At 65.3% G+C, this 114,664-nt stretch carries 97 protein-coding genes (2 of these 97 running past the window's edge); 46 read left to right on the top strand and 51 right to left on the bottom strand.

What is annotated here, in order from left to right; genetic code table 11:
- The 7 genes from OKA04_RS10700 to OKA04_RS10730 form a co-directional block, all read right to left on the bottom strand.
- Positions 1 to 371, bottom strand: the start of a protein-coding gene (locus tag OKA04_RS10700; RefSeq protein WP_264501151.1) for a DegT/DnrJ/EryC1/StrS family aminotransferase. 745 nt of this gene lie to the left of the window's left edge; the window shows 371 of its 1,116 coding nt (coding positions 1–371); its start codon is at positions 369 to 371; its stop codon lies off the left edge, out of view.
- A gap of 44 nt (positions 372 to 415) precedes the next feature.
- Positions 416 to 1,726: a nucleotide sugar dehydrogenase gene (locus OKA04_RS10705; RefSeq protein WP_264501152.1), complete on the bottom strand. Its 1,311-nt coding sequence runs from the start codon at positions 1,724 to 1,726 to the stop codon at positions 416 to 418.
- Positions 1,719 to 2,900 (bottom strand): UDP-galactopyranose mutase, encoded by a 1,182-nt coding sequence (gene glf, locus OKA04_RS10710; protein ID WP_264501153.1) that lies wholly within the window; start codon positions 2,898 to 2,900, stop codon positions 1,719 to 1,721. Before glf ends, OKA04_RS10705 begins: the two co-directional genes overlap by 8 nt.
- Positions 2,901 to 2,903: 3 nt before the next feature.
- Positions 2,904 to 3,869, bottom strand: a complete 966-nt coding sequence (locus OKA04_RS10715) for a UDP-glucuronic acid decarboxylase family protein (protein WP_264501154.1) — start codon at positions 3,867 to 3,869, stop codon at positions 2,904 to 2,906.
- Positions 3,870 to 4,061: 192 nt separating this feature from the next.
- Positions 4,062 to 4,604: a transcription termination/antitermination protein NusG gene (gene nusG / locus OKA04_RS10720; RefSeq protein ID WP_264501155.1), complete on the bottom strand. Its 543-nt coding sequence runs from the start codon at positions 4,602 to 4,604 to the stop codon at positions 4,062 to 4,064.
- Positions 4,605 to 4,613: 9 nt separating this feature from the next.
- Positions 4,614 to 5,129, bottom strand: a complete 516-nt coding sequence (locus OKA04_RS10725) for a GbsR/MarR family transcriptional regulator (RefSeq protein ID WP_264501156.1) — start codon at positions 5,127 to 5,129, stop codon at positions 4,614 to 4,616.
- 64 nt (positions 5,130 to 5,193) lie between these two features.
- Complete coding sequence (locus OKA04_RS10730) at positions 5,194 to 6,639, bottom strand: class I SAM-dependent methyltransferase (protein WP_264501157.1); 1,446 nt, start codon at positions 6,637 to 6,639, stop codon at positions 5,194 to 5,196.
- Between the two features lie 200 nt (positions 6,640 to 6,839).
- Between OKA04_RS10730 and OKA04_RS10735 the strand changes: the two genes are divergently transcribed.
- The 11 genes from OKA04_RS10735 (at position 6,840) to OKA04_RS10785 (ending at position 18,700) form a co-directional block, all read left to right on the top strand.
- Complete coding sequence (locus tag OKA04_RS10735) at positions 6,840 to 8,072, top strand: LL-diaminopimelate aminotransferase (protein WP_264501158.1); 1,233 nt, start codon at positions 6,840 to 6,842, stop codon at positions 8,070 to 8,072.
- 65 nt (positions 8,073 to 8,137) lie between these two features.
- Positions 8,138 to 8,353 (top strand): addiction module protein, encoded by a 216-nt coding sequence (locus OKA04_RS10740; RefSeq protein WP_264501159.1) that lies wholly within the window; start codon positions 8,138 to 8,140, stop codon positions 8,351 to 8,353.
- A 139-nt stretch (positions 8,354 to 8,492) separates the two neighbouring features.
- A complete protein-coding gene (locus tag OKA04_RS10745) occupies positions 8,493 to 9,218 on the top strand; it encodes an AIM24 family protein (protein ID WP_264501160.1) in 726 nt (241 codons plus the stop codon).
- A gap of 159 nt (positions 9,219 to 9,377) precedes the next feature.
- Positions 9,378 to 10,052 carry a PCRF domain-containing protein gene (locus OKA04_RS10750; RefSeq protein WP_264501161.1) on the top strand — a complete coding sequence of 225 codons (675 nt, stop codon included), beginning with the start codon at positions 9,378 to 9,380 and terminating at the stop codon, positions 10,050 to 10,052.
- Entirely contained in the window at positions 10,049 to 11,005 is a 957-nt protein-coding gene (locus OKA04_RS10755) for a hypothetical protein (RefSeq protein WP_264501162.1), read from the top strand. The genes OKA04_RS10750 and OKA04_RS10755 overlap by 4 nt, the downstream gene beginning before the upstream one ends.
- Before the next feature lie 109 nt (positions 11,006 to 11,114).
- Positions 11,115 to 11,321: an RNA-binding protein gene (locus OKA04_RS10760; protein WP_264501163.1), complete on the top strand. Its 207-nt coding sequence runs from the start codon at positions 11,115 to 11,117 to the stop codon at positions 11,319 to 11,321.
- Between the two features lie 178 nt (positions 11,322 to 11,499).
- Positions 11,500 to 13,236, top strand: a complete 1,737-nt coding sequence (locus tag OKA04_RS10765; RefSeq protein ID WP_264501164.1) for a hypothetical protein — start codon at positions 11,500 to 11,502, stop codon at positions 13,234 to 13,236.
- 75 nt (positions 13,237 to 13,311) lie between these two features.
- A complete protein-coding gene (locus OKA04_RS10770; protein ID WP_264501165.1) occupies positions 13,312 to 14,601 on the top strand; it encodes a serine/threonine-protein kinase in 1,290 nt (429 codons plus the stop codon).
- Between the two features lie 47 nt (positions 14,602 to 14,648).
- Entirely contained in the window at positions 14,649 to 15,932 is a 1,284-nt protein-coding gene (gene serS, locus OKA04_RS10775) for a serine--tRNA ligase (protein ID WP_264501166.1), read from the top strand.
- Between the two features lie 64 nt (positions 15,933 to 15,996).
- Positions 15,997 to 17,178 carry a hypothetical protein gene (locus OKA04_RS10780; RefSeq protein ID WP_264501167.1) on the top strand — a complete coding sequence of 394 codons (1,182 nt, stop codon included), beginning with the start codon at positions 15,997 to 15,999 and terminating at the stop codon, positions 17,176 to 17,178.
- A gap of 40 nt (positions 17,179 to 17,218) precedes the next feature.
- Positions 17,219 to 18,700 (top strand): SUMF1/EgtB/PvdO family nonheme iron enzyme, encoded by a 1,482-nt coding sequence (locus tag OKA04_RS10785; protein WP_264501168.1) that lies wholly within the window; start codon positions 17,219 to 17,221, stop codon positions 18,698 to 18,700.
- Positions 18,701 to 18,901: 201 nt separating this feature from the next.
- Here OKA04_RS10785 and OKA04_RS10790 read toward each other — a convergent pair whose 3' ends face one another.
- Positions 18,902 to 19,831 (bottom strand): AEC family transporter, encoded by a 930-nt coding sequence (locus OKA04_RS10790; protein ID WP_264501169.1) that lies wholly within the window; start codon positions 19,829 to 19,831, stop codon positions 18,902 to 18,904.
- Positions 19,832 to 19,967: 136 nt separating this feature from the next.
- Between OKA04_RS10790 and OKA04_RS10795 the strand changes: the two genes are divergently transcribed.
- The 3 genes from OKA04_RS10795 (at position 19,968) to OKA04_RS10805 (ending at position 23,414) form a co-directional block, all read left to right on the top strand.
- Positions 19,968 to 20,726: a right-handed parallel beta-helix repeat-containing protein gene (locus OKA04_RS10795; RefSeq protein WP_264501170.1), complete on the top strand. Its 759-nt coding sequence runs from the start codon at positions 19,968 to 19,970 to the stop codon at positions 20,724 to 20,726.
- A gap of 139 nt (positions 20,727 to 20,865) precedes the next feature.
- The gene (locus tag OKA04_RS10800) at positions 20,866 to 22,407 is read left to right on the top strand and encodes an FAD-binding oxidoreductase (protein WP_264501171.1); all 1,542 of its coding nucleotides are present in this window, start codon (positions 20,866 to 20,868) and stop codon (positions 22,405 to 22,407) included.
- A 68-nt stretch (positions 22,408 to 22,475) separates the two neighbouring features.
- Positions 22,476 to 23,414: an FAD:protein FMN transferase gene (locus OKA04_RS10805; RefSeq protein WP_264501172.1), complete on the top strand. Its 939-nt coding sequence runs from the start codon at positions 22,476 to 22,478 to the stop codon at positions 23,412 to 23,414.
- Between the two features lie 21 nt (positions 23,415 to 23,435).
- Here the strand turns inward: OKA04_RS10805 and OKA04_RS10810 are convergent, their stop codons facing one another.
- Entirely contained in the window at positions 23,436 to 28,799 is a 5,364-nt protein-coding gene (locus OKA04_RS10810) for a choice-of-anchor D domain-containing protein (RefSeq protein ID WP_264501173.1), read from the bottom strand.
- Positions 28,800 to 28,940: 141 nt separating this feature from the next.
- Here OKA04_RS10810 and OKA04_RS10815 point away from each other — a divergent pair, with 141 nt between their 5' ends.
- Positions 28,941 to 31,124 carry a family 1 glycosylhydrolase gene (locus OKA04_RS10815; protein WP_264501174.1) on the top strand — a complete coding sequence of 728 codons (2,184 nt, stop codon included), beginning with the start codon at positions 28,941 to 28,943 and terminating at the stop codon, positions 31,122 to 31,124.
- 365 nt (positions 31,125 to 31,489) lie between these two features.
- On the opposite strand, the gene argF is transcribed toward OKA04_RS10815, so the two are convergent.
- Genes argF through OKA04_RS10835 form a run of 4 tightly spaced genes read right to left on the bottom strand, consistent with a single transcriptional unit; the run spans position 31,490 to position 35,023 of the window.
- Positions 31,490 to 32,386 (bottom strand): ornithine carbamoyltransferase, encoded by an 897-nt coding sequence (argF, locus tag OKA04_RS10820; protein WP_264501175.1) that lies wholly within the window; start codon positions 32,384 to 32,386, stop codon positions 31,490 to 31,492.
- A 31-nt stretch (positions 32,387 to 32,417) separates the two neighbouring features.
- Entirely contained in the window at positions 32,418 to 32,792 is a 375-nt protein-coding gene (locus tag OKA04_RS10825; RefSeq protein ID WP_264501176.1) for a four helix bundle protein, read from the bottom strand.
- Between the two features lie 12 nt (positions 32,793 to 32,804).
- On the bottom strand, positions 32,805 to 34,055 hold the full coding sequence (locus OKA04_RS10830) for an aspartate aminotransferase family protein (protein WP_264501177.1): 1,251 nt from the start codon (positions 34,053 to 34,055) through the stop codon (positions 32,805 to 32,807).
- Positions 34,056 to 34,081: 26 nt separating this feature from the next.
- Positions 34,082 to 35,023 (bottom strand): DMT family transporter, encoded by a 942-nt coding sequence (locus tag OKA04_RS10835; protein ID WP_264501178.1) that lies wholly within the window; start codon positions 35,021 to 35,023, stop codon positions 34,082 to 34,084.
- Between the two features lie 272 nt (positions 35,024 to 35,295).
- Between OKA04_RS10835 and lepB the strand changes: the two genes are divergently transcribed.
- The 7 genes from lepB to OKA04_RS10870 all read left to right on the top strand — a co-directional run bounded on the left by lepB (position 35,296) and on the right by OKA04_RS10870 (position 43,221).
- The gene (gene lepB, locus OKA04_RS10840; protein WP_264501179.1) at positions 35,296 to 36,504 is read left to right on the top strand and encodes a signal peptidase I; all 1,209 of its coding nucleotides are present in this window, start codon (positions 35,296 to 35,298) and stop codon (positions 36,502 to 36,504) included.
- Positions 36,505 to 36,582: 78 nt separating this feature from the next.
- Positions 36,583 to 37,419 carry a phytoene/squalene synthase family protein gene (locus OKA04_RS10845; protein ID WP_264501180.1) on the top strand — a complete coding sequence of 279 codons (837 nt, stop codon included), beginning with the start codon at positions 36,583 to 36,585 and terminating at the stop codon, positions 37,417 to 37,419.
- 33 nt (positions 37,420 to 37,452) lie between these two features.
- Positions 37,453 to 37,944: a hypothetical protein gene (locus OKA04_RS10850; protein WP_264501181.1), complete on the top strand. Its 492-nt coding sequence runs from the start codon at positions 37,453 to 37,455 to the stop codon at positions 37,942 to 37,944.
- A gap of 269 nt (positions 37,945 to 38,213) precedes the next feature.
- A complete protein-coding gene (locus tag OKA04_RS10855) occupies positions 38,214 to 39,494 on the top strand; it encodes a hypothetical protein (protein WP_264501182.1) in 1,281 nt (426 codons plus the stop codon).
- Positions 39,495 to 39,513: 19 nt separating this feature from the next.
- Complete coding sequence (locus OKA04_RS10860; RefSeq protein ID WP_264501183.1) at positions 39,514 to 40,812, top strand: hypothetical protein; 1,299 nt, start codon at positions 39,514 to 39,516, stop codon at positions 40,810 to 40,812.
- Positions 40,813 to 40,907: 95 nt separating this feature from the next.
- Positions 40,908 to 41,984, top strand: coding sequence for a Gfo/Idh/MocA family protein (locus tag OKA04_RS10865; RefSeq protein WP_264501184.1), 1,077 nt, complete (start codon positions 40,908 to 40,910; stop codon positions 41,982 to 41,984).
- Positions 41,985 to 41,994: 10 nt separating this feature from the next.
- On the top strand, positions 41,995 to 43,221 hold the full coding sequence (locus tag OKA04_RS10870; RefSeq protein WP_264501185.1) for a 3-keto-disaccharide hydrolase: 1,227 nt from the start codon (positions 41,995 to 41,997) through the stop codon (positions 43,219 to 43,221).
- A gap of 18 nt (positions 43,222 to 43,239) precedes the next feature.
- Here the strand turns inward: OKA04_RS10870 and OKA04_RS10875 are convergent, their stop codons facing one another.
- Positions 43,240 to 45,588: a mechanosensitive ion channel domain-containing protein gene (locus tag OKA04_RS10875; RefSeq protein ID WP_264501186.1), complete on the bottom strand. Its 2,349-nt coding sequence runs from the start codon at positions 45,586 to 45,588 to the stop codon at positions 43,240 to 43,242.
- 44 nt (positions 45,589 to 45,632) lie between these two features.
- Positions 45,633 to 47,270: an esterase/lipase family protein gene (locus OKA04_RS10880; protein WP_264501187.1), complete on the bottom strand. Its 1,638-nt coding sequence runs from the start codon at positions 47,268 to 47,270 to the stop codon at positions 45,633 to 45,635.
- Positions 47,271 to 47,462: 192 nt separating this feature from the next.
- Here OKA04_RS10880 and OKA04_RS10885 point away from each other — a divergent pair, with 192 nt between their 5' ends.
- Together OKA04_RS10885 and OKA04_RS10890 are read left to right on the top strand one after the other, a co-directional pair.
- Positions 47,463 to 48,068, top strand: a complete 606-nt coding sequence (locus tag OKA04_RS10885; RefSeq protein ID WP_264501188.1) for a hypothetical protein — start codon at positions 47,463 to 47,465, stop codon at positions 48,066 to 48,068.
- 107 nt (positions 48,069 to 48,175) lie between these two features.
- Entirely contained in the window at positions 48,176 to 50,272 is a 2,097-nt protein-coding gene (locus OKA04_RS10890; RefSeq protein ID WP_264501189.1) for a TonB-dependent receptor, read from the top strand.
- Positions 50,273 to 50,367: 95 nt separating this feature from the next.
- Here OKA04_RS10890 and OKA04_RS10895 read toward each other — a convergent pair whose 3' ends face one another.
- Positions 50,368 to 51,036 (bottom strand): hypothetical protein, encoded by a 669-nt coding sequence (locus OKA04_RS10895; RefSeq protein ID WP_264501190.1) that lies wholly within the window; start codon positions 51,034 to 51,036, stop codon positions 50,368 to 50,370.
- On the opposite strand from OKA04_RS10895, the gene OKA04_RS10900 reads away from it, so the two are divergent.
- Positions 51,013 to 51,534 (top strand): hypothetical protein, encoded by a 522-nt coding sequence (locus tag OKA04_RS10900; protein ID WP_264501191.1) that lies wholly within the window; start codon positions 51,013 to 51,015, stop codon positions 51,532 to 51,534. The genes OKA04_RS10895 and OKA04_RS10900 overlap by 24 nt on opposite strands.
- 121 nt (positions 51,535 to 51,655) lie before the next feature.
- Here OKA04_RS10900 and OKA04_RS10905 read toward each other — a convergent pair whose 3' ends face one another.
- The 4 genes from OKA04_RS10905 to OKA04_RS10920 form a co-directional block, all read right to left on the bottom strand.
- Positions 51,656 to 52,033, bottom strand: coding sequence for a hypothetical protein (locus OKA04_RS10905; protein ID WP_264501192.1), 378 nt, complete (start codon positions 52,031 to 52,033; stop codon positions 51,656 to 51,658).
- A 229-nt stretch (positions 52,034 to 52,262) separates the two neighbouring features.
- A complete protein-coding gene (locus tag OKA04_RS10910; protein ID WP_264501193.1) occupies positions 52,263 to 52,577 on the bottom strand; it encodes a hypothetical protein in 315 nt (104 codons plus the stop codon).
- Positions 52,578 to 52,673: 96 nt separating this feature from the next.
- Entirely contained in the window at positions 52,674 to 53,177 is a 504-nt protein-coding gene (locus OKA04_RS10915; RefSeq protein ID WP_264501194.1) for a hypothetical protein, read from the bottom strand.
- 27 nt (positions 53,178 to 53,204) lie between these two features.
- A complete protein-coding gene (locus OKA04_RS10920) occupies positions 53,205 to 54,797 on the bottom strand; it encodes a peptide chain release factor 3 (RefSeq protein ID WP_264501195.1) in 1,593 nt (530 codons plus the stop codon).
- Positions 54,798 to 55,052: 255 nt separating this feature from the next.
- Here OKA04_RS10920 and OKA04_RS10925 point away from each other — a divergent pair, with 255 nt between their 5' ends.
- Positions 55,053 to 55,838: a VC0807 family protein gene (locus tag OKA04_RS10925; protein ID WP_264501196.1), complete on the top strand. Its 786-nt coding sequence runs from the start codon at positions 55,053 to 55,055 to the stop codon at positions 55,836 to 55,838.
- 87 nt (positions 55,839 to 55,925) lie between these two features.
- Entirely contained in the window at positions 55,926 to 57,665 is a 1,740-nt protein-coding gene (locus tag OKA04_RS10930; RefSeq protein ID WP_264501197.1) for a cation:proton antiporter, read from the top strand.
- A gap of 81 nt (positions 57,666 to 57,746) precedes the next feature.
- On the opposite strand, the gene OKA04_RS10935 is transcribed toward OKA04_RS10930, so the two are convergent.
- Positions 57,747 to 58,031, bottom strand: a complete 285-nt coding sequence (locus OKA04_RS10935) for a 4a-hydroxytetrahydrobiopterin dehydratase (RefSeq protein WP_264501198.1) — start codon at positions 58,029 to 58,031, stop codon at positions 57,747 to 57,749.
- A gap of 129 nt (positions 58,032 to 58,160) precedes the next feature.
- Here OKA04_RS10935 and OKA04_RS10940 point away from each other — a divergent pair, with 129 nt between their 5' ends.
- Positions 58,161 to 58,613 (top strand): hypothetical protein, encoded by a 453-nt coding sequence (locus OKA04_RS10940; RefSeq protein WP_264501199.1) that lies wholly within the window; start codon positions 58,161 to 58,163, stop codon positions 58,611 to 58,613.
- Between the two features lie 87 nt (positions 58,614 to 58,700).
- On the opposite strand, the gene OKA04_RS10945 is transcribed toward OKA04_RS10940, so the two are convergent.
- The 13 genes from OKA04_RS10945 to OKA04_RS11005 all read right to left on the bottom strand — a co-directional run bounded on the left by OKA04_RS10945 (position 58,701) and on the right by OKA04_RS11005 (position 83,294).
- Positions 58,701 to 59,327: a L,D-transpeptidase gene (locus OKA04_RS10945; protein WP_264501200.1), complete on the bottom strand. Its 627-nt coding sequence runs from the start codon at positions 59,325 to 59,327 to the stop codon at positions 58,701 to 58,703.
- A gap of 126 nt (positions 59,328 to 59,453) precedes the next feature.
- Entirely contained in the window at positions 59,454 to 60,074 is a 621-nt protein-coding gene (locus OKA04_RS10950; protein WP_264501201.1) for a LysE family translocator, read from the bottom strand.
- A gap of 72 nt (positions 60,075 to 60,146) precedes the next feature.
- Entirely contained in the window at positions 60,147 to 60,641 is a 495-nt protein-coding gene (locus OKA04_RS10955) for a hypothetical protein (RefSeq protein ID WP_264501202.1), read from the bottom strand.
- A 139-nt stretch (positions 60,642 to 60,780) separates the two neighbouring features.
- A complete protein-coding gene (locus OKA04_RS10960) occupies positions 60,781 to 65,760 on the bottom strand; it encodes a beta strand repeat-containing protein (RefSeq protein WP_264501203.1) in 4,980 nt (1,659 codons plus the stop codon).
- 223 nt (positions 65,761 to 65,983) lie between these two features.
- Positions 65,984 to 68,107, bottom strand: a complete 2,124-nt coding sequence (locus OKA04_RS10965) for a serine/threonine protein kinase (protein WP_264501204.1) — start codon at positions 68,105 to 68,107, stop codon at positions 65,984 to 65,986.
- A gap of 152 nt (positions 68,108 to 68,259) precedes the next feature.
- Positions 68,260 to 68,793: an ECF-type sigma factor gene (locus OKA04_RS10970; RefSeq protein ID WP_264501205.1), complete on the bottom strand. Its 534-nt coding sequence runs from the start codon at positions 68,791 to 68,793 to the stop codon at positions 68,260 to 68,262.
- A 90-nt stretch (positions 68,794 to 68,883) separates the two neighbouring features.
- Positions 68,884 to 71,139 (bottom strand): serine/threonine protein kinase, encoded by a 2,256-nt coding sequence (locus OKA04_RS10975; RefSeq protein ID WP_264501206.1) that lies wholly within the window; start codon positions 71,137 to 71,139, stop codon positions 68,884 to 68,886.
- Positions 71,136 to 71,714, bottom strand: coding sequence for an ECF-type sigma factor (locus tag OKA04_RS10980; protein ID WP_264501207.1), 579 nt, complete (start codon positions 71,712 to 71,714; stop codon positions 71,136 to 71,138). Before OKA04_RS10980 ends, OKA04_RS10975 begins: the two co-directional genes overlap by 4 nt.
- Before the next feature lie 141 nt (positions 71,715 to 71,855).
- Entirely contained in the window at positions 71,856 to 76,364 is a 4,509-nt protein-coding gene (locus tag OKA04_RS10985; protein ID WP_264501208.1) for a beta strand repeat-containing protein, read from the bottom strand.
- 180 nt (positions 76,365 to 76,544) lie between these two features.
- Positions 76,545 to 80,030: a 3-keto-alpha-glucoside-1,2-lyase-like domain-containing protein gene (locus OKA04_RS10990; RefSeq protein ID WP_264501209.1), complete on the bottom strand. Its 3,486-nt coding sequence runs from the start codon at positions 80,028 to 80,030 to the stop codon at positions 76,545 to 76,547.
- Positions 80,018 to 81,076, bottom strand: a complete 1,059-nt coding sequence (locus OKA04_RS10995) for a hypothetical protein (RefSeq protein WP_264501210.1) — start codon at positions 81,074 to 81,076, stop codon at positions 80,018 to 80,020. Before OKA04_RS10995 ends, OKA04_RS10990 begins: the two co-directional genes overlap by 13 nt.
- A gap of 244 nt (positions 81,077 to 81,320) precedes the next feature.
- A complete protein-coding gene (locus tag OKA04_RS11000) occupies positions 81,321 to 82,112 on the bottom strand; it encodes a PIG-L deacetylase family protein (RefSeq protein ID WP_264501211.1) in 792 nt (263 codons plus the stop codon).
- Positions 82,113 to 82,118: 6 nt separating this feature from the next.
- Complete coding sequence (locus OKA04_RS11005) at positions 82,119 to 83,294, bottom strand: glycosyltransferase family 4 protein (RefSeq protein WP_264501212.1); 1,176 nt, start codon at positions 83,292 to 83,294, stop codon at positions 82,119 to 82,121.
- Positions 83,295 to 83,483: 189 nt separating this feature from the next.
- On the opposite strand from OKA04_RS11005, the gene OKA04_RS11010 reads away from it, so the two are divergent.
- Positions 83,484 to 84,476: a type II secretion system F family protein gene (locus OKA04_RS11010; protein ID WP_264501213.1), complete on the top strand. Its 993-nt coding sequence runs from the start codon at positions 83,484 to 83,486 to the stop codon at positions 84,474 to 84,476.
- Between the two features lie 8 nt (positions 84,477 to 84,484).
- Here the strand turns inward: OKA04_RS11010 and OKA04_RS11015 are convergent, their stop codons facing one another.
- Positions 84,485 to 84,754 carry a GlsB/YeaQ/YmgE family stress response membrane protein gene (locus tag OKA04_RS11015; protein WP_264501214.1) on the bottom strand — a complete coding sequence of 90 codons (270 nt, stop codon included), beginning with the start codon at positions 84,752 to 84,754 and terminating at the stop codon, positions 84,485 to 84,487.
- 88 nt (positions 84,755 to 84,842) lie between these two features.
- Here OKA04_RS11015 and OKA04_RS11020 point away from each other — a divergent pair, with 88 nt between their 5' ends.
- Positions 84,843 to 85,817 (top strand): ABC transporter permease, encoded by a 975-nt coding sequence (locus tag OKA04_RS11020; protein ID WP_264501215.1) that lies wholly within the window; start codon positions 84,843 to 84,845, stop codon positions 85,815 to 85,817.
- Between the two features lie 245 nt (positions 85,818 to 86,062).
- Here the strand turns inward: OKA04_RS11020 and OKA04_RS11025 are convergent, their stop codons facing one another.
- The gene (locus OKA04_RS11025) at positions 86,063 to 87,163 is read right to left on the bottom strand and encodes an aminopeptidase (protein WP_264501216.1); all 1,101 of its coding nucleotides are present in this window, start codon (positions 87,161 to 87,163) and stop codon (positions 86,063 to 86,065) included.
- An 84-nt stretch (positions 87,164 to 87,247) separates the two neighbouring features.
- On the opposite strand from OKA04_RS11025, the gene OKA04_RS11030 reads away from it, so the two are divergent.
- Entirely contained in the window at positions 87,248 to 88,390 is a 1,143-nt protein-coding gene (locus OKA04_RS11030) for a hypothetical protein (RefSeq protein WP_264501217.1), read from the top strand.
- 22 nt (positions 88,391 to 88,412) lie between these two features.
- On the opposite strand, the gene OKA04_RS11035 is transcribed toward OKA04_RS11030, so the two are convergent.
- Both OKA04_RS11035 and OKA04_RS11040 read right to left on the bottom strand, forming a co-directional pair.
- The gene (locus OKA04_RS11035; RefSeq protein ID WP_264501218.1) at positions 88,413 to 88,796 is read right to left on the bottom strand and encodes a type II toxin-antitoxin system VapC family toxin; all 384 of its coding nucleotides are present in this window, start codon (positions 88,794 to 88,796) and stop codon (positions 88,413 to 88,415) included.
- Positions 88,793 to 89,083: a ribbon-helix-helix protein, CopG family gene (locus OKA04_RS11040; protein WP_264501219.1), complete on the bottom strand. Its 291-nt coding sequence runs from the start codon at positions 89,081 to 89,083 to the stop codon at positions 88,793 to 88,795. Before OKA04_RS11040 ends, OKA04_RS11035 begins: the two co-directional genes overlap by 4 nt.
- A 105-nt stretch (positions 89,084 to 89,188) precedes the next feature.
- Here OKA04_RS11040 and purN point away from each other — a divergent pair, with 105 nt between their 5' ends.
- Complete coding sequence (gene purN / locus OKA04_RS11045) at positions 89,189 to 89,767, top strand: phosphoribosylglycinamide formyltransferase (protein WP_264501220.1); 579 nt, start codon at positions 89,189 to 89,191, stop codon at positions 89,765 to 89,767.
- Positions 89,768 to 89,835: 68 nt separating this feature from the next.
- Positions 89,836 to 91,206, top strand: a complete 1,371-nt coding sequence (gene miaB / locus OKA04_RS11050; RefSeq protein ID WP_264501221.1) for a tRNA (N6-isopentenyl adenosine(37)-C2)-methylthiotransferase MiaB — start codon at positions 89,836 to 89,838, stop codon at positions 91,204 to 91,206.
- Between the two features lie 158 nt (positions 91,207 to 91,364).
- Here the strand turns inward: miaB and OKA04_RS11055 are convergent, their stop codons facing one another.
- Complete coding sequence (locus OKA04_RS11055; RefSeq protein ID WP_264501222.1) at positions 91,365 to 91,604, bottom strand: hypothetical protein; 240 nt, start codon at positions 91,602 to 91,604, stop codon at positions 91,365 to 91,367.
- A gap of 261 nt (positions 91,605 to 91,865) precedes the next feature.
- Here OKA04_RS11055 and OKA04_RS11060 point away from each other — a divergent pair, with 261 nt between their 5' ends.
- Both OKA04_RS11060 and OKA04_RS11065 read left to right on the top strand, forming a co-directional pair.
- Positions 91,866 to 93,068 carry an OmpP1/FadL family transporter gene (locus OKA04_RS11060; protein WP_264501223.1) on the top strand — a complete coding sequence of 401 codons (1,203 nt, stop codon included), beginning with the start codon at positions 91,866 to 91,868 and terminating at the stop codon, positions 93,066 to 93,068.
- A 15-nt stretch (positions 93,069 to 93,083) separates the two neighbouring features.
- Complete coding sequence (locus OKA04_RS11065; protein ID WP_264501224.1) at positions 93,084 to 94,394, top strand: sensor histidine kinase; 1,311 nt, start codon at positions 93,084 to 93,086, stop codon at positions 94,392 to 94,394.
- A 17-nt stretch (positions 94,395 to 94,411) separates the two neighbouring features.
- Here OKA04_RS11065 and rnhA read toward each other — a convergent pair whose 3' ends face one another.
- Positions 94,412 to 94,876: a ribonuclease HI gene (gene rnhA, locus OKA04_RS11070; protein ID WP_264501225.1), complete on the bottom strand. Its 465-nt coding sequence runs from the start codon at positions 94,874 to 94,876 to the stop codon at positions 94,412 to 94,414.
- A gap of 185 nt (positions 94,877 to 95,061) precedes the next feature.
- On the opposite strand from rnhA, the gene OKA04_RS11075 reads away from it, so the two are divergent.
- Complete coding sequence (locus OKA04_RS11075) at positions 95,062 to 96,132, top strand: hypothetical protein (RefSeq protein WP_264501226.1); 1,071 nt, start codon at positions 95,062 to 95,064, stop codon at positions 96,130 to 96,132.
- A 99-nt stretch (positions 96,133 to 96,231) separates the two neighbouring features.
- On the opposite strand, the gene kbl is transcribed toward OKA04_RS11075, so the two are convergent.
- Positions 96,232 to 97,428 carry a glycine C-acetyltransferase gene (gene kbl / locus OKA04_RS11080; RefSeq protein WP_264501227.1) on the bottom strand — a complete coding sequence of 399 codons (1,197 nt, stop codon included), beginning with the start codon at positions 97,426 to 97,428 and terminating at the stop codon, positions 96,232 to 96,234.
- Between the two features lie 95 nt (positions 97,429 to 97,523).
- Here kbl and OKA04_RS11085 point away from each other — a divergent pair, with 95 nt between their 5' ends.
- Together OKA04_RS11085 and OKA04_RS11090 are read left to right on the top strand one after the other, a co-directional pair.
- Positions 97,524 to 98,330 (top strand): hypothetical protein, encoded by an 807-nt coding sequence (locus tag OKA04_RS11085; protein ID WP_264501228.1) that lies wholly within the window; start codon positions 97,524 to 97,526, stop codon positions 98,328 to 98,330.
- 21 nt (positions 98,331 to 98,351) lie between these two features.
- The gene (locus OKA04_RS11090; protein WP_264501229.1) at positions 98,352 to 99,215 is read left to right on the top strand and encodes a hypothetical protein; all 864 of its coding nucleotides are present in this window, start codon (positions 98,352 to 98,354) and stop codon (positions 99,213 to 99,215) included.
- 24 nt (positions 99,216 to 99,239) lie between these two features.
- Here the strand turns inward: OKA04_RS11090 and OKA04_RS11095 are convergent, their stop codons facing one another.
- From OKA04_RS11095 to OKA04_RS11105, 3 genes are all read right to left on the bottom strand, one after another.
- Positions 99,240 to 100,010 (bottom strand): DUF4328 domain-containing protein, encoded by a 771-nt coding sequence (locus OKA04_RS11095; protein ID WP_264501230.1) that lies wholly within the window; start codon positions 100,008 to 100,010, stop codon positions 99,240 to 99,242.
- A gap of 150 nt (positions 100,011 to 100,160) precedes the next feature.
- Entirely contained in the window at positions 100,161 to 100,940 is a 780-nt protein-coding gene (locus OKA04_RS11100; protein ID WP_264501231.1) for a DUF4328 domain-containing protein, read from the bottom strand.
- A 99-nt stretch (positions 100,941 to 101,039) separates the two neighbouring features.
- The gene (locus tag OKA04_RS11105; RefSeq protein ID WP_264501232.1) at positions 101,040 to 101,549 is read right to left on the bottom strand and encodes a TlpA family protein disulfide reductase; all 510 of its coding nucleotides are present in this window, start codon (positions 101,547 to 101,549) and stop codon (positions 101,040 to 101,042) included.
- A gap of 167 nt (positions 101,550 to 101,716) precedes the next feature.
- Between OKA04_RS11105 and OKA04_RS11110 the strand changes: the two genes are divergently transcribed.
- From OKA04_RS11110 to OKA04_RS11135, 6 genes are all read left to right on the top strand, one after another.
- A complete protein-coding gene (locus tag OKA04_RS11110) occupies positions 101,717 to 102,400 on the top strand; it encodes a rhomboid family intramembrane serine protease (RefSeq protein WP_264501233.1) in 684 nt (227 codons plus the stop codon).
- A gap of 60 nt (positions 102,401 to 102,460) precedes the next feature.
- Positions 102,461 to 102,739, top strand: a complete 279-nt coding sequence (locus OKA04_RS11115; RefSeq protein ID WP_264501234.1) for a hypothetical protein — start codon at positions 102,461 to 102,463, stop codon at positions 102,737 to 102,739.
- A 125-nt stretch (positions 102,740 to 102,864) separates the two neighbouring features.
- Entirely contained in the window at positions 102,865 to 103,491 is a 627-nt protein-coding gene (locus OKA04_RS11120) for a hypothetical protein (protein ID WP_264501235.1), read from the top strand.
- Entirely contained in the window at positions 103,488 to 103,787 is a 300-nt protein-coding gene (locus tag OKA04_RS11125; RefSeq protein WP_264501236.1) for a winged helix-turn-helix domain-containing protein, read from the top strand. The genes OKA04_RS11120 and OKA04_RS11125 overlap by 4 nt, the downstream gene beginning before the upstream one ends.
- Complete coding sequence (locus OKA04_RS11130; RefSeq protein ID WP_264501237.1) at positions 103,784 to 104,698, top strand: endonuclease/exonuclease/phosphatase family protein; 915 nt, start codon at positions 103,784 to 103,786, stop codon at positions 104,696 to 104,698. Before OKA04_RS11125 ends, OKA04_RS11130 begins: the two co-directional genes overlap by 4 nt.
- A gap of 50 nt (positions 104,699 to 104,748) precedes the next feature.
- Positions 104,749 to 105,411 (top strand): HAD family hydrolase, encoded by a 663-nt coding sequence (locus OKA04_RS11135; RefSeq protein ID WP_264501238.1) that lies wholly within the window; start codon positions 104,749 to 104,751, stop codon positions 105,409 to 105,411.
- A gap of 6 nt (positions 105,412 to 105,417) precedes the next feature.
- Here OKA04_RS11135 and OKA04_RS11140 read toward each other — a convergent pair whose 3' ends face one another.
- The 7 genes from OKA04_RS11140 to OKA04_RS11170 all read right to left on the bottom strand — a co-directional run bounded on the left by OKA04_RS11140 (position 105,418) and on the right by OKA04_RS11170 (position 112,557).
- Entirely contained in the window at positions 105,418 to 105,603 is a 186-nt protein-coding gene (locus OKA04_RS11140) for a hypothetical protein (RefSeq protein ID WP_264501239.1), read from the bottom strand.
- A 54-nt stretch (positions 105,604 to 105,657) separates the two neighbouring features.
- Positions 105,658 to 106,023 carry a type II toxin-antitoxin system MqsA family antitoxin gene (locus OKA04_RS11145; RefSeq protein ID WP_264501240.1) on the bottom strand — a complete coding sequence of 122 codons (366 nt, stop codon included), beginning with the start codon at positions 106,021 to 106,023 and terminating at the stop codon, positions 105,658 to 105,660.
- Positions 106,020 to 106,328, bottom strand: a complete 309-nt coding sequence (locus OKA04_RS11150) for a type II toxin-antitoxin system RelE/ParE family toxin (RefSeq protein ID WP_264501241.1) — start codon at positions 106,326 to 106,328, stop codon at positions 106,020 to 106,022. Before OKA04_RS11150 ends, OKA04_RS11145 begins: the two co-directional genes overlap by 4 nt.
- 81 nt (positions 106,329 to 106,409) lie before the next feature.
- Positions 106,410 to 109,451: an efflux RND transporter permease subunit gene (locus tag OKA04_RS11155; RefSeq protein ID WP_264501242.1), complete on the bottom strand. Its 3,042-nt coding sequence runs from the start codon at positions 109,449 to 109,451 to the stop codon at positions 106,410 to 106,412.
- Positions 109,448 to 110,467: an efflux RND transporter periplasmic adaptor subunit gene (locus OKA04_RS11160; protein WP_264501243.1), complete on the bottom strand. Its 1,020-nt coding sequence runs from the start codon at positions 110,465 to 110,467 to the stop codon at positions 109,448 to 109,450. The genes OKA04_RS11155 and OKA04_RS11160 overlap by 4 nt, the downstream gene beginning before the upstream one ends.
- A gap of 121 nt (positions 110,468 to 110,588) precedes the next feature.
- Positions 110,589 to 111,362 carry a dienelactone hydrolase family protein gene (locus OKA04_RS11165; RefSeq protein ID WP_264501244.1) on the bottom strand — a complete coding sequence of 258 codons (774 nt, stop codon included), beginning with the start codon at positions 111,360 to 111,362 and terminating at the stop codon, positions 110,589 to 110,591.
- Positions 111,363 to 111,393: 31 nt separating this feature from the next.
- Entirely contained in the window at positions 111,394 to 112,557 is a 1,164-nt protein-coding gene (locus tag OKA04_RS11170) for a benzoate/H(+) symporter BenE family transporter (protein WP_264501245.1), read from the bottom strand.
- A 132-nt stretch (positions 112,558 to 112,689) separates the two neighbouring features.
- Between OKA04_RS11170 and OKA04_RS11175 the strand changes: the two genes are divergently transcribed.
- Complete coding sequence (locus OKA04_RS11175) at positions 112,690 to 114,465, top strand: serine/threonine-protein kinase (protein ID WP_264501246.1); 1,776 nt, start codon at positions 112,690 to 112,692, stop codon at positions 114,463 to 114,465.
- A gap of 1 nt (position 114,466) precedes the next feature.
- On the top strand, positions 114,467 to 114,664 hold the 5' end (the start) of the coding sequence (locus tag OKA04_RS11180; RefSeq protein ID WP_264501247.1) for an RNA polymerase sigma factor. Its footprint extends 495 nt past the window's final position; 198 of the gene's 693 nt are visible here — the first part of the coding sequence; its start codon is at positions 114,467 to 114,469; its stop codon lies beyond the right edge, outside the window.

Genomic DNA, 114,664 nt, shown 5'->3' on the forward strand with positions numbered 1-114,664 from the left:
TTCGGCGTGAGCTTCGACTTCGCCGATGCGAGATCGATGCCAAAGAACTCCGGCTCCACATCGCAAAAGACCGGCGTCGCTCCCGTGCGGAAGACGCTGCCCGCGGTTGCGAAGAAGGTGAAGGACGGGCAAAGCACCTCGTCGCCCGGTCCGATGTCCAGCGCCATCAGCGCCACGATCAGCGCGTCCGTGCCGGACGAGATCGAGATCGCATGCTTCGCCCCGAGCGCGGCGGCGCATTCCTTCTCGAATGCCTCCACCTCCTCGCCGAGGATGAAGCGGCCGGAGCGCAGCACGTTTTCAAAGACCTGCTTCAGCTCTGCTTCGAGCGGCAGGTTCTGTGCGTTGACGTCTAGGAGAGGGACGGACATGGAGAGACGGAAGACTTGGAGATTAAAGACGCAAGACTGGAGGATTACGCCTTCACCACCAGGCCTTCCGGCGTGTCGATGGAGGCCATGGCGTTGCGGGTGTCGATGATGAGGTCGGACCACGCGGCGAGTTCGGCGAGGTCGAAGGCGGCGTGATGCGTGGAGATGACGATGCAGTCCTGGGCGCGGATCGTTTCCTCGCTCCATGCGACGCTGCGGGATCCGGCCCAGTTCATGTGCTCGCGGGTAGGGCCCACCACCGGGACGTGGGGATCGTAGAAGGAGACCTCGGCACCCAGGCGCTGGAGGCCATCGAGCAGGGCGAAGGTGGGCGACTCGCGCATGTCATCCACGTTTGCCTTGTAGGCGAGGCCCATGAGCAGGATGCGCGATCCCTTCACCGGCTTGCCGCGGGAATTGAGCGCCTCCATGGTGCGATGGATGACGTAGTCGGGCATGCTGCGGTTGATCTCTCCGGCCAGCTCGATGAAGCGCGTGTGGACCCCGTATTCGCGCGCCTTCCACGTGAGGTAGAAGGGGTCGATGGGGATGCAGTGGCCGCCGAGACCCGGGCCGGGATAGAAGGGCGTGAAGCCAAAGGGCTTCGTCGAGGCGGCGCGGATCACCTCCCAGATGTCGATGCCCATCTTGTCCGCGGCGATCTTCAGCTCGTTGACGAGGCCGATGTTCACCGCGCGGTAGATGTTTTCCAGCAGCTTGGTCAGCTCCGCCACCTTGCAGGAGCTGACGGGCACGACTTGCTCGAAGGCAGCTTCGTAGAGTGCGACGCCAGCCTCCAGGCAGCCCGGCGTGACACCGCCGACCACCTTCGGAATGTTCGTCGCGGAGAACTTCGGATTGCCCGGGTCCTCGCGTTCCGGCGAATAGACGACGTGGATGTCCGTGCCGACCTGGAAGCCAGCCTTCTCCACGCGGGTCACGACTTCCTCGTCGGTGGTGCCAGGGTAGGTCGTGCTTTCCAGGCTGAGCACCTGGCCCGCCTTCAGGTGGGGCACCACGGCCTCGACCGTATTCACCACATAGCTCAGGTCGGGCTCGAAGTGCTCGTCGAGCGGTGTCGGCACGCAGAGGATGATCGCATCCAGCGTCTTGATGATCGAGAAGTCGGTGGTCGCTTCCAGCTTTCCGGACGCCAGTGCTGCGGCGACTTCCTCGCCTGGGATGTGCTTGATGTAGCTGCGACCGGCGAGCAGTGCTTCCGGCTTGCCCGCATCGATGTCGATGCCCACGGCGCGGAAGCCCGCCTTTGCATAGGCCAGCAGGAGCGGCAGCCCGACGTAGCCGAGGCCGACGACGCCGATGGAACCTTGTTTCGATTTCAGCTTTTCAAGCATGCGGGGCCGGTGAGTAGCGGGCGATCAGGCGGTCGGCCTCGGCGAGTGCCATGCCGGTGACCTGGTCCATGTTATAATAACGATAGGTGGCGAGACGGCCGATGAAGCTGACATTCTCCTCCGCCGCGGCCAGATCGGCATAGCGGCGGTAGGCGGTCTTCGCATCGTCCGCGGGCACGGGGTAAAACGGCTCCTCCCCCGGTGTCCAGTTCCGCGGATACTCGCGGATGATGGTGGAGGTGTCGATCTTCTGCCCCGTCACGTGCTTGATCTCCACGATGCGGGTGTAGGGAACGTCCGCGGAGGGGTAGTTCACCTGCACCGCCGGTTGCCAGAAGCCGGGCTTGCCGGAGACCGGCTCGCGGGCCCGCAGTTGGTCGGCGGTGAAGCTCTCGTGCTCGAAGCTCAGCGAACGGTAGGGCAGTGCCCCGTAGCGGCGCTGGAAATATTCGTCCACCGGCCCGGTGAAAATCAGGTGGCGGTGCCGCCAGCGCCTGCAGGCCTCGTCGAAATCCACGCCCAGATGAAGCTCCACCCCGGGAGATGCCTCGAGCATCTGCTCGAACATCGCCGTGTAGCCCTTCTTCGGCAGTGCTTGGAAGGACTCGCTCAGGTAGCGGTCATCGCGGTTCGTCCGGATCGGGACCCGTCCGCAGACGCTGGTGTCCAGGTCGCGCGGGTGGCGCTGCCATTGCTTGAGCGTGTAGCCTTCGTAAAAGCGGTGATAGAGCTCGCGACCGACCTTTGAGAGGATCAGCTCCTCCGAGTTCCGAGGCTCATCCACCGGCACCCGATGCTGCTCGATCCACGCCTCGAATTCCTCCGTGGTCGCAGCGTGGCCCACGATTTCCTCGTAGGTGTGCAGGTTGATCGGGAAGCTCCAGTAGCGGCCGTCCGTGTAGCTCTTGATCTTGTAGTCCGCGTCCTGCCAATCGGTGAATTTCCCCAGATACTCGACGATTCGCGGCGAGTTCGTGCGGAAGTAATGCGGGCCGTATTCGTGGACCAGCACGCCCGCCGCGTCGACTCGATCGTAGGCATTCCCGCCGAGGTGGGGGCGCTTGTCCACCACCACGCAGCGGAAGCCGGCATTGGATAGCCGCTCCGCCGTGACGAGCCCGGAGAACCCGGCTCCTACGATCAGGAAATCGACGCTGGCGTCAGGAGACGGCAAGGATCACGCGGGTTGGAGCTGGCCGCGGAAATACTCGATGGTCTCGCGGATGCCGTCGTCAAAGGAGACGACCGGCTCCCAGCCGAGGACTTCCTTCGCGCGGGTGATGTCCGGCTTGCGCACCTTCGGGTCATCCGGTGGCAGCGGCTTGGGATCGACCGTCAGCTCGATTTCGAAGACGCCGGCGATGGCTTCCGCGAACTGACGCATGCTCATTTCGTGCGGGTTGCCGCAGTTCACCGGCTCGTTGGTGGTCGAGCGGGCGAGACGCCAGATGCCGTCCACCAGATCGGAGACGTAGCAGAACGAGCGCGTCTGAGTGCCATCGCCGAAGATGGTCAGCGGCTCGCCGCGGAGGGCCTGGCCGATGAAGGCGGGGACCACGCGGCCGTCGTCCAGTCGCATGCGCGGGCCGTAGGTATTGAAGATGCGGACGATCTTCGTGTTCAAGCCGTGGGCGCGATGGTAGGCCATGGTGGCGGCCTCGGCGTAGCGCTTCGCCTCATCGTAGCAGGAGCGGACGCCGATGGAGTTCACATTGCCCCAGTAGCTTTCCGGCTGCGGGTGGATCTCGGGGTCGCCGTAGATCTCCGAGGTCGAGGCCACGAGGTAGGTCGCGTTTTTCCGCAGGGCGAGATCGAGGGAGTTGTGGGAGGCGTAGGAGCCTGCCTTCAGCGTCTCGATCGGGATCTGGACGTAGTCGATCGGGCTGGCGGGCGAGGCCATGTGGAAGACGAAGTCCACCGGCCCCTCGACATCGAAGGGCTCGGAAACATCCTGCTGGATGAAGGTGAAGTCAGGATTGTTCTCGAGGTGCGCGATGTTGCGCGCGTGCCCGGTGACGAAGTTGTCGAGTGCCACGACTTTCAAGCCGTCTGCCAGCAGTCGGTCGATCAGGTGGGATGGAACGAATCCGGCACCGCCCGTCACGACGGCGGTCTTGCCTTTGAGGTCTTCGATGGGAGTCATGGAATGTATAAAGGGGAGGAGAAAACAAGCGTCCGCCCTTGGTCGGCCGTCCGAAGCACGGACAGGACCAGCAGCGGCTTTTGGAAGATATTGATTTCAGGCGGGTTCATCGGTCTCGCCCAACGGGCGGGATGGATCAAAAAATCCGCTCTCCGTTCAATCCAAAATGAACAGTCCGAAGTGGCGGGGTCGTCATGGAAGGGGTTTGCGGGGAAGCAGCAGGGAGAAAAGATCCACCTCCACCACCTGCTCGCGCCCCAGGAATTCCAGCAGCACGCGCACCCGCTCCCGGGCAGGCAGCACCTCCACCACCGTGCCCTTCACACCGCCGAGCGGTCCGTGGGCCAGCTCCACCTCTTCTCCCTCCGTGATGCGCGGGCCCACGGTCAGGACCTCCTTCTGCCCCTGTTTCGCGACTTCCTCGCGCAGGGCAGCGACAAATTCATCCGGAACCGGTGGCACCTCCCCGCCGAAGCGCACCAGGCCGCGCACGCCTTGGCTGTACATCACCGCTCGTTCGTCGGTGCCGAGCCGGAAACGCGCCAGCAGGTAGCCGGGGAAGAGTGCCTCCACCCACCACACCTTGCCGCGGCGGGTCGCCTTGCGATAGCGCAGCATCGGGCAAAAGACTTCCACGCCCTCCAACTCCCGGAGGTGCGTTGCGGCGATGGCTTCACGCTTCGTCTGCGCCTTCAGGCAATACCATGCCGGTTCACTGGGGGGAGAGTCGCTCATTTATCTAACTTATTCGCCGAGAACCTTTTGCAGGAGGGGTAGGACGATCCGTGCCCTTCCCACCCAGTATTCGAGCTGCTGCACCCGGGACTGGAAAAAGACCCGCATCTCCGGGTCCGTCTCGTTGCCCGCGATCTCATTCAGCCGCGCGACCTTCGTCTGCCCGCTTTCCAAATGGGGGCTGACCTGCTCGCGGATGAAGCCGCCGACTAGGCGCTTCAGTTCCGTATCCGCCTGATAGTGGCAGCGGCGGGAGCCCTCGAGCTGGATCTCTCGGACGGCACCGAGGGTTTTCAGCGCGCGCAGGCCCTGGCTCGCGGAGCCCTTGCTGATGCCCAGCCGCTCCACGAGGTCATCCAGTGAAAGCGGCTCCGGCGAAATGAAAAGCAGCCCGTAGATTTCCCCGATCGACCGGGGCAGTCCGAGCACCTTCCCGCCATCCACGAAGACCTGGATGACCTGCGCTTCCAGTGGCCCGAGCGACGGGAACTCACGGATGTCTTCCTCTTCGCGGACCGGCGGCACGCGCCCGGGATACCTGCCCGTGGCCGATTGTTCAATCTGAAATGAACAAACGTCCAGGAGCCGCTCACAGCACGATTCCCCGCTCCGCCAGATGCGCGACCCACCGGTGGAAATCCAGCTCCGGGAAATCCGCATGTGCTTGCTCCGCCAGATCCTCGTAGGAAAGCGTGCCGTCCATCTTCGCCATCAGGCCTTGATGCCCGTCCGGGTAGCGGCAGGGGAAATGGCGTGCATCCACTACCGGCCTGCCCTGACCGGCGAAGTGCAGGTTCAGCGGGGACAGCCTCGGCGTCGGCATCGTCTGGCCGCGGATGGACAGAGGCTCGGCCCTCAGCTCGATCCCTCCGAGCCGTGCTGCCTGATAGATCCACTTGGCTAGCTCCCGAGAGTGAACCGCCGGTTCCCAGCCGCCGCCCAGTCGCTCCGCCGTCCGCTCCATCAGTGCTTGCACCGGGACGCAGGACGGCGAGGCATCCGCTACCAATTGGCGGAACAAGCTCACCACCGGGTTGTCCACGGGCGGCAGCTCGACCGGGCCGGGTCCCGCGGCGAAGTGCATCACCACCGCCGTCGTGACGCCTTCCTCCATCGCTGCGTCCACCCGGCAAAAGAGGCTGTTGCGGTGCGTCCGTCCGGACAGCAGGTCCAGCGTTTGCTGGAGCAGCACGGGGTCTGCCGCCAGCGGTGCCAGCTTGTGGTAGGCCTCCGGCGAGATACCGTCCGGCAGATTGTCTTGCAGGCGCGCCTCGCCCAGATAGCGCAGCCCGCGCTCGGCCGCCCATTTCGCGAATTCCGTGAAATAGACCGCGTCGCAAACCGGCGCGAAATCGTCAAAGGGCAGCACGGTCGGTCCCTTCCGCATCATGTCCCGGCAGATCGCCTGCACGTTTGCGGTGTGTGCGGTGGTCCCGCCGGCCATTTCCGCCAGCGAGGCGGCCACGGATTCCACTGTGTCGCCGAGACCGGCTGCCACGGGATTGCCCGCCAGTGCTTTCACCAGCGGCACCAAGTCGCGGCGCAGGGACCAGCCGGGGAGGGTATTGTAGGAAATGCACACCACCCCGTTGTCCGAGAGCACCTGGCCGCAGAGGTCCAGCACCCGCGTTTTCACCGAGTCCGGCACCCAGGAAAAGATCCCGTGCACGATCAGGTAGTCGCACGGGTGGGAGGGCCGCCAGTGCTCCAGATCCGCGGCCTCGAAGCGTACGTTCTGGAGCTGCGCCTCGTAGGAGGCCTGCCGCGCCTTCCGGATCGCCGTGTCAGAGAAGTCCAGCCCGGTGAAGTCGCTCTGCGGATACCGCTCCGCCATCGGCAGCAGGTTCTGCCCCGCCGCGCAGCCGAATTCCAGCACCCGGCAGTGCGAGGGCTCCGCCAGGCGTCCCAGCCCCGCGACCCGCGCGCTCACCCACAGCCGTGAGATGTCCGTGACCGGATGGCTCAGGTCCGGATAGCGCCGTTCGGAATACAGCTCGCGGACCGGGTCATTCATCGTGGCATCCATTGCAGGCATTTCCCGTGCCTTGGAAATCCTGAATTGAGGCAGCCGTCACTCCTTTTTCATCAAGGATTTATCGCTATTCACAGCCGCCTGATCATCAATGGCCTCGCTCCGGCCTCCGCCAGCGATCTCCCGGACCCCCGATCCAGCGGCATCCCGCGCCGAGGAAGGCCTTGCCCCGGCTACGGGCGGCGTCTAAACCACCCGCCGCCATGGCCTCGATCAATTCGAACTTCCTCAAGCTCAAAGCCGGTTACCTTTTCCCCGAAATCGCCCGCCGGGTGAAGGCCTTCTCCGATGCGAATCCGGACAAGTCCGCCAAGATCATCCGCTGCGGCATCGGTGACGTGACCGAGCCGCTGCCCGCCGCCGTGCGCGCCGCGATGCACGAGGCCATCGATGAAATGGGCGTGCGCGAGAGCTTCAAGGGCTACGGCCCGGAGCAGGGCTACGAATTCCTCCGCCAGGCAATCGTGGACAATGAGTTCGCGGGCCTCGGCATCTCCGCCGACGAGGTCTTCATCTCGGACGGCTCGAAGTGCGACACCGGCAACATCCTCGACATCTTCGGCAAGGGCAACGTGATCGCCATCACCGACCCGGTCTATCCCGTCTACGTCGATACGAACGTGATGGCCGGCAATACCGGAGACGCCGACGAAAAGGGTGCCTACGGCGGCCTCGTCTATCTGCCCTGCACCGCGGAAAACGGCTTCGTCGCCGACCTGCCGAAGGAGCGCGTGGATCTCGTTTACCTCTGCTTCCCGAACAACCCGACCGGTGCCGTCGCCACCCGCGAGCAGCTCGAGGCCTGGGTGAAGTACGCGAAGGAAAACGATACCGTCATCTTCTTCGACGCCGCCTATCAGGCCTTCGTCCAGGACGCCTCCATCCCGAAGTCGATCTTCGAGATCGAGGGCGCGAAGGACGTTGCCATCGAGTTCCGCTCCTTCTCGAAGAACGGCGGCTTCACCGGCGTCCGCTGCGCCTACATCGTCATCCCGAAGACCGTCACCGGCAAGGCGGACGACGGCACGCGCGTCCCGCTGCACCAGCTCTGGAGCCGCCGCCACAGCACGAAGTTCAATGGCGCGAGCTACCCCGTCCAGAAGGGTGCCGCAGCCGTCTTCTCCGAGCAGGGCAAGGCCGAGGTGAAGGCGCTCATCGAGCACTACATGGGGAATGCCAAGCTGCTCGTCGAAGCCGCAAAGGCCGCCGGCCTGCAGGTCTTCGGCGGTGAAAATGCCCCCTACGTCTGGGTCGGCTGCCCCGCCGGTCTCGGCTCCTGGGACATGTTCGACAAGATGCTGAACGAAGCCCAGGTCGTCATCACTCCCGGTGCAGGCTTCGGTGCTGCGGGCGAAGGCTGGTTCCGCATCTCCGCCTTCAACTCCCGCGCGAATGTCGAGGAAGTCTGCCGCCGCCTGGCAGCAGTGCTCGGCTGACGCTTCCTCTTGCCACCGGGGAATTCCTCCTTTTGCAAAGCGGAATTCCCCGGTAGTTTTCCTCCATGAGCCTCGCGGAAATCGAGAAGCAGGTGGCAGCGCTGCCTGTCGAAGAACGTGCGGCATTGGCCAGCTTCCTCCTGCATTCGTTGCCGGAACCGGATCATCACGTGTCGGACGAGGAGGTGTCCGAGCGTGTCCGGCAGGTGAAGGAAGGAGAGGCGGAACTGATCTCCTTCGAGGAATTGCGCCGCGGGGTGTTCTCTGACCGCGCCCGCTGATGCCCTCGTTTCATCCCCAGGTCAGAGTATCTCATTTCTTCCGGTCATTGCCGGAGAACATACGGGAGACTCCCGGTTCGAATTCGCCACCGAGTTTACATTAGCGCGGTCGCGGTATTTCGGTTAGATACATGGCACCATGTCCGTTCCACCTGCCTTACCTGCCAAGAATCCTGCTGAAAGCCTGCAGGAGTTCGTTTCCCGCACCGCCCAGCAAGACCTCGGCCACGGGGTCTTCGAGCTGGAGTCGCCCCGCTTCCTTGAGGTGAACCTGAATGGCCGGATGAATACCAAGACCGGCTCGATGGTCGCCTATCATGGCGAGATCAAGTTCACCCGCGAGGGCATGCTCGACCAGGGTGTCGGCAGCCTGCTCAAGCGCGCCATCTCCGGCGAGGGCATGCGCCTGACCTACGCCGATGGCCAGGGGAAGCTCTACCTCGCCGACCAGGGAAAGAAGATCATCATCCTGAAGCTCCAGAACGAGAGCCTCATCGTGAATGGCAATGACGTCCTCGCCTTTGAGGGCAGCCTCCAGCACAAGATCACCATGATGAAGAAGATCGTCGGCATGATGGCCGGCGGCCTTTTCAACGTGCGCTTCGACGGCAGCGGACTGCTCGCCATCACCAGCCACTACCAGCCCCTCACGCTGCGCGTCCAGCCGGGTCGTCCGGTGATGACCGACCCGAATGCCACCATCGCGTGGAGCGGCAATCTGACGCCCGAGCTGAAGGCCGACATTTCGCTGAAGACCTTCCTCGGCCGCGGCTCCGGAGAGTCGATGCAGATGCGCTTCGAGGGTGATGGCTTTGTCATCGTGCAGCCCTACGAGGAAGTTTACATGCAGGCCTCGGGCGGTTGATCCGTCGCCCTATCACGGCTGACAGAAACGTGTGTGAAATTGCTTGATCATTTGAACACATGTGATCATTTCGCACCCGATCAATGCGTGTCCGCCCGCCGGACACGCATTGCTTTCCCCTCCTCGGTCATGCGTTCCCTTATATTTCCTCTCGTATGCTTGTCCCTCTGGGCCGGCGGCTCCGTCCGCGGCGAGGGAGTCCTGGTTTACAAGAACCAGACCTTTCACCCCGACCAGTCGGCTCCTGCGATCCGCTACGACCGGATCGAGGGCGAGGGCTTCGTGAGCTGGGTCTTTGTCGGGAAGGAGAAGAAGCGTTTCGAGAAGACGCAGTTCCACCTCTGGCTGGAACTACCGCAGGACCTGCCCCATGACGTCACCAGTGACTACGACCTGAAGGCGATCTCTCTCCGGAAGGACGAGATGGAGAAGTTCACGAAGCGCTTCCCGAATGCCGCGCCCATCGCCAAGAAGAGCCTCGATCTGCACATCGAGTGGTGTGCGAAGATCAAGGAAGGCATGGTCCGGCACGGCGGCGAGTGGATGCCGAAGAAAACCTACCTCGACCTCCAGGCGAAGATCGCCGCCGACGAGCAGGCCGCGAAGGATTTGGCCGAACGGAAGAGCAAGGAACTCGTGGAGTCCGAGATGCAGCGGAAGCTGGCAAAGGAAAGGGAGGTGCGGCGCATAAAAGAAGCCGCCCGCGCTGCCACCGTGGACCGTCACAAGGCCAAGCTTCGGAAACTGCAGGACGAAATCGCTGAAATCGAAGAGTCCACGGATCGTCTGGTAGGTGAACTCAAGACCCTCGTGGAGAAGGAGAAGCAGCCATGATCGCAAGATTTCTTTCCACCGCCGTCCTCGCGGCATCGGTGCTTCTGACGGGCTGCCTGAAGCCCGGAGCCGAGGCCGAGAAGAAGCAGGCCGAGGTCAAGGGCCAGGTTTTCGTCGTCCAGCGGAACGGCCAGACCGTGAAGCTGGGCGGTGTCGATGTTCACTACATCTCCCGTGAGGTGGTCGAGGCGAAGTGTCGTCAGATCGGGGAGCGGATTCCGAGACTGCTGGAGGTTGCCGAATATCAGGACAATCTGAAGTATGTCGATGTGAAGATCGAGGCCGCCTATCGGGAGAAGCCATCCGCGGGAGTCAGGGCGTTCCTTTCTTCTGCCAAGGATCTCCAGTCCGATGCTTGGAAGCGATTCAGGGAACCACAGACTCTGGCGGATGATCTGGCACTGCTCGCCTTCGTAGAGGAAAACCGCGACTCATTTGAAGATGCGGGATTCGGCCGGAATGAGACGGACCGCTGTGCCTTGGCATCATTGATCACTCTGGTGAAGGACGAGAACGTGATCACGACCCAGACCGATGCGGACGGGAACTACAGCCTCAGCGTTCCGGCACCTGCTGATGGATACGTTTTCGCCGAGTCATCACGGCAGTTGGGCAAGGACGACACGGAAATCTATTACTGGATCCAGCCGTTGACCGTTTCCCTCACCGGTCCTCTACATCTTAGCAGCCCGAACCGCTTCAACGTCCACATGTTGGACGAGATGATTCGTCCGGTGCCGAGGGAGAAGAAGGAAAGTGGAGCGCTTGCGATCGAGGAGGAGTACAAGCTTCGCAATCCCTACTGGTTCGCCGCGGCGGAAAATTTGCTGAAGCGCATCAAGAGCAACGAGTCGGAGGTCAAGGAGCTCCGGGACAGTGTCTATGATGTGGAAGCCGCCATCGAGCGGGCGAAATACGAAGAGGTCGGGGACGAGGCAGGCGAGGACGAGTGAGCGGGCCGGGCCGGCCGGCGCGGCCCCGTCATCCCCGCTCCCACGGCCTTTTCCTTGACAATCAAGGCTCTCCCCGGACACTGGCCCCACAATCATGAAAGGGGGACGCGTGGAAAGCGAGCTGTTGCACACGGAAAAGATCCTGGCTGACCGGAAGACATTCTTCCTGGATCTCAAACAAAACTCCCGCGGGATGGTGGTGAAAATCACCGAGGACGTGGGCGGCAACCGCGACACCATCATGGTGCCGGCCGAGATTCTGGGCGATTTCATTGCCGCCCTGAACGACATCAAGGAGACGGCTGACAATCATTGATTTGCGGGCGTCGCGACGCCGGGGGAAACTACTTAAAACACCCTCGTTTTCGGCCTTTGCGATGGGAAGGGGTGGATTTCCTCCCTGTTTTCGGCTTCAATCGCGGGCAGTGGTAGCCCCCTTGAGTTTCTTCAAATCCGTTTCAAAGCGCCCTTCCGCCCCTCGTCGCGGAGGGCTGGTGCGATCTCTGGTCTGGGGTTTGGCGCTCGGCCTGGCCAGCGCAGCCGCTGCCGCCGAGACCGTCTGGCAGCCGGTCACCGATTACTCGATTTCCTTTCCGGGGGATCGCGCGGATGCCGCCCCGACGATCAATCCTTTCGACAATTTCACCCACTTCGGCACCGACTTCGGCTGGATGGGTCCGGGCCAGGCCCGGCTCGAGTCGAGATCCGGGGCCATCCGGACCAAGGCGGACGGGGAGTGGACCGGAGCCTGGCACTCGCTGGCTGGTCTGGCGGTGGAGCCGCAGCGGCTCTTCGACCCCACGGATGTGACCGGCCTCGGCGGTCCGCAGGAAGTCCGCGCCGGGGTGGTGGCCGTGACCGTGGATGCCCGCGGCCAGGGCGAGCTGCGCGTGGAGCTGTCCGATCCGGGGAAGATGGTGAAGTGGTCCCAGACCATGATCCTCCAGCCGGGCGAGCGCACCCGGCACCGCTTCGAGATCTCGGCGGCGGATCTGGGGCCGGTGAAGTATTTCAACTGGGTGGCAGAGCCCGGTAGCTCGGTCGAGGTGTCCGCCATCGGCTTCGATATCGCAAAGCCGGCCATCTCCGAGGAGGAGTGGATGGTGCGCGTCTCGCTGGGAAAGCTGCGGCGCTGCCACGATCCCGAGGGCGGCCTGACGCGTGACCGCGCGCATCTCCCGGCCGGGGTCTTCGACTCCATCAGCTCCACCGGCCTGCACGCGCTCGCCAGCGCGACCGCGGCGGCGGAGGGCTGGCTGGACCGGGAGATGGTGGCGGGCGAGCTCCGCCGGACCACGCGCGCCTTCCTCGGCATCCAGAAGGCCGCGGGCTTTCTCCCCCACTTCACCCAGCGCGGCCCGGACGGTCAGCCGGTGATCCACCCCGGCACGGAATTCAGCACCGTGGACACCGCCATCGCCCTGATCAGCATGCGCCTCGCGGGCGACGTGCTGGATCTCGTCGACGTGGAGGACGCCATGGGCGTGTTGATCGCCGACCTCGACTTCGACCTCGCCAGCACCAGCGACGGCTGGATCAGCCACGGCTTTGCCACGGATGGTACCACCCCGCTGGCCAGCCAGTGGCGCGACTGGGGCGGCGAGACCGCGCTGGTGATGATGCTGGAGGGCATGGTCCATGGGCGGGAGCCGCGGGGGAAAATGGAGCCCGGCGGTCATGTTTTCCGCGGCGTGCAGTTCATTTCAGAGATCCAGAGCCTGTTTTACCCCGACTTCGACAGCGGCACCCCGGATCTGGCGACGGGCACCGTCTGGCCGGATGCGCGGCGGGCGCTACTGGAGCGCCAGGCTGGCTACGTGCAGAAATATTGGCCGGACTCCCGTGCCGCCCATGCCGGCATCTTCGGCCTTTCCGGTGGCGAGGCGGGCATGCCGGGCGATGGCTACACGGCGAATGGCGTGGACCTGCCGGACCTCCGCTGGCTGCACCCGCACGCCATGCTCATGGGCCTGGCGCTCAGCGGCGGCGACCGCTACTCGGAGGGCGTGCGCCACCTCGCCCAGGCAGGGATGCTCTTCCCCCAGGGCCTGCCGGAGACCGTGGAGATCGGCCTAGAGCGGCACAATCCCATGCAGGGATCGCTCAATGCCGGCTTCGAGGCGCTGGCCGCCTATCACGGCCTGCGGCGCTCCGGAAACGACCTCATCGACCAGTCCAGCAGGCGTGATCCGCTCCTCCGGGCAGGGGTGCGGCGCTTCTATGCGGAGTAAGCTGACCTAACCGATGCGGTTTTTCTTCATTGCCGCATCGGGAAACCCGGCTTCAAAGTATGGAAAGCCCTTTGCATGGAGGAACGATATGAGATTCGCGGGAAGCTCGGCCAAGGCGGTCTGGGTGCGGTTTACCGCGCTTGGGACCACGCCTTGAAGCGCGAGGTGGCGGTGAAACGGATCGTTTCCGGTGACGATGACGTCCATCGCGACGAGGCGACGAAGCAGATGGAGAAGGAGACCGGCGCCCTCGCCGCCCTCCAGCATCCGAATATCGTCACCATCTACGACGTCGGCTCGGATGAGGACGGCCCCTTCGTCGTCATGGAGTTGCTCACCGGCCAGACGCTGGATGAGATCGTGGAAAAAGCGCCGCTGACGTGGCCGGATTTCCGCGAGCTGGTCCTCCAGATCCAGGAGGCGCTCGTCGCCGCCCAGCACCTCGGTCTCGTCCATCGCGACCTGAAGCCGTCGAATATCATGGTGAACTGGCTGCCGTCCGGCCGCTTCCAGACCAAGATCGTCGATTTCGGCCTCGCGAAATTCAGCCCGAAGACGTCCATCGACACCATCGAGCAGGGGGACATCTTCGGCTCGATCTTCTACATGGCCCCGGAGCAGTTCGAGCGCGCGCCGATCGACTCGCGCTTGGACATGTATTCCATCGGCTGCGTCTATTATTTCACGCTGACCGGGCAGAATCCTTTCCAAGGCGAGACCGCCCATCAGGTGATGGCCGCGCATTTGGAGCACCGCGTCATCCCGCTCGGCGAGGTCCGCCCGGACATCCCGAAGTGGGCGGCAGACTGGGTGATGTGGCACATCAACCGCTACCCGGTGGAGCGCCCGGAAAATGCCCGCGAGAGCATGAAGAGCTTCATCCAGCTCGATCAGCCGATCTCCCAGGCCATCGTCCAGCCGGTGGTGCCTGCCGGTCCGCCCGCCGCCCTGCGCCCGCGCATGGCCAGCGGTGCCCCGCAGCGCCCGACCCCCGTGCCCACCGCCATGGTGGCCACCCAGGCGGTGAAGACGCACACCGCGCCGCAGCCGCTGGCCCCGCCGGATGGCGCGCCGCCCAGCCTGCACTCTGGCGCGACGGATCCCGATCCTGAGCCCGAGCCGGAGGAAGTGCCCGCAGGCCCGCCTCCGCCGGATATCCCGCCGCCGCCCTCGCCCGTGGCGGTCACCGGCCCGGTCACCACCGTGCGCCGCGCCCCCGGTGCCGGAGTGCCCGGCCCCACGATCCAGTTTTCCATGCCCGCGAAGAAAAAGGGCATGAGCGAGGGCCAGCGGAACATGCTCGCCGTGCTCGGTGGCCTGCTGCTGCTGGTCATCATCTATTTCTTCGTGACCCAATTTTCCTAGCAGGGCGATGGACGGCGGCCCGGTGATGCTCTAAGGCTCGCCGCGTCATGCTCGATATCCGCGAGATCCGCGAAAACACCGATGCCGTCCGCGAACGCCTGAAGGCGCGCGGCGGCAACCACTGGACGCTCATCGACGAAGTGCTCGCCTGCGACGAATCCCGCCGCAAGGCCGAGACCGAGAAGCAACAGCTCCAGTCCGAGCGGAAGAGCACGTCCAAGCAGATCGGCATGCTGAAGGGCAAGGGCGAGGACACCTCGGCCATCGAGGCCGCCGTGCGCGAGATCAATGACAAGATCGCCGCCCTCGACACCGAGTCGGATGCCGCAGGCACCCGCCAGGCCGAGCTGCTGATGGAGATCCCGAATCTCCCGCACCCCGCGTGCCCGGTCGGCGAGGACGAGACGGCGAACCCCGTCGTCCGCACCTTTGGCGAGAAGCCGGAGATCCCCGGCGCGCAGGACCACCTCACGCTGGCCGAGGCGCTCGGCATCATCTCGCTCGATGATGCCACCCGCATCGCCGGATCCGGCTTCGCCGTCTATCGCGGCAAGGGCGCGAAGCTCGAGCGCGCGCTGATCAATTTCCTGCTCGATCTCCAGTCCGGCGAGCACGGCTACGAGGAGGTGAATGTCCCGCACGTCGTCCTGCGCGAGTGCATGGAAGGCACCGGCCAGCTCCCGAAATTCGAGGACGACATGTACGGCACGGACGCCGGTGAAGACGGCCGGAACCAGCTCTTCCTCGCGCCGACCGCCGAGGTGCCGGTGACGAATCTTTACCGCGACACGCTGCTCCACGAGAGCGACCTGCCGAAGCGCCTGTGCGCCTACACGCCGTGCTTCCGCCGCGAGGCCGGCAGCGCGGGCCGCGACAACCGCGGGATCATCCGCATGCACCAGTTCGACAAGGTGGAGCTGGTCCAGGTGGTCCATCCCGACCACGGGCTGGAGACGCTGGAGGCCCTGACCGGCCACGCGGAGGCCGTCTTGCAAAAGCTCGGCCTGCACTACCGCACGATCGAGCTTTGCACCGGTGACCTCGGCGCGAATTCCGCGAAGACCTACGACATCGAGGTCTGGGCACCGGGTCACGGGAAGTACCTCGAGGTCTCGAGCTGCTCGTGGTTCGGCGATTTCCAGGCGCGCCGCATGAAGCTCCGCTTCAAGGACGGGGAGGGGAAGAACCGCTTCTGCCACACCTTGAATGGCTCCGGCACCGCCCTGCCGCGCCTCTACGTGGCGCTCATGGAGCAGTACCAGCAGCCCGACGGCTCCATCAGGATCCCGGAGGCACTGGTGCCGTACTTCGGCGCGACGGAGATACGGTGATCTACGGCACGGGCCGCGAGGTCGCTGCTTGCCTCGCGGATTTCCGCCGCCTAGCGTACCGCACATGCCAAATCACCTGAGGTCTGATCTTGTCTTCCGGCTTTCCTGCTGGGTGCTGGGCCTGGTCGCCTTTGCCCAGCTCCTCACGGCCGGGGTGGCGCTTGCCGTCCGCGTCGAGCGGGCGCAGGAGGTGAGGATCGTGGAGAAGGAAGTGCCGTCATCGATCATCACCATGGCACCGGCCGCGCCGCCTGCCATGGCCGTGGTGCCGCCGACGCCGAAGAAGGTGGTGGAACTTCCGCCGCTACCGGAGGCCACGGTGCTGCCCGCGCCACGCCCGCTCACCGTCCCGGCAATCGCCGATCCGGTGGTGGAGCGCCTGGTCAGCGAAGCCCGCAAGGCCCGCCTGGCCGATGACATGGGCGCCGCCATCACCAAGCTTGGCGAGGCCCGCTCCCAGGCACCGCAGGACCCGAATGTCCTCTACGAGCTCGCCTTGGTTTATGAGGATATGGCAGCGGCCGATCCCTTGCACGCCGACCAAGCCGCGGATGCCTACCAGCAGATCCTCGCGCTCGGCACCACCGGCGCCGGCTCGCTCTATGCCTTGGCGGGAGAAAAACTCGCCGCCGGTATCTCGATGCCATCCGACCTGCGCGGCGAGATGGCCCTCGGTCGTGTACGGATCTTCAAGGACGACGACCACGAGGAAGGCCAGCGGGTGGTTGTCACCGTGCCGGTGCATGCAGGTGCCGACGCGAAGATCGAAGAGGGAGACCTGGAAGTCCGGGTGCGCTTCTTCGACTCGGTCATGAAAGGCGGGAAGCGGGAGATCCTCGAGTCCGTGACCCAAGTGCCGAGCGACCGCATCGAATATCCTTCCATGCCCTTCGACTTCGCCACCGGCGAGGAGTTGATCCGTTTCCCCTACATCATCCCGAGCGACGATCTCCAGCAGACTCACCTTTTCGGAAAGCGCGAGTACTACGGCCAGGTGGTGGAGCTGATCTACAAGGGCGAAGTGCTGGACTACCAGGCTTGGCCGCGGCACCTCTCGTCGCGCAGCGGATCCGCCCAGCAGCAGTCGCATCAGCAGCAGGGAAATCCTTGGGACCAGATGCCGGAATTCCTCAGCGAGGACATGATCTCCACCCCGGGTGTCTTGCCAGGCCGCCAGAATGAATTCCCGCCGGACATGCCTGCCGACCCGTATGCAGACCTGCCCATGCCCCCCCCCGACCGTTGATTTGGCCTGACCCGATCTGATCTGCTCTGACCTGATTTTCATGGACGATTTCCGCCTCCGCGCCGGCACCACCATTGGCGACTACCGTCTCGACGAATTCCTCGCCGAAAGCCCGACCTCCCTCACGTGGCGGGCGGAGCAGCAGTCCATCCGCCGGCAGGTCGTGGTCATCGAGCTGAAGCCGACCGCACTCCATTCTCGGGATGCCTTCCTGGCAAATGTCCGCGCACAGGCGGCGGTGGATCATCCGCTGATCGGCTCGGTGTATGAGGCGATCAATCAGCCCGACTACTGCTTCGCCGCGCTTGAGCGCTTGCCCGGTTCGTCCCTGGCCGAGCGGCTGGCCTCGCGGCAGGCGATGAAGCCGGTGCAGGTCGCGCACATCCTGCGCCGCGTCTCCGAGGCCTCGCTCACTCTGGAGTCCGCCGGGACACCCACCGGCCCGATGCGGGCGTCGGACGTCTTTCTGGACAGCCACGGCGTCGTGCGCCTGGCAAATCTCGCCCGCGCCGGTGAGCGCGAGCCGGGGAGATCCGAGGGTGACATCACCACGCTGGGCCGCGAACTCGTCCCGCTGGTGGCGGATGGCCATCCGGGTGCTTCGCGGATGCAGACGCTGCTCGCGTGGATGCGCGGGGAGGGGCTGGACCGCTCGCTCACGTGGGCGGAGATCCGCTCGTATGCCGAGCAGATCGAGCAGCAGCTCGCGGAGGCTCCTGCCGCCGCTGCGCCGCCGACCTCCCGGGTGCAGGCGAAGAAGTCGCCGCTGCCGCTGATCCTCGGTGCGGCGGCTGTCGGTATTGTCGCCATCGTCGGGGTCTTCGCGCTGAAGGGCGGGGGAGATGGCAAGACGGCCAAGCCGCTGCCTTCGCCCGTCGTCATTCCCGAGGGCAGCCACCCGCTTCCCGATGGCGGGGAGTCGGCGCTGCCCGCCTTCGAGCTGGGCGCCCACGAGGTGACCATAGGCGAATATGAGTCCTTTTTGAAGGCGCTGGCGGCCCTGCCCCCGGAGCGCCAGAAGAACTACGACCCGGAAGGCCAGCCGCCGGGCAAGACCGGTCACGAGCCGGATGGCTGGGCCGACATGCTCGCCGCCATCAAGAGCGGTGGCCAGTGGCAGGGGCGGACGATCACCCGGGACTGTCCGGTCGTGAATGTCGATTGGTGGGACGCCACGGCCTACTGCAATTGGAAGCTGGTGCATCTGCCCACCGAGGAACAGTGGTGGGCTGCCATGCGCCACCAGCTTCCCGAGCCTTCGTCGCTGCGCCCGGCAGGGTGGGGCGGCATTCATGAGATCCCGCCGACCGACCGCACGCCCGCCGGCTTGCTAGGCATGGCGGGCTCCGTCTCCGAGTGGACGCGGAGCCAATCGCTGAACCCCGCCAATCCTCTCGGAGAGAAAAATTGGGTGCTCATGGGCGGCTCCTTCCTCAAGCCCTCCTCCGGCGCGACCGCCCGCGAGTGGACCACCGACCGCTCCCTGAAGCGGCCCGACCTGGGATTCCGCGTGGTGGAGTGATCTATCACGCCAGCCTGCGCCTGCGCGCTGTTGATTCGTAGCGGAGCGACTGCGTCGCTCCGGCGGGGTGCGGTCCGCCTCCAAAAATCAAGGTGGCGATCTCCAAGGAGACCCCGCCCAGCCTTGAAGCGCGCAGCGCTTCCGCTACGAAGCTGGATCGCGCTGGTTCGCGAGATCAGCGCAGCTTCGCGGCGTTGAGATTCACCCCACCCACAGCTTCAGCACATACACCAGTGCCGGGGTGGTGATCAGGCTGATGAGCGTGCTGTAATAGACCGCCGAGGTGGCGAAGGAGATGTCGCCGCCGAATTCATGGGCGAGCAGCGCGGTATTCACCGCCGTGGGTGCCGCGGCGGCGAGGATCAGCGACGCGGAGACATCGCGCGAGAAGCCGAAGGCCGTCACCAGCAGGAAGGCCAGCGCCGGGGAAATGACCAGCCGCAGCAGGATGGCCGACCACAGCGGCGCGCGGAAGGGCGCGGGCTTCGTCTGCGACATCTGCACGCCCAGCGTGACCAGCGCGAAGCCGATCAGCCCTGCCTGGAGCAAGTCGAAGGGTTCCCACAGCCAGATCCACTCCTGCACCGGCACGCCTAGCCCGCGGCAGGCGAGCCCCGCGGCCATCGCGTAGAGCGTCGGCTGGCGCAGCATTTTCATCAGCGCCTTGCGGTGCGAGCCGGGACTCTCCCCGCGCGCCTGGGCGAGGAAGAGGCCGATCGTGTAGGTCGAGACATTCATCGTCGCCAGGATGAAGATCTGCACCTCCGCGGCGTAGTTGCCAAAGGCGAGCGTCACCAGCGGCAGCCCGTAGTTCCCGCAGTTGTAAAACATCGTCGCCAGCGAGAGCGCCTGCCGCTGCCGCGCGGGCATGCGGAAGAGGTGCCCCGCGATCGCGCTGCCGATGAACATCAGCGCGATGGTTGAGAAGGTGAAGCCGACGATCCGCAGTGCCTCCGCGCCCCCCAGCTCCGCGCTGACCACCCGGCTGAAGATGAAGGCCGGGACCATCAGGTAGATGTTCAGCTTCACCAGGGTCTCCAGGTGTAGCTTGAATTTCCGGTCCATCAGCCAGCCCGCGCCCACGATCAGGAAGATCGGCCCGCAGACATCGAGTAGGATCCGGAAGAACACGCGCGGCGATCAACGGGGCCGCGGGCCGCGATGTCAACCGGTGTCCGTCAGGGACTGTCCATCCGTGATCGCGTCATCCCGCTTCGGGATATGTGATCTTGTGGTGTGTTTAATAATCCGGCAGTTTTGATTCACCATGAAGCTCCTACCCTTCCTCGCCGCAGTTTTCCTGATGGGCCTCTCGTCCATCGCCTCCGCCCAAGCCACCCGCACCTGGGTCTCCGGTGTGGGTGACGATGCGAATCCCGGCAGCCGCACCGCGCCGTGCAAGACCTTCGCCGGAGCGATCAGCAAGACCGCTGCGAAGGGCGTGATCAACGTGCTCGATCCCGGTGGCTTCGGCGGCGTGACCATCACCAAGGCCATCACCATCGATGGCGGTGGAGTGGAAGGCGGCATCCTCGTGAATGGCACCTTGGGCATCAATATCAATGCCGGTGAGCAAGACGTGGTGATCCTGCGCAACCTGCAGATCGAAGGCTTGGAAACCGGCACCATCGGCGTGCGTATCCAGCGGGCCGGTGCCGTTTACTTCGAGAACTGCCGCATCAAGGGCTTCCAGAAGGGCGTCGCCGAGGCGACCACCGCCACCACCGGCACGCAGCTCTTCTTCCGCGACTGCCTGATCCACGAGTGCTCCGAGGAAGGCATCTCCCTGGCCCCGGCCACGGGTGCCGCCAGCGTCGCCATGATCGAGAATACCCGCATCGAAGGCTGCGGCACCGGCATCGCCGTCGCGGATCGCTCGCGCGCCGTGCTGAGCGACAGCACCGTGGCCTTCAACGTGGCCGACGGCCTGAAGAAGATCGGCAAGGGCGTCATCCAGTCCTTCAAGAACAACCGCATCGTCGGCAACACCCCGGACGGCAAGGCGACGAACCTGCCGCTGAAGTGAGCTGACAGGCGCACCTGCGTTTTCACAAAGGGCGATCTCCGGATGGAGGTCGCCCTTTCTCGTGCGGGTGATGCGGGGCCATGCCGGTCGCTACAAGTTCCCGGGTTGACCGGCGGGGCGACCGGGGAAATCCTCGGGCGTGTCCCTTCCACCCAAACGCCAGTCCTGGATCACGCAAGGCGGTGCCGCACGACAAGAGATGCGCAGCCGCGGAGCCGGTGCGGAAAAAGATATCTTCGACGATCTCGACGAGCCGCTGGACAGCGCTCCGGAAGCGGAGCCGGAAGACGGGGACGCTCTCTCAGCAGACACGGTCTGCGCGGAACTCGCGGAGCTGCTGGGTCCGGGCAAAGCCTCCATCCGCAGCGCGGATCTGGAGGAAAATGCCGCCGACAAGTGGTACGCGCGGAATCTGCCGGACGTGGTCGTCTTCGCCGAGTCGGCGCAGGATGTCTCGAAGACGCTGAGATATGCGTCCCAGCGGAATATCCCGGTGACCACCCGCGGCGCGGGCATCGGCTATGTCGGCGGCTGCGTGCCGGTCGCCGGTGGCATCGTGCTCTCGGTCGCGCGGATGAACCGCATCGTGGAGATCAATCCCGCCGATGGCGTGGCCGTGGTGCAGCCCGGCGTGATCACGGTGGCCCTGCAGAATGCCGCGCGTGCGGTGGGCTGGGACTATCCGCCCGACCCGGCGTCGCTGAAGGAGTGCTCGATCGGCGGAAACGTGGCGACGAATGCCGGCGGCCCGCGTTGCCTGAAGTACGGCGTTACTCGTAGTTACGTCCTCGGGCTGGAGGTGGTGCTGGCGGACGGCCGCGTGATGCGCTGCGGCGGCCGCGTCCACAAGAACAAGACGGGCTTCGACCTGTGCGGGCTTTTCACCGGCTCGGAGGGCATGCTCGGCGTGGTCACGGAGATCACCCTGCGCCTGATCCCGAAGCCCGCTTCGCGCGCGATGCTGGCGGCGGTCTTCGGCGACTTCCCCGCGGCGGCGGCTGCCGTGCAGGCCATCCTGAACCGCGGCCACCTGCCATCCGCGCTGGAGATCACCGATGGCTTCACGCTCGCCGCCGCTCGCAAGCGCCTCGGCGCGGACAAGCTGCCCGACGGCCAGGCGCACCTCATCGTGGAGATCGACGGGCGGCCGGCTGCGGTGAAGAGCGAGCTGAAGGAGCTGGAAACGCTGCTCTCCGAGGTGGGCGCGACCCGCATCGACCGCGCGACGAAGGAGGCGGAGTGCGAGGCGATCTGGCAACTGCGCCGCGAATTTTCTTACTCGCTGCGCGACACCGGCCTGACCAAGCTGAACGAGGACATCGTGGTCCCGCGCTCGAAGCTGGTGGAGCTGGTCGATTTCGCCCGTCGCCTGGAGGAGGACACCGGTATCCCGGTCGCGTGCTTCGGCCATGCCGGGGACGGGAACATTCACACGAACCTGATGGTCGCGGGCTTCGAGGATCCCGCCACGCGGGAGAAGGCGGAGCACGCGCTCGACCTGCTCTTCGCCTGGGTGCTCGACCACGGCGGCGCCATCACCGGCGAGCACGGCGTGGGCCTCGCGAAGAAGCCGTGGATCCATCAGGCGCTCGGGGAGGTCGCCTTCGACGTCCACCTCGCGCTGAAGGACGCGCTCGATCCGCAGGGCATCCTGAATCCCGGCAAGTTCCTCGACGACTGACCGCTCCCGCCAGTGCGATTCCCCGACAGGTGTCGCGTGATCCGCGCGTTGGATGATTCTTGGAAACGATGAGATTCCCATCCCTTATCCGCGCGGGCGTCGCGCTGCTCGTCATCGCAGTCGTGCACGCAGAGGAGCGCCGCTTCGTTTTCGAACGTCCGCTGATGGCCACGCGCTTCGCCATTACCTGCCATGGCGAGGACGAGGCCGCGGCGAAGAAGGCCGCCGACGAGGCATTCGCAGCGGCGGAAGAGGTGAACCGCATCGCCTCCGACTACTCCCCGGAAAGCGAGCTGATGCGCCTGCCCGCGGGGAAGGCCACGAAGGTCTCGCCCGTCTTCGCCGAGCTGCTGGAGTCGTCCTTTCATCACGCCAAGCTCACCGAGGGTGCCTTCGACCCCACGCTCGGCCGCCTGACAAAGCTCTGGCGGGAAAGCCGCCGCACGCGGGTGCTGCCGCCGGATGATATTCTAACAAGTGCTCGCGACGCCGGCGGCTGGAAGCATGCCACCTGGGATGCTGCCACCTCCACGATCCTGCTTCAGAAGCCCGGCATGCAGCTCGATCTCGGCGGCATCGCGAAAGGCTACGCGGCGGACCGCATGCTCGCCGTGATGGTGAAGGCAGGCTTTTCCCGCACCTGCATCGCAGCCGGTGGCGATCTCCGTCTCGGCGACCCGCCGCCGGGCAGGAAGGCGTGGCGCGTCGGCCTCCAGACCTTCGATGAGGAGTCGCCGGAGGAAGTGGTGGAGCTGGTGAATTGTGCCGTCTCCACCTCGGGCGACCTGCACCAGTTCGCCGAGATCGGCGGCAAGCGCTACTCGCACATCCTCGACCCCGCGACCGGCCTGGGCCTCACCGAGCGCATCGCGGTGAGCGTCATCTCGCCCACCGCCACCATCAGTGACGCTCTTGCCACAGCCGCCTGCGTCGTCGGCCCGGAGAAGGCCGAAGCCCTCTGCCTCAAGGCCGGAGCGACTCGCGTCATCGTGCGGACGCCCCGGTGAGTCGGGCAACGGCGCGAAGCCTCATGGCTCCGAGACGACCAAGCGGAGGAAGCGCCGTGGCTTCGATGGATCGGTGACCACGGCGGTGTCCCGGAGGGTGACCTCACGGACCTCGCCCGGGCCGGCTTCAGGCTCCGTCACGATCACGCCTTCCACGAGCGGGAGGAATGCCGCCCCGGAGCTGCTCCGGGCCAGGTCGGTCCATTCGGTTTTCAGGTCGTCGCTGGCCTGGATGGTCATCACGATGTCCGCGCGTGCCGGATTCCGGGTGAACTTGAACTCCATCGTTCCCGCCTCCGAGATCCCGTGGCGGGGGAGGATGGATGATCCGGATGACGTGCCGAGCGGATCGCCTCCGAGGGCGTATTCCAGGAGGTTGGAGATCCCGTTGCCGTTCGGGTCGGCATCGTCGGCAGCCGTGCCTGCGTTCGCACCGGCCCCGAAGTGGCCCAAGCGCCATGCCTCGCGGGGAGTCGCGGGTATTACTCCTGTCCCGGTGAGCCGGATCTGGAACTCGGGATCGGCGGGATCATCGCTCAGGATAGTCAGCGTGGTGCTCCTGAATCCGGTGGCACCCGGAGTGAAGCGGACCTTGAAGGTGGTGCTGCCGCCTCCCGGGGCGACCGTGGTGAGCATGCCGCTGGTATCCACCGTGAAGTCGGAGGCCTGATCCCCCGCGACATTCACTCCGGTGATGTGCAGGGGTTGAGACCCGCCATTGCGGACGACATACCTTTTGACCGTTCCTTGGGAAGCCACCGCGCGGGTGGCGAAGTCCGAGTGCGCTCCCAGCAGGAGCGCCGAGTGATTCGACCCGGCGGAGACGGCTTTCACCCCGCCCAAGCCCGGAGGTAGGTTGAGTTGCCCGTGATAATTGCTTCCCCATCCCACGACGGTCCCATCGTGCTTTAGCGCCAGGCTGTGCTCCGGCCCCGTCGAGATGGCGACGACTCCCGACAAACCGGCGGGCGGGGTGACGACTGGTGATGAGGAGGAAGAGGAACCCCACCCGACCACCGTGCCGTCACTTTTCAGTGCCAGGGTATGGTATCTGGCTGCGGCGATGGCCACCACGCCCGTCCGGGCGGAGGGAGGAATGCTGGGCGAAGTTGCCCACGTAACCACAGTCCCATCTGATTTCAGGGCGACGCCGTGGTCACTTCCCGTGGCCACGGCCACCACGTTGTCCAGTCCTTCCGGGATTCGGAGCACAGAGGTGTCTCTCTTGCTGTCCCACGCTGCGACGGTTCCGTCGGATTTCAGGGCGACGACGTGGTCCCCGGCCCCAGCAACTTGTACGATCCCTCCGACGCCAGCGGGAACCGGTTCGACGTGCAAGTCGTCTGCCCAGCTCTTGACAGTGCCGTCGTGCCGCAGGGCCATGGCGAAATATTCCCCGGAAACGATGGATGATACATCGGTCAAGGGAATCGGAGGTCGGACCACGGAACCGGCTCCCCATCCGATGACTGTCCCGTCTTTCTTCAAGGCAATGGTGCCACTGGCAACCGCCGCGATGGCCTTGACCCCCGACAGCCCTTCCGGCATCGGCGTGGCATTCTCCCGGTCGACAAGCCCGAACTCCACGACCCGTCCATCCACGATTGCGGTTCCCGAAGGCTCCTCGACGGAGAGGATGGGGACATGCGGCACCGCATGCCCGGTGAGAAGGATGTGGAACCAGCCTTCATCGTGATCGCTGCTGGTGATGCGGAGTTTCGCCACGCGCCTGCCTGTTGCGGACGGAACGAATCGCACCGAGAAGGAAGCTTGGCCTCCGGCCGCCAAGGGACCGGTGGGGAGCGTGGAGGTGATCTCGAAGTCCGAGATGTCTCCATCCACGATCTCGACAGAGTGAATGTCCAGCGGGAGCGTGCCGGTATTCCGCACGACCAACGAACGGGGTGTGCCGGGAATGGTGACCGGCCGGGTGCCCAGGTCGGCCACGGAATCTGAAATGACAGCGAAGTCATAGTAGCCGGCTGCCATCGCCGTGATCCCGGAGAGACCGGCTGGAAGGGCCACCGGATCGTTGTGTCGCCTCCACATGACCAGCGTCCCATCAGCCTTGCGAGCCATGATGGAGTCGTAATGGGCCACGATGTCGACGACGCCGCTGAGACCGTAGGGAGGTTTGTAGTCGCTTCTGTTAGGATAGATTCCACCCCAGGTCACGACTGTCCCATCGCTCTTCAGGGCGGCGATGACGCTGTCGCTGACAGCGATACTGGTGATGCCGGTGAGGCCCTCGGGGACTTGATCCACATGATTGTAGTCGTCTCCCCAGACCACGACGCTTCCATCCGCCTTGAGCACGGCCGCGGTATTGGTGCTGGTGGCGATATCCACGATGCCGCTCAGGTCCGCTGGCGCAGGAGTCACCGGCCAGGAGGAGAATTGCCCCCATGTAACCGCGGTCCCATCTTCCTTGAGGGCCATCACGTGGGCTCCATTTGCCACGATCTTTTTCACGCCGGTGAGACCCGGAGGGACGTCTCTGGCCCCGCCCTGGTTGCTTCCCCAGGCCACGACCGTTCCGTCTGACTTCAGGGCGAAGGCGGTCGTGAAGCAGGCGGCGACATCGATCACGTCATCCAGATCCTGGGGTGGGGAGGTCTGGCCTTCGTTTCCTCTTCCCCAGCACGTGACTGTGCCATCATGCAACGAGGCGACGAAGAATCCATCGCCACCGGCGATCCTGCGCACCCCGGTGAGGCCGGGCGGGATGGTCAACTCCCCGGAAGCATTGCTTTGGCCCCAGACTTTGACCTGGCCGCTTTCGAGCGATTCGCCGCCGGATGATTCGACCGTGATTTCCGATCCCACGGCGTTGCCGGTCAGAAGGATCTCGAAGATTCCCTCGTTCAGGTCATTGCTGGATACCCGTAGCATCGCGTCGCGAGCACCACCGGCCTTCGGGTTGAAGCTTACCGTGAAGGTGGTGCTGGCGCCGGGCGGCAACGTCGTCACCTCCGGCTCGCTGTATTGGAATTCCCCGCGGTGGTTGCCATCCTTGGAGATCGCGATGCCGGTGAGGTCGAGGTATCCTTGGTTGACGATGGTGAAGGTCTTCACGGTGGCCGTGCCATCGACGGTGGTTTCGGGGAAAACCTGTGTTCCCTTGTAGTCCACGAGTTCGATCGCATCCGGCCCGGTTGTGTCGAAGATCGCGATTTCCGGGGCGGCCGGAACGCCCGTTCCCGACAGGTCGATCGTCAGGTTGCCGTTGTCCGGATCATTGCTGGCGATCTGCAAGACCGCCTGGTGGTAGCTCAGGCCCGAGGGGGTGAAGGTGGCGGCAATTTCGACGCTGGCTGAAGGTGCCAGCTCGAGAGGGAGAGCGGGCAGGTCCAGTGCGAAGTCCGCAGCGTTGGTTCCGGATAGGGTGATGCCTGTGACTTGAAGGGGCTCGATCCCCGAATTGCGGACCGTGACAGTCTTCGGAGCCGAGGGGTAGGAAACCGTCTGATTCCCGAAAGGGAGGTTGGGGGTCAAGATCACGCCGGTGATGAAGTTGTTCACCGCCAGGGATTTTCCGCGGGCGTTCGGGGTGGGGGGGGTGTAGGTGGGCTTCAGGGCTTGCACGGTCCCGTCGTTCTTCATCGCACGAAGCTCGTTCCCGTGGGCCGCGATGGATACCACACCGGTGACGTTTGCTGGTATGGTCAGCAGGTTGCCGTTCAGCATGCCCCAGCCGACCACCGTGCCATCCGCGCGCAGTGCCAAGCTTGTGGTTGATCCCGCGGCGATCGCCACCACGTTGGAAAGATTCGCAGGGACCGCCAGATAGCTGCTCTGGTTTCTTCCCCAGGTGACGACAGTCCCGTCGCTCTTGAGCGCCAGGTTGTGGTGGTCCCCTGCCGCGATGGCGACCACGTTGGACAGGCTGGCAGGGATGTTGAGCTGTCCTGCATTGTTCCGTCCCCATCCGACCACCGTGCCGTCGCTCCGCAGTGCGAGGCTGTGATCCAGTCCGGCGGCCACGGCAACCACGCCATCGAGCCCTGCCGGCAAGGGCGTCCACGACGCCGGAGTGAGGCCCCATCCCACCACCTTGCCAGACGTGACCGCCAGGCTGTGGTAAGATCCTGTGGCGATGGCTGTGGCAGGTCCCAAGTCGGCGGGAGGCTTGGCCAGACTGGAGCCCCACCAGACGATGCTTCCATCGTCCCGCAAGGCCAGGACGTGAGATCCGCCCAGGGCCAGCGAGGTGACGCGTGAGAGTCCTGCTGGCGGTAACAAAGTCGATGAGGACAATCCCCAGGTGAGAACGCTTCCCATGGGAAGAGGGTTACCCGCCGGTGCCTCGACCGAGATCTCTCTCTTGGAGGTCGTTCCGGTGATCATCACCCGGTAGGGGCTGTCATCCGGGTCATTGCTCGTGATCGTCAGGAGCGCGGTCCGACGTTCGGTCCCGACAGGGGAGAATCTGACGGCGAAAGTGGTGGTGTCTCCGGTGGCGACGGTGGCATCCGGCGCCTCGGTCACGGTGAAGCACCCGGCGTCCGCTCCACTCACGCGGGCGGTGATATTGGACAGGCTGGTGACTCCGGAGCTGGTGATGACAAAGCTCCGGTCCACCGCGGAGCCGGGATCTGCCACTCCGAAATCGTAGGTCCTGCCATTGGGGACAGGATCGCCTCCCTCCTCTGCCAGCGCGATCTGCGCGGCCCTGCGCGACAGATCGTCCGTGACAAAGGCACCGGCGGAGAAGGTGAAAGCCCGGACCTCATCCAGCGATCCGGTGAAGCCGCTTCCCCCCATGTACAACCAGCTACCTGGCGAAGGCGGCGTGAGACCGGAGGTCCCGCACTCGACTCCGTCCACGTATAGCGTCGTGACCCCGCTGCTCCGGACGAGTGCCACATGGGACCAGACCCCGGGTGACAGCGGCCCGCTGCCGAAGAGGCTGGAGCCGATCCTCGCCTGAAATTTGTTTCCGACCTGCGCGATACCCAAGCCACTGGTTCCGGAGACCCCATTGTGGAGGACCACGCCTTCGGCCGTGGAAGAGGCGGGCCTGACCCACGCTTCGAGCCCGAAGTTGTCCGTTGTGCTGATAGCCGGAACGCCCAGGTAGGAATCGGGCGAGAAGGAAACGGCCATGGAGCTGCCCACCCTTTCCACGGCCTCCGCGGCCACGTCGCCGGTGTAGGTCGCCTCACCGCCGGAAGTGGATGCCTCGTTGGTGCGGAAGCGGTTGCCGACCGACAAGACCTTTTGTCCCGGAGTCGCGGATGGGTTATCTTCTCCCATCCGGTAGTAGGCGGTGGAAGTGACGGCTCCGGATGCGGGATTCCCCGCTGCGATCATGGCCAGCGTGAGCCAGGCCCCGCGCAGGAGCGGTATCTTGGAGCGCTGGATCAGGTGACGGACAGATATCATGCCGGAGGCCCATAGACGCTGGAACCCGTGGAGCGAAGGCCGAATTTCACTTTATCGGGATCCTGGCCGGGTCGTGTGACATCCTTGTCGCGGGGAAAACGCAGGCTTTGCCGTCCGGCGCGGGGGAGTCAGGGTCGGGGCGTGCCTTTTCCCCCGGATTTCCTCTTCGGGACCGCGAACGCCGACCACCAGGTGGAGGCGCACGATCCCGCGCGCGAGGACGTGTGGGATCTGTGGGAGCGCAGCCAGGGGCTGACGCCGCGCGGGCAGGGGACGGACTTCTGGCATCGCTATGAGGAAGACATCGGCGCGGCGGCTGCGGCCGGGTGCAGATTGTTCCGCTTCTCCATCGCGTGGGCGCGGGTGGAGTCGGCGGAGGGAGTGTTTGAGAGCGAGGCCTTCGCCCACTACCGGCGCGTGGCGGAGTGCGTGCGATCGCATGGCATGCAGGTGATGGTCACGCTGCATCACTTCGTGTGGCCGGCGTGGCTGGAGCGTGACCATGGCGGGATGATCGGCCGCCGGTTTCCGGATCTCTTCGCTCGCTACGCCGCGCGGGCCGCGGATGCGATGGGGGACATCGTGGACTGGTGGATCACCTTCAATGAGCCGAGCCAGCTCACCTTCGGCTACATCAAGCCGTGGTGGCAGAGCCGCTACTACATGCCGCCGGGCCTGCCGCGCGGCAGCGACGTGGATGCCGAGGCGGAGGCGGTGGGAAAGCTGATCCCAAATCTCTTCCTCGCGCACGCCCGGGCGAGGACGGCTATCCGGGAAAGGCATCCCTCGTCGAAGGTGGGCGTGAATCCCCTGGTGACCGGCTTTCCCATCTGGCTGCAGATGCTGATGGACTGGGGTGCGTGCCACCGCGGGCTGTCCGAGGCGGTCTTCAAGTTCACGACGAAGGGCGCGCTGGTCAGCGAGCGCGGCGACGTGGACCTGGTGATCGGCGGCGTTACGGAGGGAGATCCCACGCGCTTCGAATTCAGCGATCCCTACCTGCGCACGGGGAAGGCGGTGCTGGTGCTGGAAGGCTACGCCGGGAAGGGCATCGCCTCCCTGGCGGGCAAGGACGTGGGCGTGGTGGCCGTGGGGAACCAGCCTGAGGGCTGGCGGCGCGACCTGCCGCCGCAGGTGCGGAAGAAGGTCTTCGCGAACTACGATGAAGCTCGTACTTCGCTCGCCGCGGGAAAGGTGGCCGCGGTGTATGGCGATGCTTTTTTCCTGCTGCCCTTCGAGCTGCAGGACCGCGAGCGCTTCCGCTTCCTCGCCACCGGCCTGAGCGACGAGCACTACGTGGTGGTGGCACCGCACGGGCACCAGCGGCTGATGGACCGGGTGAACCGCGCGGTGGAGCAATTCCAGGACGACCTGGAAATCGCCTGTCGCGTCCCGTGGATCTCGCAACCGGAAGCGGTGGCCAAGGAGGCGCAGCGCCCGCTCTCGCTGCATGAGGTTTTCAGCGGTGGCGACTCGCTGCCGGACCATCTTTCCACCAGCCGGGACCTGCGTCGCATCCGCCGCCGCGGGCGCTTGCGCGTCGGCCTGCGCACGGATGCCCCCGGGGTCTCCGCGGCCTGTGCGGAGGATGGCCTGGAGGTGAAGCTCGCCCGTCGCATCGCGCGCGAGGTGCTGGGGGATGAGACCGCATTGGACATCGTGCCACTGGAGCCGGTCGAGCGGCTGGAGGTGCTGGAGAGCAAGTCCGGCTGGCTGAACTGGGCGTGGCGCTTCTGGGGCACCACCAGCCTCATCGCGAATGCGAACTGGTGGTATCTCGGCATGTCCGGGCGATTGCCGGAAGAGCTGTGCCCGACGGAGGCGATCGGCGCGCAGGACTTCGTGGGGCTCGATTACTACTGGGGTCTGCCGACGTGGCGGCTGCACAAGTTCCGCCTGCTGGAGGATGCCGCGCACGGCCGCTTTCTCACGGCACCCGTGTGGCCGCAGGGGCTCTTCCATGCCCTGCAGCGCTTCCACCGTTGGTTCCCCAATCAAGAGATCCTGATCGTGGAAAACGGCTGCGTTCCGCAGGCCGACGGCATGACCCGTGGGACCTATATCAAGGCGCACCTCGATCAGGTCGAGCGCGCCATCGCGAAGGGCGTGCCGGTGAAGGCCTACAACTACTGGTCCATCACCTCGAACCGCGAGTGGGGCCACCCTTTCGATCCGAATACCGACTTCGGCCTTTACTTCGTGGACCTCGACAAGGACCCCGAACTCACCCGCCGCGAGGCCGAGGGCCTGTCCGTCCTGCGCGATGCCATCGCGAGTGCTACGAGGGATGAGAGCCAGCGGTCGCGCGGTGACCGAACTGGGTAGAGTGAAAGCTTCACGCGCGTCATCCCGCAGCCGCGCGTCTTCCATCGGTCGCGTAGCGACCACGGAAGGTAGCCGCGGGTTTCAACCCGCGGAATAGCGGCGAGTGGAAAGGTGTCGCGTAGCGACCCCGGAGTATCAATAGGGCGGCGTATTGCCGAGATCCGGGAGCGGTCCGGTCGGGTTCCTGTGTCGCGATGCGACACCATGCTCAACCAGTCCCGGAACCGCGGGTTGAAACCCGCGGCTACCTTCCGTGGTCGCTACGCGACCGTAAGAGCCCGACGCTTGTCGGAAAGCCGAACTCAGCGGGAGCGGGAATTCACCTCATGCTTCGCGGAATTCCGGCATGCGTCAGCCCGACATCCTCAGCGCTTCGCCAGAGCCACCAGCACGGCCTTCTGGGCGTGCAGGCGGTTCTCGGCTTCCTGGAAGATCACGTCAGCGTGCTTCTCCAGCACTTCCTCGGTGATCTCCTTGCCGCGATAGGCGGGCAGGCAGTGCAGGACGATGTGGCCTTCCGCCGCATCCGCGAGCAGGCCGGCATTCACCTGGAAGGGGCCGAAGGCTTCTTCCTTCTCCTGCTGGTCTTCCTGGCCCATAGAGAGCCACACGTCGGTATTGATCACGTGCGCGCCCTTCGCGGCCACGGCCGGGTCGGCGGTGACGGTCACGTTCGGCGCATCCAGCTTCGCGAGGAATTCCGCGGGCGGCTGATAGGCGGCGGGAGCGGCTACGGCGAGTTCGAAGCCGAGGCGCTTGGCCGCCCACATCCAAGAGATGGTCATGTTCGAGAAGCCGTCGCCGATGAAGGCGATCTTCTTCCCTTCCCAGCCGCCGAGCGCTTCCTTCACCGTGAGCAGGTCGGCGAGGATCTGGCACGGGTGCTCGTCATCGGTCAGCGCGTTGATCGTCGGGATGCCCGAGTAGTGCGCGAAGTCCACCACATCCTGCTGCGCGAAGGTGCGGATGATGCAGCCGTGGACCATGCGGCCCAGCACGCGGGCGGTGTCCTTGATCGGCTCGCCGCGACCGAGCTGGATGTCATTTTTCGAAAGGAACATCGGGAAGCCGCCGAGCTCCCTCACGCCCACCTCGAAGGACACGCGCGTGCGGGTGGATGACTTCGTAAAGATCATCGCCCAGGTCTGCCCGGCCAGCGGTTGCTCGTGGCGGCCGCGCTCGGCCTTCAGGCGCACGGCATCGTCTAACAGAGCCGTGATCTGTCCGGCGGTGAGTTCTTCGATGGAAAGCAGGTGCTTCATGGGAAAGGGGTCAGGGGCCTGGGGCCGGGGGTCAGGGTGAAGAAAGGCGACGTTCCAGCGAGTCCATGAGGCCGTTCAGGAGACGGCCGACTTCGCTGGTCAATTCGAGGAGCCGGTCGTGGACAGCTTCCGAAATATATCCATGGCGCATCGCCAGGGTGAGTTGCGTTTCCAGCTCGTTGAGCGAGCCACGACTGATGGAAAGGAAATGAATGTAATCGCCGGTGGTCCGTCTGCCGTGACCTTCCGCGATATTGGAAGGTACGGAAGTCGCGCAGCGGTTGATCTGGGAAGTCAGGCCAAACAGCTCTGCCTTCGGAAAGCCGAGGGCGACCGGATGCACGTCCACGGCGAGATCCATCGACTTCTGCCACACGATCAGGTCACGGTAAGATTTCACATTCATAACTACTGACCCCTAGCCCCTGACCCCCGGCCCCTCAAGATCGGAGAGCACCGACTTCAGGATGCCGAGCGCCTCATCGACCTCCGCGTCTGAAACATTCAGGGGAGGCAGCAGGCGGATGGTCTCCGGGCCGGCGGGCGGGATGAGGAGTCCGGCTTCTAGTGCCTTGCCGCAGATGAAGGCAGCAGGCAGCTTTCCTTCCGGTACGACAAACCTAGTAGCATCGAGCCCGATACCGAGCAGCAGGCCGACGCCGCGGACTTCCGTGACGACGGGGAGCTGCCACGCGGCGATGGTCTCGCGGATGCGTTGCTCCTGCCTCGCGACATTTGCGGGCAGGTCGGACTCGGCGATCTCTTCCATCACGGCGAGCGAGGCCGCGCAGGCGAGGGGGCTGCCGCCGTAGGTGGTGCCGTGCGAGCCGGGGCCCATCAGCGATGATAGCTCCTTGCCGGAGGCGTCGATCGCCCGGTCGGAAAGCCAGAAGGCCCCGATGGGGAAGCCGCCGCCCATGCCCTTCGCCCACGAAATGGCATCGGGCTGCACTTCCGGCGCGATGGTCCGCCATGCCATGGTCGGGCCGCAGCGGCCAAAGCCGGTCTGCACCTCATCGAGCAGCAGCAGCAGGTCGTGTTTCTTGCACAGCGCCGCCACGCCCCGCAGGAATTCCGGCGTGGCCACATTCACGCCGCCCTCGCCCTGCACAGGCTCGAGCAGGATGCCGGCGGTGATTGGCGAGATGGCGGCCTCGAGCGCGGCTAGGTCATTGAAGGGCACATGTTTGAACCCCGGCAGCAGGGGATCGAAGCCCTCCTTCACCTTGTCCTGCCCGGTGGCATTGATGCCGCCGAGGGTCCGGCCGTGGAAGGACTTCGTGAAGCTGATCACCTCGTAGCGCGGCGAGCCGTCGGGCTGCGGCCGGGCGTGGCCGAATTTCCGGGCGCTCTTGATGAGGCCGTCGTTCGATTCCGCGCCGGAGTTCGCGAAGAAGACCTTGCCCGGCAGTTTCACGTGGTCTTCCACGATGACGCGGGCCAGCTCCTCCTGCTGCGGGGTGCCGTAGAGATTCGAGACATGCATCAGCGTGCCGGCCTGCTCGCGGATGGCATTCACCACCCGTGGCGGACAGTGGCCGAGCGCGCAGACGGCGATGCCGGTGCAGAAATCGAGGTAGGATTTCCCGGCATCGTCCCAGACGCGGGTGCCCTCGCCGCGGACGAGCGTGACGGGAAAGCGGGCGTAGGTGGATAGGACGTGGCTCATGGGAAAGGGGCGGACGCTAGCGGTCTTCATGGTTTTGGCAAATCGGGAAATTGGGCGGTATTGGCAGGATCGGGGAATGGATTGGCGGGCTCGGGGCGTCGTTTCGGCGCCGCCGCCACCCTCCAAGTGGCGAAAAGCGTGAGCGCGGCGCCCCCCAGCTCGAGCGCCGTGAAACGCTCGCCAAAGAGGAAATACGCACCCGCGGCGGTCACCAGCGGCAGCAGCATCTGGATCGAGGAGCCCCGGGAGACGGGCATCGTGCGGTAGGCATTCGTCATCACGAGCTGCGACACGCCGACGATGATCGCCGCGAGAATGAGCCATAGGTGGGCGTGCGGCGGCAGCTTCCCCACCTCCGCCCCGCGGATCGGCAGGGCGAGCAGGATGCTGTAGAAGCACTGCGACGCGTAGATGGTCCCGGCGTGCTCGGTGGCCCGCAGCTTCCGGATCAGCACGACCACGATGCCCGCGCCCAGCGCCCCGGCCAGGGCGATGCCGTCCCACGCGGTGATCCCGCGGGTGGCATCCCCGCCGACGAAGAGCAGCAGCCCGGCGAAGCCCGCCAGCATCCACAGCAGAGCGGACCGGGAGACCCGCTCCTTCAGCCACCACGCGGCGATCAGCGTGGCGAAGATGGGATACGTCAGATTCAGCACCACCGCCCGGGAGGCTCCCAGCTCGGCGATGGTGAGGTAAAAGGCAGCGATGGACAGCGCACCCACGATGCCCCGCAGCGCGACCAGCTTGCTCCCCAGCAGCGCCCTCACGGACAGCCCCCGGCCAAAGCCGTAAAGCGCCGCCACCATCAGCATGCCCACCGTCCCGCGGTAGAGCGCGCCCATCCAGCCGTCCGCGGCGGGCAGGTGCAGGCTCAGCGCACGGAGCAGCAGCGTATTCGCGGCGAAGAGGAATACGGACAGCAGCATCAGCGCGAGCCCGCGCGGGTCGTGGGCGTCAGGTGGTTTCATCGGATCATCGGTGGATCCGGAAACGGCGGGCCTGCGGGAATGAGGGTGGCTATTACTTCACCTCCGCCGGGCCCTGGGCCGCGTCCGGAGGTGGCAGGGTGCCATCAAGCTCCGAACGCACCCGTACGCCAAAGGGCGCGGGCGGCGAGTCGGAGGTCTTTGCGAAGGTTCGCGGGCACGCCGGGGAAGTGGCAGGCGGGCCCCGGAAAGTCAAGAAACCCTTCGTCAGGCCGGGCTTGCATGGCCGCTCATCCCTGTCGAGACTCCCGCCCATGTTCTTCACCCCGAAGTGGAAGAAAGAAGCGAAGCTCCTCTACAAGGGCGCGCTGAAGTTCCTCCATTACAAGCGCGACCTGCTGAAGCCGGACCGTATCGACGAGATCCAGTCGCGCCGTGCCGACCTGCTCGAGGCGATCAAGGCCGGCAGCCAGGAAAAGGCGCAGGAAGCGTCCAAGCAGCTCCGCGCGACCTGCGAGGGAGCCTTGCCGCACTTCCCACAGCAGAGCGCCTGGGAGGAGAATGTGGAGGTCATCTTCGTCGCGCTCGTCGTGGCACTCGGCCTGCGCGCCTACGTCATCCAGCCCTTCCGCATCCCCACGGGGTCCATGCAGCCGACCCTGAACGGCATCACGATTCATCAGAACGACGATCCGCAGGCGAAGAAGCCATGGCTGGGCAGGCAGGCATGGGACCTCGTGATGCGCGGGCGCACCTACCGGCATATCATTGCGGAGAATGACATGCAGCTCGCCGCTCCCCCGGTGGACAAGTCATGGTTCCTCTTCACGCGGACCAAGGTGAAATTCACCAATGGCCAGGAGCTCAGTTTCCCTGCGGCCGTCAATGAGACCTACAATCTCCTCACCGAGCCCGTTTCTCCCGGGTCCGAGCATCGCGTGCCGAAGCTTTTCAAAAAGGGCGATCCGATTTTGAACGGCTGGGTGGATACCGGCGATCTCGTGCTGGTGGACAAGATTTCCTATCACTTCCGCAAGCCGAAGCGTGGCGAGGTCTTCGTCTTCGACACCCGTGGCATTCATACCAACCGGCGTGACCCGAATGACAGGCTGTCCGATCAAACCGGCGGCACGCACTACATCAAGCGCCTCTGCGGCGTCCCCGGCGATACCTTGGAAGTGCAGTCGCCAAATCTCTGGATCAACGGAACCATCGCCCAGGAGCCGGGCATCCAGCGCGTCATCCAGGCCCAGGGAGAATACGGGAAGGACAATCCCAATGGCTACGTGCTGGCAGATCCGGGTGCCACGGGATACCTGCTGCCTCTCCAGCGGCCGGGCTCGAAGCTGACGCTCGCGGCGGAGGCAAAGCCGGGCATGCGCGAATACGCCGCCTTTGGCGACAATACCGGCAACTCCGCCGACTCCCGCTACTGGGGCTCGGTGAAGGAATTCAATCTCGCGGGCCCGGCGCTCTTTTCGCTCTGGCCCATTACCACCGGTCATTGGGGATTCATCCGTTGAGCACCATTCCGCTTCTGCGCAAATGCACGAATGGCCGTCATGGCATTCATTGTGCATCGTTTTCAGATGACCGCCACGATGGCCGATTCCGCTGAAATCACCCGCCAGGCGAAATCGAACCTCGCCTTCGCGCTGCAAATCCTGCCGAAGGAGCGGCGGGACGGCATGGTCACGTTCTACGCCTTTTGCCGGGTGGTCGATGACCTCGCGGACGATGCCGACCGCCCCCTGGAGGAGCGCGAGGCGGGCCTGAGCGCTTGGCAGGACGGTCTGGAAAACGGCTTTGCCAATCCGGACCCGCTCCAGCGTGAGGTGATCGCCCTGACGCAGCAGTACGATATCCCGGTGCACTACCTCACCGCGATCATCGAGGGCTGTCGCATGGATCTCCGGCCGCAGCGCTTCGGCACATGGGAGGATCTTTCTCAATATACCTGGAAGGTCGCCTGTGCCGTGGGGCTGGCCTCGCTGAAGGTCTTCGGAGCCACCGACCCCGCCTCGGAACGCTACGCGGTGGCCCTTGGCCATGCCCTCCAGCTCACGAATATCCTCCGGGACGTGGGCGAGGACCTCTCGAATGGCGGGCGGATCTACCTGCCGCTGGCGGATTTCGCGCGTTTTCAATACAGCGAGCGGGACCTCGTGGGCCGGGTTTACGACGGTCGCTTCGCCGCGATGATGGCCTGGCAGGCCGATCGCGCTACGGCCTTCTACCAGGAAGCAGTGGCCGCGATGCCGAAGTCCGACGCCAAGGCGCTCGTCCCCGCCGAGATCATGCGCTCCATCTACCAGACCCTGCTGGAAAAGATGCGGAAGGACGGTTTCAAGGTCTTCCACCAGCGCTACAAGCTCTCAAAAGCGCGGAAGATGGCGATCTTCTCAAAACATCTCTTGCGACTCGGGACGCCTGCTTGAATATCGGCTCCAACGCATCGTCCGATGGCCGACATGAAATCGCTCGTTCTCCTGCCGCTCTCGCTGCTCGCCGTTTCCTGCTACCCGCAGGTTCCTTACGGCCAGCAGCGCCCGCCCTATCGCAATGGCGAGCCCTACTACCCGTACGGTCCCGGCGGTCGCGCCCCTGGCAGCTACAATCAGGGCAACTACGCTCCGGATGACCGCGGCGGCTACAACTCCGGCTCTGGCTCGGAGCGCGGCCAGTTCGAGCCCGTGCCCGGCGGAAATCGCCCGCCACCGGTGAATCCCGCCCCGCCGGTAGCCCCGCGCCCCACCTCGCCGCGCATCAATCCGGACGTGGATGTCCCGGATTCCTCGCCCGCCCCGGCCCCGCGCCCCACCTACCCGGACGCCAAGCGCACCGCGAATCCCGCCCAGGTCATCAGCCCCTACGCCCCCTACAACGTCATCGACGTCGAGGGCTTCAAGAGTGGCCAGCTCGCGAAGGACCCGTCGAACGGAAAGATCTTCCGCGTGCCTTGAGCACGTGAGGGGACCCGGCATGCCGGTAGCCTGAGCCTCCGTGCCAAGGCTGTCCGGATTCGCAGGGATCCATATCGAGATTTCACAGGCCACCCGGCTCCGTCCGGGTGGCCTGTTGTATTTCATGGGGATATCGCATGTCTCTCGTTTGGAGGAGGAGCCGTCATTCCAAAATCAGGCATAACTTTCCTGCGGACGGATGTAACCATTCCCGATACATCCACGGAGGTAATCGCGGATTCCCAAGATCCGGCGTGATCCTCATGACGATGAAACCCATTCATTTCCTCCCTCCGGCCGTGGCGCTCGTTGCCTCGGGCATCTGGCTCGGGATGCAGCAGCAATCGATCTCCACCGTGGAAAAGGAGACGGTGCTGCTAAGGCAGCACATCGAGGCGGCCAAGCAGGCGGCTGGAGGTGATCGGTCGCTGGCCGAGGTGAGGTCCGGCGCGGGGAAGGCGATGGAGAAGGACGACGACGCCATCGATTGGAAAAACCTCGCCGACTCGATCGCGAAGGCGGAGCGCGGCGGCATTCCGGACATGAAGGCGATGATGAAGATCCAGCGAAAGCTGATGTCCTTGAGCCCCGCGGAGCTGACCGCGGCCCTGGACGAGATCGCCACGCTGGAGATGAGCCAGAACGCACGTGCCGGTCTTGAGAACTCGCTGATCAACCTGCTTTCACAGAAGGAACCGGAGCTGGTGCTGAACCGCTTCCTCGACCGGCTCAACGACACCGATGGCTTCGGGAGCTGGCAGCTTTCGAATGCCTTCCGCCAGTGGACGGACAAGGATGGCGCTGCCGCGGCGGCGTGGCTCGATGCGCAGATCGCGGCGGGGAAATTCGAGGCCAAGTCGCTCGACGGGAAGAGCCAGAGCCGGATGCAATTCGAGGCGGCGGTGATCTCTGCCCTGATTCATTCCGATGTGGAAGCGGCAAGCAAACGGCTCGCCTCCGTCCCGGAGGAACTGCGGAAGGACATGCTCCAGCACGGCATGCTCGCGAGCACGAAGCCCGGAGGAGAGAAGAACTACGCGATCCTCGTCCGCGAGAATCTGCCGGAGAAGGATCAGGCCCAGGCCTTCGACCAGGTCGCGCACTCGCTGGTCCAGCGCGGCGGCTACGAGAAGGTCGGAGAATTCCTCTCCGACATCGATGCCACTCCGGCCGAGCGCAGCCGGATCGTGATGCAGGCCGCGTCCAACAAAATCCAGCAGCTCAATCACCGCCCCGGCATCGAGCGGAAGGACGTGGATGAAATGCGCGCCTGGGTGGCGAAGCAGTCACCCGAATCCGTGGACACCGTCACGGCTGAATCCCTCGGCAGCGTGTGGGGAAACGACGAGAAGTGGGAAAGCAATGCAAAGATCATTAACGATCTCCACGCGGAGCAGCCGAGCGATGAGCTGCTCCTGTCATTCCTGAAGAACGGCCAGGCATCGAACCACCGGGAGATCGCGCGCGAGATGGCGGCGAAGATCTCCGACGAAGCGAAGCGCGCCGAGCTGATGGAGCGCTTCAAGGAGGAGCCCGCGCAGGACAAGTGAGCGACCCCGCAGCAGCATCATGAAAGCATCCCTTTTCCTCTCCCTCCTCATTCTCGCGGCCGGCGGATTCCTCGGCTGGCGGCAGCAGGACCAGCTCGCGGGCGTTCGCGAGGTCCATCGCCAGGTCACGGAGGAGGCACGTGCGCTGGGCCTCGCGCCCGATGCGTTGTTAGAAGCGGGCAAGCCGCCGCTTTCCACCAAGTCCGGGCGCGAGGAGGCGGAAGACAAGACCGTCGCGGCGAAGGCCTTCTCCAAGGAGCTGATCGCCTTCGCGGTGAAGATGAAGGAATATGAGAGGACCGGCACGCAGCCCGACGAGGATTTCCAAAGGAACATCATGGAAGTCATGGGGCGCTTCACCGAGCTGTCGCCCGCGCAGATCAAGGTGGTGATCGAGGAGATGAAGCTGAGCTCCGATCTCGATGACGAGATGCGGAGCAACATGACCGGCTTCGCCGTCATGATGCTGGCGAACAATCACCCGCAGGCGGCCGTGGCGATCTACACCGAGTCCCCGGACCTGGTGATGCAGAATGATATGGGCACCCACGTCGTGAGGAGCGCGCTCGGCAAGTGGGCGGAGCAGGACCCCGTGGCCGCGATGGAGTGGCTGAAGAAGAACGCGGAGAAGCACGCGAAGCTCGTGAACGACGACACGAGGGCCACCATCTTCGAAGGCGCGGCGAAGCAGGACCCGAAGCTTGCCCTGAGCCTGGCCGACGAGCTCGGCCTGAAGGACGTGGCGCGGATGGGCGGGGCGATGGCCGGTGCCGCGCGAACGCCCGAGGAGCGCTCGGCATTGCTCCAGACGCTGCGTTCCGAGAAGAAGGACGACCTTGCCAAGGTCGCCCTGAATGCGCTCGGCGGACAGCTTTCCGCGGAGGGCTTCGAGTCCAGCGGCGCATGGCTTTCCTCCGCGAAGCTGAGCGAGAGCGAGTTGAAGGCCGTCGCCGAAGGTCTCTCGCCATGGCAGGTCAAGGCGGACACCGGCAAGTGGATCGAGTGGATGGATGGCAAGGTGCCGGCCGCCACGGTCGAGACGAAGACCCGCGAACTGGTGGCTCAGTGGACGCAGCGGGATTTCAATGCGGCGGGCACATGGATCGGCACGTTGGCCGAGGGATCGACGAAGACCGCGGCCATCAAGTCCTTTGCCACCACCGTCGCGCCCTACGAGCCCGAGTCCGCCGTGGAGTGGGCGAATACCCTGCCCGCGGGGAGCGAGCGTGATGAACTCCTGAAGATCATCGAAGTCGAGAGGCGGAGAAGTGTCCTGACCCAAGAGGAGATCCAATACACCGATCCGGACGAAGAGTGACAATTTCTGCAATACCGTCAGAAACGGGATGAGCGCTTGGCAGTCATCCATTTCTGAAATAAGTCGTCACTTCACATCGTTTTACCGCCCCGATCATGCAGAAACCTATCCGCGTCCTTTGCGTCGGAGCCGGCCACATGGGCCGCTCGCACGCGCTTGCCTACCACCGAATCCCCGGCTTCGAGATCTGCGGGATCGTCACCCGCTCGGCCGAGAGCCGCGGAAAGCTGAATGCCGAGCTGGGCGGCGGCTATGCGGAGTATGCCGATTTCCACGAGGCGCTGGCGGCCACGAAGCCGGACGCGGTGAGCATCTCCACCTATCCGGATACCCACGGCCCCTACGCGGAGGCTGCCTTTGACGCCGGTTGCCACGTCTTCATCGAGAAGCCGCTGGCCGAGAATGTCGCCGCCGCGGAGGGCATCGTCGCGAAGGCGAAGTCGAGCGGGAAGAAGCTGGTGACCGGCTACATCCTCCGCCACCACCCGAGCTGGATCAAGTTCATCGAGCTGGCGCAGACGCTCGGCAAGCCGCTGGTGATGCGCATGAACCTCAACCAGCAGTCCTTTGGCGACAACTGGAAGACCCACAAGGCGCTGATGTCCTCCATCTCGCCGGTGGTGGATTGCGGCGTCCACTATGTCGATGTGATGTGCCAGATGACGCGGTCGAAGCCCGTGCGCGTGTCCGGCATCGGCGCGCGCCTCACGGACGAGATCCCCGAGGGGAAAATCAACTACGGCGCGCTGCAGGTGACCTTCGAGGACGGCTCGGTCGGCTGGTACGAGGCCGGGTGGGGTCCGATGATGAGCGAGGTCGCCTTCTTCGTGAAGGACGTCGTGGGGCCAAAGGGCTGCGCCTCCATCGTCGCGGACAAAGCGGGCGCGGAGGGCCAGAGTTCGAACGTGGACGCCCACACGCAGACGCAGTCCATCTGCCTGCACCACTCGCAGCTCACGCCGGAAGGCACCTTCGAGAAGTCCGACGAATCCGTCCGCCTCGATGACGAGCCGGATCATGACGGCTTGTGCCATCGCGAGCAGGAGTATTTCCTGAAGGCGATCCACGAGGATCTCGACCTGACCGATCACATGGATGACGCGCTGTCATCCATGCGTATCGTCGAAGCCGCGGACGAAAGCTTCCGCACCGGAAAGACCATCGATCTCTGACATTCCCATGATGAAATCCATCTTCGCACTCGCCCTCCTGCTTCCGCTCGTGTCGCCGGCGGAGCTGAAGTCCGTCCCGCTCTTCAATGGCAAGGACCTTTCCGGCTGGAAGGGTGAAGGCTACGTCATCGAGGACGGCGCCATCGTCTGCACGCCTCAGGGGCGGAACCTGATGACGGAGCAGACCTACGCGAACTACGCGTTCGACTTCGAGTTCAAGCTCCCCGCCGCGGGGAACAATGGCATCGGCATCCACTATCCCGGCGAGGGCGATGCCGCCTACACCGGCATGGAAGTGCAAGTGCTCGACGATACCGCGGAGAAGTACAAGGACCTCAAGCCCTACCAATTCCACGGCTCGCTCTACACGCTGCTCGCCGCGAAGAAGGCCCCGCTGAAGCCGGTGGGCGAGTGGAACCAGGAGCGCATCGTCGTGAATGGCGACTTCGTCCAGGTGAGCGTGAATGGCGAGATCATCACGGAGGGGAAGCTGAGCGACCTGAGCAAGGAATTCCCGAAGCACGAGGGGGTGAAGCGCCGCTCCGGCCACATCGCCTTCTGCGGCCACGGCGACCAGGTCGCCTTCCGCAAGATGAGCATCATCGAATTCCCTCCCACGGCGAATGAGGAAGGCGCGACGAAGGCGGGCTTCACGAAGATTTTCGACGGCGCCTCGCTGAAAGGCTGGGCCCACACCGAGGCCGACCTTGCCCACTGGAAGCCCGTGAATGGCATCCTCAAGTACGACGGCAAGGCCAACGACCTGTGGTCGGAGAAGGAATACGGCGACTTCGATCTCGCCTTCGACTGGCGCTGGGCGGCCCCCGGCCCGCTGATGAAGCGCCCGGTCATCGGACCGGATGGCAAGGAAACCGGCGAGCAGGTGGAAGTGCAGGAACTCGACAGCGGCGTCTATGTGCGCGGCAACTCGAAGAGCCAGGTGAACCTCTGGAACTGGCCCTGCGGCTCGGGCGAGGTCTACGGCTACCGCACCGACAAGACCCAGCCCGCCGAGGTCATCGCCGGCGTGACGCCGAAGGCGAAAGCCGACAATCCCGTGGGCGAATGGAACCGCACGATGATCTCGATGCGGGGCGACAAGCTCACCGTCTCCATCAATGGCCAGACGGTGATCGAGGATGCCCAGCTTCCCGGGGTGGCGGCAAAGGGCAAGATCGCCCTGCAGCACCACGGTTCGCAGATCGACTTCGCGAATATCTGGATCAAGGAACTCTGAGCCGGGTTCCGAGACCAATCACGACGCCCCGGGAGCATCCGGCTCCCCGGCGTCCATCCGGACGCGCAGCGGCTTGTCGGCATTGAGCTGGAAGGACTGCTGCGGGCTGGCGAGCGAGATGCCCGCTTCGCCGAGGCGTCGCTCGATCATGAAGCGCAGGTCGCTTCCCACGTTGCCGCCGCCGGTATTTGCCCGGAGGTCCACCCAGTAGAAGACCGCGAAGACGAGCGCGTCCGTGGCGAAGTCCTCCAGCACCACCTGTGGTGAGGGGCTTCTCAGGATCACCCCGTGCTGCGCCGCGCATTCCTCGAGGATGGTCGAGACCAACCGGAGCTGCGAGCCATAGGCCACGCGCACGCGCACCACCCGGCGCACCACCGCGGTGCCGTGGGTCCAGTTCACCACCTTGCTCTCGAGCAGCACGGAATTCGGCAGTATCAGGTCCACGCCGTCAAAGGACCGCACCGTGGAGGAGCGCGTGTCGATGGTCGTCACCGTGCCCGCCACGCCATCGACCTCGAGGATGTCGCCCACGCGGACCTTCCGCTCCGCCAGCACGATCAGGCCGCTGATGAAGTTCTTGAAGAGCGTCTGCGTGCCGAAGCCCACGCCGATCGCCAGCGCGCCGCCGAGGAAGGCGAAGGCGGTCAGCGGGATCTTCAGGAAATTCAGCGTCACCAGCGCGAGCGCGATGCCCAGCGCGATGCGCGTCCAGCGCCGCAGCGTCTCCGCCTGCCCCTGCTGCATGCGGCCCCTGCCGACCATGCGCGAGTAGCCGCGCTTCAGCAGCCACGAGCCGATCCGGTAGGCGACCCAGAAGAAGAGCAGCGCGCCGATCAGCCAGCCGAGGGATAGCCCGCGCTTCACGGTCACCACCTGGCCGTCCACCTCGGTCTTGTCGTCGTAGCGATAGACCACGAAGTTCCACACCGCCTTCGCCTTGCCGGCGATGCGCGAGCCGTAGCCGCGGAAGCGCTCGCCCCACGTCATGGACGCGGTGACTTGTCCGGAGTCACCGAGCCAGCGGCTGATGTCCATGTGGAGCCCGGCGATCTCCTGGCCGAATCTTTCCACCGCATCCATGTCCGACCGCAGGGTGGCTTGCAGCTCCTCGACCTGCGGCCGCATCGGCGAGTCGGCGGGTAGCGAGGTCAGGCGGCCCTCCTGGTCCTGCATCGCGGACATCGTCGCATTCCGCCGGATCGCCACCAGCGAGTCAAAGGCACTCGCCCGGGTGAGCTGTGCCTGCAGTGCGGCCAGCGCCTCGGTCCGCTCCACGGCGGACTCGGAGGTGAGCAGGATCCGGCGGGCTGTCTGTGCGTCGAGGTAGTCGCTCAGGAAACGCATGCGCGCGCCCGTGATCTCGATCCGGTTGGCCAGGCTTTCCAGCCGTGTATCGAGGAATTGCACGCGATCCGTCGCCGCCGCCAGCTTGGCTTTCTCGGCATCCGTCGGATTCGCGTTCGCGGCCTTCAGGGTGTCCGCGGTGGTCACGGCGGACTGCCTTTCCGAGATGGCGGCCTGCTGGAGCTTCTCGATCTTCGCGAGTTCCTTCGCGATGTCCTTCCGTCGTTCTTCGGTGGAGTGCTTGAGCTGGTCGAGGTCTTCCTGTGGGAATGCGGTGGACGTTCCCAGCGCGGCGATCTTCCGCTTCAGCAGGTCGGCATCCGCTTCGGCTGCGGCCGTCCGCATGCGGGCGTTTTCCGAGGTGTGCTGGAGCATCGCCGCCGCGGAGCTCAGCGCGCGCAGCTTCAGCTTCGCCGCCTCCAGCCGCCACAGCTCCGCATCCACGTGGTCCGGCGCGGCGCGGTCCGCGGTCTCCTGCGCCAGTCGCACGGACTCGTCCGCCTTCTTGATCTCGGACTGCCGCTTCGCCAGCTCCCGCTCGAACATCGTGTAGGCGGACTCATAGGCGCGCAGCCGCGTCCCGATGCCCTCCTGCTGCCGCCGCAGCTCGTCGTGCAGGACGAAGGAGTAGGGGCCCGGCTTCTCAAAGCCCTTCCACGCCGCGCTCTCCTCCTTCGTCTGGGTGATCGACTGCTGGAGCATGCCCGCCGTATCCAGCGCGCGGATGGTATTCTCCGCGGTGAAGATGCCGAGCAGCAGGTCGGACCGGCGCGCGGCCACCTCCTCCTCGGTGATGCCTGCCGGTGGTGGCACGCCCTGGTCGAGCGCCGCCATCTGGGCCTGCCAGTCGTCCCGCCACGTCCTCAGGCGCTTGATCCGGTCCTCGGCGGACTCCTCCTTCGCCGCTTCCGTCTTGGTGTCGGGCAGCTTGATCGATGGCAATTGGGCGACCGCGGGCGAGCTGGCGAGTCCTGCCGCCAGCAGCCCGATCCGGAGGAAATGTAGGACGATCCGTGTCACGCGAGGCCCATGATTGGCACGGGAAGCCGCGTCTGGCCAGCCGCTCATTGGCGACCGCTCCGCAGGTGCAGCTTCAGGATGCGCCGCACCTCGGCGATGCCGTCCGGGTGCTGGTGAGTGCTGTGGTGGGACGGCACCACCTTTTCCGACGCCGCTCCGTCGAGATGAGAGCTCCAAAAAGCCACCACGCCATCCGACATCATCGGCCGCGTGTGGTCCTTGTTCCCGCCCTTTCCGCGGTCGCCCATGATCGAGTGATACGGGATGCCGGGAGCGATGGGCAGCTTGTTCACCGCCTTTACGAAGCTGTTTCCGGGCGACAGCGTGTCGATGCTGTTCGGCGCACGCTCGAGCTGCATCGAGGCAGCATCCACGGTTACGAGCGAGGCGACCGCGTTCCGCGCGTCGGCGAGGAAGGTCGGCATCCGCACCAGCCGCGAGGCGAGGCTGCCGATCCACGTCGTGGCGATCTCCGATCCCCGGTGCGGCGCGGACATGAAGATCGCGCGGCTGATCTCCCCGCGATGCTCGAACATCAGCGAATCCCGCAGCAGCGCCCGGCTCGACCCGCTGATCTTCATGGCTTCCGGCCCCTTGTGGAAGACGTCGCGCCAGATCTTGTCCCCCGCGTCCGTCACCATCAGCCGGCTGATCAGGCTGCCCATGCTGTGGCCCACGATGACGATGTCCTTGTGCCCCTTGAAGACCCGCTTCACCCCCTCCAATTCCTTCCGCAGCAGCGAGGCGGAGTAGGGATAGGGATAGCCGCTCGGGTAGCTGAAGACCCAGAATTGATAGCGGTCCCGGAGCTCCGGGTCCTGGATCAGCGACTGGTACATCGGCACCCAGGTCGCGGGCGTGTCCTGCAGGCCGTGGACGAGGAGCACGGGGATGCGCTCCTTGTCATACTTCTGCAGGCGGATCAGCCCCGCGGTGTCCGAGTATTTCTGCGGATTGAAGAGCCGGATCAGCCCGAGCTTGTCCGGGCGGGTGACGGCCACCACGAAGCTGACGGGCGCGCTGAAATTCGCCGCGAGCACCGGATTTCGCCCCGCGATGGCGATGCGGTCCTCCTCCAGCGGATCGTGCAGCTCCAGCACCGCGCCGCGCTCGCCCTCCGCTCGCACGATCGCCGTCAGCGCCATGGTCACCCGGGGCGGATCGTAGTTCTTCCGGTAGTTCGGGTCCGGGTCCGCCATCACCACCAGCGGCGCGCCGAGTCCGGGCCGGGTCGCCTTGATCGCCGCGTATTTCCCGCGGAAGTCGTAGGTATCCACCACATGATACTCGCGGTGGACGTTCGCGGCCTTCGGCTCCAGCTTCCCGCGCAGCGTGCGGGCGGTCGGGCCGCTGCCGACCTGGATCGTGCGGCCCCACGGCAGCGCCTTTTCCTTCTCCAGCCGCTCGACCAGCCGGCCCACGGCGTAGTTGTAGAGGCCCACCGCTCCCGGCTCGCCGACCAGCGCCTTGTCCCCCGCGAGCCGCGCGCACTCGAGGAAGTGCCCGCTCGCGATCATTGGGTCGGTGGCCGCCTTCCCCGCCTGTAGCTCCCGCAGCGCTGCATCCAGCGGGGCGGTGCTGTAGTCGCCAGGCGGCGGCACCGTCTTCACCACCTGGAAGGAGACCGGGGCGATGCACGAGGTGAGCGCGAGGGCTGCGGCGAGGACGGCCAGGAATTTCATGCGGGTGACGGGAAAACAGCGATTGCCCCAAGTTCTCAAAACCCTCCCCGCGGGTTCCGCAAGTGGGATCTTGCAACGCCTCCGACCGCCGATTTTCCCCTCCCGCAGACAAAATGAGCCATCCCCCGGTGGGGTGCACCCCGACTTCGGCCTTGTCCCGGCCGCCGGGCTCCCCTAATTCCCCGTGCGCACATGGACCCGATGCACCTCTACGAACGCCTGTCCCTCCACGGCACCGGCATCGCCCTGGGCATCTGGCTGGTGGTCCTGCATGCCATCATGCTCGCAAAGCCGCAGCCGGTGCAGGGATTCCTGAAGAAATTCCCGCGGAACCAGCAGCTCGGCCAGATCATCCTCGCCATCGGCCTCATCTGGTTCTGGTTCCTAGTGCAGGAGCCCGGCAAGCGCTGGACGCAGTTCCTGGCCATGGACCTCGGCGAGTTCAATGGAGCGAAGCGCATCCTCAAGATCGCCGTGCCGCTGTCCATCATCGCCGTGGGCGTCGCCGTGAAGGAATTCCTCGCGGTGCGTGCGCTCGGCCTGCTCGGTCTCATGGTCGCCGCCCCGCTTTTCGAGGCGGCCTTCCTGAAGGACCCGCAGAGCCGCCTGCTGGTCCCTACCTTCGCGCTCGTGCTGGTCATCGCGTCACTCTACTGGGTGGGCATGCCCTACCTCTTCCGCGACATGGTGACGTGGGCGACCGCCACGCAACGCCGCTGGCAGGCCCTCTGCATCGGCGGCCTGGCCTATGGCGTGGCTGTTCTCGCCTGCGCCTTCCTTTTCTGGAAGGGCTACTGACTTTCTCCGTCCTACTGGAGTCCCGGTTCTCCGGCGGGCTGGTCTCTCCGTTGGAAATGAGGCCGGTCCGGCACTAGAGCCGTGCCGCCGTGCCCGTGGATCTCCAGATGAAAGCCGCCCTTTTCTCCTCCGCCCGTCTCCCGATCGCTCTCGCCGCGCTCGCTTGTCCGCTTGCCGCGCATGCGCAGGACGCCCTGCCCGAGATGACCGTGCTGGCGGAGCGCCGCGGCGGCAGCGTGGCGGATCTCCCGGGCTGGACGCTCGCGGAGTGGACCGCCGGGGATCTCTCCCGCGAGGCACCCCGCACGCTGGACGAGGTGCTGGCCGGTGAGCCTTCCTTCTCGCTCTACCGCCGCCAGACCTCGCTCTTTGGCAATCCCACGTCGGCCGGGGTGAGCCTGCGGAATACCGGGGCCACCGCGGCCTCGCGCACGCTGGTGGTGCTGGATGGCATTCCGCAGAATGACCCCTTCGGCGGCTGGGTCTATTGGGCCCGGCACGATCCCTCGACGCTGGAGTCCGTCCGCATCGTGCCCGCCGCCCGCGCCGCCGTGTGGGGGAATGCGAGCCCCGCGGGCGTGGTGCAGCTCACCAGCCATCCCGCCTTTGAGGAGCGCCACCTGCTGCGCGTCGGAGCGGGGGGGCAGGGTACCTACTCGGCCTCGACCTCGCACACGCTGGTGGCGGATGACGAATCGATGGCCGTCAGCTTCTCCGCCTTCGGCATGCATTCGGATGGCTTCCACGCCTTGCCGTCGTGGCAGCGCGGGACCATCGACCGCCGGCTGGCGATCGACTCCCACGGTGCGGACCTGAAGCTCGCCTGGCGTGCCGCCCCTGGCATCATCGTAGAGCCGATGTTCTCCTGGTACGAGGAGGACCGTAACAACGGCACGCCGCTCGCGGGGAACTCCACCGAGGCGCTCGACTTCGCCCTGCGCGTCACCTCGGAGGAAGAGGGCGGCATCTCCTGGCAGGCGCTGGCCTACCGGCAGCAGCGGCGCTTCCAGTCCATGTTCACCTCGGTGAATGCCACGCGCACCGCGGAGACGCCGTCGCTCGATCAATTCCACGTGCCCGGCGATGGCACCGGTGCGGCCTTCACCCTGCAGTGGGAGCCGGAGGGGCCGTGGTCGCTCACCGCGGGTGCCGATTTCCGCCACGTCGATGGCGCGACGAATGAAGACGCGGGCTTCGTCGCGGGGAGCTTCGTCCGCAGGCGGCAGGCGGGCGGCGAGCAGAGCCTCACCGGTATCTTCGCCGCCGCGGGGTATGAATTCACCGGCTCTACCCGCCTGGATGCCAGCCTGCGCCTCGATGCCTGGGAGCTGGAAGACGGCCGCCGCATCGAGAAGTCCCTCACGAATGGCGCCCTGCTGCGGAAGGACATCCTGCCGGACCGCGATGGCATCGAGCCGTCCTTCGCGCTCGCCCTGTCGCACGATCTCACCGGCGACGTGACGCTCGGCCTCTCCGCCGGGACCAGCTTCCGACTGCCCACGCTGAATGAACTGCACCGGCCCTTCCGCGTGCGGAATGACATCACGGAGGCAAATCCCGCGCTCGATCCGGAGCGCTTCTACAGCATCGAGGGCACGGTGGATTGGCAGGCTGCGAAGGGCGTGAAATTTGACGCCGGCCTCTTCCACCACTGGATCCGCGATGCCATCGCGAATGTCCCGGTGACGGATCCCGCGCTGATCGCCGCGCTCTTCGGCACCATTCCGCCCGGCGGCTCCGGCTCGCAGCGGCAGAATGTGGACGAGGCCCGCGTGCTCGGCATCCAGGCCGGGGCGGAGTGGATGCCGCGCGATGCAGTGACGCTGCGGCTGGATGGCATCTGGAGCGAGACGGAATTCAGCAAGTCCACCCGGCAGCCCCTGCTCGAGGGCCAACCCTTCCCGCAGGCTCCGGACCTCCGCCTCATCGCCTCCGCCGACTGGCGTGCCACCGCCGCGATCACCCTTTCCGCAGGCTACGAATACGGCGCGCACCAGTATGACGACGCCGTCGCGCAACGCCGCATCCCCAGCTACACCAGCGCCCGCATCGGTGCCACCTGGCAGGCCACGGAGCAGGTGATGCTGCACGCCCGCATCGACAATCTCTTCGACCAGGAAATCGCCACCGGCCTCAGCAGCGACGGCCTCCGCACCATCGCCGCCCCCCGCTCCCTCTGGCTGGGAGCCGAGTGGGCCTTCTGAAAAGTGGCTGAGGCATCTTGCCTCAAGCCTCGAGAAGCAGGGTGCAGCACCTATCCTCTAACAGATCCTGCATGGAGGCAGACGCATTGTCTTCGTCAAATATTGTAGCATAGGACCCGCAGCTTCGTCCTCGTGGCATCCATCTCCATTTGGACGTATTGTATCCTCCCGGCTGGCAGGCCTTTTCCCGTCCAGGATTCGGCTGCCGGTCGTCCGCTGCTTACGGAGGAGGACTTGGTGAGCTTCAGCTCCCGAATGAGCCGTTCGGTTTCCTCCGGGGAGCACGTGAATTCGAAGGTGTAGGCCGAGTCATAAAGCGGGCCGTATCCGTCATCGATCACCCATCGCTCGACCTTTGCATCACGGGAGAGCGGCACGCCCGTCACCTGCTCGAATCCTTCCCACGGGCGAGACTTCCAATACAAGACATCGGCAGTATCAATCGACAGGAGCAGCACCGGCAACCCGACCGTGAACCACGACCTCCGCCGCTTCCACACCTTCCAAGATCCGATGCAAGATCCCAGCACGGCCAGTGGCAGCGTGATGATGAGCAGGAAGGGGGCTATGAAAATTCCGCCGATGAAGCCTTCCGCTCCGCCGCTGATCACACTGTCGAGCTTCACCATTTTCTCCAGGATGACCGAGACCCACCCCGCAACGAAGATGATCAGGATCTTCTTGAAGCGATTCCACCTGCGGGTCCTGACGATTGCGGGATCTTCCTTTGGCGGAGTGTCGTGATCGGTCTCGTCGGGGTCCATGGCAGGGTCGCCTTGCTGGTCGGGCGGGCACCGGAGAGAACGTCGCACAGGAGAATTTCTGTCGGCCTGTTATGTCCTTCCGGCTTGGAAGAAGATGTCGCTTCGCTAGCTTCGGCCAAGCAATTGCCTCGCCCGATGCCCAAGTTCGTCCTGCCCGGGGAAACCGGGAAAAGACGGTCTGTCCCGATGCCGGTGTGCTTCGGGCTGACCGTCGTGCCTGCCTTGGTTCTCGGCATTTCATGCCGTCCCTTCACGCAGGAGCACATCGGGCTGGGCCTCGCCTCATTGATTGCGGGAGGATTCATCTGGTGGACCTCCAGCAATTTGCTGACCGGGGTCTATGAGAGCCGCCAAGGAAGCTTCAGCCGCCGCGAAGCGCCGGTCCGCTACTGGCTGCACACCGCATTCATCGCCGCCCTGACGATCCTCATGATTTCATTTCTCGTTCATCAGGCCATGCAGGTCATCTCCATTTCCGGAGCTGATTGGGGAAAGTGAGAGGCGCTATCTGTTAGGAAGTCGGGCGTGAATGGAGGATCGTCCCCCTTTTTCACTCAATATCAATCGTAGGCACCAACCGAAGCCGATCATGATGGTTTGAGAGGTAGTGTGATGCAGGTCAGCTAGGAATGACTTTGGCCGACTGAAGATCGTAGGCTTCTCCCTCGTCGCCGCGAATGATTGCCCCCAAAGCGGTGGCCAGCGCAACCGCTGCTTCCCAGACGGGATGATCGGTCTCTGCAAGTCGGGCGTCGAATGCTGCCGAATTGCCTCTCCATCGGAAGACCAGATGCCACCTGTCTTGATCGGGGAAGAAAACCTCTGCGTCGCCCTCGCTGGCTCTGAGGCGGATCACCTCGCCGGTGGCGGGATTCGTGATGGTTTGTGCATCGGCTGCAAGCAAACGAATGCCTTCTGTCTCGATGACCGCTGCTTGCCAAGCGTCCGATGCAATTTCACTCTCGTCCGCTTTTGCAATGTGAAGGTGATAAGCCATGGGAGGTGGGGTGATGCCTGAAGCTGCGGAGCATGCTATCACGGAACCGGCGTTGGTGCGCCATGCAAACCGAGCGTCCGGTAGGATTCGGCGCCATCACCGGCAACGTCATCTGGAACTCCCTTGCCATCGTCCCTCGTGAGGCAGACCGGTGAGGCCAAGATGGTGGAGCCGAGCGTTCGGGAGGGACGTCTCGAAGGAAAACGAATATCGATACTGACCAGGCTAGTCACCTCGCCGCTCTCCAGCGGACGGCGCGATCTTTCCTCACATAGACCCTCTCCCCGGACACCACGGGACCGAATGCGAGGATCTCGCCGCTGCCGGCATCCCACTCGTCGCGGAAAACGGGGGTGTTTCCTGTTTCCGCCGCCGCTTGGCAAATTTGGTCGAGGGTCTGGTCGTCGGACCACATCCGGGCGAGCCATATGGCCTGATGCTCCACGAGCGCCCGCCTCGAGCCTTTCGACCACTGGACGCCTCCCCAAAATGCCGCCGAGATAATTCCGAAGAGCAAAGCCATCAGGATGAGGAGGCGTTTCATCTGTGGGTTGCGGGTTTCCTGTCGACAGTCTCCGGCGCGGCTCGTCGGAAACCGCTCGGCGAATTCCTACTGGTCGTGGTTCGTGGCTGTCTCAGCCTAGATCACCCACCCTTTTGCTTTTTTGAAATCGAGGAAATTGTAGTTTTGTACGAGGACGCCGAGGAAATCAGAGCATGGCAACAGCTCGTGGTTTGCGCCCATGATCTGAAATCCGAAATCATGGCCAAGAGCCAGGATCAGGTTTGTCCATTCAGGAATCTGTTCCGGAGTCTGCTTGGTCAGGAGGAAGCGCATGTAGAGGCCGGTGACCTGATCCTCATCTAGCGAAAGCCAAACAACGATCTCGTCCTCCATTCCGAACGGGGTCGGCTGAGTTCCGCGAAACATCTGTTTCTCGCTATCCCCCTTCCGGGCAAAGCCTCGATCCATGAACCACTGCCGTAGGGCGGTGGTGAAGACCTGCGGAGCAGCCGAATCAGATGAAGAGAAGGAAAGGGTCGAAACTGAATCGCCGGAGCTTGTGACGGCCCCCTCGACCGTTTCCATGATCGGGCCGACTCCGGGCGCAAACAGGAAGAAAGATGCTTGGTTATATGCCATGGAGGCTGATTTCTGAGTCCTCGGTCTCTATTTGACCAGCCGCTCCGCGAGCTCCCACTGTTCGTGGTAGCGCTTGAAGCTGCGGAGAGCCCATTCGGCTTCGGCGAGGACGACCCAGTGGCCGGCGGCGTCCTTGGCGAGGGCACAGCCGCCGGGGAGATCGTCGGTGGGAGGGAAGGCACCGGTGACGGGCTCGTCGTCCTTCATCAGCCAGCGGATCACCTGCCACGGGCAGTGCTCGACGATGACCTCTGCGCCGTATTCCGACTCGAGGCGATACTTGAGCACTTCGAACTGCAGCGGGCCGATTGCGCCGAGCAGCGAGGCGGAGCCGCCCGCCGTCTCGAAGAGCTGGATGACACCCTCGCGGACGAGTTGGTCCATGCCCGCGCGGAAGCGCTTGGCGGTGGCGGTGCTGCGGCCGCGGATATTGGCAAAGCACTCGGGCGGGAAGACCGGGATCTCGTCAAACTTGATCGAGTTGTCCACGGTCAGCGTGTCGCCGATTTCAAAGGGCTGGTTGCCGACGAGGCCGACGACGTCACCGGCGAAGGCTTCATCGACGATCTCACGTTCCTGGGCAAAGAGCTTCTGGGAATTGGAGAGGCGGATCTGCTTGGCGGCGGAGCCGTGCCAGACCTGCATGTCGCGCTCGAATTTCCCGGAGACGATGCGGATGAAGGCCATGCGGTCCCGGTGCTTCGGGTTCATGTTCGCCTGGATCTTGAAGACGAAGCCGCTGAAGCGCTTGTCCTCCGGCTCGATCATCGTCTCGCCGGACTTCCGGCCGGAGGGCTCCGGGGCCATCGAGAGGAAGCCATCGAGCAGGAGCTGGATGCCGAAGTTGTTCGCCGCCGAGCCGAAGAAGACGGGCGTCAGCTCGCCCTTCAGCACGCGCTCCAGGTCGAAGGGCGCACCGGCGATGTCCAGCAGCTCCATTTCCTCCACGGCCTTGTCCACCAGGTCGCCATCCACGTGCTCGCGCACGGCGGGGTCGGTCAGGCCGAGCACGGAGACGGGCGCGCGGTAGGCACCGGCCTTCGTCTTCTCGAAGAGATTGAGCTGCCCGTCGCGGCGCTGGATCAGGCCGCGGAAGCGCGGGCCGTCGCCGAGCGGCCAGTTCATCGGGTGGGAGGCGATGCCAAGGACGTTCTCGATCTCGTCCACCAGGTCGATCGGCGAGCGGGTCGGGCGGTCGAGCTTGTTGATGAAGGTGAAGATCGGGATGCCGCGGAGGCGGCAGATTTCGAAGAGCTTGCGCGTCCGGGCCTCCACGCCCTTGCCGGCGTCCACCACCATGATCACGGCGTCCACGGCGGTCAGCACGCGGTAGGTGTCTTCCGAGAAGTCCTCGTGACCCGGGGTGTCCAATAGGTTGACGTGGTAGCCGCCGTATTGGAATTGCAGGACGGTGGAGGAAATCGAGATCCCGCGCTGCTTTTCCAGCTCCATCCAGTCGGAGGTGGTCTGGCGGCGGTCGCGGCGCGAGGTCACGGAGCCCGCGAGGTCGATGGCACCCCCGTAGAGGAGGAATTTCTCCGTGAGCGTCGTCTTGCCGGCGTCCGGGTGGGAGATGATGGCGAGCGTGCGGCGGATGGATGACGGATGAGACACAGACACGGCGCGCGGAGCGAAGCACCCCGCGGCACGCCGGGCAACCTCCAAGCGCGACTCGTGAAAGGCGGTGGGAACAACGAAATGGACGAAATTCCGCGAGATTCAGAGAAGATGCCCAAGAGGCTGTAGCCCAATCCTTCTCAGACTTTCGTTCGTTTCGCTCGTTTCGTTGTTCTCCGATCAGAATCCAGTCGCCGGGACTGCGGCCCTTTTTCGTTTGCAAGACGCGGGTCAGCCGCTTGTCTCCGGGCCAATCCCATGCCCGATCCCAAGGCCAAATCGCCGTCCCAGGAGCATCCGCTCGCGAATATCCTGATCAACGTGCTGATCCCGGTGCTGGCCCTCAGCTACCTGAGCAAGGACCCTGCTCTCCAAGTGAAGCTCGGGAAGTCCGTGCAGCCATGGCACATCGGCCCGATGTGGGCGATGATCGTCGCGCTGCTGCCACCGCTCGCCTACGGCATCTGGCACTTCGTGAAGACGCGGAAGGGGAATGTCTTCTCCGCCCTCGGCTTCATCTCCGTGCTGCTCACCGGCGGCCTGACGCTCTATCTGTGGAATGCAGATGGCACGGTGAAGCCGAATGCCGGGCTGCTCTTCGGCATCAAGGAAGGCTCCATCCCGCTGGTGCTGGCCTTCGCCATCCTGACCTCCCACAAGTCGGCGAGCCCGCTGATCCGCGTCTTCCTCTACAATGACTCCATCTTCGATATCCCGAAGATCGAGCAGCGGGTTGCCGAGCGCGGCACGCAGGATGGCTACTCGCGGCTGCTCCTGCAGGCCACGCGCTTCTTTGCCGGGTCCTTCTTCCTGAGCGCTGCGATGAATCTCGGCCTCGCGCTGTGGTTCTTCCGCGGCTTCGACTCCATGGCCCCGGACGCGCTGGAGACCTACAACAGCATCGTGGGCAAGCTCACCGGCTGGAGCTTCGCGGTGATCGGCCTGCCGGTGATGGCGATCCTCTTCGTGATCCTCATGCGCCTGCTGAAGGGCCTGCGCGAGCTGACCGGCATGGATGACAAGGAGCTGATGCTGCCGAGGTAAGGCCGCCTGCGGGCCCGGCCATCCCGGCTTCGCGCAATCCGGAGATTTTTCCCTTGGCCGATCCGGTTAGGGTGAAAAAAGTCGACGGTGCTTGCCTTCCAGACCCTTGCCGCCGGAGCTGCGGATGTCTCGCCCCTCTTCGGGGTGCTCAGCATGGTGCTGCTGCTGGCGGTGCTGATGTCGCTGCTGCTGTCGAAGCTGAAGCAGAATCTCCTGATCGGCTACCTGCTCTGCGGCCTCATCATTGCGAATACGCCGCTGCTGGGCTCCTTCGGCTCGCACGATTCGCCCATGGATGGCGTGGTCGCGCACCTCGCGGAGCTGGGCGTCATCCTGCTGATGTTCACGCTGGGGGTGGAGTTTTCGCTCGGGGAGCTGCGGCATCTCTGGAAGGTCTCGCTGATCGGCGGCGGCATCCAGGTGGGCACCATCTCGCTCGTTGGCGGGACCATCGCGTGGTTCTGCGGGATACGGCCGCAGGCGGAGGTGGTGGTGCTGGCGGTCTCGGTGGCGCTGAGTTCCACCGCCGTCTCCATGAAGTCCTTCCAGGACATGGGACAGTCGAACAATCCCGGGGCCAGGACCGCGCTGGCGATCGCCCTCTTCGATGACATCGTGGTCATCCTCTTCCTGCTCATCCTGCCCGGGCTGTATGGGAAGGGCGAGGGGTCGATGGGCGGGGAAATCGGCATCGCCCTCGGGAAAGGGGTGCTCTTCCTCGGCGGCACGCTTTTGCTCGGGCGCTTCGGCATCACGCCGCTGCTGCACGCCGTGGCGCGCACGCGCAGCCGGGAGCTTTTCACGCTGTCGGTGGTCGCCCTCTGCTCGGGGGTCGCGGTGCTTGGCGCGCTGCTGGGGCTCTCCCCGGCGCTCGGTGCCTTCGCCGCGGGTCTGGTGGTCAGCGAGTCGATCTACCGTCACCGCATCATGGCGGACATCATGCCCTTCAAGGATCTCTTCCTCGCGATCTTCTTCGTCTCCGTGGGGCTCCAGATCGATCTCCAGGGCGTGGCGGCGGACTGGGTGCGCATCGTCGGCTTCAGCATCCTCATCCTCATCGTGAAGGGCACCGTGGCCTTCAATGTCGCGCGCATCTTCAAGCTCCCGCTGCGGCCCGCCCTGCTCACCGGGGCGGCGCTTTCCAGCTCCGGGGAATTCTCGCTCGTCCTGCTGGGGAAGGCCGCCGACTACCGCCCGGCCGACCCCGCCATCCAGCAGCTCCTGCTGAGCTGCGCCGCGCTGACCATGGCCATGGTGCCCATGCTCATGCGCGGCAGCGGCCCGCTCTGCCAGTGGCTGGAGCGCCATGGCCGCCGTGGCGCGAGCCCGCTGCCGTCCGATCCCCTGACGCCGATGCATGCGATCAAGGAGATCAAGGACCACGCCGTCATCTGCGGCTACGGCCCGGTGGGCAAGGCGCTGAATGCCGCGCTGAAGGAAAGCGGCGTGGACACCCTGATCATCGAGCTGAATTCCGATACCGTCCGCGCGCTGAAGGCCGCCGGGCAGCCCGTCCTCTTCGCCGATGCCTCCCACCCCGAGGCGCTGGAGCTGGCAGGCATCGGCCGCGCCCGCATGATCGCCTTCACCTTCCCCTCGGTGGAGCACATCAGCGCGGCGGTCCCCGTCGTGCGCGAGCTGAATCCCGGCATCGTCATCTTTGCCCGCACGAAATTCTCCACGGAAGCCGAGGCGCTGCGCGAGATCACCGTCGAGATCATCCACGACGAGCGCGAGTCCGCGGTGGCGATGATCCGTGCGGCGAAGGAGGTCTACCAGCGCGTCATGCTGTCGCCGGAGGAAGTCCGCGCCATCGCCGAGCGCTGAGAGGCGCTCTGCCCACCAAAGGAAAAAGGCCCGCGGATGGCGGGCCTTTTTCGAAAGTGGTGTTGAAACGTCCGGTGCGGTTCAGTCCACCAGGTTGTCGATGCGCTGGGCGAGCTCGACGTCGGCATCGGTCACGCCGCCGGCATCGTGGGTCGTCAGCTTCAGCGTCACCTTCGTGTAGCTGATGCGGATGTCCGGGTGGTGCTGGGCTTCATCGGAGATGTCGGCCACGCTGTTGACGAAGTCGATGCCGTCCATGAATTCCTCGAATTCAAAGGTGCGGTTGATCGCGTTCTTTTCGTACTCCCACTCGGGGCACTTCTTCAGGGCGGAGGACAGGTCGTCGTCTTCGAGCAGGTCGGACATGGGTAGATCAGGGACGTTTGCGAGGCGAGATTGAGTCGGCGGTTTCGCGGTTGGCAAGAGAGTTTGCGGTGGAATTTTCGGTTCTGCCCGTGTTTGCACGCAAGCTCCGGCGGGTGTATGGCATTTGGCATGAAACTCGTGCTCGCTGCCGCACTTTCCGTGCTGGTTTTCGCCTCCTGCGTGCCGTCCACGCCCGCGGCCCGCATCGCCGCCCAGCCGGGGATGTATGACCGACTCCCGGCGAAGCACCAGGAACTCGTCAGCCGTGGCGAACTCGCGAAGGGCATGAGCACCGACGCCGTCTATCTCGCATGGGGCCGCGCCAGCCGCGAATACGAGGGCAGCGAAAACGGTGCATCCACCCTGCGCTGGGACTATGCCGGGTCCACGCCGGTGTATTCGAATTCCTTCTACAGCGGCTGGGGATACGGTATGGGCTACGGTCGCTATGGCCGGTATGGCTATCCCTACTCCACCTACGGACTCGGCCAGGAGATCACCTACGTGCCGTATCGCCGTGCCTCGGTGCTCTTCAGCAATGGCCGCGTGAAATCCTGGGAGCGTTCGCGCACGAACTACTGATCCGGACGCAAAAAACCGCGGCCGCCACGGGGCAGCCACGGTTTTGAAAGGAAGGTCCGGCCTCGTGATCCGGGCCGGTAGGAGTCATCAGAACTCCCACATCTTGCCCTTCTGCGCGTCGCTGAAGACCTGCGGGCTCATCATGTAGGAAGTCGGCGGGTTTGGCAGCGCGCTGTCATCCAGCGTCGGCAGGGTCTTGCCGATGGTTTCGTCCCACGGCTGGCTGCGGGAGATGTCGATGGGCGTGCCGACCTTCACGAGGTTGAAGATCTTGCGGGCGGAATTCAGCGGCAGGCGCACGCAGCCGTGGGTGGAGGGGTAGGGCTTCACGAAGCCCCAGTGCATGCCGTAGGCCGGGCTGTAGAACTCCATCCAGTAGGTCATCGGGTAGCCGGCACCCGGGCTGCTGGCGCGGCGGCGCTCGGCCTTCTTCGCGCGGATGGGGAAGGTGCCGTGCGGCGTGGGGGTGGAGGCCGTGCCGACGCAGATGGGCGTGGCGAGCAGCACGTCGTCACCCTGCACCACGTAGAGACGCTGCGCGCCGGTGCTCATCTTCACGCGGATCGCGCCGCTCCCGGTCGGCTGCTTCACCGGCGGGTCGAATTTGAAGGACGTCTGTGGGCCGCTCGGCTTGATGGTGGTGCAGGAGCTCAGCGCGAGTGCCGCCCCCGCAAATGCGAAGAGGGCGAGGGAACGGAAACCTGGGAACTTCATGGGTAAATGAAATGTGGGATGATAGGGCTGGCTGATCGAGACGGGACTTGCCCGCATGAAAGGCAATCCAAGGGGAGATGCAAACGGGATTTTTCCGTCGTGCGCCTTGCGACCCGGCTTCCCGGCTCATGGCGCGACCAGCAGCTTCACCGCGAGCGCGGCGAGCGCGAAGCCGAAGACGCCATCGATCCACCGTGCCGATCTCTCGTAGCGCGAGCGCAGCGGCCGCCACTGGAGCAGCCACGACCAGAGGGCCCACAGCGTGCCACCCTGAACGATCACCAGGATGGCGATTGCAAAAGGCCACCATGACGGATGCGGTCCGGTCAGGAAGGGCGCGCACGTCGCCGCGAGGAAAATCACCGCTTTCGGATTCAGCAGATTGCAGATGAAGCCGCGCACGTACGGGCCGCGTCTTGCGGGCACGGCGACGACTTCCCCGCCTGCCGCGGGCGTGGCGAAAGCGGAGCGCAGCAGGCACCACGCGAGCCACAGCAGATACGCCGCCGCTGACCATGAGATCGCCTGGCGGATGCCCGGGCTCTGCTCGAAGGCGACTGCCAGCCCGCCCACGGCGACGGACGTGTGGATGCAGAGGCCGGTGGCGATTCCCAGCCCCATGAGGGCACCGGCCTTCGCGCCATCCGCCAGCGCCGTCCGGGTGATGAGGATCATGTCCGGCCCGGGGCTGAATTGGCCCAGCGCCATCAGGCCGGAGAAGGCGGCGAGTTCGAGCGCGAGATTCACTTGCTCGCGCCGGGCTGGTTGCTCATGCGCGGATGATGGGAAGCCGGGGCGGCCCGCGCAACCGAGATTCCGTCAGTCCGTAATGGCCGCCTTCGGGATCTTCTTCTTCTGCTCCCGCAGCGCGCGGATGATGGCCGGCGCGGCGGTCACGCGCAGGCGGATGCGGTCGCCCTCGTCGCGCGCCCATTTCAGGTGCAGGTCCACGGTGCGGCCCTTCACTTCCACGGGGAAGACGGCCTGCCGCTCCTCATTCGGCGGATGGTAGTCGATCCGCTCCAGCAGCGAGAGCATCTGCTTGTCCTCGAATCCACTGTCCACGATCTCGCGGATGCGCTCGAAGACGAAGGGCAGATACTCCGTGGAAGTGCGGATCAGCAGCGTGCGCCGCGTCGCCCATGCTTTCTCCAGCTCGTCCAGGATTTCCTCCGATGTCGCCTCGCCCTGGCGCTCGTAGCGCTCCAGCCATCGCCGCCGCCAGATCCACGCTGCCAGCAGGCCGATGGGCCAAGTCACGGCCACCATCCAGATGATCAGCTTGGAGATCGCGGCGGAGTCAAACGAAGGCATCACCCGTGACGGTAGCCGATGCCGGGCGGATGGGAAGGACGCAGTCTTTCATCGCTCCTGAAGTCACAGGCGGAAAATGAAAAGGCTGCCGGAGCACGAAGCCCCGGCAGCCATTCTCAATCGATCGGTGACAATCGGGTCACTTCACCGCGTGCAGGCGGACGAAGAGCTTGCCCGTGGTGCTGAGGCTCTTCGGAACGGTCACCACGACCGTGTCGAGACCGGCCGTCGGGGAGTCTTCCGTGACGTCCACCGCGGGCAGGGCATCGCCCGCGCCGATGGTGGCGAAGTCATTCCACGTTCCCAGGTCCGAGGACCACTGGACCTTCAGCGTCACATCGTTTTCCGAGGCATCGCTGCGGCGGAAGGTGAGCACCAGGCTGTCTGCGGTCACCGCATGGGTTGGCAGGATGGAGCGGTCGCTCGCACCGGCTCCGACGGGCACGCCGCCCAGGACGTATTCCATCAGGTTGCTGATGCCGTCGCCATCCGGGTCCTGGTCCACGCCGTCATCCACGCCTGCGGTGAAGGGATAGCCCGCCGCCCAGGTGCCGTAGCCCGAAGGCTCCGCACCCACGCGGATGCTGCCCGTGCCGGTGATGAAGCCCGGCTCGTTGCTGGCATTGTAGACGCCGTCGGGACGGAACTCGCCGTTGATGATGAGCGAGCCCACCCGGTCCGTGCCGCTGAAGTTCAGGTTCAGAACTCCCCCCGTGGAGATGCCGACCGCCGCGGTATCGGAGAGCGATGCCTGGTTCAGCGACAGCACGCCTTGGTTGACGAGGGTGGCACCGGAGTAGGTGCTTGCTCCGTTGAGCGTCCACGTGCCGGTGCCGTTCTTGGAGACCGGGAGGTTGGCGGTGGAGCCGTTGGCGATCACGCCGTTGATCACGCCGTTGCCGGCACCTGCCAGCGTCAGCGCGCGGTTGGAGGCATTCGACGTCAGCAGCGGCGTGTTCAGCGTGAGCGTGCCGCTGTCCGAGTAGAGCGTGGTGCCGCCGTTGCCGGTCCGCATCGTCACCTGCGTGGTCGCGTTCAGCGTGTTGTCGCCGGAGTAGTTGCGGATGGCTCCCGAGGTCTGGTCCATGCCCATGCCGGAGACCTGGATGGTCGCCACGGTGGCGGAGATGCCGCCGGTCAGGCGGAGCTCCGGGGTGCGGGCCTGCGCGTCGTCACCGGCGACGATCACCGTCTTGGCCGGGTCGCCGAGGGCATTGCCGTGGGCCAGCACGAGGGTGCCATCATCCACCGTCACGTTTCCGGTGAAGGTGTTGTCGCCGGAGAGCGTCCACAGGCTGTTGTTCGCCTTGGTCAGGCTGAGCGTGTTGAGGCCGTTGCCGATGCTGCCGGTCACCTCGCTGTTCAGGCCGGTGCCGCCGAGCGTCAGGCCCTTGGCGAAGTTGCCCGCCGTGATGCTCACCGGTCCACCCACCGAGATGTTCGCGGTGGTGGGATTCAGGATGGTGGCGCCAGCCGCTTCAGCCGTCAGGGACAGGCCGGAGAAGACCACGCGCGGATCACCGCCGGTCACATTCGCGCCTGCGGCCACATTCAGCGTCACCGCTGCGAGATCGGCCTGGCCGAGCGTGTGGTGGATGCCTGCACCCGGTGCCGCCATGTTCGCGAGGATCCTGCCGGAGGCCGCCGCACCGATGGTGACGGGATACGGCGAGACGCTGGAGCTCGTCGCGAGATCGAGCACGCCGGCCGTGCCCGTGAATCGCACGGGAGCGCCGGTGCCGCCGAGGGCCGTGGTGGACTTCACTTCCAGCGTGCCGTCGGCGATGACCTTTTCCCCGGCGAAGTCGCTGGCTCCGCTGAGCGTCAGCTTGCCCGGGCCGGTCTTCGTGAGCGAGCCGGGGCCCGTCACCTGACCGCTGAAGGCGAGCGCCGCATCCGCCGCCGACACGTTGACCGTGCCGGAGCCTTCGAGGGTGAAGCCGCGGTCGGTCGTGGCGATGTTCGCCGCGCTGTAAAGCAGGGTGCCGCCGGTGAAGACGATGTTGCCCGGTGCCGCGGAGGACTTGCCGAGCGGACCTGCCACGCCGCCGTTGTTGATCGAGGTGATCTCCAGCACGCCGCCGGTCTCGCCATTGAAGCCCGGCCTGTTCCCTCCCAGCGTTAGCACGCCGTTCCAGTCGCTCGCGGTGTTCGAGAAGTAGACCGGTCCGGAGTCGCGGTTGATGAAGACATTGCCGGTGCCGGTGATCGGACCGTCGATGGTGAGCTTCTTCGACCAGCCTGCGGTGAAGTAGGCTTCACCGGTGATCGCGATGCCGCGGTTCGCGCTGATCACGGTGTTCGTGTCCTGGTTCTTCAGGCCGCCGTGATCGAGGCGGATGGCATTCGGGATGAGGTCGGCGGGCACCTCGCCGAGCGTGGTGTCAGCAGGCACGCGGAGCACGCCGCCTTCCGTGACGCTCACGCCGCCGGTGTGGAGGTTCACGGTCGCCGCATTCAGGATGGGGCTACCGCCGACGATGGCCAGCGATCCCGCGCCGCTGAGGACATTCGAGATGGTCGGCGTCTCCGAGCGCTTCACCGCGAAAGTGGCACCTGCGGCGATGCTGACGGGCAGCGTGCCGAGCGAGCCGGTCGTGCCGCCGTCACCGATCTGGAGCGTGCCGCCGCTGACGACCACGGTGCCTGTGAAGGCGTCGCTGTTCGCGGTCAGTGCGGCGGTTCCGGGACCGCTGTTTTCCAGCGTGCCCGCACCGGTGATGGTGTTGCCCACCACGGCGTAGCCGCCGCGGGCGAATTTCAGCGTGGCGCCTGCGGCCACCTGCACCGCACCGGTGCCGAGGCTGCCCGTCAGGCCACCATTGCCCACCTGCAGCGTGCCGCCGAGGATGTCGGTCGCGCCGGTGTAGCTGTTGTCCGTGGCGATGATGGTGGTGCCGGTGCCGTTCTTCGTCAGCTTCGTCGGGCCGGTGATGGCACCGGTGCCGGTGAGCGTGAAGGTGGGCACGGTGACGCCGTGGTCGAAGACGACGTCCTTCGGCGTGACGGTCGAGTTCAGCACGATGGACGAGCCGCTCGCGGTGTCATTGAAGGTGACGGAGTCCAGATCGTAGAAATTCTGGGCACCCGCATTCGCGAAGTTGGACGCACTGGCGATGTCCCATACGCTGCCAAACGTGCCCGTCCAAGTCAGCGGCAGCGGCAGCGCGGCGGACGAGATGGTGATCGCGCTGTCAGTGCCGGTGCCGTAGTCCACCACCGGAGCCATGCGGCTGTTTTGCAGCGCGGCGGGGATGTTGATGACGGGCGTGCCGGTCAGCGTGCCGTGGTAGCGGACCAGCTCCTTGTTTCCGGTGAAGGTCACGTCCTCGACCGCGGTGAGCTCGATGGTGCCGCCGGTGCTGGTGAAGTCCCCGCTGGCGGTGAGCTTCGCCGGAGAAGTGCCGCCGATGTCCATGTGCAGCGGGCCCGCGGCGTGGGTCACATTGCCTGCGCCCACCTCGGACTTCAGGCGCACGGGGCCTTCGTTGAAGGAGAAGTTCGCCGTGGAATTCGAGCGGGAAAGCACCAGCGTGCCCTCGCCCGTTTTCACCACGGAGCCGTTCTCGATGGACGGGCCGTTGTTCGTGCCGTTTTCGGTCGCAGGACGGATTTCCAGCGTGCCTCCATTCACGGCGAAGGCACGGGAAGCACCCTGCAGGTCGAGGATGCGCGCTCCGGCATTGTTCACCGTCTCAAAGCGGCTGGCACCGGTGGAGACGAGGTCGCCCGAGAGGTTGACCCTGCTGGTGGTCGTGTTGCCGCCGTTCGCACCCGGGTTGCCATACTCGATCTTTGCGTTGTTCAGGGTGAGTCCGCCCGCTCCCACGTTCGCGATGGAAGTCTCCGGCGGCGTGCCGTTGCCGACGAATTGCAGCGTGCCGTTCGCGATGGACAGGCTGTTGGTCGTGAAGGTGTGCGCCGAGTTGATCTGGTGCGTGCCCGAGGTGATCGAGGTCGCTCCGGTCACGGTGAAGCCGGACACGCTGGAGATGATCGGCGAGCCGATGGTCAGCGAGGCGATCGTTTCCGCGCGGTTCGCCGTGAAGCCGATGGCACCGCCGGTGACGGTGATGCTGGAGGTGTCGGCGATCTGCTCGGCCTGGTTGACGGTCAGCGTTCCGGTGCCGGCGACGGTGATGTTGCCGTTCACCGCGAGTGCGCCGGTCTTGTCGAGCACGAGCGCGCCCTGGTTCACCGTGATGTTGCCGGTGTGGGTGTTCGCGCCGGCGCCTGCGAGGATCAGGTTGCTCGCGCCGGTCTTGGTGAGGTTCGCGCTGCCGGACATCACGCCGGTCATGCGGTAGTGGACCAGGCTGGTGTTATTGGCGTCCTGGTTGTTCGTGATGGTGTGGGCGGTGCCCACCCAGCCGACGTTCGAGGCGATTTCCCAGGTGCCGGGCGCGGTGTTCGAGCCGCTGCCGGTCATCAGGTTCGAGGTGTTCCGGAACTCGATGTCGCGGGACAGGGCGAAGCTGCCGGAGTTCTTGGAAAGGATCAGCAGCGCCGAGTTGTTGACGGTGATCTTTCCGGCTCCGTTCGCCTTGGCCATCGTCAGCGGCAGCGAGCCGCCGGCATTCAGCTTCAGGGAGCCTTCGTTGACATTGATGTTCCCCACGCCCGTCACGGTCAGGGCGCCCATGGTGAGCTGGCCGGTGCCGGATTTGTTGAGGTCGGCATTCAGGGCCAGCGTGCCGATCACATTGCCGCTGCCGACGTCGTTGATGGCGATGCCGCGGTCCTCCGCATGCGTGCCTGCCGCGCCGCCCACCTGCCAGGTTTGCTCGTTGGCGATCACGGTATTCCCGCGGAAGCGGGTGCCGATACCGGTGGTGAAATTTCCGCTCGCGGTGACGCCGCCCTTGATGGTCAGCGTGTTCGCCGCATTGGTCTGCACCGTGAAGCCGGTGATGCGGTTGCCGGTGTTGCCGATCAGGATGGAGCCCACCGAGTGGCTGCCGTCATTGAGCGTCAGGCCCGCGACCGTGGTGTCGTTGACGATGATGTTGGCGTCGGCGGCAGGCAGGGCCGCCGGATTCCAGTTGCTGGCCGTGGACCAGTTTGCGTTTGCGCCGAGCCAAGTGGATTGGGCGGAGGCGGAGAGCGGGATGGTCGTCATGGGTACGACCATGCTGACGAAGCCGATACGATGGATCAGCCCCGACACGGTAGGAGTCGGATGGGTCACTTGGGTTCAACGGGTTGGGGTTCCGTGGGGCCAAGAGGCCCGGCGATCATCAGATCCCACCGGGGGTGCCCCACGGTCCAAGAGGCGATTCGCCCGGTCCCAACCCGACAGGAAATTTTACCTTTCCCGTGAAAAATCTGTCATACTGCCTGTTTCAAATGCCCGTCATTGCAGCGGCTTCGCGCTCCAGGATGCGGACCATGGCCCAGGAGAACCAGGTGCCGATGGGCGGGAAACCAGCCTCATCAATGAGCGATTCCACCCTCGCCAGCTCCGCCCGCACCTTCTCCATGTTGCTGCGCGCCTCCTTGGCATCGCCGAGCTTGTGGCGGGACATCGCGATCAGGCAGCGGGCGGCGGCGGCACGGCTGCCGGCGGCGTCCTTGTAGCTGATGCACTTGTCCGCGTCTTTGATCGCCTGCTGGTAATCGCCCTTTCGGAAGTGGTAGATGGAGAGTGAGAGAGCGTTCCATTCCGGGATGCCTGGTTTGCCCGGCTTGTGGTCCCGGCACATCTGCGCGGCGGCATCCAGGCGCTTCAGCACGGCGGGCTCCGCCGGGATCAGCAGGCAGACTTTCAGCAGGTGCTCGGCCTGTAGCGCATTCCTCGTCGGCAGGTGGCGCTCCAGCATCTCGTCGCGGAATTCCAGATAGGCCTTCCGGTCGCCCGCCTCGAGGTAGGACGGGGCGGTCATCAGGAGGTCGGTCCCTTCGAGGATGCGGATGGGATCGCCCAGGCGGTTCGCCTCGTTCATCATGCGGAAGCACGCCGCAGCCTGATCCCACCGGCCAAAGACCGCATTCCACCGGCCGAGCGAGCGGAAGACCTCGGCGGCCTCCGGCGAAGCCTCGATCGACTCCAGCGAGTCCTGCCGCAGCAGGCGGTCCGCCCCGGCGGTATTCCCCTCGCTGAGCAGGATGGCCGCGCGCGAGACGTTTGCCCGTGCCTGCGCCTGCTGCTTCAGGCGGGCTTGCTCGGACAGGGCCTCCTTTTCACGGAAATAGAGCGCCGTGGTGGTGCCGAAGCCCACCACCAGCGAGATCAGCATGGCCGCGCCCAGCAGGCACGCGGCGCGGTTCCGCTGGAAGAATTTCCGCATGTAGTAGCCGCGGCTCGGCTTGCGTGCGCTCACCGGCTCGTTCCGCAGGTACCGGCGCAGGTCCATGGCCAGGCTGTTCGCCGTCTGGTAGCGGCGGTTCCGCTCCTTCTCCATCGCCTTGAAGACGACCCAGTCGAGATCCCCGCGCAGCGCATTCGCCCACTTTTCGCCCGGGCCGGGCAGGGTGTTGCCTTTCCCTTCTTCGGCAGGGGTCCGCGCGACCTCGGAGGGCAGGGGAGGATTGTCCTCGATGAGCACGCGGCGCATCTCGGTCATGCCCATTTCCAGCAGCTTCTCCGTGTCGAAAGGGGGACGCCCCGCGAGCAGTTCGTAGAGCAGCGCGCCGAGGCTGTAGAGGTCGGCTCGCGTGTCGATGTCCATGCCGCCCATGTCGATCTGCTCCGGGCTCATGTAGGCGGGGGTGCCGATGAATTGCCCCATCTGCGTCATCCCGCCCCGCCCGTGCAGCGGGCCTTGCAGCGCCTTCGCGATGCCGAAGTCGATCACCTTCGGCACATGGGTCCCGTCCACGTTCTCGACGAGGATGTTTGCCGGCTTGATGTCGCGGTGGACCACGCCCTTCTGGTGGGCGTGCTGGATCGCCTGGCAGACTTTCAGGAAGAGCTCGATGCGCGCGGGGATGTCCAGCCGCTCGGTCTCGCAGAAGGTGGTGATCCGCGGCCCGCGCACCAGTTCCATCACGAAGTAGGGCCTGCCGTGCACAGTCCGCCCCGCATCCAGCACCCGCGCGATATTCGGGTGCTCCATGATCTCCAGCGTCTGTCGCTCCGCCTCGAAGCGCGATACCACGGACTCCGTGTCCATGCCGCTACGGATGATCTTCAGCGCGACGGTGCGCACCATGCCGTCCTGTACGGCCTCGAAGATCTCGCCGCCGCCGCCCTCGCCGATCTTCCGGAGCAGGGTGTAGCGGCCGATCGAGTCGCCTTCCTGCTCGATGCCGGTCGCGGGCTCTTCCGGGGGCGGCAGTTGATCCTCCGGCAGCTCGTCGATGATCTCCTGCGCCAGCTCCGCGGTCCGCATGCGACCCTCCAGGAAGAAGGCCGACGAGGTGCCTGCCAGGTCCAGCAGCTCCTCCATGCTCTCCCGTCCCTGCGGGTCGCCGTGGAAGGTCCGCTCGAGGAATTCGCGACGCTGCACGGCGTCGGGGATTTGCATGGCCGACTCGAAAATCGCGTTTTCGATGGCTAGCGAATCCGTCTCGTCCTCCATTGGATCTATCGTCTCCCTCATGACTCTCCCTGCCGCTGAATCCTTGGCTTCAAGCGTTTCTTAAGAAGGCGTCATTCGAGCGGCAGAACCGACAAAAATCAGCGCTGACCGCGGATTTCGCGGTAGAGCCAGGTTTTCGAATACGCCCAATAGCGCTCGACGGTACGCTCGGTCACTCCCATCTCCTCGGCGACCTCCTGGTTTGTCAGCCCGCCGAAGAATTTCAGCAGCACGACCTGGGCGCGGGGCGGATTCACCTTCTTCAGCTTCTCCAGCGCGGCGTTCACCTGGAGCATCGGCTCGTCCTCGTTCTCCACCTCGTTTTCCGCATCGGTGAGGGGCACGCGTTCCAGATCTCCGGCGTGCTTCGGGCGCTTCCGGCGGCGCGCCCTGTCGATGAGGATGCGGCGCATCGTCTCCGCGGCCGCGGTGAAGAAGTGCGCGGTATTCTTCCAGCTCTGGTCGCCGCTGGAGCGCATGCGCAGCCAGGCCTCGTGGGCGAGGGCCGTCGGCTGCAGGGTATTGCCCGGCCGCTCGAAGGCCATCCGCTCTCCCGCCATGGCACGCAGGATCGGGTAGAGGCGACGCACGTCGTCCTCCGAGTAGTGGGAGAATTCCTCAACCCCGTCCATGCGGGGAAATTAGTCATACAAATCCGCTCTTCAACCCCTGATTTAAAGGGTTGGTGTGGCAGGATTTACGAATGCCCGGGTCCGGAGGGGTCAATCCTCCGCCTCGATGGGTCCCATCAGCGCCTCCGCCTCGTGGACCAAGATGCGGGCGATGATCCAGTCCCACCACGTGTTCTTGTAGTCCGCGGGGATGGCGGAGTTGTCGGAATCGACCTTCGCCCGGGCGAGTTCGATCCGTGCCTGCTCGTGTTTCCCGAGGTGGTAGGAAGCCATGGCCGCGACGGCGCGGGCGGCGGTCGCGCAGACGCGGGAGACCTTTGGCAGGGCGGCGAAGCGGTTCCGCCACTCCAGCGATTGCTCGTGGTCCTGCATTCGCAGGTGGTAGAGGGCCATGGAAAAGGCCTCCCAGTCGGCATTCGGGCGGATGCCGTTCGGCCCGGGGACATGGGATTCGCAGACCTTCGCCACGTCGCCCAGCGTCTCCAGCATGGACGGGTCCGCCGGGGTGAGCAGACACATCTTCAGCACCTGATGGGCGCTGCGGGTGCTCTGGACCGGCAGGTAATTCATCAGCACCCGGCTGCGAAGGTGCTCGTAGGCATCGTCTCCCTCGATGGTCAGCACCAGCGGCGCGAGCGGCATCAGGTCGCGGCCCTCGATCACGTTCACGGGATCGCTGTTCCGGTTCGCCTGGTCGAGCTGGCGGAAGTAGGCGAGCGTCTGCTCCGGCTGCTGCTTCTGGCCGCTCCAGTGGGCCAGCGCGCGGAAGATGGTCACGCCCTCGCGCCGCGACTCGATGTTCTCCACCGGATTGTCGCGGAGCATTTCCTCCGCTTCGGCCTCGCGGCCCTCGTTGATCAGGAAGGTGAGCCGGGAGAAGATCTCGCGCTCCATCGCCTGCTTGCGGAAGATCAGCTTCTCCGCCTCGTGCGCTTCCGCCTCCTTCACCAGCCGCGAGCGCTCGGCGATAGCCCGGCTCTCCCGGACGTAAAGCCAGGTCGAGACGGCGAGTCCCGCGACCAGCGAGATGGCCACGGCAGCGCCCGAGAGGCAGGCGACGCGGTTCCGCCGCACGAATTTCCGGAAGGTGTAGAGATGCCCCGGCTTGCTCGCCTCCACCGGCTGGTTCGCGAGGAAGCGCTGCACGTCCGCCTCCAGGCTGTTCACCGTCTGGTAGCGGCGGGTGCGGTCCTTTTCCATCGCCTTCATCACGATGGCGTCGAGGTCGCCGGTGACGAAATCGACCAGCCTCGCGGGGTCCATCGAGCGGTCCGCGGCGATGCCCGGCAGGCTGTCCGCCGCCATGGTGAGCGCCCGCGAGGGACGGGGCGGCTCCTGCTCCAGCAGGATGCGCTGGAGCTGCAGGATGCCGCAGTTCGCCAGCTCCTCGCCATCGAAGGGCGTGCGGCCGGTGAGCAACTCGTAAAGCAGCACCCCGAGGCTGTACACATCGCAGCGCGAGTCGATGTCCGTGCCGCGCAGGTCCACCTGCTCCGGGCTCATGTAGGCCGGGGTGCCGAGGAGCTGGTCGTGCCCGGTGAAGGCGGTGGCGCCGAGCGGCCGGCCGGTGGTCGCCTTCGCGATGCCGAAGTCGATGACCTTCGGCGTGTCTCCCGCGGCGGTGGAGCTGACGAGGATGTTCGACGGCTTGATGTCGCGATGGATCAGACCCTTCAGGTGCGCGTGCTGGATCGCCCCGCAGACCTCGATGAAAAGGGCGAGCCTTTCGCGAGGCGTGAGCTTGCGGGCATCGCAGTGCTCGGTGATGCGGCGGCCCTTCACCAGCTCCATCACGAAGTATGGACGACCGTCCGCCGTGGCTCCGGCGTCGAATACGGCGGCGATGTTCCGGTGCTCCATCATCGCGAGCGCCTGGCGCTCCATCTTGAAGCGCGCGATCACCGACTCGGTGTCCATGCCCAGGCGGATGATCTTCAGCGCCACCTGGCGGCGGAAAGGTACCGTCTGCTCCGCCTCGTAAACCACCCCGCATCCGCCCTCGCCGATGCGTGCGATGAGGCAGTAAGGACCGACGGGCGTGCCCGGTCCTTCCAGGTTGGGAAGCGGGGCATTCGCGCGCGTGCCTTCCTCGCCGGAGTCGGCGGGCATGCCATCGATCACGTCCCGCACCACCTGCGTCCGGGACTCGCGGGCCTCGAGGAAAAATGTCGCCGATTGCTCGGATGCCTCCAGCAGCCTGCGGAATTTCGCGAGGCCTTCCGGATTGTCCCGGAACCAGTGCTCCAGGAAATCTTCCCGTGCCACCGGATCGTCGAAGCCGAGCGCGGCATCCAGCACCGCGCCCTCGATCTCCGCGGAGTGGCGTTTGGCGGGAGGGGCAGTCATGTCAGCCCGCCGGTTTGCTCGTACTCGCCCTCGCGGATGATCTGGTAGAGGCGTGCCTTCGCCATCGTCCAGCGGCGCTCCACGGAGCGGACGCTGGTGCCCGTCATGCGGGCGATCTCCAGGCTCTCCAGTCCGCTGAAAAACTTCAGGATCACCAGGTTCGCGGAGTCCGCGTCCTCGCGCTCCAGCACGCGCAGGCTCTCATGGATGACCAGCACGTGGTCCTCCGGGCCGGAGACGGAGCCGTCGTTGAAATCCGGGAGTCCGGGCAGGCGGACCGGTTGCTGACGCTTGGTGGCGGATTTCCGCCGGGCATTCTCCACGAGGATGCGGCGCATCGCCTGTGCCGCTGCTCCCATGAAGTGCGCGCGGTTTTCCCAGCCGCCGTCCCCGGTGCCGCGAAGGCGCAGCCAGGCCTCGTGGACCAGCGCCGTGGGCTGCAGCGTGTGCCCTTGGCGCTCGTTCTTCATCTTGATCGCGGCCATGCGCCGCAGCTCCTCATAGACCACCGGCACCAGCCGATCCTGCTGGCTGGCCTTCCAGACGTCGTCGTTGTCGGGGTGATCAGCGTTCAAGCGTCCAATCGGGGTTTCGGTCCAATCCCATCTCAAACGGGACGGACAGGGACAACCCGAAAAGGCGTGTGTCATCGGCATGGGCCGGTGGGTCATGAGGATAGATGTGGGTGGGAGCAGCGTGCTCCCACCCGAGCCATGTCATTGCGGTCCCATCACTTTCAGGCGGACGAAGGCCTTGCCGCTGCCCGCAGGCAGGGTGAAGGACACGCCGGTGCCGGTGATCGTGACGTTTCCGACAGGGACCGGGGTCCAGGTGGACAGGTCGCCGGAAGTCTGGATGACGTAGTCCGCATTCTCACCATAGGTGCCGGCGTAGGCCGCGCCCTTCGCCCAGGTGATCGTGCGGTTGCCATCCAGCGCGGGCAGGGCGGTGAAGCCCGTGCCGGTGGTGCCCATGAAGTACTCGATGCCATTCGGCACGCCGTCGTGGTCGGAGTCGGCATTCATGTCGCCGGTCACGCCATTGGCCGTGGCCCAGCTTGCGAATCCGCTGACCGGCGCAGGAGTGCCGGAGGTGAATTTCAGGTTGTCCACCGCGGCGGAGAGGGACACGCGGAAGAAGCCGCCCAGTGCCTCGTGCGGGGCCGCGCCGAAGTTCGCGTCGGTCGCCGTGAAGGTCCACTCATGTCCGGGTGCCTCGCCATTGAGGTCGAGCCAGGTGCCGGTGCCCAGATTGTAGACGGTCATGGTGATGTAGCGGCTTCCTCCGATCGAGTCACCGATGGTGATCGTGAAGCGGTGCCAGTCCACGGTGGGGGCGACCCCGTTCGTGAAGGTGGTGCCGCCCTTCGCATTCCGGTGCATGATGTATTGGCCGCTGAAGCCGAACTGCATGCCGAAGTCGCCGGAGTCGAGGAGCTCGTTGCCATTCGGATCGGAGAAGAAGCCCACGCTGAGCGCTCCGCCGGTGTAGCCGTCGAAGCTGATCGTGTTCGTGCCCGTCGGCAGGACGATGCCCTTCTTGCCGCCGATGTAGGTGCCTGAAGTGCCTGCTCTCACCGCATTGCCATGGCCGCCGTAGTACTGGCCGCTCGATGGAGGTGCGAAGACGCTGCCCAGGGCGTCCGACAAGGACTGCGACCATCCCTGCTGGCCCGTGAAGGGGCTGTTCGCCACGTTGGCAGTGGTCGCGATGTTTCCGAGCATGTAGCCTTCCGCCTCGCTGAAGTTGATCACGTCGGGAAGCGTCACGAGGGCCGACTCACGCCACAGGATCACCTGCCGCGGATTGCTCGTGTCGAGCACCCAGCCTGCCGGGACGCTCGGGAAGGAACCGATGATCGTGCCGGTGCAGGTGGCGATGACGTAGGACGGTGCCGTGGGAGCGCTGCGCTCCGTGATCACTAGAGTGGAATTGGTCAGGTCGAGATTGCCGTTCACGACGAGCTTGTCGGCCTGCGCGCCATCGATCTCGCACTCGTAGGTGCCCTGGAGCCAGGTCTCTCCCAGGGTCAGCGTGCCGACGGGATTTCCCGGGGCCACGGTACCGGCGATGGTGACCATGCCGCCGATGGTGCCGGTGCCGCCGAGGGTAGCGCCGGGATCGATGGTCACATCCGTGCCGCCGAGCGATCCATTCACGTTCAGGCGTCCTGCGGTGACATAGGTCGAGCCGGTGTAGGTGTTGGCATTCGCGATCGTCAGCGTGCCGGTGCCCTGCTTCGTCAGCGTGGCCGGGCCGGTGATCGATCCGCTACCCTGGAAGGTGAAGTCGGAGGATGAATTCACCGTGACCGCGGTGGGGGCGAGGGTGCCGGTCAGCTCGATGTTTCCTGCGGGCGAGGTGGGGCCGAAGGTGACGCTGTCATAGCCCAGGAACTTGTCCGCGGTGGCACCGTTGAGGAAGTTGCTGGAGGTATTGGAATTCCAGGCACCATCCCCGCTGGCATTCGTCCACACGAGATTGCTGCCCACCGAGACGATGTTGAGCGTGATGAGTCCGGAATTCGTCGAGAGCGAGGAGTTCATGCGGACCGGGCCGCCTGCATTGAAGTCCAGTTGGATCGCGCCCGGGCCGGAGACGGAGCTCTGGGCGAGGACGTATTGGCCGGGATGCAGCGGACCGGTGAAGGTGGGCGTGATGGTCGCCGTGCCTCCGCTGAGGTTGATGCCCTCGCTGACGGTGATGTGATCGCCCGCGGTGTAGAGCGGGAGCTTCAGGTTCGCTCCGTTTTCCAGAGTGATCGACTTCACGAGTTGGTAGGGCGAGGACTCGAAGGAAGCACCGTCCTTGACCGTGATCGGGCTGTTCGGCAGATAGCCGGTGAGGTTCATCCCGCCCGTCTGGACGATCGTCTTGCCGGAGAATTCCGACGAGCTGCCGCTGAGCGTGAGCATGCCTGCGCCGGACTTGATGAAGTCCCCCGGTGCCGCCGCCGGTGCGAGGACCGCGGCCCCCAGCGTGGCCCCGGTGCCGCCGCCGCCCGCGATGGCCACGGTCGGTGCGCTGGTGAAGCCGCTGCCCGGCGAGGTGACGGTCACGCTGGTCACGGTGCCGGTGGCCGGATTGTAGTTCGCCACGGCTGTCGCGCCATTGCCGCCACCGCCGCTGATGCTCACGATGGGTGCGCCGAGGTAGCCGCTGCCTGCCGCCGTGACCGGGATGGAGGTGATGGTGTCGCCGCTCGCTTGCGAGATCTCCTGGCCGATGGTGATGGCGTGGCCGTTCGTGTCGATGTGGGCACCGCCGGAGTAGATGCGGAGGGAATCGAGGCCGGAGAGGAAGTTCGTTTCGGCCGCGGTGGCGCGCACCGTGCCGCCGTTGAAGTTCAGGCGACCCTGTGCGCCCGCGCCCTTGATGATGCGGCGGGTGGTGAGGAGCGAGTTGCCGTTCAGGTTGAGGTGGCCGATCTTCCCGGCATTCCGGGTGATGCCGATGTAGCCGCCGGCACCGTTGAATGCCCAGTCGGCGTTGCCATCCAGCGTGAGCTCGGAGCCCGCGGCGAGCGGGGTGTCGCTCACCGCCATCGCGGGGCGGGTGTCGAGCACGTTGGTGGTATTGAAGCGGGCCGTTCCTCCCGTGGCATGCAGCACCGCGCGGAAGCTCGCGGAGCCGAGGTAGAATTGGCGGCTGTCGGCGATCGCGGCCCCGCCCCCGTCGAAGTTGAATTCCATCTCACCGCCGGTCTGCACGATGGAGGCATTGCGCGGGCTGAGACGCCATGGGTTCGTGACCTGCAGCTTGCCGCCGGACAACTCGTAGCCCGCGTAGCCGCTGTTCCCGAGGACGAAGGTGGAGACACCCGTGGCCGCGGCGGCGTTGTTTGCATCCACCACCCTGATGGTGCCTGCGCTCTGGCGGAGCACCGAGTTTTCCCAAGTGGTGGTGGCTCCCGCGCTGCCACCCATGACGGTGGATGCGCCGGACAGGGTGACCAGGCCGCCCGTACCGACGAAGCTGCCGGTATTCGTCGCGTCCTGCAGGTTGACCTTGCCGCTGCCGGAGATGCGGAGCGTCACTGCGCCGCCCCCGGTGCCAGTGCTGTTGTTCGGGCTGAGGGTGATCTCGCTGCCGCTGGCGACATTCACCGAGACTCCGGATCCGGCGAGCAGGCCGTTGCCATTGATATCGGTTGTGAGGCTGTTGATCAGCCCGTCCACCTGGGCTCCGCTGAAGCCTCCGGTGCCGCCGGCGTTCAGCGCCAGGGTCGAGCCGCTGGCGAGGGTGAGGCGCTCTTTCGTCCACAAGGCGGGGTTCCCTCCGAAGAGGAAGTCCGGCGAGCTGAAGGTGAGCGTGCCCGCATTCACCTGCCAGCGCAGGCCGGTCGCGGTGGCCGTCTGGACGCTGGTGGCCCCGCTCTTGTTCTCGAAGAGGCCGGTGAAGCCGGACCAGTCCCCGGTCAGCGCCAGATTCACGGTGCCTGCGCCGGGGCCGCTGTAGCGGTTGAAGAAACTGCTGCCGCTGACCGCTCCGGAGAAGGTGGCGGTGGCCGTGCCGCTGGTGGCATTCGTCGCGACGTTGCCGCCGTTGCCTCCGACGACGATCGCGCGCGAGAAGGTGAGATTGTCGGTCGCGCTTGCTGCGGCGAGGTTCAGTGAGAGTCCGCCGCCGTTGAGCACCACCTGGTTCGCGGCATTGCCGTAAACGCCATTCACCCCGGACAGGGCGAGATTCCCCTGCACCACGTTGATGTTGCCGGTGAAGTCATTCGTCTCGCCGCGCAGGGCGACCTGGCCGGATGCGGCGAGGGCCACGTCGCTGTTGCTCCTCACGAAGAGGCCGCCAGTCACCGTGCCGGTGAGCTTCGCGGCCACCGTCGCATTTGCCACGGTCGCGGCATCGATGGCGGGGTTGTTCGCGGCGTAGCTGCCGCCGAAGGCGATCGTGCGGGTGGTGTCGGACACCGCCCCCACCGTGTAGCCGGTGGTGGTGAAGTTCAGGCGATCCACGGTCACCGGCGCGGTCAGTGTCACGACCCCGGCCGTGCCGCCGAAGACGGCGGTGCTCCCGTCGGTCCAGTTCCCCAGCGCACCGCTCACCGAGCCCTGACGCCAGACGGATGCGGTATTCCAGACGCCACCGGCACCGGTGCCGGCGGTCGCCCCGTTCGCGTCCCAATACAGGTCGGCGGCGGAACTTGTGGCTGCCGTCATGCCGGAGAGGACGACGATCAGGTCCAGTGGACGTAGATGAAACTTGGATTTCATTGGGTTGGGGTCGTGGGGTTGCTTTGGGGAAAGCACCGGCATCGCAAGGGCACGATCTTCCGGGCTCTCCCAAGGCATGCGTGCGCCGTCCGCCACGTCCGCCACCCATCGGGCATTTTTCTCCCGATCCGCCGGTCACGAATCCGCCACAGGCGGGACCCCGCCGTTTCAATCAGTGGCTCAATCCCGCAGGACAGCGCGCAGGCGGGCAAACATCTGCGTGCTGCCCGCCACGGACTCGTCCACCCGCAGCGTGACCTTTTCGAGGCTGCCGTCGCCGATCGCGACCGGTGGCCCGGCCAGGCTCCACGGCCGCGTGGTCCAGGAATTCGCGGCCATCGTCGGGGAGATCTCGATGACGAAATCCAGCCCGCGATCCAGGGAATCGGAGCGCCGCACGAAGGTGAATTCCAGATAACGGTCGTCCGCCTCATCCTTCACGGCCATCTGAGGAGTCCGCGGTTCGCCGGATACGTGGAGGTCTCCGGACTTCGGATTTCCGCCGGTGGCGTATTCCCAAAGGTTTTTCATGCCGTCGCCGTCGGGATCGGCATCCGGGCCGCGGTCGGCGCCCTGCAGGCCGGTCGAGTCGAGCCACGACTGCCATTGCTCCTGCGGCGTCACCTTCGGCACCACCCAGACATTGCGGAAGCGCACCGGCCCGCTCGCGCCGCTGGTGTGTGCCTGCAGGAGGATGGGATGGAGACCCGGGCTCTCCGCCACGGATGCGCCGGTGGGTCCGGGGATCACGACATTGTCATGCACCAGCATGCCATTCCAGCGCACCGTCACGCGGGCGTCCGAGATCTTCGTGGTGCCATCCCAGCGTGCGGCGGTGAAGTCGATGTCATAAGCCTGCCACACCCCGGCTCCGAGGCTGGCATTCACGGCGACCGGCTTTTGCAGGTAGATCGCCCCGGCGGAGTCGTGCTGCGGTGCCTGGCTCGCGGGGGTATTCAGGATCTGGAGCTCGTAGCTGCGCTGGAGCTTCACGCCGGAGTTCCCCGCCTCTTGGCCCGCGCCACCCGGAGGTGACAGCCACTCGAGGTGAAGCTGGAAATCACGGAAGCCGGTGATGGTCGAGATGTCATTCGGCGTCGGATTCAGCGCCACGGCCATCGCGCCCGCGGAGACGGGCCACGTGGGTGCGGCACCGTTCGCGTCGCGCTTCCAGTGGTTCGCCAGCGAGGCGGCGGTCCCGTCGAAAAGAACCACGGCACCCGGCGGTGGCGGGGTCGGCGGGCCGCAGACATACATGTGGTCCACGTTCGGCCCGGTGGCGAGGGTGCTCGTCAGGCGGATGGTATTCATGCCCTCCACCAGATTCACGCTCACGCCTTCCGTGTAGATCCAGGTGGGCCATGCACCGGAAGGGCCGAAGGGGATGCCGGTGTTCACCACCGTGCCATTCACCGTCAGCGAAAGCGGGCGCGCGGAGGTGGCACCATTCGCATAGCGGAAGGAGATCCAGTGCGGCCCCGCCTGCGTCGCCGGGATGCTCCACGTGATCGTCTCGCCGATGGTGTTACCATAGTCGGCATAGCCCGTGCCGGTGAAGCCCGCATGCTCCGTGCTGGAGGTAGGCCCGACGCGCGTGGCGGTCTCCGCCTCATACTTCGCCGCGTCCGAGGGAGGCACCGGCGCGATCGGCTCCGCGGGCGGGGCCATCGGCACGAAGTCCGGTCCCATCGAGGCCGGGAGCAGGTTCATCGTGTACCATGCCTCGGTCGCCCAGGGCGCGACGTAGGCGTCGTTCATGAAATCCTTCAGCTTCAGGGCGACCACGCGGTCTTCCTTCAGGCCCGGGATCTTCACGAAGACCTTGCGACGATCCTGCGAGACATCGACGCGCGTCGCGGTCAGCGGTTCCACGTCGCTCTTCGGCCCGCCGTAGGTGGACGTCGGGATGTAGCGGTACTGCTGCAGCACGTAGTTGCCCGTCCGCGCCGCGACGTTGTAGGGCACCGGCTGGGTGAACTCGACGAGCAACCCGTCCGCACGGGCGCGGACGCTCTTCATCTCGAAGGTCACCTTGCCATTCGGGCGCAGGCGCTGCAGGCCGGAGGTGGTGTTCTTCCAGTTCCAGTTCCCCCCGGCACCGAGGCCGCCGATGTAGAGCGAGCCATCCGGCCCCCAGACGAGGCGGTTCATGCCGGACTCCAGTCCCTGGGTGAATTGGAAGACGGCACCCTGGTACTCGCCGCGGACCTTTTCCATGAAGACGCGGTTCGCGCCGCCGTGGGTCAGCTCGGCGAAGATCATCTGCCCGGCATAGATGCCGCTCGGGATCAAGGTCGGCTCGGCCGGGGAATTCGAGATCTCACCATGGGGCAGCCACAGCGCCGGACGCGTGTAGGCGCGCGCGTCGTCCGGGCTTTCACGATGTCCATAGTAGTTCCCGGGCTTGAGGTGGTTGATGCGCGAGGACGGCAGCCAGTCGCCCTGGTTGTCGCCGGCGAAGAGCTCGCCGTCCGGGCCGAGACCCATGCCATTCGGCGTGCGCAGCCCGCTCGCCACCGCCTGCCAGGTGCGCGTGGCGGGATCGATCTTCAGTAGCGATCCCGGCCCGTCCGGCACGGGGAAGGCGGGCTTCGAGCCGGGCAGGTAGGCCGTGCTGCCATTCCGCAGCGGCACCGAGGTTGTCACCCACAGGAAGCCGTCCTTCTTCACCAGGTTGAAGGTGAATTCGTGGTAGTTGAATGAAGCGGGCCAGCCGTGCGCGACGGCCTGGTATTCGTCCGCCACGTCATCGCCGTCGTGGTCGATCAGCTTCGTGACTTCCTGCTTCTGCGTCACGTGGATCACGCCATCGATGACCTTCAGCCCGAGCGGTTCGCCGAGTCCTTCCGCGAAGCGATGCACGGTGACCCCGGCGGGATTGTCGAGGTGGTCTAGCAGATACACCGCGCCCGTCGCATCCCACGTGGACACCGCGAGGCGTCCGTCCGGCAGGAAGTCCATGCCGCCCACCGCCGGGCGGAATCCCGCGGGGCGGAAATTCACGAGGTCGAAGCTCGGATGCACGCCGACCAGCGGACGCCCGTCGCCCGGCCCGCCCGCGGTGCCGCCCTCGCCGTCCTGATAGTAGTAGTTCTTCTTCCCCGGCGAGGTGACGTGCGTCTGGCCGTCCTCCGTCATCAGCACGCCCGCGGGCACGGTGGTGAATGCGGTGGCGCCCGGCGGCTTCCACTCCAGCAGCAGGCGGGAGCCGCCGGCATTCTGATAGAAGTCGATGTAGTAGCGTAGCGTGCCGGGCAGCAGGTTCAGCGTCGCGGACGTCGTGTTCGTGCCGGGCTTGTCATTGTCGATGGCTAGGGCGGCCTCGTCGCCGAGGAACCACTTCGCCCCATCGTCGCTGGTGAGGCGGAATTCATAGGTGCCGCCGGTGGTGATCGCCATGCGCCCCCACGCGTGGCCGACGTAGTGCTCGGCCAGCGGCGTGCCGTAGGTGCTTTCCCACGGGCCTGCGAAGTCCACGGTGGAAAAGTCCGCCGAGATTGATGGCGTCTGGCCGTCCACCAGCACCGGCAGCTCGCGCATTTCCTCGCCGGTCTCATAGAGCCACACCGTCACGCCCGGCTTCATCGCCGGGGTCTGGGCGGTGACCATCGAGGCAAGGGCGATGCTGCAGGTGGCGATCGCGCCGAATCGGATCAAGGCGTCCATGTGGTCTCAAGGGTGGCATCGCCACTGGCGGTGAAATCGAGGAAGGTCGCGCCACCCGCGGTCCGCAGTGCCGCGGCACCGGTCAGCGTGTGGCTGGCCTGATGGCCGGTGCCATCGAGCTCGAGGGAGAGCCGGGTGCCGGCGGGCATGCCGGTGATGGTGAATTTCCGCTGGAGCTTCACGCCCGCCATCGCCTCGGGGCTCTCCTCCACGCCGATCCGCGAGCCATTTGGCAAAACGACGTCGTAGCGGATCGCGATGCCCGCGGTGCGGTCGATCAGGCGATAGCCGCGCCAGTCCACCTTCGCCGCCACCGCATTGCCGCCGGACTGCACGGTCCAGGCGCGGTAGTCGCCGATCATCGTCACGTCCGCCAGCGTCGCGGTGCTGCCCGTCGCATTGCGGCGGAAGCGGACCTTCACCGCCGGGCCGCTCACCTCGATGAGCTTCTGGTGTCCGTCCGCCGCCGCGCCGTCCACGGACATCCACTGCTGGGCGGTCCAGGTCACGCCATTGTCGCTCGACACGTCCACCAGCAGGCGGTTGTTCCCGCCGGGAGTCTGGTAGGCGAGGATGACCTGGTCGTGCTGGCGCAGGTCCACCGCGGGCGAGACGAAAGAGGTGCCGGTATTCGCCGAGAAAGTCCACGTCGTGCCGGGCGTGATGCCGGTGGCCGTCCAGCCCGCAGGGAGGACGGCTTCATTGGTGGCGGACAGCAGGAAGGCGTTTTTTTGAAGGTGGTAGGTCGTGCCCGTGGTGACCGAGTTTTGCTGGCCGAAGTCATAGACCTTGCCGCGGAATTGGATGCCGCCGCCCCACACCTTGTGCAGCGTGCCATTCGCCGGATTGTAGGCCACCCAGAGGTCCGGGCGGAGTGCGGCGACGAGCATGCGCGTCTTGTTCTCCAGCGTCAGCCGGAAGGCCCAGGGATCGCGCCCGCGCACCGGGGCCTCCGCGCGTCCCTCCAGCGGCAGCAGGGCTGCGAGGAGCGTCAGGGCGTGAAGAACGAGCCTCCTGGGGAGAGGGGATTTCGACGGATGGATCATCTGGGTTGCGGGCTTGGGGGCCGGGGACGAGTGGAGCCGGAGGGTCCCGCGCGGACGCGGAGCCCCCCGGCTTTTCTCAGGGACCCTAGAGGTCAGGAACGAACCCACATTCCTGGCCTATTCCCGGAAAAGGTTCTGCTTGGGTTGAGGGCGGCTGGGCGGGTCGTTCTCCATTCCGACATGCGCGTTCCCGCGGGGAAACCCGACAAAGTTTTTCGGCACTCCGATATTTTCCGGGGAACCCTCAGCGCTTCCCGGGCCGCAGGTGGCGGAATGCCTCCTTCACGCTCAGATCGATGTAGCCTTCCAGAGATCCGCCGTGCCCCGCGAAGTAATCGAGCTGCGAGACATGCGCGCGGAAGGCGGCAAGCCGTTGCCCGCGATGCGGCGTGCCATCGACCGTCAGATCCGCCGGGTCGTCGCGGTTCAGCATTCCCGGGAGCGCGTGGCCGTGCTGCCAGGCGTGGATGGTGAGGATATCGTGCCGCCCCGCCGAGGCGCGCAGCACGGCGCTCCGTACGAGCAGGTGCGCGGGATGCCAGTATTCGCCGCCGCTGCCGTGGGTGACGATGAAGGCCGGACGATGCTTTTCTAACAGCTCACCCAATTGCCCCGCCAACTTCTCCACGGAGACATCGGGGGCGAAGGTGCGGTGGGAAAGCCCCAGTGGATCGACATGACCGAGGAATGCGACCGAGCTCACACCGAGTGCCGCCGCGGATGCTCGCAGCTCGGCCTCGCGGATGCGGCCCAGTTCCTCGCGGCTCATCCCGCCGGTGATGCCGCCTTCCCCGCGGGTCAGGCAGGCGAGGTGGACGGGGATGCCACGTGCGCAGAGCTCGCACAGCAGGCAGGAGGCGAAGAGCTCGTCGTCCGGATGGGCGAAGACCGTGAGGACAGGTCCGCCTTTCTCCAGCAGATCCTCCAGCGCCACCGGCCTCGGCGCGCGTGGCGGACGCAGCGGACGGATGAGCTGCAGCCAGCGCTTCCGGTAAAAGAGCGGATCGGTGAGTCGCTGGGAAAGCTTGCTCCACATGGCGGCTCAGATCGGGCGGCCGAGGAAATCCTGCACGATCTCCACCAGCCGCACGGAGAAGGGCTCCGGGGCAAAGCGCTCCACATTGTCGCGCAGCGAGCGGCGCAGCAGGGAGTGGGAGTCCGGCTGGTCCATCACGGCCAGGATCTTCGCCGCGGCATCGTCCGGGTCCGCGTAGATGAGCTGCTCGTGGCCCGCGATCTCCCGCGTGCCACCTCCCGCCGGGACGAAGGGGATCAGGCCCGCCGCCGCCATCTCCGCGACCGCGATGCCGAAGGCCTCGACCCGCGACGTGTGGATCGCAAAGGAGCGTGAGGAAAAGAGCGCCAGCTTTTCCCGCGCGTCGAGGAAGCCCGGGGTGCGCACCCACTCCCTGCGCTCGTCCACCATGGCCTGGATGCGGCGCGAGTAGGCGTCCTCGCCGATCCTGCCGACCAGATCCAGCGTCACGGGACGACCGGCTGCCCGCACCCGGTCGAGGATGGTGATCAGGGTATCGATCTCCTTTTCCGGCGTGATGCGGTTCATCGCCACGAATCCCAGCGGCTCGCGCGTGCCCTCCTGCGGCTTCGCGAGCAGCGAGGGAGGGTAGAGCACCGGGACGTGTTCCAGAGGGAAGTGCTCGCGCAATCGGGCGGCGGTCCACTTCGAGTTGGCCACGATCATGTCGGCGGGCGTGAGGACCGGCTCGTAGTGTCGGCGGGCGAGATACTCGCCGATGGTGAGGTAGATCTTCCGGACCAGCGATGGCCGGTGGTGCGCCTGGCCCTGCGCCGTCGGGTAGAGGGCGAGCCGGCATTTTTCATCGAAGCTGAAGTCGCCGATGAGCTGGATCGCCCGGTGGTCGAAGTGGATGGGATTGTAGGCGCTGATGCAGGCGTCGAATTCCCTGCCCTGCGTGCGGCAGAAGCGCTCGAACCACGCGCGCTGCCAGTAGGCGACCTTCGTCCCCGAGTTCACGCCCGGCAGTCGCGGGGCGGGCAGCAGCTTGATCTTCGCGGGATCGACGCTGGTGCCATAGACGGCATTCAGATCGTCCCAATCGACCGGCGAGGCGGTGGTGAAGGTGACGCGTGCGCGGTGCTGCAGGGCGTGCAGCGTCCACATGGCGGTGGCTTCGGAGCCGCCGCGGCCCATCCATGGATGGGCGATGAGGATTTCTGGCTGGAGGGGGGAGGCCATCGGTCCGTTTCAGAGGTCGGTTTTGGCAGGCGGCCCCGTGGCTGCCGGCGGGAAAATCCGTTTCATGCGGGGGGATGCAAGAGACGGGGGCGGGCCTTGTCGAATTTTTTTCCGACCGTGCAGCCTGCGCGGCGCGGTGTTTCCCTGCTTCCCATGGTCCGCGGGGCCTGCCAGCGTCGGATGAAACCGATGCCGTTTTCCGCCGCCCAGAAGCACCTTTTCTACACCGAGATCGCGAAGCTCCTTGAGGCCGGATTCGGCATCCGGGAGGCGGGTCGGGCGATGCTGGATACGCGGCTGCCGCCGCTCCAAGCGGACCTGCTGCGGCGGATGGAGGTGGACTTGGAAGCGGGGAAATCGATCACCGAGGCATTCGGCCCGGGCGTGGTCACGTCTCTGGAGCGCAGCCTGATCGGCGCGGGCGAGCGCGGCGGGCGCATGGCCCCGGCCTTCCAGCACCTCGCGGACTACTTCGGCATGCTGGCGTTGGCCCGGCGCGAGGCGATCGCGGCGATGGTGTATCCCGCCTTCCTCCTGCACATGGGGATCTTCGTCGGGGTGCTGGCACCCGGGCTGATGGCGGGAAAGGAGCTGCCGGAGATGCTGGTGGAATTCGTCCTCATCCTGCTCGCCGTCTATGCAGCCGTCTTCGTGCTGTGGCTCGGCGTGAAGGCCATGCTGCGCGGTGCCTCCACGAGCACGGGGCTGGACCGCTTCCTGCGGCGCATCCCGGTGCTCGGCGGCGCGCGACGGGCGATGGCCATGGCGCGCTTCACGAAAGTTTACCACACCAGCCTCCTCGCCGGACTCTCGATGCGGGAGACGGTGGAGACCGCCTGCGAGGCGTCCCACAGCGCCGTCATCCGCGATGCCGGCAGGCGGCTCGGCCTGGTGCTGGAGGGCGGCGGCTTCCTCGGGCCCACGATGATTTCCTGCGGAGCCTTTCCCTCGGCATTTGCCCGCTCCTATGCCACGGCGGAGGAGTCCGGCAGCCTCGACCGTGACCTCGCGCGCTGGACCGTGGTCTATCAGGAGGAAGCGGCGAAGGGGACGAAGGCGGCCGCCGGATTCATCTCGAAGGGCGTCTATTTCGCCGTGCTGATCTTCATCGCCTGGACGATCATCAGCACCTACACGGGCGCGGTCCTCGATCCGATCCGGGAGCTGGATTCCGCGGAGTGAGCGGCATCTCATTTCCGCAGCCACTTCCATAGCAGCAGCACGATCATCGCGCCGACGGTGGCGGTGACCACGGAGCCGAGCGATGGCAGCCAGTCGCCGGGATTCGGGTCCGGGGGCAGGAAGCCGACATTCCGCCCGATCCACCCTCCGACCACGGCCCCGATGATGCCGAGTACGATGGTGAGCAGGCAGCCGCCCTTTTCCTCGCCGGGGATGACCTTTCGCGCGATGGCTCCGGCCACGAGCCCCAGCAGGATCCATCCGACGAGATCACCCATGTCCGGCCTGATAGCATATCTCGCCGGGAGATGCACTCCCGAAATTCCGTGAGAACTCCGGCTTGCCCGCGGCGCTCCGGTGAGGATCATGCGAAGCGTGGAAAGTGCCAATGACCTGCCCGACCGCTTCGGGGCGATGTTCGTGAAGGAGCTGCGCCAGAACATGCGGCGCGCGAGCTTCGTCTATCCTTTCCTCGGCATCCAGATCCTCGCCATCGTCGCGCTCATCATCGAGTTCCAGAGCGACAGCGGCTACTCCTACGAGAAGTACACCGGCATGCTGAACGTGGTGATGCTTTTCAACTCGGGGCCCTTCTGGATCGGCGTGACGGTGGTCTGCGCGATCATCATGCCGCTCGGCGGGCTGGTGCTGATGGGGCAGGAGCTGGAGGAGGGGAATCACGAGCTGCTGCTGCTGACGAAGCTGAACCGCTGGAAGGTGGTGCGCGGGAAATTCTTCACGCTCTGGGGACTGTGCGTCCTCACCTTCATCTCGCTGCTGCCTTACGTCATAGTCCGCTACAATGTGGGCGCGATCGAGTTCGTCCGCGAGATCGCCTGCTCGTTGTCGGTCATCGGTCTCTCGGCGATGATGTGCGCGGGCGCGATCGGCGCATCGTCCTTCAAGGGGCTGCTGGCGCGCATCGGCGTGATCGTGCTCTTCATGGGCTCGATGATGGCGGGTGGCAGCATCCCGCTGGTGGCCTCGGCAAATGTCGGGCGAAGCGAGGGCTGCGGTGTCTTCTATCACATCAATGCGGTGTGCGTCGTGGTCTGCTTCACGCTGCTCGGCCTGGCGCTCGCCCGCTCGCGGCTGCGGCTGGTGGTGCATGCCTACGAGGTGAAGCCGAGCTACATGGTCATCGGCCTGCTGGTCTTCTCGCCATTCGTCATCGGCATGGCCACCGCGATGACCGGCTTTTGGGCGGGCTTCGTCGGCCTCATCGGCATGGGCCTCGTCGGCCTCTACGCGGATGCGACGCCGAAGGCCCCCGCCTGGGTGAAGCCACCAGCGCCAAACATCCCCAATTCGCCGCCCCCGATGCCGGGTGCCGCGGGGTGAGCATTGAGGATTTTGCTTCGTAGCGGATGCGCTGCGCGCTTCCGGTTGGGCGGGCTTTGTCTGGAGATCGCCACGTTGATTGTGCGTGCGGCCCGCCCCCAGCCGGAGCGACGCAGTCGCTCCGCTACATTTGTGTCGACGGGACGTCGACTCGCCTCATGCGGATACAAAGAGCCCGGGGTCGCGTTTCGCTTGCCCCGGGCTGTTTCATTTCCGCCCTTGTCACGGGCGGGAGAGAGGATGGTTCAGCCGTTCAGCTTTGCCAGCGACTTCGGCAGGAAGACGCCGTCCTTGCGGATGACCTTGCCGTCGAAGCGGATCTCGCCGCCGCCGTAGTCCTTGCGCTGGATGTTCACCATGTCCCAGTGGACCTGCGAGCGGTTGCCATTGTCGGCGTCCTCGTAGGCCTGGCCGGGTGTGAAGTGGAAGGAGCCGCCGATCTTCTCGTCGAAGAGGATGTCGCGCATCGGGTGCTTGATCGCGGCATTGTAGCCCAGTGCGAATTCGCCGATGTAGCGCGCGCCCTCGTCGCTATCGAGGATCTTGTTGATCTCCTTCGTCTTGCCGGGGGACTCGGCCTTGACGATCTTGCCGTTCTCGAAGGTCAGTACGATCGAGTCGAAGGGGATGCCCTGGTAGATCGTCGGTGCGTTGTAGGAGATCACGCCGTTCACCGAGTTCTTCACCGGGGCGGTGAAGACTTCGCCGTCCGGGATATTGTGCGTGCCGGCGCAGACGATGGCCGGGATGTCCTTGATGGAGAATTTCAGGTCGGTGCCCGGGCCGGTGATGTGCACCTCGTCGGTGGCATCCATCAGCTTCTTCAGCGCGGTCGCGGCGGGGACCAGCGACTTGTAGTCCACGAGGCAGACATCGAAGTAGAAGTCCTCGAAGGCCTCCGTGCTCATGCCCGCCTGCTGGGCCATGGACGGGGTGGGCCAGCGCAGCACGCACCACTTGGTCTTCTTCACGCGGTGGTCGATGACCGGGCGCAGGTGCTTCATGGCCAGCTTCATGTTTGCCGCCGGGACGTCGCTGCTCTCGGCGATGTTGTGGCTGCCGCGCACGGCGATGTAGGCGTCCATGTCCTTCATCTCCGCGAGGAGGTGCTTCGACATGACCTTGTACTGCTCGTCTTCCGCGCCCTTTTGCATCTCGCGGGTCAGGCGCGAGCTCTGGATCTTCACGAAGGGCAGAGCGCCCTTTGCCCGCGCTTCGCGGATCAGCGCGAGGCCGATCGAGTCCGGCACGTCGTAGAGATCGAGGAGGACCTTCTCCCCTTTTTTCAGCGAGGTGGAGTAGCGGACAAGTTGGCGGGCGAGCTGGTCGATACGGGCGTCGTGCATGCGAGTAGAGGAAAGTGGCAAAGCGCGGGGTGCCAAGTTCCAAGTGGCGGGACCGGGCGATTCGGAGCTTTGTTTTTCAGTCGCTTGCCCGATGCTCGACGCGTGCCACGCGTGAACAGGAATTTCTGGTGGGTCCTCGGCACCGTGCCCGTGGTGGCGGTGCTTGCGGCCTTCGGTCTGCGCATCCATGGCGTCCAGCGCGATGTCGGACGCTGGCAGGAGTACCAGAGGGCCAGCGCCGCTGCGGGGGAAGACCTGGGCATCGCAAACTGGCTGCCTGCCCCGGTGGCGGAGTCGGACGACCTGATGAAGCACCCGTGGATGGTGGGATTCCTTTCGTCGGAAACATCACCCGAGGCGAAGGTGGTGGCCTCCATGCAACCGGAAGCCGTGCCCGGTCTGGAATACTATGAGGTCCCCGCCTACGCGACCTCGTGGTTCGACGGCAAGGTGGCCGAGATCGACCGCGTCCTGGATCTCGGAGGCAAGGAGTGGGAGCATCTCAGGGGCATCCACGATGCCATCGCCCGGAGCGGCTGCACGGTGCCCATCGATCTCGAGCGTCCGATGGAGTCGGCCGGAGGGTCATGGACGCGGCTGAGTGCCGTGAGCAAGGCGCTCGCCTTGCAGGCGGACGCGGCCATTGCCTCGGGCAAGGAAGATGCGGCCGTGGCGACCATCGAGTCGATCCTCCGGCTTGGCGGCCATTTCGCCGGAAAGAATAGCCTGATTTCCACGATCATCGGTGCGGGTGCCGAGGCCCAGGCACTGGGGCTCATCGAGCTCGGGCTGGCCCGCCATGCCTTCTCTGAAAACGGGCGGAAGCGATTGCTCGCCGCGTTGCCGACGCGAGACCTGCCGCGACAAATGGCGACGGTGATGCGGGTGGAGCGTGGGATATTCCTGAAGGAGATCGCCCCTCTTGCCAAACTGCAACCCGCTGGCTCGGTGAAATCACTCCGCGGTTTTTTCTATCCGCCCGAGCGGGTGGTCGCGGCTAACTCACTCTTCTATTGCGAGACTCTCGATGCGGTCCTGACGCCACCGCTGTCCCGCGAGACCTGGGATCGGTTTGAAGACGTGGTTAGGGCCCAAGAAGCGAAATACGACCCTGATGGGTACGTTATCGCAGGCGGCGTGTTCCGGCTATTTGGCGGTGTCGGCAAGAGCCTGATGTTCCAGGAAGCGGAGGAGATGGATCTCATCCGCCGTCGGCTGGCCGAGTAGCTCTCGGCTGAAAGTTCACGCTTTACTCAAGCACCTCCAGCTTCAGTCCATAGGGCACGAAGCGCTCGAAATCGCCGTGATTTCTCGTGGCAAGCGTTGCCCCGGTGGCGATCGCGCTCGCGGCGATCATGCAGTCCGCGTGTGAACCGCGCCGCCGTCCGCCGAGATTGAAGAGCCGCGCGGCCTCCTCGCCATCGCGCCAGGTGAAGTCGGCGATGTTTTCATCCAGCACCGCGAAGGCCGCTTCCTTCTGCTCGTGCGAGAGCGGGCCATTGCAGAACTCCGACCACGCAATGGCACTGGTGCCCACCTGCCTGCCTGACTTCAGCCACTCGCGCAGCCGTCTGCCGCCATCCGAGCCCATGGTCGCCAGCTCGACGAGGAAGTTCGTATCGAGGTGGATCATGCCTCCCACCAGTAGCGCTTGGCATCCCGCTCCTCGCGGATGGCGGACTTGAAAGCGTCGCTCTCCGCCGAATCCAGCCCGCCACGCTTTTGCAGCCATTCCAGCGCGGCGAGAGGCGACAGGCGATGGTCCTCGCGGTCGGATTCCTCCTTCAGCTTGCGCACCGCGCGACGCATCACCTCGGACTTCGAGATGGACTCGCGCTTTGCCAGCTCATCCAGCAGGCCGAGCGTCACGGTATCCAGCGACATGCTGGTCCGCACGAGCCGGGGCGAATAGGAAGCCATGTGGTAATTTATTACCACATTTCCGCCGCGCGTCAATCCTTGCCCCTTTTCGCCGCGCCGCACTTCTCACTTGGAAGTTCCTCCCCGGCCATCTGTCTTCCCCGCATGCGCCTCGGTATCCTCGGCTCCGGTTCCGGTTCGAACATGCAAGCGATCCTCGATGCGATCGCCGCGGGTACCTTGGACGCGGAGATCGCGCTGGTGCTTTCCGACAATCCGGAGGGCTACATCCTGGAGCGCGCGAAGAAGGCGGGCATTCCCACCGGGCTGATCGATTGCCGCGGCTTCAAGACGAAGTTCCCGGATGAGGCGCAGGCCGAGACCGTCGCCGCCCTGCAGGCCGCGGGCGTGGACCTGATCTGCCTCGCGGGCTTCATGCGGCTGGTGAAGGCCCCGCTGCTGGCGGCCTTCCCGGACCGCATCCTGAATATCCACCCGGCGCTCCTGCCCGCTTTCCCCGGCGTCGCCGCCTGGAAGCAGGCCATCGAGGCAGGCGCCAGCGAGTCCGGCTGCACCGTTCACTACGTGGACGATGGCATGGACACCGGCCCGGTGATCCTGCAGGCGAAAGTGCCCGTTTTCCCGGAAGACACCGCCGAGACGCTCCACCAGCGCATCCAGGTGGAGGAGCACCGGCTCTACCCGGAGGCCATCCGGAAGGTGGCCGACACGCTCGGACTGTGAGATCCGTCGGATTTCTAACGCCTTGAAAGCTCCCCGCGCGGTCGCTAGCGTCCGCCGCCCCAGCCACCATGCCCAAGGTTTTTATACGCACCTACGGTTGCCAGATGAACGAGCGCGACTCCGAGCAAGTCGCGCAAATGTTCACCGAGGGCGGCTACACCGTCACCGGTGAAGAAACGGACGCCGACGCCATCCTCGTGAATACCTGCTCCGTGCGCGACCAGGCCGAGCAAAAGGCGCTCGGCAAGATGGGCAGCATGGGCAGCTACCGGCGGAACAAGCCGCACGTCGTCTTCGGCTTCATGGGCTGCATGGCGCAGAGCCGCGGCCCGGAACTCTTCGAGCGTATCCCGCACCTCGACGTGGTGGTGGGCACGCAGAAGTATCACAAGGTCTTCGACTACGTGGACACCATCCTCCAGCGCCGGCTCCACCGCCGCATGGATGAGCTGGAGCTCTCCCTGACCGGCGAGAGCGTCTGCGATGTGGAGGAGGAAGCAGGCTCGCAGAATACGATCCGCGACCACATCCCGAAGGACCTCAATGCGTCCGCCTTCGTCTCCATCATGCAGGGCTGCAACATGCGCTGCTCCTTCTGCATCGTGCCGGACACGCGCGGGAAGGAACGCGGCCGTCCGATCCCGGAGATCGTCGAGGAGGTGAAGCGCCTCCGCGACCACGGGGTGAAGGAGATCACGCTGCTCGGCCAGATCGTGAATCTCTACGGCCGCACCGAATTCGAAAAGGTCGATGGCAAGTCGCCCTTCGTTCAGCTCCTCGAGGCGGTGCATGCGGTGGATGGCATCGAGCGCATCCGCTTCACCTCGCCGCACCCTATCGGCTACCGCGACGATCTCGTGGCCGCCTTCACCTATCTGCCGAAGCTCTGCTCGCACATCCACTTCCCCATGCAGAGCGGATCGGACCGCATCCTGAAGCTGATGCGCCGCCCGTACAAAAACCAGAAGTTCGTCGAGATCTGCGAGAAGATGAAGGCCGCGCGGCCCGGCATCGCCATCACGACGGACATCATCGTCGGCTTCCCCGGCGAGGAGGAGGAGGACTTCCAGGCCACGGTGGATACCGTGCAGCGCCTGCAATTCGACAATGCCTTCGTCTTCCGCTACTCGAAGCGGAAGGACACCCCGGCCGCCGAGATGGACGGCCAGCTCCCCGAGCGCGTGAAGGAAGAGCGGAACCAGCGCCTGCTCGACGTGGTGAACGAGATCGCCAAGGCCAAGCACCAGGCCCTCGTCGGCACCGTCCAGCAGGTCCTCTGCGAAGGCCCGTCGAAGACGAACAAGCAGCGCCTGACCGGCCGCACCGTCACGAACAAGATCCTCATCTTCGACGGTGACGCCCACAAGCTGACCGGCCAGTTCCTCGACATCCGCGTCGAGGAAAGCACCGGCTTCACGCTCTACGGCAGCGTCATCTGAGGGCGGCTTTTTTCCCGCGTCTGGTCCACCGGCACCGGCCCCTGCTCACCGGGAGCGCGTGGACCGGGAGGACCGGCGGCACGCACCCCCGGCGGGTGGGGACTCCGTGGACCTCTGGTCATGAGCAGTGACACAGCCACGAAACCCCACCGAAACCGTCAGGGCCGGAAATCTTCTGGTGGAGGCGCAGGCTTCCCCATCATGCCGTGGGCCCCGTGGGTGAGCCCCAGCAGGCCGGGGAGGTAGCCCCAGGCGGAGCAGATGGGCCGGGAGAGCCAGCGGAAAAGCGGCGGTGGCAGGCTGATCTGGACGGACTTCCCGTCAGCCGCCTCGGCGCCGGTCCGGCGGGGATCCGCCGGACCGGGACGAGTAGCGCCCGTTGGATCGAACCATTTCATCCGAGGGGGGGCATTGGAGAGAACGCATGAGCCGGTCCCGTCCGCATGAACAGTCCCTGGGAGGGGAAAAGATCGGGACGGTTCTGGGTGGATCGGTTCATGCGCACGATCAGGATGGGGAGGGGATACCTGAGTCGCCGGGGATCATCCAAAGTAGATCTACGTAGCGCCATAGGGATAGTACCCGAGTTGGCATGGGAGAATTTCCCATAATGCGCGACTGGCTCTTGCGTATGAACCCGTGTTAGGGAGACTCGCGAGATGAAACTCTCCCTAGTGTGTCGTGCCAGCTTGCTCCTTTCCGCCGTCCTGATGACGCGGAGTTACGGGCTTGGCATCGAGTTCACCTATCACGATCCCGAGGTGCTTGCACGCGGAAATGCGGGCGTGGCGTCGAATGGCAATGCGTCCGCCGTTTACTACAATCCCGCGATGCTCGGCTCGGGCGAGGGCTCGGACCTGCTGCTCACGGGATATGTGCTGGACTACAAGGTGGCCCACACCGGCCCGGCAGGCCACACGGACCTGAAGGACGGCCCGGCGGTGGCGGCCAGTGCCTTCGCCTCCACACCGCTCAGCGACCGCGTGACGCTCGGCCTCGGTCTCTACTCTCCCTTCGGCCAGAAGAACGAGTGGCCGGACAATTCCCCGCTGCGTGCCTACGCGACGGAGACGGAGTTGCTTTTCATGGCGGGCACCGCCGCGCTGGGGATCGAGGTCACGCCGTCCTTCCGCCTCGGGCTCTCCGTGAGCGCGGTGGAAAGCACCGCGGATATCAACCGCGGGCTCTTCGTCCCCGGGGACACGTTTTCGGTCGAGGGCGATGGCCAGGGCTGGGGCGTCGGAGGTGGCTTCATGTGGGAGCCGCTGGAGGGCCACCGCATCGGCGGCACGGCGCGTTACTGGTCCCCCGTCACCTACAAGGGTCACAGCACCACGGCGCTGATCTTGCCCGCTCCGGGCGTGGCGATCAGCCCGGTGAAGTCCGAGCTGGAGTTCCCGTTGGAGGCCACCGTCGGCTATGCGTGGACGCCGAATGAGAAGTGGCTCTTCGAGGTGGACGTGACTTTCAATGACTGGTCGTCCTTCGAGAATTTCACCCTGGAGCAACCGGGCGGCACCATCGTGGAGCCGATGAATTGGGAAGACAGCTATGTCATCGCCGCCGGCGTGACCCGCAAGTGGGCGTCGGGCTGGTGGGTCGGCGGAGGCTACTGGTTCGCCGAGAAGACGACGCCGGATGCGAACTTCAACCCGCGCCTGCCGGACGTGGACCTGCATGTCGTGAGCATCGGCACCGGCTATCGCACGGAGTGCTGGGCGGCGGACTTCACCTATCAGTACGGCTACGGCGAGCCGCGCCAGATCACCGGCAGCGCGCCGACCCTCTCGGGTGCGAGCGCGGATGGAAAGATGACCTATCGCGCGCACGGCTTCTCCGCCGGGGTACGATGGTTCTGGTAGTTCGGTTTTTCATGCATGAGCGATCCCTTTGACCACTGGATGCCTTTCAGGCGGCGCGATGGAGCGTGGGATGGCTCCCGTGTGAGCGACCGCATTCGCAGCGAGGTCATCGTGCCGCTGGAGGCACTGGTGGAGCGCGTGAATCACCCGCGCGCGGAGATCCCGGACGGCCCGCGCCAGTCGCTGGAGAATGTCTTCGCCTCGGTCAGCGAGAGCTTTGCCGCCACGGATCACGCCGGGGCGGTGGAGTCGCTGGACCAGGCGTGGCACGGCTGGGAGGTGAAGCTGCAGGGCTTCACCCGCGGCGGTGGCGAGATCTCGATGAAGCGGCTGGGCAAGGTGCCGGACATCGGGCGCGAGGCATCCCGCCAGCTCTATCTCGCGGTGCGCGAGGCGATCGGGAATGCGATGAAGCACGCCGTGGCCGGTCGCATCGAGGTGCTGATGGTTCCTTGGCAAAAGGGCTGCGCGGTGACCGTGGCGGACAATGGCCGCGGCATCTCCCCGACGAAGGCGGGCGGCATCGGCATGGAGACCATGCGCCGCCGCATGGCGCGCTGCGGGGGCGAGGTGCTGGTGCATCCCATCGAGGGCACGGTGATCGAGTTCCGCTTGCCCGCGCCGACGCGCACGCTGTGGGAGTGGCTGCTTTCCAGCGGGCGTCTCGACCGTGGTGTCGCGGCGGGCCGCGCGGAGGAAGTCACCGGCCGCTGGCAGGAGCGCGTGGAGCGTTTCGGCGGGCTGGAGGCGATCTTCTCGGAATGGCCGGTCGCGGCGGGATGGATCGAGTCCCGCCTGCCGGAGGCGCGGCGGGCCCCCGATGACCTGGCGAAATTTTCCGAATGGCTGGATGCCGAGCTGCGGCACATCGGCGCGGGTGAAGTGACCGAGACCGAGAGCGGCACGGACCGCGTGCGCTGCCGCGTCTCATGGCAGGGCGAGGTGGATCCGCTGCACTGGCTGGAGCTCGGGCTGGTGGCCCTGCTCGCGCGCCCGGTGGTGCTGCGCGTCACCGGATCGACGAGCCTGGAGCTGATCGCGGCGCGCAGGCCGGACCAGCTTCCCGCGGCGGCGAATGCAGGGTCCTTCGCCTCGCTCGTCCACAATACCTGGGCCGGTGGCCTGCCGGCGGCTCGCGATGACTTCTCCTCGTATCTCCATGACGTGCTGGCGCAGGAGCTGGTGGCGGAGTCGATGCGCTGGGAGATCACGCGGGAAAGCTGCCCGCCCGGCCCGCTGCGCGCGCGCTACGACCAATGCCAGCACGAGCTGCAACGCATCGCCGTGCTGGCGCGTGGGCTATCGCACGAGCTGGCGGACGGGTGAGGCAAAGGAGGCGGGAGTCAGCCGTCAAAGCCCGCATCCACGAGCAGCCCGCGGCCGGTGGCGGCGGTCACGGCGAGCACGTCGCAGCGCTCGTTTTCCTTGTGGCCGGCGTGGCCGCGCAGCCACTTCCAAGTCACCTTGTGGGTCTCCGCGACGGCGGCGAGGCGCATCCAGAGGTCTTGGTTTTTCACCGGGCCATTGCTCGCGGTGCGCCAGCCTTTTGCCTTCCAGCCCTTGATCCAGTTCTTCGTCATCGCGTCGATGACGTAGCGGGAGTCGGACAGCAGCTCGATCTCGCACGGTTCCTTCAGCGTCTCCAGTGCCACGATGGTGGCGAGGAGTTCCATGCGGTTGTTGGTCGTGCGAGTGTAGCCCTTCGACAGCTCCAGCCGGTGGCGGCCGCAGACCATGACGATGCCGTAGCCGCCGGGGCCGGGATTGCCCTTGCAGGCACCGTCGGTATGGATGACCACGCGTTTCATTGGGCGGGCAAGGGGTAGGCGGCAGGCGGCCCGATGCAATTCGAAAAGCTGCCAAGGCTTCCCTGAAATGAGGCGGACTGGACGGAGGGGATTCGCGGTCAGTTGCCAAGGCCGGGTCGCCGGGGCCGGGCATGATAGAGATTCCTCTTTTTCCGATAGGAGGGAGTTGATAGGGGATGAGACGGATGGCAGTTCGTTTTCCCAAGAAGGCGGTTGCATGGCTGCCGCTTGCCTGCCTTCTGGCGCTATTGATGGTGCTGTCGTGGGACCGGGCATCGGAGTCATCCGCCTCGTCGGACGGGACAGCGGACAAGGGCGGCAATGGCTTGGCGTCCCGTCTTCAGGAGAGCAGGCGCGAACGCCCTGCGGCCAAGCGCAACCGCTCCCTGAGCGAAGCCATGGGAGGATCACCGGAAGACGTGATCGAAGAGAATCTCTCCGCCGCGCAGATCCATGCCTTCGTGAGCGGGCGGAACAGGAGCATGGAGTCGCTCCTGTCTGCCTTCCGGCTTGGCGGCGGGAAGGCTTACCTCGAGGAGGCCTTGGAGAGATTTCCGGATCATCCGCAGGTCATCTTCGCAAGCCTGTCCGAGGCGCATGATCCAGCGAAGCGGCTGGCCGTCCTAGAGAATCTCAAGCGGGTGGATCCCGGCAACGCGCTGGGCTACTGCCTGTCGGCACGCGGGCTACTTGATCTCGGCAAGAAGGACGAGGCGCTCGCGGAGCTGCGGCAGATGGCAGGCAAGCCGGTGAACGACTTCACGGTGGCGAACGCGCAGAGCGACGAGGAGGCCTATCTCTCGTCGGACTATCCGGCTACAAAGGCAAAGATGGCGGCGCTCTTTGGGTCCACCAAAACCGAGATCCTCCGGCTCCGGAATCTGGGCGACAGCATGGCAAAGCTGCAGGCCGAGTATGAGTCGGCGGGAGACAGCGGGTCTGCGCAGGAGGTGCGCGACCTTCAGATCGGCCTCGGGCGGCAGCTCCAGAACAGCGGCACGATCGTGGACGCGCTGGTAGGGATGGTGGTCGAAAAGAGCGCTCTTGCGGGTCTCGATTCCGCGGAGTCGCAGGCGCGGCTTGAGGAGATGGCCCGACAGAAGGAAACGCTGACCGGAAACGCGGAGCGGATCATGGCCCTGATGGGCGATCCCGCGGTGGAGGAGGGTGACTGGTCGCTTTTCTTCGACCGCGCAAAGCTCTTCGGTGCAGCTGCCGCGAACGACTGGATGCTGGAGAAGTATCCGGGGAAGTGAGCGGGGGAAATGGACAGCCCTCCGGTTGACACCGGGTAGGGTCGCAAGCTTCCACCTCCCCCTGCCGGGGCGACGCAGTCGCCCCGCTACGAAAGCAAATCAGATCACCCCGAGCTCCTTGCCTGTCGAGACGAAGGCCTCGATGCCCTTGTCGAGCTGCTCCTTCGTGTGGGCGGCGCTGATCTGGGTGCGGATGCGGGCCTTGCCCTGCGGGACCACGGGGTAGAAGAAGCCGATGGCATAGACGCCCTTTTCCAGCAGCTTGTCGGCGAATTGCTGGGACAGCGCGGCATCGCCGAGCATGACCGGGGAGATCGGGTGATCCTTCCCCGCGATGGTGAAGCCGGTGCTGGCCATGGCGGTGCGGAAGTAGTCGGTATTCGTCTTCACGCGGTCGGCGAGTTCGGTCGAGGCTTCCAGCATTTCGAAGACCTTCAGCGATGCGGCCACGATCGGCGGGGCGATGGTGTTCGAGAAAAGATACGGGCGGGAGCGCTGGCGCAGCAGGTCGATGATCTCCTTCTTGCCGGAAGTGTAGCCGCCGGAGGCACCGCCGAGTGCCTTGCCGAGCGTGCCGGTGGTGAGGTCGATCTTGCCGAAGAGGCCGCAATGCTCGTGCGTGCCGCGGCCGCGCGCGCCGAGGAAGCCGGTGGAGTGGCAGTCGTCGAAGTGGACCAGCGCGTTGTACTTCGCGGCCAGTTCGTGGACCTTGCCGAGGTCGCAGATGATGCCGTCCATCGAGAAGACGCCATCGGTGGTGATCAGCTTGAAGCGCGCTCCGGCCGCATCGGCTGCCTGGAGCTGGGCCTCGAGGTCCGCCATGTCATTGTTCGCGTAGCGGAAGCGCTTGGCCTTGCAGAGGCGCACGCCATCGATGATCGAGGCGTGGTTCAGCGAGTCGGAGATGACCGCGTCCTGCTCGGTGAGGAGGACTTCAAAGAGGCCGCCATTCGCGTCGAAGCAGCTCGGGTAGAGGATGGTGTCCTCGGTGCCGAGGAATTCGCTGATCTTTTCCTCGAGCTGCTTGTGCAGCGTCTGGGTGCCGCAGATGAAGCGCACGCTGGCCATGCCGAAGCCCCAGCGGTCGAGGGAGGCCTTGGCGGCGGCGACGACTTCCGGGTGGTCTGCCAGGCCGAGGTAGTTGTTCGCGCACATGTTGATCACCTCGCGGCCGTCCTTCAGGCGGACGGTGGAGTTTTGCGTGGAGTCGATCAGGCGCTCGCGCTTGTAGAGGCCGGCGGATTCGATTTCGGAAAGCGTCGTGCGGAGGTGATTGGCGAGCGCGTCGGAGAACATGGCGGGCTTTGTCTAGCAGGGATCGTGTCAGAGGGAATGACAATGATGCGCAGGGGATTTGCGGAATTGGCGGAAATTTCCTCGCGCGGAAATGAATGCGGAAAGCCCCCTCTGCGTTTAGTGGGTTTGCCCATTTGATGATGAAAATCCGAACAATCTTGCTGCTGGGGTGGCTGGCCGGTCTCGTGACGGCCGCCGGACAAGAGAAAGAGGCCGAGTCTTCCAGCCCGCCGGTAGGCTCTCTGGGAGAAAAGATGCCGGAGGGAGGAAAGCCGCTGCGGATCAGGATCGAGACCTGGGAGGCACCGGCGCTGGAGATCACCCGGCGGCTCGACGACGTGCGCGACGCGGCAGCCTTGGCGAAACTGCGTGCGGAATGGTTGGCCGGAGCCCCTGGAGTGACTCTCATTAATAGCCCGGTGCTGGCGATCGATGCTTCGAAGAGGGAATTGATGGAGAGCATCACCGAGCGGATCTACCCCACGGAGTACGAGCCACCCTCGCTGGGAGGCCACGGTGCCATGCAGGAAAGGAAGGAGCCCCCGGAGAACTGGGTGGAGGTGATCGAGCGAATGCTGACGGATGTCGTGCCGACGTCGTTCGAGACCCGGAATACCGGCATTACCTTGGAGGTGGCGGTTGATCCCGTTAAGGGGGAGGAGAAGATTTGGAATGTTGCGGTCAACTTGGAAGACGTGCAACTGGTGGGAAAGGATGTGTACGCCAATGCCCCGGCAGACGTTGCGATGCCGGTTTTCGCCACTTTCCGATCCACCGGGGGTGCCCGCTTGGAGGAGGGCAAATGGAGGCTGCTCGGTGCTCAGGAGCCTCCGAGAGGTATGGAGGGCAAGTCGTCCGACAAGCGCTGGGTCACGCTGGTCCGGATCGATGCCGATGAATGAGAAACCTTTTCCCAATAACCCATGAAAACCCGAACGATACTGATGTCCGCGTGGCTGCTCGGCCTTGCGGTGGTGGCTGGTGAGGAAGCAAAGCAGCCGGAGGCTGCCGCGCCGCCGAAGCCGGAGATCGAGATGGCCCCGGAGGACACCGAGGCCCTCGACGGCTCGACAAACGACCCCTTCGCACCCGGCGGGGTCTTCGGATATCAGGCGAAGATCCCCGCCCAGCGAGGGAAGGAGGCCCGCCAGGCGCTGCAACTCCGGCTGGAGGTGTGGGACATCGCGACGAAGAAATTGGCCGGGCAGGTCGATGAAGTCCATGCACCGGGGGATCTGGCGACGCTGCGGAAGGACCTGCTGGCGGATGATTCCTCGATCCTCATCCACTCCTTCCTGGCGGCGACGGACGAGAAGTCCCGCACCTTGAACGAATCGATCCTGGAATTCATCTACCCGACCGAATACGAGCCTCCCGTGGGGCCGCCCAGCCAATCGGCTGAAAGGAGCGAGCAGCAGACGAAGGAAACTGCAGCCTGGCAGCGCTGGCTGGATGCGGCGGGTAAATATTCCGTCCCGACTTCCTTCGAGACCCGCAATACGGGAGCGACCCTGGAGGCGGTGGTCCAGCCCGTGCAGGTGGAGGAAAAGACCTGGGACGTGAGCCTGGCCTTCGACTCCGTGTCGCTGTCCGGGATGATCTCCTACGGTGCCGATGATTTGTTGATCGAGATGCCCGCCTTCTCCTCCATCCGGACGAGCGGGCTGATCCGGATGTGTGAGGGCGAGTGGCGGATCAAGGCGATCCAGGAAGCGCCGCGCACCTCCGATGGCAAGGCCACGGGACGAAGCTGGCTCACGCTCGTGCGCGTGGATCGCGCACGATGAGAAACGGTGGTCCGGGGGGAGGATTCAGACCTCCTTCTCGGGCGCGGCCGGTGTCGGTCGATTGGGCGAGGGCGGACCCGGGCGATGGAGCGGCGCTCCTTCCGGTCGCGTCGGCTGGGGCAGCCGCGTCGCGGAGACGGGGCGGGGTCCACCGGTCGCCAACATCACGGGCCGGGGTGCGACGGGCAGGCCGGACTCGCGCAGCTCCCACTGCCGGGCGCTGATGCGGATGATGAGCCATGCCGCGCCGATGCCTGCCGCCCAGCCGAGCACGGGGATGAAGGCGGAGTCGGATTGGTAGGTCATGGCGATATTGTGAAGCATCAGGCTGACCCACCAGACCGCGATCACATAGCCGGTGTACTTCGGCGGTCGCGGGCGGAAGGTGCCGTCGGCGATTTCCTTCACCATCATGGCGGGCAGGACCCAGTTCGCCACCGGGACGAAATGGCTGCCCACCGCCCAGCCGGGCGAGGTGGAGGAGTGGGGATTGATGATCTTCGTATTCGACGCGACCCGGTAGATCCAGACCAGGTAGGTGACCATCGCCCCCAGCAGGGTCGTCAGGATGGAGAGGGCGATGAAGATCAGCCATCCCGGGTGGCCCACCTCCACCATCCGCAGGGTCAGGGTCAGGCAATTGAGCGAGATGAAAGAGATCGCCGCCCATCCCCAAGCGCGCGGGTCCTTGATGCGCAGCTCCCGCGGCTGGCCCGGGAATCCGCCGGGAAGCCCGGGCGGAGAGCTCCCGGAAGCCGGGGGAAGATAGGGATTCGGATCGGTATCGGACGACATGGGAGGTAATCGCATCGCAACAGAATCCGGACCGGCTGGCGAAAAAAAACCGCCCCTGAGCGGGAGCTCGGGAGCGGCTTGTGAAATCGGAGAATGCCGGGGCGGCTTGCTTACTTCGTCTTCGCCACAGTCTTGAGGGCGTCCTTGAATTCATCGCTGGCCGGGTTGCCCTGCCAGACGAGCTTGCCGACTGGGTTCGCTGACGTCCGCCTTTGCCAGCGCCGCGGCAGTGCTCGTCTGCAAGGCGGTCACCGCCCGTACCAGCAGGATGGCGACGAGAAAAAGCGCGATGACAAAGGCTCGCGCAGTGGCCCAGATCAATGCCTCCGTTTCAGACTTCCGGCCAATGTTTGCATCGTCGGCGCTGCCGATGATCACGCACAAGATCCACAGGGTCCACCAGGACCGCAGCAAGAAATCCGGCGGTCCCTCGCGGAGCGTCGAGGCGCGCACGATATCGCGCATCGCCACGAATGGCTTCCAAAGGCAGGCGATGGGAACGAAGTACCAGCCAACCGACCAACGCGGGGTATAGTGGAGGACGGATTGCTTCACCTGAAAGCCCGCTCGTGTGCGCATGCGGCTGACTTCCGCGAAGAGCCAAGCATTCTTTCCGGAGCGAACGATCCAAGTTCCGAAGAGGACCAGACAGGGAATTACTGCCGAAATCCCGGTGTAAGACAGGTAACTGTCGGCGGACGTCGGTCGCATCGCTTCCTCTCCGTTGTTTCCCAGCAAATGAGCGAGATCCCGCGCTCCGATCCAGAGATGGTGAGCGATGCTGAGAAACAGCAGGCCGATCAACCAAGCGGCGAGGCGACGATTGTCGCGATACGGGCCATATTTGCCCATGACCTCCGGAGCCGAGCCGATCGGTGACTCCGCGATTATGGCGGGTGTGGCGTATGGGTTGACCTCTTCGGAGTCCATGAAAAGCGGAGGTTGGAGGGCTGGCCGCAGTCACGACACGAAAAAACGCCACCCCGGAGGGACCGGAGCGGCGTTGGGAAAGTGAAAATCAGGCGCGGCTTACTTCGTCTTCGCCACGGTCTTGAGGGCGTCCTTCACGGCGTCCTCGAATTCATCGCTGGCCGGATGGCCGTGCCAGACGAGCTTGCCATCGGTGCCGAAGACCATGGCGTGCGGGATGCCGTCGCTCGGCACCGGGCCATTGCCACCGGCCATCACGGGGTATTCCACGCGGGCGGGCTTCAGCAGCTTGAGGATCTGCTCCTTCGTGCCGTTCTGGCGCTCCAGTCCGACGACCACGAGGCCCTTCTTGTCGTAGCGTTTCGCGAGCTTGGCCATGTCGGGCAGGCTGGCGATGCAGGGGCCGCAATTGACGCCCCACTCCTCGACGACGACGACCTTGCCTGTGAGGGCGTCCTTGTCGAAGGAGGCACCGTTCACAACTTCAGCCCATTTCACCTGGCTGACGGAGGCATCCGGCACGGAGGCCTTGTCCTTGTTCTTCTTGTCCGCGGCGAAGGCCGGGAGGGCGAGCGCAACGAGTGCGATCAGGGCAGGGATAGCTTTCATAGGCAGAGACGTATCAACGTCCTATAACGTCACCGATCCCGCATCGATTCAAATTTTTGTGATCTGCCCGCAGATTCCCGGGATATCGGGCGGTTTTCCGGGGGCGATTGTCATGTAATCGCTTGGTCTTGCGGTGGCACGGCATCCCGCCGCATGGTGCCCGGGAGATGAGAAATGATGCCGTCCGCGAGCTCTTCCGTGAGCAGGGTGCCTTGCTCGGGCTGATCGTGGTGATGTTCGGGATCTTCTTTTTCCAAGAGGTGCAGGGCTGGGAGTGGTATTTCCCCTTCATGGCCATCCCGGCGGAGATCAGTGGGAGCTGGCAGAACCTCCGGGAAGGGACAGCAGGGATCGCGGATTACAAGGCCTTCGGCACCTTGATCACCTATGCCTTCCTCCATGCCGACCCGGAGCACATCGTGTACAACATGCTTTTCCTGTGGGTCTTCGCCGCGCTGGCGGTGGAGCTGCTGGGGGTGCGCTGGATGTTCGGGATCTTCGTCTTCACCGCGGTCAGCGGCGGGATCTTCGATGTGGTGCTGAATGCGAACAGCCCGGTGCCCATGCTCGGCGCGTCCGGGGCCTTGATGGGCTTCGAAGGAGCCTACCTCGGGCTGGCGACCCGCTGGGCGCTGCCGGAGCCGCACATCTGGCCGATGGCCCGCCCGGTCTCGCCCGGCCAGCTCGCGTTGATCGGTGTGCTCGGCGTCGCGATCGACTACACCTCGCTGATGAGCCATGCGCCGGGGAATGTGGCCTACGGCGCGCACATCGGGGGCTTCGTCGGCGGGCTGGTCCTGACGGCTCTCGCGGCTCCCCGCCCGCGGGGTGCGACCGCCCACCAGCGCTGACGGCGGCCTTTCTAAAAGTCCCTCGACCGGCTGGGGTTACGGTGTTAGAGGGAGAATGCTATGAAAACGTTCATCCTGGTCCCACTGGGCGTGATTCTGGCTGTCGCCGGAAGCTCCTGCTCCTCCACCTACGCCCCGGGCTATCAGGCCGCGGGATACAGTCCCCGCGATGCCTACTATCGCGGTCATGTGGATGGCAGCGGAGACCGCCTCCACGGCAAGGCCTACGATCCCCACATCAATGAGGACCGCACCCTGCCCGGGGCCTTCCGCAAGGACTACGTCTGGGGCTACAATGACGGCTTCCGCAAGCCCGCCGGCTATGGTGGCGGGAAATAGGCGGGCGTTTCTATGAGGCCGCTGCCTGCCTGACGGGCACCGAGAAGACAGCCAGGGAAAAATTCCGGAGTTAAACCGTGAAGAACGCTTGTTAAGTCGGCGCTTTGCATGGCAAAGCAACGCGCATGACGACCCACCAGGAAGCGGCAGAGCAGTTGCGCGTGATCCGCACGATGATGGAACGCGCCACCATCTTCCGCGCGCTTTCCGGTGAGGCTGCCCTGATTGGCGGCGCGATGTCCCTCGCGGCCGGGTGGATCTCGGAAGACCGCCACGGATGGAAGTGGGGAAGCGTGTGGCTCGGTGGGCTGGCGATCGTGCTGGTCTTCGCCATCTGGCAATTGCTGAGGGCGGCCCACGCGCACAAGCGTATCGTCTGGTCGCACGGGCTCAAGGTGGCCTTGCGCGGGGCGACGCCGTCGCTGGTGGTCGGAGGCTTCGTCGGGCTGCTCTATCTGAGGTCCGGCATGCCGGGGGCCGAGATGCTCTCCGCGTGTTTCTGGATCCTCCACTACGGGCTCGCGCTGCTGGCCATCCGTGAGTTCGCGCCCAAGTCGATGATCTGGCTGGGCCTTGCCTTCCTCATCGTCGGTCTCGCAGCCCTGGCCGGGATGACGCTTTTCCAGACGATGCAGCCGATGCTGGCGAAGGTCGGTGCCTCCGGACTGATGGCCATCACGTTTGGAGGCTTCCACTTGCTTTACGGGGCCGCCATCGTCACCACCACCCGCCGCGACGGGCCGGGCGCATGATCGACTTTTCCAAACTCGACAAAACGATTCACGAGAAGGGGCGGCTCGGCATCATGACGCTGCTCGCTTCCCGCGTGGAGCCGTGGCCTTTCCAGGACCTGAAGGGCGAGTTGGACATGAGCGACGGGAACCTGATCACCCACCTCCGCACGCTTGAGCAGGCCGGCTATATCTCCGGCGAAAAGCACACGGGAGACGGCCGCCCGCAGACACTCTACACGCTGACGAAGCCGGGCCGGAAGGCCTTCGAGGACTACCTGGGCATCCTCGAGCAGATCCTCCACCTGGGGAAATGATGAAGCGCGGGCGGTGGTGGCGGCGGGTCGTGCAGGCGGTCGCCATCGGCGGGCTCGCCATTGCCTGGGCCGGGCTGCTGTGCCGCGGGCAGGATGGCACGGCCATCACCGCGACGCTCCACTACGGGACGTCCTGGCTGCTGCGCTTAGCCGCCGGGGTGCTGGCGGTGTGTGCGCTCCGGCATTGGGGATTCCGCGTGATGGCGGGGGGCTGCGTGCTCGTCGCGCTGCTGGAGGGCTGGCATTCGTGGCGTCTCGATAGCGAGCCTTCCCCGACTCCGGGCGAGATCACGGTGTCCGTGTGGAATGCAGGGCGGGACCTTGACGGAAATCCCGCGGCGTGGCCCGCCGTGGGCCAGGCAGACGTGTCCGGCGTCATCGAGTGCGGCAGCTTCAGCGCCGCGGAGTGGCAGGGCTTCACGGCGGCGAACCCGGGGCACGAGTGGCGGCGCTTCGACGGAAGTACGATGCTCGGCGTACGTGGGAAGATCCTCTCGCACGAGTCGCTGGGGGATTGGCCGCTCTACCGCTGCCACCGGGTGAGGGTGATGCTGGCGGACCATGGCGAGATGACGGTGGTGATCGTGGATATCCGCTCCCAGCCATGGTTGTCGCGCGAGCCGGCGATGGCGGGCATCCTGCGGGCGGCGGCGGGTGATCCGCGGACAATCATCCTGGGCGACTTCAATACACCGCCGGAGTCGCGGTGGTTCCGCCCGTGGCGCGAGCACGGCCTCTCGCTTGCGAATGACGGCCCGCGCCGCGGCTTCCGCGAGACGTGGGCATACGGCGCGCCCTTGCTCACGCTGGACCACATCTGGCTGGGAGCGGAGTGGCAGCCGCGGTGGGTCGCCCGGAGCAGCCACGGCTCCGATCACTCGATGGTGACGTGCCGGATGGTAGGGCGTTGAGAGACGGTCGGCTGGCTTGCATGCCCGGCGTATCGGCGCATCCTGTGGGCATGCCCCTTTCCGCAGTGATCTTCGACTTCGACGGCGTGGTGATCGACTCCCACGAAGCCCACGAGCGCTCCTGGTTCATGCTCGCGGAAGAACTCGGCCAGACGCTGACCCGCGAGACCTTCGTCTCCACCTTCGGCCAGCGGAACGAGAGCATCCTGCCCTTCCTCGGTTGGGCGGAGGAAGGAGACGCCGCGGGCATCCAGCTGCTCGGCGACCGGAAGGAATCGCTCTATCGCGAGATCCTCCGCGCCGATGGCATCCAGCCCCTGCCGGGCGTGGTGGCGCTCCTGGAGGATTTGAAGGCAAATGACATTCCCTGCGCGATCGGCACGTCCACGCCGCGGGCGAATGTCGAGTGCGTGCTGGAACTCACCGGCCTCGGTGGATTCTTCCACGATATCGCCGCCTCGGAAGATGTCTCGCGCGGCAAGCCTGACCCGGAGGTCTTCCTGAAGGCCGCCGCCAAGCTCGGTGCCGATCTGGCGTCCTGTGTGGTCATCGAGGACGCGCACGTCGGCATCCGCGCGGCGAAGGCCGCCGGGATGAAGTCGCTGGCCGTGACCACCACGCATCCCGCCGAGTCGCTGGAGAAGGAAGCGCCGGACCGCATTGAGGCGTCGCTGGAGACGGTGGACGTATTGTTCCTGCGCGGTCTTTGGTGAGGGGGCTCAGTCGCTCTTCCCCGCCTCGCTTAACTCCATGTCGAGGTCGCGCGCGAATTTGCCCAGGCGGTAGATTGTGTCCGCCATGGCATACTCACTCGGCATGTTCCGGAGCTTTGGGATCAGGATTGAGCCGAGCGTGATCGCGATCAGGACGACGGCGGCGAAGAGGATCTTCAGCAGCCGTTTCATGGTTTTCCCAGACTGGGTTGTGTCGACGGAACGTCGACACTCCCAAGTGCAAGTTCAGCGAGCTGAGATCACTTCGCGGATCACCTCGGGATGATGCTTGGCCACGGCGAGGAGAGTTCTTGCGGCTCCGCTTGGTTGCCCGGTTCCGCGTTCCCATTTCCGCACGGTTGCCACGGATACTCCGAGGAGTTCGGCGAAGTCCGGTTGGGTGAGATTCAAGTCGTGCCGGATCTTTGCCGCTTCGGTCTTGGCCTTCCATGCACGGGCTTGTTTGAGGCGGTAGGACTCGGGATCGATCACGACGCGCTGGAGAGTGCCATCGGGCAGGCGCTTGACCTCGCGGACGCGGGCAGGAGCGATCTCACCCCGCTCCACGGAGCGCACCTCTTGGAGGACTTCCTTCATCTCGTTCTTCTTCATGGGTCGAGTTCGGTGAGGATTTGTTCCACTTCGGCTTTGGAAAGATTCTCTTGGTCTGACTTCTCGTAGATCCGGCAAAACTGAATTTTCTCCGGATCGACATACCAGTAGTAAATGACACGTGATCCTCCGCGTTTGCCTTTGCCGCGGCTGGCCACACGGATTTTTCGCAGTCCCCGGGAGCCGGGAATGATCGCCCCGGCATCCGGTGAATCCATCAGCAAATCTTCCAGCGCGATCAACTCATCCTCGGTCAGAATATCGAAGACCTTGCGGGCGAACGCGACCGATTCCGTGAAGATCACACGGAGGAGAATAGTTCAGGCGACTCCACTCTCCAATGGAAATTGATAAAAATTATCAGAATCCAGAAGTGCGAAAATTCGTCACGCCTCTTCCTTCCGTTCCCGTGAGAAGACCGCGTAGACCGCGGGGACGACGAAGAGGGTGAGGAGGCCGGAGAAGATCAGGCCGCCGGCGACGGCGATGCCGAGGGATTGGCGGGAGCCGGCGGAAGCGCCGAGCGACAGGGCGATGGGGGCCACGCCGAGGATGGTGGCCATGCTTGTCATGAGGATGGGGCGCAGGCGGGCGACCGAGGCGTCCAGCACGGCATCCAGTTTCTTCAGGCCCTGCTCCTTCCGCTGGTTGGCGAATTCCACAATGAGGATGCCGTTCTTCGTGACGATGCCGACCAGCATGATGATGCCGATCTGCGAGAAGACATTCAGCGTCTGGCCGGTGACCTGCAGCGTGAGGAAGGCACCGGCCAGCGACAGTGGCACGGTGAGGATGATGATGAAGGGATCGATGAAGCTCTCGAACTGCGCGGCGAGTACCAGGTAGATGATGATGAGCGCGAGGCAGAAGGCGAAGAGCAGGCTGGACGAGCTCTCGGCGAAGTCGCGCGACTGTCCGGCGAGCGCGGTGCGGAATCCCTCGGGCAGCACTTCACCCGCGATGCGGTCCAGCTCGGCGATGCCGTCGCCGATCGTCTTGTCGGGCGCGGGCGAGCCCTGGATGGTCGCGGAGACCGCTCGGTTGAAGCGGAAGATCGCGGCCGGGCTGGCCGATTCGTCGAACTGCACGAGGTTGTCCAGCGAGACCATCTCGCCGCTCTTCGAGGGCACGAAGAGCTTCTTCAGGTCGCCGGGGTCATTGCGATCCTGGCGCTGCATCTGGCCGATCACTTGGTACTGCTTGCCGTCCTTCAGGAAGTAGGCGAAGCGACGGCCGGAGTAGGCGAACTCCAGCGTGCGCGCGATCTGCTCCACGGAGATGCCGAGCTCGGCGGCCTTGTTCCGGTTGATGGAGATCACGCCTTCGGGGCGGTTCACCTTCAGGTCGGCGTCGATCTGGCGGAGCACCGGGCTCTTGTTCGCCTCTTCCAGGAATTTCGGCAGCACCTCGATCAGCGCGTCGAGATTCGGCGCCTGGAGCACATATGCCAGCGGCTGTCCCCCGCGGCGGTCGCCGATGGTCGGCGGCTGGGTGGCGAAGGCGCGCACGCCGGTGAACTCGCCCATGTCATCCATGATCTGCCGGTGGATCTGGTCCTGGCTGCGGGTGCGGTCCTCCGGCGGCTTCAGGTAGATGTTCTGCGTGGCCACGTTCGCCTCGGTACGGCCCATGCCACCCATGATGGTGAAGGTCACCTGCGTCTCCGGGATGGTGTCGTCCACGTAGGTGGAGATCTTGTCCATCCAGCTCTCGGTGAATTCAAAGCTGGAGCCCTCCGGCGCGGTCACGCTCACGCGGATGTTCTCGCGGTCTTCCAGCGGGGCAAGTTCGCGCGGCAGGGACTGCGCGAGCATCACGATGAGCACGGCATTCCCCGCGAGGACGAGGAAGGCCACCCAGCGGAATTTCAGGAAGAGCCCGAGCGAGCCGCGGTAGCTGCGGGTGAGCAGCGTGAAGAAGGGCTCCGTGAGGCGGTGGAACCACCCCGGCTTGTGCTGCTTTAGCATGAAGCGGCACATCATCGGCGACAGCGTCAGCGCGACGAAGGCGGAGACCAGCACGCACCCCGCGAGCGTGATGCCGAATTCACGGAAAAGCCGGCCGGTCAGGCCGGAGAGGAAGATGATGGGCAGGAAGACCGCCGCGAGCGCGATGGTCGTGGAGATGACCGCGAAGTAGATCTCGCGCGATCCCTTGATCGCCGCCTCCAGCGGAGCCATGCCGTCCTCGATCTTCGTGTAGATATTCTCCAGCACCACGATGGCGTCATCGCAGACGAGACCGATGGCCAGGACGATGGCGACCAACGTGAGCACGTTGATCGAAAATCCCGCCACATACATGATGAAGAAGCCGGCGACGATGCAGACCGGGATGGCGATGACCGGGATGACGGTGGAGCGCCAGTCGCGGAGGAAGAGGTAGATGATCAGCGCGACGAGGCCGAAGGCGATGAAGAGCGTCTCCTCCACCTCCGCCACCGAGCGGCGGACGAAGCGCGTGAAGTCGTAGCCGACATCCAGCGTGATATCGGACGGCATCTCCTTTTTGACCTGCTCGAAGCGCCTGTAGAATTCATCGGTGATCGCGATGGCATTCGTATTCGGCTGCGGGATGACGGCGACGCCGATGGAGTAGACGAGGTCGCGCTTCGTGCCGGTGCGCAGGTTCTCCGCGCCGAGCTCGGCATAGCCCACGTCGCGGAAGTGGATCTGGCGACCGTTCTCTTCCTTGATGATGAGATTCTCGAAGTCCTCCGGCGTATTCAGCCGGCCGAGCGTGCGGAGGGACAGCTCCGTGGTGGTGCCCTCGAGGCGGCCGCTGGGCAGATCGACGTTCTGCGCGTCGAGCGCGTTCTGGACATCGATGGGCGTCACGCGGTGGACGGCCAGCTTCACCGGGTCCATCCACAGCCGCATGGCGAAGCGCTTCTCGCCCATGATGCGGACGGACGAGACGCCGGGGATGGTCTCCATGCGCTCGCGGATCAGGCGGTCGGCGAGGTCGCTGACTTCCAGGATGGAGCGCTGGTCGCTACGGACGGAGAGGAAGAGGATGGGCTGCGAGTCGGCGTCCGCCTTTTCCACCACCGGCGGATTTGCATCCACGGGCAGGTTTCTCACGGCGCGCGAGACGCGGTCGCGGACGTCATTCGCGGCATCGTCCAGATCGGTATCGAGCGTGAATTCCACCGTGATGGTGGAGCGCTCCTCACGGGACTCGGAGGTCATCGTGCGGATGCCCGCGATGCCATTGATGACGGCCTCCAGAGGCTCGGTGATCTGAGAGGCAATGACCTGCGGATTCGCGCCCGGGTAGTTCGTCTGGATGGTGACGATCGGCGGATCGACCGCCGGATACTCGCGGACCCCCAGGAAATAGAAGCCGGTGATGCCGAAGAGCAGGATGACGAGGGACATCACCGTGGCGAGCACGGGACGCTTGATGCTGGTCTCGGCTAGACTCACGGCTGGACGGCTTGGACGGACACGCCGGGGCGGAGGCGCAGCAGGTTCGTGGTGAGGAGTTGGTCGCCCTCATTCAGTCCGCGCAGCACCTGGACCTGGCCCGAGGTGCGGATGCCGATCTCGATGTCGCGGAATTCGGCCTTGCCGTCCTTCAGCACGTACACGCCCTGACCCTTCGACGAGGGCACCACGGCCTGGCTGGGGATGGCGTAGCCGTTCTCGATGGTATCGAGCTGCAGCGTCACCTCGGCGAAGCCCCCCGGCAGGAGGCCCTGCGGGCTGCTGCAGATGCCGCGGACCTGCAGGCTGCGCGTGGCCGCCTCCACGGCGGGCTCGATGACTTCCACCTGACCCTCGAATGCCTTCGCATTCCCGGAGACGGTGAAGGTGAATTTCTGCCCCGTCTTCACCTCGCTCGCGTAGCGCTCGGGCAGAGGGAAATCGACCTTGATGTGGGAGAGGTCCTGCAGGGTCATCAGCACGGTCTCCGGCTTCACCAGCGCGCCCTCGCTCACGCGGCGGATGCCGGTCCTCCCGGCGAAGGGAGCGAGGATGCGGGTCTTGGAAAGCTCGACCTGCTTGGTGTCCTTCTGCGCCTTGAAAATGTCGTACTCGGCCGCGGCGAGGTCGTAGGCCTGACGGCTGATCGCCCGCTGCGGCAGCAGGGAGTCGGTGCGGGTCTTGTTCGCCTCGGCCAGTTTCAAACGAGCGTCGATCTCCGCCAGCTCGGCAGCGAGGTCGCTGTCATCCAGCACGAAGAGCACGTCGCCCTTTTCCACCTGCGCGCCCTCGTGGACCTCGATCTTCGCGAGCCGCTTCGTCAGCTCGGGCACGATGTCCACGGATTCGTTCGCACGCAGGGTGCCCACGGTCTTCACCGTGTTTGCCATGGGGGTCTCGATGACGCGGAAGACTTCCGCGGCGACCGGGGCGGCAGGCCCCTTGGCCTGGGCGAAGAGCGATGCCGGTGCGAGCAGCAGCGAACAGGCGAGCAGTCTGGTGATGGGTTGCGGCATGCGACGTTCGGGCCGGTGAGAGACGGAAGCGGGTCAATCCTTCCCTGAAACTCTCACCGGGGTGTGAGCCTTTCGCCGATCTTGATTTTGGCAAAGGCAGAAGTTTGGAACCCGATGCGGGTCACTTGCCGAAGATCTCGGCGAAAAACGACTTCATGGCCTCCCAGGAGCGCTTGTCGGCCTTCTCATTGTAGGCGGAGCCCTTCGAGGGATCGTCGCCCGCCTTCTTCTGGGTGAAGGAGTGGACCGCATGGCCGTAGGCGAGGAGCTGCCAGTCGGCACCGGAGTCCTCCATCTCCTTGCCAAAGGCGGTGACCTGCTCGGCGGGGACGTAGGGGTCCACCGCGCCGTGGCAGACGAGCACCTTTGCCTTCACCCCGCCCTTCGTCGCGCCGAGGCCCTCGGCGGCATCCAGCCCGCCGTGGAAGGAGACGACGCCCGCGATGTCAGCTCCGCTACGGGCCAGCTCCAGCACGCCGGTGCCGCCGAAGCAGTAGCCGACGGCGGCGATCTTCGAGGCATCGGTGCGCTCGTCCTTCTTCAGCTCGGCGAGGCCGGCGTCCAGGCGGCCGCGGAAGAGCTTCCGGTCGCCCTTGTACTTTCCAGCTTCCTGGCCGGCGGCGGGCGGCACGGGGCGGATGCCCTTGCCGTAGATGTCTGCGGCGAAGACATTGTAGCCGAGCCCGGCGAGCTGGCGGCTGCGCTCCTTCTCATAGTCGCTCAGGCCGGTCCACTGGTGGATCACCAGCACGGCGGGGCGCTTGCCCTCCACGGCATCGTCATAGACGTGGTAGCCCTCCAGCGTGACGCCGTCGTGCTGGTATTCCACGGTCTTTTCGACGATGGCGGCGGAGGCGGAAGCGGCGGCCATGAGGGAGAGCAGGAGCGTTTTCATCCCGGGCAGCAAAGCGTGATCCGCAATTGTGTCAAACGGCCTTCCGTCGCAATGCCAGGACGATGCCCCCGGCGATGATCGCCCAGAAGGCGGCACCGATTCCCAACAGAGTGATGCCGGACAGCGTGACGAAGAATGTCATGATGGATGCCTCGCGGAATCCCTCGTCGGACAGGGCGGCGGAGAGCGCATTCCCGATGGTGGTCAGCAGGGCCAGCCCGGCGACGGCGAGCACCATCTCCTTCGGAAAGGCAGCGAAGAGCCCGGCGACTGTCGCGCCGAAGAGCCCGACCAGCAGGTAGAAGACGCCCGCGCTGGCCGATGCCCAGTAGCGCCGCCGCGGGTCCGGGTGAGCCTCCGGGCCGATGCAGAATGCCGCGGTGATCGCCGCGAGATTGATCCCGAAGGCTCCGAAGGGCGCGAGCAGGAAGGTGGACACGCCGGTCCAGCCGATGATCTTCGACACCGGCGCCTCGTAGCCGCCCACCCGCAGCGCGGCGATGCCGGGCAGATTCTGCGACGCCATAGTGACGATGAAGAGGGGAATGCCGGTGCCGATCAGAGCGGGCACGGACCACTCCGGCGAGACCCACACCGGCATGGTGAGGCTCCACGGCACCAGCTCCATCCGCAGCAGCCCCTGCGCCGCCGCGATGGCCACGCCGACGATGAGGATGACGGGGACATTTGCCCGCGGCCACCAGCGCCGGCCGAGCACATAGGCCGCCGCCATGGTGAGGACCAGCAGGGGATTCCGCGGGATGGCGACAAAGGCATCCAGCGCGAACCTCGCCAGCACCCCGGCCAGCAGCGCCGAGGCAAGCGGCAGCGGCAGGCGGTTCATGATCTTTTCGAAGCCGCGGCTGAATCCCGCGATTGCGATCAGCACGCCATTCAGCAGGAAGCAGGCGATCGCCTGAGGCATCGTCAGGTGGCCTGCCGCGGCTGCCGCCCCGATGACCGCCGCGCCCGGCGTCGACCAAGCGATCAGGATGGGCTTCCGCGTCACCAGCGACATCACGATGCTGGGAATGCCCATGCCCATGCCGATCGCCCACAGCCACGAGGCCGTCTGCTCCGGCGTCGCGCCGAGATTCTGCGTCGCCTGGAAAATGATCGCCACCGAACTGGTGAAGCCCACCAGCACCGACACGAATCCGGTGACGAGGGCGGAGAGCGAGAAGTCCTTCAGCATGGTAGCGGCCCGGAGAGGGAAACCCATTCGCCTGCTCGCGGCAACCACGGCGAAATTCCCGATTTCTCATGTAACGGGATCGGCCGCATTGCTTCTGGGGAGGGCATGACGCCAGAATCCAACCCACGACCCATGCCTGCCGATGACTCCTCCATACCGCTTGGCGGGCTCTCGCCGGCTGACCTGCTGCGGCAAGGCGCGGCGGAGGATACCTTGTTAGACGGGCCGCGCGCGCCCTTCGTCCCGCCGTCGCTGGAAGAAATGGCCGCGATTTTTCCGCAGTTCGAGATCCTCGAGTTGATCGGCCAAGGCGGCATGGGAGCCGTCTACCGGGTCCGCCAGCGTGAGCTCGACCGCATTGTCGCCCTGAAGATCCTGCCGCCCTCGATCGGCGAGGAAGCTTCGTTTGCCGACCGTTTTGCCCGCGAGGCCAAGGCGCTGGCAAAGCTGAATCATCCTGGCACCGTAACCATTCACGAGTTCGGCCAGCAGGGCCGGCTGTATTTCATCGTGATGGAGTTCGTGGATGGCGTGAATCTCCGGCAGCTTCTTGAGAACGGCCGGATCTCCCCGCGCGAGGCCCTGGCGATCGTGCCGCAGATCTGCGACGCGCTGCAGTTCGCCCACGACCTCGGTATCGTTCACCGGGACATCAAACCGGAGAACCTGCTCATCGACCGCCGCGGTCGGGTGAAGGTCGCGGACTTCGGCTTGGCGAAGCTGGTCGGCGGCGAGACCGATGATGCCGGAGCCACCGGGTTCGCCAGCGGCAGCATGGTCACCGAAGCGGGAAAGGTGATGGGCACGCCTCGCTACATGGCCCCCGAGCAGCTCGAGAGCCCCGCCGAGGTCGACCATCGTGCAGACATCTATTCCCTCGGCGTCGTACTTTATCAGATGCTGACTGGCGAGTTGCCGGGCGAGCGGCTCGAACCGCCGTCGAAGAAAGTCCGCCTCGACGTGCGGCTGGACGAGATCGTCCTGCGGGCCTTGGAAAAGCAGCCCGAGCTTCGCTACCAGCAGGCGAGCGTGATGAAGACCCGTGTCGAGCAAGCCAGTGGGCCGCCGCCGCGCACCAGCATCCGCGGACGTGCCTGGTGGAGTAACTTCCTGCAAGCCGCGGGAGCGCTGCTTCTTGTCATTGGCTTCATGGGCATGCTGCGACCCAGCGGCGGCCGTCAGGTCACCTCGCTCTATCGCAGCAATTCCGGTGACCCAGCGGCAATCACGTCGGCCCTCGTCGAGGTCATCCGCGATACCGGGCCGAATACCTCGCTCGCCGGCTCGAAGGACAGTCACACGTGGTGGATCTCCGTGCATCACGCGGATGGGCAGACGGCGCACGATGAATTCAACCGGGTCCATCAGAAGATTCAGGAGCGGTTGGGCGACAAGATCGGCGCGGTCACTGAAAGCCGCACAACTTCCGCTTCGCCAAGCCCATTCAGCCGGATCCTTTCCGGCTACCTGCTGGCGGGAGTCTGGACAGGACTTGCCGGAGCCCTCTTGGCCATTTCATCTCCCCAGTTGAGTTCAAGCACCCGGTCGGGTCGGATAGCGCTCGGGGCATTCATCGCCGCTCTCGCCGGCAGTGGACTGGTGAATACGTTCGCATCACTTGAGCACCGCTTTTCCGGTGTGATCTTCGGTGCAGTGGCGCTGCTGGTTTCCCTCGTCTGCGGCCTGATGGGCCGGCATTCCCGCGAAGGACGGATCGCCTTGGCTGGCTTCTGGGTGGTGCTCTTCCTGTGGGCGGTCCAGATGCCTTGGAGCATCATCCGTTTTCCCCGCGCTCCCGATGCCGGATTCCGACGCGTGCCTTTGACTGCCAGCGTGAATCCCATCCGCGAGACCGCTGCGTTGGAATTACCCGTCGAGGAATCCCGCTCACCCTTACTGCCGCCCTGACATGGCCACGCCCGGTGACTTCTTTGCTACCACGCGTTGGACGATGGTGATGACGGCTGGCGAGTCGGGCGGCGCGGCTCTCGGCGACTTGTGTGAGGCGTATTGGTTTCCGGTTTACGCTTATGCCCGTCGCCGCGGTCACTCGAAGGAAGATTCGGAAGATCTGACGCAAGGGTTCTTCGCCAGCCTGTTGTCCCGC

The sequence above is a fragment of the Luteolibacter flavescens genome (genome assembly GCF_025950085.1).
Classification (GTDB): Bacteria; Verrucomicrobiota; Verrucomicrobiia; order Verrucomicrobiales; family Akkermansiaceae; genus Haloferula; species Haloferula flavescens.

Excerpts from the sequence above, each read along its gene's own strand:
- OKA04_RS10915 (WP_264501194.1), bottom strand. The coding sequence starts at position 53,177 with ATGGCATATAACCAAGCATCTTTCTTCCTGTTTGCGCCCGGAGTCGGC.
- OKA04_RS10730 (WP_264501157.1), bottom strand. The coding sequence starts at position 6,639 with ATGCCTGCAATGGATGCCACGATGAATGACCCGGTCCGCGAGCTGTAT.
- OKA04_RS11095 (WP_264501230.1), bottom strand. The coding sequence starts at position 100,010 with ATGTCGTCCGATACCGATCCGAATCCCTATCTTCCCCCGGCTTCCGGG.
- OKA04_RS10795 (WP_264501170.1), top strand. The coding sequence starts at position 19,968 with ATGAAGCTCCTACCCTTCCTCGCCGCAGTTTTCCTGATGGGCCTCTCG.
- OKA04_RS10805 (WP_264501172.1), top strand. The coding sequence starts at position 22,476 with ATGAGATTCCCATCCCTTATCCGCGCGGGCGTCGCGCTGCTCGTCATC.
- OKA04_RS10940 (WP_264501199.1), top strand. The coding sequence starts at position 58,161 with ATGAAACTCGTGCTCGCTGCCGCACTTTCCGTGCTGGTTTTCGCCTCC.
- OKA04_RS11065 (WP_264501224.1), top strand. The coding sequence starts at position 93,084 with ATGAGCGATCCCTTTGACCACTGGATGCCTTTCAGGCGGCGCGATGGA.
- OKA04_RS10945 (WP_264501200.1), bottom strand. The coding sequence starts at position 59,327 with ATGAAGTTCCCAGGTTTCCGTTCCCTCGCCCTCTTCGCATTTGCGGGG.
- purN (WP_264501220.1), top strand. The coding sequence starts at position 89,189 with ATGCGCCTCGGTATCCTCGGCTCCGGTTCCGGTTCGAACATGCAAGCG.
- OKA04_RS11040 (WP_264501219.1), bottom strand. The coding sequence starts at position 89,083 with ATGGCTTCCTATTCGCCCCGGCTCGTGCGGACCAGCATGTCGCTGGAT.
- rnhA (WP_264501225.1), bottom strand. The coding sequence starts at position 94,876 with ATGAAACGCGTGGTCATCCATACCGACGGTGCCTGCAAGGGCAATCCC.
- OKA04_RS10755 (WP_264501162.1), top strand. The coding sequence starts at position 10,049 with ATGATCGCAAGATTTCTTTCCACCGCCGTCCTCGCGGCATCGGTGCTT.
- OKA04_RS11060 (WP_264501223.1), top strand. The coding sequence starts at position 91,866 with ATGAAACTCTCCCTAGTGTGTCGTGCCAGCTTGCTCCTTTCCGCCGTC.
- OKA04_RS10850 (WP_264501181.1), top strand. The coding sequence starts at position 37,453 with ATGAAATCGCTCGTTCTCCTGCCGCTCTCGCTGCTCGCCGTTTCCTGC.
- OKA04_RS11100 (WP_264501231.1), bottom strand. The coding sequence starts at position 100,940 with ATGGACTCCGAAGAGGTCAACCCATACGCCACACCCGCCATAATCGCG.
- OKA04_RS10960 (WP_264501203.1), bottom strand. The coding sequence starts at position 65,760 with ATGACGACCATCCCGCTCTCCGCCTCCGCCCAATCCACTTGGCTCGGC.
- OKA04_RS11000 (WP_264501211.1), bottom strand. The coding sequence starts at position 82,112 with ATGTGGAGCAAGCTTTCCCAGCGACTCACCGATCCGCTCTTTTACCGG.
- OKA04_RS10895 (WP_264501190.1), bottom strand. The coding sequence starts at position 51,036 with ATGGACCCCGACGAGACCGATCACGACACTCCGCCAAAGGAAGATCCC.
- OKA04_RS10970 (WP_264501205.1), bottom strand. The coding sequence starts at position 68,793 with ATGGACGGGGTTGAGGAATTCTCCCACTACTCGGAGGACGACGTGCGT.
- OKA04_RS11025 (WP_264501216.1), bottom strand. The coding sequence starts at position 87,163 with ATGCACGACGCCCGTATCGACCAGCTCGCCCGCCAACTTGTCCGCTAC.
- OKA04_RS10910 (WP_264501193.1), bottom strand. The coding sequence starts at position 52,577 with ATGAAACGCCTCCTCATCCTGATGGCTTTGCTCTTCGGAATTATCTCG.
- OKA04_RS11130 (WP_264501237.1), top strand. The coding sequence starts at position 103,784 with ATGATGAAGCGCGGGCGGTGGTGGCGGCGGGTCGTGCAGGCGGTCGCC.
- OKA04_RS11115 (WP_264501234.1), top strand. The coding sequence starts at position 102,461 with ATGAAAACGTTCATCCTGGTCCCACTGGGCGTGATTCTGGCTGTCGCC.
- argF (WP_264501175.1), bottom strand. The coding sequence starts at position 32,386 with ATGAAGCACCTGCTTTCCATCGAAGAACTCACCGCCGGACAGATCACG.
- OKA04_RS10885 (WP_264501188.1), top strand. The coding sequence starts at position 47,463 with ATGGACCCGATGCACCTCTACGAACGCCTGTCCCTCCACGGCACCGGC.
- OKA04_RS10810 (WP_264501173.1), bottom strand. The coding sequence starts at position 28,799 with ATGATATCTGTCCGTCACCTGATCCAGCGCTCCAAGATACCGCTCCTG.
- OKA04_RS11110 (WP_264501233.1), top strand. The coding sequence starts at position 101,717 with ATGAGAAATGATGCCGTCCGCGAGCTCTTCCGTGAGCAGGGTGCCTTG.
- OKA04_RS11020 (WP_264501215.1), top strand. The coding sequence starts at position 84,843 with ATGCGAAGCGTGGAAAGTGCCAATGACCTGCCCGACCGCTTCGGGGCG.
- OKA04_RS10955 (WP_264501202.1), bottom strand. The coding sequence starts at position 60,641 with ATGCCTTCGTTTGACTCCGCCGCGATCTCCAAGCTGATCATCTGGATG.
- OKA04_RS10735 (WP_264501158.1), top strand. The coding sequence starts at position 6,840 with ATGGCCTCGATCAATTCGAACTTCCTCAAGCTCAAAGCCGGTTACCTT.
- OKA04_RS10925 (WP_264501196.1), top strand. The coding sequence starts at position 55,053 with ATGCCCGATCCCAAGGCCAAATCGCCGTCCCAGGAGCATCCGCTCGCG.
- OKA04_RS11135 (WP_264501238.1), top strand. The coding sequence starts at position 104,749 with ATGCCCCTTTCCGCAGTGATCTTCGACTTCGACGGCGTGGTGATCGAC.
- OKA04_RS10935 (WP_264501198.1), bottom strand. The coding sequence starts at position 58,031 with ATGTCCGACCTGCTCGAAGACGACGACCTGTCCTCCGCCCTGAAGAAG.
- OKA04_RS10785 (WP_264501168.1), top strand. The coding sequence starts at position 17,219 with ATGGACGATTTCCGCCTCCGCGCCGGCACCACCATTGGCGACTACCGT.
- OKA04_RS10835 (WP_264501178.1), bottom strand. The coding sequence starts at position 35,023 with ATGAAACCACCTGACGCCCACGACCCGCGCGGGCTCGCGCTGATGCTG.
- OKA04_RS11145 (WP_264501240.1), bottom strand. The coding sequence starts at position 106,023 with ATGAAGAAGAACGAGATGAAGGAAGTCCTCCAAGAGGTGCGCTCCGTG.
- OKA04_RS11035 (WP_264501218.1), bottom strand. The coding sequence starts at position 88,796 with ATGATCCACCTCGATACGAACTTCCTCGTCGAGCTGGCGACCATGGGC.
- OKA04_RS11160 (WP_264501243.1), bottom strand. The coding sequence starts at position 110,467 with ATGCCGCAACCCATCACCAGACTGCTCGCCTGTTCGCTGCTGCTCGCA.
- OKA04_RS10715 (WP_264501154.1), bottom strand. The coding sequence starts at position 3,869 with ATGACTCCCATCGAAGACCTCAAAGGCAAGACCGCCGTCGTGACGGGC.
- OKA04_RS10995 (WP_264501210.1), bottom strand. The coding sequence starts at position 81,076 with ATGATCCATCCGTCGAAATCCCCTCTCCCCAGGAGGCTCGTTCTTCAC.
- OKA04_RS11005 (WP_264501212.1), bottom strand. The coding sequence starts at position 83,294 with ATGGCCTCCCCCCTCCAGCCAGAAATCCTCATCGCCCATCCATGGATG.
- OKA04_RS10745 (WP_264501160.1), top strand. The coding sequence starts at position 8,493 with ATGTCCGTTCCACCTGCCTTACCTGCCAAGAATCCTGCTGAAAGCCTG.
- OKA04_RS10975 (WP_264501206.1), bottom strand. The coding sequence starts at position 71,139 with ATGACTGCCCCTCCCGCCAAACGCCACTCCGCGGAGATCGAGGGCGCG.
- kbl (WP_264501227.1), bottom strand. The coding sequence starts at position 97,428 with ATGTTCTCCGACGCGCTCGCCAATCACCTCCGCACGACGCTTTCCGAA.
- OKA04_RS11075 (WP_264501226.1), top strand. The coding sequence starts at position 95,062 with ATGGCAGTTCGTTTTCCCAAGAAGGCGGTTGCATGGCTGCCGCTTGCC.
- serS (WP_264501166.1), top strand. The coding sequence starts at position 14,649 with ATGCTCGATATCCGCGAGATCCGCGAAAACACCGATGCCGTCCGCGAA.
- OKA04_RS11055 (WP_264501222.1), bottom strand. The coding sequence starts at position 91,604 with ATGAAATGGTTCGATCCAACGGGCGCTACTCGTCCCGGTCCGGCGGAT.
- OKA04_RS10830 (WP_264501177.1), bottom strand. The coding sequence starts at position 34,055 with ATGAGCCACGTCCTATCCACCTACGCCCGCTTTCCCGTCACGCTCGTC.
- OKA04_RS10905 (WP_264501192.1), bottom strand. The coding sequence starts at position 52,033 with ATGGCTTATCACCTTCACATTGCAAAAGCGGACGAGAGTGAAATTGCA.
- OKA04_RS10890 (WP_264501189.1), top strand. The coding sequence starts at position 48,176 with ATGAAAGCCGCCCTTTTCTCCTCCGCCCGTCTCCCGATCGCTCTCGCC.
- OKA04_RS10865 (WP_264501184.1), top strand. The coding sequence starts at position 40,908 with ATGCAGAAACCTATCCGCGTCCTTTGCGTCGGAGCCGGCCACATGGGC.
- OKA04_RS10855 (WP_264501182.1), top strand. The coding sequence starts at position 38,214 with ATGAAACCCATTCATTTCCTCCCTCCGGCCGTGGCGCTCGTTGCCTCG.
- OKA04_RS10740 (WP_264501159.1), top strand. The coding sequence starts at position 8,138 with ATGAGCCTCGCGGAAATCGAGAAGCAGGTGGCAGCGCTGCCTGTCGAA.
- OKA04_RS11085 (WP_264501228.1), top strand. The coding sequence starts at position 97,524 with ATGCGGAAAGCCCCCTCTGCGTTTAGTGGGTTTGCCCATTTGATGATG.
- OKA04_RS10780 (WP_264501167.1), top strand. The coding sequence starts at position 15,997 with ATGCCAAATCACCTGAGGTCTGATCTTGTCTTCCGGCTTTCCTGCTGG.
- OKA04_RS10965 (WP_264501204.1), bottom strand. The coding sequence starts at position 68,107 with ATGCAAATCCCCGACGCCGTGCAGCGTCGCGAATTCCTCGAGCGGACC.
- OKA04_RS11170 (WP_264501245.1), bottom strand. The coding sequence starts at position 112,557 with ATGCTGAAGGACTTCTCGCTCTCCGCCCTCGTCACCGGATTCGTGTCG.
- lepB (WP_264501179.1), top strand. The coding sequence starts at position 35,296 with ATGTTCTTCACCCCGAAGTGGAAGAAAGAAGCGAAGCTCCTCTACAAG.
- OKA04_RS10870 (WP_264501185.1), top strand. The coding sequence starts at position 41,995 with ATGAAATCCATCTTCGCACTCGCCCTCCTGCTTCCGCTCGTGTCGCCG.
- OKA04_RS10705 (WP_264501152.1), bottom strand. The coding sequence starts at position 1,726 with ATGCTTGAAAAGCTGAAATCGAAACAAGGTTCCATCGGCGTCGTCGGC.
- OKA04_RS11175 (WP_264501246.1), top strand. The coding sequence starts at position 112,690 with ATGCCTGCCGATGACTCCTCCATACCGCTTGGCGGGCTCTCGCCGGCT.
- OKA04_RS10825 (WP_264501176.1), bottom strand. The coding sequence starts at position 32,792 with ATGAATGTGAAATCTTACCGTGACCTGATCGTGTGGCAGAAGTCGATG.
- OKA04_RS11105 (WP_264501232.1), bottom strand. The coding sequence starts at position 101,549 with ATGAAAGCTATCCCTGCCCTGATCGCACTCGTTGCGCTCGCCCTCCCG.
- OKA04_RS10880 (WP_264501187.1), bottom strand. The coding sequence starts at position 47,270 with ATGAAATTCCTGGCCGTCCTCGCCGCAGCCCTCGCGCTCACCTCGTGC.
- OKA04_RS11140 (WP_264501239.1), bottom strand. The coding sequence starts at position 105,603 with ATGAAACGGCTGCTGAAGATCCTCTTCGCCGCCGTCGTCCTGATCGCG.
- OKA04_RS11010 (WP_264501213.1), top strand. The coding sequence starts at position 83,484 with ATGCCGTTTTCCGCCGCCCAGAAGCACCTTTTCTACACCGAGATCGCG.
- OKA04_RS11125 (WP_264501236.1), top strand. The coding sequence starts at position 103,488 with ATGATCGACTTTTCCAAACTCGACAAAACGATTCACGAGAAGGGGCGG.
- OKA04_RS11015 (WP_264501214.1), bottom strand. The coding sequence starts at position 84,754 with ATGGGTGATCTCGTCGGATGGATCCTGCTGGGGCTCGTGGCCGGAGCC.
- OKA04_RS11090 (WP_264501229.1), top strand. The coding sequence starts at position 98,352 with ATGAAAACCCGAACGATACTGATGTCCGCGTGGCTGCTCGGCCTTGCG.
- OKA04_RS10990 (WP_264501209.1), bottom strand. The coding sequence starts at position 80,030 with ATGGACGCCTTGATCCGATTCGGCGCGATCGCCACCTGCAGCATCGCC.
- OKA04_RS11165 (WP_264501244.1), bottom strand. The coding sequence starts at position 111,362 with ATGAAAACGCTCCTGCTCTCCCTCATGGCCGCCGCTTCCGCCTCCGCC.
- OKA04_RS10985 (WP_264501208.1), bottom strand. The coding sequence starts at position 76,364 with ATGAAATCCAAGTTTCATCTACGTCCACTGGACCTGATCGTCGTCCTC.
- nusG (WP_264501155.1), bottom strand. The coding sequence starts at position 4,604 with ATGAGCGACTCTCCCCCCAGTGAACCGGCATGGTATTGCCTGAAGGCG.
- miaB (WP_264501221.1), top strand. The coding sequence starts at position 89,836 with ATGCCCAAGGTTTTTATACGCACCTACGGTTGCCAGATGAACGAGCGC.
- OKA04_RS10860 (WP_264501183.1), top strand. The coding sequence starts at position 39,514 with ATGAAAGCATCCCTTTTCCTCTCCCTCCTCATTCTCGCGGCCGGCGGA.
- OKA04_RS10845 (WP_264501180.1), top strand. The coding sequence starts at position 36,583 with ATGGCCGATTCCGCTGAAATCACCCGCCAGGCGAAATCGAACCTCGCC.
- OKA04_RS11120 (WP_264501235.1), top strand. The coding sequence starts at position 102,865 with ATGACGACCCACCAGGAAGCGGCAGAGCAGTTGCGCGTGATCCGCACG.
- OKA04_RS10770 (WP_264501165.1), top strand. The coding sequence starts at position 13,312 with ATGGAGGAACGATATGAGATTCGCGGGAAGCTCGGCCAAGGCGGTCTG.